The sequence below is a fragment of the Alkalilimnicola sp. S0819 genome (assembly GCF_009295635.1).
In the GTDB taxonomy this organism is placed as follows: domain Bacteria; phylum Pseudomonadota; class Gammaproteobacteria; order Nitrococcales; family WHIW01; genus S0819.
Genome location: NZ_WHIW01000002.1, coordinates 1 through 115,343, shown reverse-complemented (window position 1 = coordinate 115,343; position 115,343 = coordinate 1). Strand labels below are relative to the sequence as shown.

The window sequence follows — 115,343 nt, the reverse complement described above, 5'->3', positions numbered from 1 at the left end:
CACCGGGCGCGGGCTTCTTGCTGCGCGGCTTGCGCGGCGGCGCGTCACCCCGGGTCTTGATCACCCGGCGCACCGGCCGCTCGCCGGCACCCTCGGAGCGCTCGGCGCGGGGCTTGCGCGCGGGCGGCGGGGTATCGGGCTCCAACTCACGCGGCGCGGGGCGGTGGGCACGGGCCGGGGGCTTGCCCCGGGTATCGGCGCCGGGCTTGCCACGCGGCTTGTCGTCGTACTTGCGCCGCGGCGGCGGCGTGTCGCGCTCGCCACCGGCCGGCGCATTCAGGGGCTTGAGTTCGAGCATGCGCCCGCGCACCCGGGCCTTGCGCAGCAGGTGCATCACTTCCTTGGGCATGCCGGCGGGCAGATCCACGGTGGTGAAGTCATCGAAGATCTCGATGTGGCCGATGTAGCTGCTGTCCAAGTCCGCTTCGTTGGCAATGGCGCCGACGATATTGCCCGGCTTCACCTCGTGCTGATGGCCCACTTCCACCCGGTAGCGCTCCATGGCGACGTCCGGGTAATCCTTGAGCGGGCGGGGTGCGGATTCCAACACCTTGGGCGTGCGCGGGCGGCGCGGCGGGCGGTCATCGCGGGGGGCGCGCTCGTCCCAGCCCCGTTGGGGCGCTTCACGCTCGCTGAGCAGGAAAGGCTCGTCGCCCTGGGCCATGCGGGCCAGGGCGGCGGCGATGCGCTCGGGTTCCACCTCCCGCTCGTGCTGGTACTCGCTCACCAGCTCCTGGAAGAAATCCAGATCGTCGGATGCCAGCAGCTCGTCGATCCGCGCCTTGAACCGGTTCACCCGGTGGGCGTTCACATCCCCCGCGCTGGGCATGGGCATGGGCTCGATGGGCTGACGGGTGGCGCGCTCAATCGCGCGCAGCATCCGCTGCTCGCGGGGCGCGACGAACAGGATCGCCTCGCCGGAGCGCCCGGCCCGACCGGTGCGGCCGATGCGGTGTACATAGGCTTCCGTGTCGTAGGGAATATCGAAGTTCACCACGTGGCTGATGCGCTCCACATCCAGCCCACGGGCGGCCACATCGGTGGCCACCACGATATCCACCTGCCCCTTCTTGAGCTTGTCCACGGTGCGCTCGCGCAGATTCTGCGGAATATCTCCGTTCAGCGCCTCGCAGCTGTGGCCGCGGGCGGTGAGCCGTTCGGTAAGCTCCACCGTGGCGTTCTTGGTGCGCACGAACACCAGCATGGCGTCGAACTCTTCCACCTCCAGCAGCCGGGTCAGGGCCTCCAGCTTATGCAGCCCGCCCACCCGCCAGTAACGCTGGCGGATGGTCTTGGCGGTGGAGGTGGAGGCCGCGATGCGTACCTCTTCCGGGTCGCGCAGATGCTTGTGGGCCACCCGGCGTATCACTTCCGGCATGGTGGCGGAGAACAGCGCCACCTGCCGCTCGGCCGGGGTTTGCTCCAGAATCCAGTCCACATCGTCGATGAAGCCCATGCGGAGCATTTCATCGGCCTCGTCCAGCACCAGGGCCCGCAGGTTCTGCAGCTTCAGCGTCCCCTTGCGCATGTGGTCCATGACCCGCCCCGGGGTTCCCACCACCACCTGCGCGCCGCGGCGCAGAGCGCGCAGCTGGATGCCGTAGTCCTGGCCACCGTAGATCGGCAGCACGTGGAAGCCCGGCATGTGGCGGGCGTAGGTCTGGCAGGCTTCCGCCACCTGAATGGCCAGCTCACGGGTGGGGGCGAGGATCAGGATCTGGGTGTCCCGCACATCGGCGCTCAGCCGCGAGAGCAGCGGCAGGGCAAAGGCGGCGGTCTTGCCGGTGCCGGTCTGGGCCTGGCCCAGCAGATCGCTCCCCGCCAGCAGGGGCGGAATGCTCTGCGCCTGGATCGGGGTGGGGACTTCGTAACCGGCCTCGTCGAGGGCTTTCAAAACATGGGGGTTCAGACCCAGATCGGCGAATCCGGGCGGGGTAGGCGTAGCAGACATGAATGCGGGATACCTGTGGTTTGCAAGGGCGGCAGGAAGAAGAAGATGACCGCCGGTGGTAACCCGAAAGTATAGCGGGGAATGAGAATGTTGTCCTTGTAAATCATCACCGGCGCCGCCCACGCCGCCGGCGGGAACCTTTTCAAGCCTGTGGTATCAGACAGGGTAAGGACCGCAGGGGTATGCACAGAGGACGTGTAAGGGAGGCGACCCACCACGGACGGTCCAGGGCAGGAAGCCCGTCAGGGATGCTCAGTGTTTTCCCCTCGGCAGGTTGTGCCGTTGCTTGACCCGGTTCCGCAAGGGGCCGGGTTTTCTTTTGGCTCTTCGCGGGTGGGCAAGCTTGGCGCGGACCCTCTTGGCGCGGACCCTCTTGGCGCGGACCCTCTTGGCGCGGACCCTCTTGGCGCGGACCCTCTTGGCGCGGACCCTCTTGGCGCGGACCCTCTTGGCGCGGACCCTGGGGCGGGTACGGCCGGCGGCGGATTACGCCGAGGTGGGCCCGGGCTGCGGGGGTTCCAGCACTCGCAAGGCGCGGCGATACAGCAGCCAGGCCAGGGCGCCCGCCGCCACGTTACCGAGCAGTGCCCCGGTGAACAGGCCATCCAGGCCCGCTAAGCGCGCACCCAGCCACAGCGCCGGCAGATAGCAGACGAACAACCGGCTCACGGCGATGCCCAGCGCCCGCATGGGCAGACCCAGGGCATTGCATACGGACACCATGATCATGCATACCCCCAGCGGCCCGTAACTGAGCGGCACGCGCCACAGATAGGCCTGCAGGGTGTCGGCCACCAGCGCATCCCCGGTGAGCAGACCGGAAAGCAGACCACTGCCGAACAACCACAGCAGCGCCACTGCCAGCTGCCATAGCAGCACGAAGCGCACCGCCAGCCACACTAGTTCCTGTACTTGCTCGCGCCGCCCCTCCCCCATCAGCCGCCCCACCAGGGGCGGCAGGGACATGGTGAGCGCCAGCACCGCCACGATGGAGAAGAACTCCAGACGCGCCCCTACCCCCCAGGCCGCCACGGCCTCATCGCCGAACCTGGCCACCAGGGTGGTGGCCAGCAGCGCCGAGAGCGCCGGCATGAGCTGGCTGATCATGGCCGGGCCGGCGATGCCCGAGAGCTGCCGCATGGCCGCGAGAGCCGGCTGCGGCGCAAGGTCGAAGGCCAGCCAGCCCCGAGCCCACAGGCGTCGGTAGACCACCAGCGCACCGATGCCGAAAGAAGCGCTGGTCGCCCAGGCCGCACCCGGCAAGCCCCACTCGAAGACGAAGATGAAGATCGGGTCCAGCAGCAGATTGATCAGGCTGGTGACCACCATCATCAAGCCCGGCAGGCGGGTGTCCTCGTGGGAACGGCAAACGCTGTAGCCGAAATAGAGCATGGCGCCTATCCAGGCGCTGAGCAGCCAGGGGCCCCAGTAGCGGGCGATCTGGGGCAATACCGCATCGCCGGCGCCCATGGCGCTGACCAAGGGCACTTGCAGCCGCCAGATCAGCAGCGCCAGCAGCAGGATCAGCCCGGCGCCACTGAGCACCACCAGGCCACCCAAGCGTTGCGCCCGTTCCCGCTCGCCCGCACCGCGGGCGCGAGAGATGAGCGCCGTGGTGGCTATGCCGATGCCCACCTGAAAGCCGATGATCAGCTGCTGCATGGGCAGGGTGAAGCCGAAGGCCGCCAGCGGGTCCACACCCAGTTGGCCGATGTAGGCCGCGTCCACCAGCTGATAGCTCATCAGCGAGAACACGCCGAAGATCATCGGCCAGGTCATCTGGTAGAGAGTGCGCCCCAGAGAGGACGACTGGGTCTGTACGGACATGGATACCAGGGGTCAGCGCCAGGTGGCGGCATTCTAGCATCCGCCCATCCCGCCGGGGCTTGCGTATTCCGTGACTATGGGCAGCCCGCCCGCCTCAGCGCAAGGCCGCCACCCGTTGCCCCACCCGCGGACCCGAACCGCTGTCCGCGTGGCTGATTTCCAGGCGAATCCGACCATCGGTACGACGCGGGATCGTCAAACTCAACAAACCGCTCCCGGTGTGCCATTGCAGGGTACGTTCGAAATCCCCCACAGCCAGAGCCATCGGCAGATGGGCATCGAATTGCCCCGCCTCCACCCGGCGGTCGGGGCGGCCGTAACGGCGCAGCAGCCACTCCCGCACCTGCTCGTAGGTGTGCAGGGCCTGTTCGGGGCCGCCCCGCTCCTCGATGTCCACGATCAGGGTGGCCTGCCTGAGGGCCCCGCCCTCATGCTCCAGGGCCAGCCGCTGACGGTTGCTCAAGGAAGGCAGGATGTCGGTCTCATAGACCAGCAACCCCGCACGGCGCAGCGGCGCGGGGGCCGATACCGCCCGCAGGCGCTCCAGCACCGCGTGTATATCGGCCCCCGGTGGCAGACGACCGGGTTCCGGCATGGCGGCGAAAACGGGCAGGCTGACGGCCCGATGGGGCTCAGCCCCGGGTTCGCGGCCAAACGCCGCCAGGCCCTTTCCGGCGCTGCCCTGCTTCTCGAAATACAGGGTCCAGAAGATGCCCACTCGGTAGGCGTCGGTGTCTTCCGCATCGGGCAAGTCCTCCCGGCGGCTGTATTGGTCGGCCTCGATTCGCAGCTCGTGCCACTCGCCCCGGTAGCTGTACTCCAGCGCCAGATTGCGCACCTGCTGGTCGGCCCACAGATCGGGGCGCTGGTCCAGCGCCTTCCAGCTGGCCCGCAGGTTGTGCCGACCGCTGTAGAGCGCCAGGCTCAGGCTGGGACCGACTTCCAGCTGATCGCTGGAGCCGCGATTCTCCCGCACCTGCAGGCCGGGGGAGAAGGTGCCATTGGCGCTGCCGATGCCGAAGTCCCAGTCCGCCGCCAGCCACGCCTCTCGGGTCCTGGCCACCTCGTCGTAGACGCGATCTTCATCGCGAATGTAGCGCAGGCCCCCGTTCACGCTCCACCGGGTAGCCCCCACGGGCGAGGAGAGCTCGCCGGAGTAACTCTCTGTGCGGTTGTCATGGAAACCCTCCCGGTCCTCGCGCTTCTCCACGAAGGCTTCCAATACCCCCTGGATGCGCGGTGCGATGCCGGGGAGAACCGGCCCGGCGAGATCGAAACCGAGCACCCGGGTGTCGTCCGGGTTATCGCTACGGGGGCGCTCCCGATAGTGTTCATAGCGCCCGCGCAGGCGCAGGGCATTGTCGAAGCGCCAGCCGGCCCGCAACTCCAGCGCGCGCTGATCAGGGCTGATGGCGGCGCCGGCGGGACGGTAGTGCTCGCCATAATCTTCCAGCACCAGGCGGTAATCCAGCGGCCGATGCCGATCCCGCCCTTCCAGCTTGAAGTACTGGCCATCATCGCTCTGGGATTCGTCGCGGTACCAGGCCAGCTCCAGTTCGGCGGTCAGATCCTGGGAGCCGGCCCGCAGGGCCTGCTCGAAGGCAAGCGAGGCGACATCGTGGGCTTGCGGGGTATAAAAGAACCCCTCACCTGGCTGGTAGCGCGCCACATTGAAGGCCACCGCGCGCCGCCCGTCCCAGTCACTGAGCCAGGACAGGCCCGAGAACCGGTCCCGGCGGCCGTCAAGGTGCTCATAGGTGGCGGCGCTCACCCCGGAGAACACCTCCAGGGAGTGCTCGGCACCCCAGCCGAGCTGCGGCTGCAGCTCGAGTAAAAGGCCCTTGAGCCCGCGCTGCACCGTGCGCAGGCTCTGGTAGGCGAAGATGTCACCCAGCTGCACTTCGAAGGGCACGGTCACGTCACCCTTCTCCCAACGCAGACGGCCGCGCTCCAGCACACCGTGACGAAACTCGCTGCGGTAGGCGGAATCGTTGAGCAGCGCGGCGAACTCGCCGTCGAACCATTCGTACTCGGAGATACGCCGGGAGAAGTACAGATCACCTTCCACGTAGCGATGTGTGCCCAGCGCAATATAGGGGGACTGAGCTTCATCGCCGGAGACCGAATAGCGTTCCGCGGCGAAGGTGAGGCTACCCCCTACCTGCCAGTCCTGGGCATGTGCGCTGCCCAGGCTCAGCGCCAGCAGCAGACCGGAATACCACCAACGCCTGTTCATGGCAGCGCTTCGGTGATCCGCAGCAAATACTGGTTGCTGCCTTGCAGGCGTTGAAAGCCGTGCCGCACGTCATTGAACTCGATCTGCGTGGTGGCATCGACCAACACCAGGCTGACCCGTCGACCCCCATGCAGGTACTGCTCCACCGTGCTGACCGCACCCACACCGGTGATGCGCAGTCGCGCCCCGCCCGGCACGACCGTGGCAAGAGTGTCCAGCAGACGCTGACGATCCACGAACTCCGGCGCCAGGAATCGATCGATGGAGCCGGTATTCCAGCCCCGGGCCATGGCATCCATGGCCCGTATCACCAGCTGCCGATCCACCGGCCGGCGCTGTTCTACCGCTTCGGCACCCTCCGGCAAGTCCACGGGCGTACCCAAGGCCTGCAGATGACGGAAGCCCCGTCCCTGCGCCTCACATAGCGCACCCGCCAGCACGCAGCACAGCAACACCCTGGCCAGCCGCCTGCTTCGCCTCACGGACAACCTCCAGCCGTGCAGTCAACGCCGCGGATGGCGGTCACCGTGAGACCGCCCCCAGCATTCAGAGAGAAGGTGGCGTTAATGGTGAAGCGTTCTCCGCCCGCGCTCTGCAAGACCCACTCCCGGACACCCGTGGCCACCGGCCCACTGGGGCCGGCGAGCAGCATCCAGTCCGCCGCGGCGCTCACCCACACTCGGCCATCGAGCGCCGCGCGCGGCTCCAATAGCAGCGCGCTGCCGCTCTCCTCGGCGACACGCAAACGCACCGTCAGGGTCTTCGCCGCCGGGTCGATGTCGATGCTGATCAACGCATCGGACGGATAGGCGGCGGGCGTGGGCAAGACGCCGTTGAACGTCAGCCTGGGCATCGCCCCGCCACCCCTGGGATAGCCCCCGGATGATCGGTCTCCGTGGTTGATATCCCGACGCAGATCGGCCTGATCGAAGGGGTTGGTTCCCTGATCCAGGGGGGAAACGCCGATCAACTCCACCTGGGGCTCGCCCGAGCGCAACGCCTCGGCGCCCGCGCTCTCGCCCGCCGACAGCGCGACGAGCGCAAGAAACCCGATCCATGCGGGCCCGGCAACTGGAAAAGACTGTCCGAACATGGTCGTTGGGCTGGCTCGGCTCTGGGCTTGGGGGGATGACAAGGCTGCCAGTCTCGCCTTGGGCCGCCAACCCCCCAAATCGAGGGTCCTCGACGGCAAGCGGGCGCGTTAGGCTGTATGGCGACATACAGCAAGCACCGGCCATGATACTTAGAGAACCCATCCGCACCCTGCCGGGCCAGTTCGACCAGGCGCTGCTCTCCCGCATCGAGCAGGCGGCCTCCAGGGCGACGCTGCAAGCCGCCCACGCCTATATGGCCGGTGAAACCGGCGTGCACAGGGGCGAACGCGACGCCCAGGTTTGCTACCTGCAGCTGGACTGGCTCACCGCGCTGCTCAAACCCCTCATCGATACGATCAACCGGGGGATGGGCTGGAATTTCTCCCTGACGTGCATGGAGCAGCTGCAATACGGCGTATATGGCCCAAGTGGCCATCACGGCTGGCACGCGGACCAGCTGCTGCCGGGCACGGAGCCGACGAATGCCGGCCTGCAGCGCAAGCTGTCCTTCATCATCAGCCTCAACGAGGGTGCGGACTATGAGGGGGGCGATTTCGAGCTGGAGTACGGCCACCCGGAGAGCCTCGAGCGACGCCGACGGGTGCCCGAGCTACGCCAGCCCGGCACGCTGGTCGTGTTCCCCTCCTTCATCTACCACCGGGTGCTCCCGGTGACGCGAGGCGAGCGCCGTACGCTGGTGGGTTTCATCTGCGGTCCGCCCTTCCGGTGAGGCTCGTTCAAACCCGGCGCAGAAGCTCCACCCGTGCGCAGGGGATGCCCAAGGCGACGCGAGTGAAATTGAACACCCGAATTTCATAGCCCTCATCGCTCAGCGCGGCCAGCAGCTGCGCAAGATTGGGCGGCGCCGGCGGCGGTGAAGCCTGTACGCACCGGCCCGGCAGGGGCCCCAGGCGCTCTTCGCGCACACCGTACAGCCGCTGCTGCGCCAGCTCCGCCCTGGCGCGCTCTTGTGCCGCCCGCGCATCGGCCCGGCAGGCGGCACCCAGGAATACCGCCTCGCTGCCCAAGCCGCTCAGCGCCACCACCACGGCCAAGCCCGCCGGCGCGGCCAGCCGCAGACAGGCTCCGGATTCCAGCCAACCCAGCGGCGGCTCGCCGCCCTCACGCCAGCGCGCCAGTGCCTCCCGCTCCACCGCCTCCAGCAGCCCTGACAGCACCGCCGTGCTGAATGTACCGGCCACGGCGCAACCACTGGTGTCCGCGCGGCCTATCGTGCGCGGATGTCCCAGCAAATAGGGTGCCCCCTCCACGGCGTCGTGCTCGCCGCCCGGGAAGCGCCGCGCGGGCAGCAGGCGCGCTTCGTCACCGTGCCAGGCAAGGCTGCGCCGCTCCGCCACCTCCGCCAGGCACACCCGGCGGGCAGCCGCCATGCTCGCTCCCGTGCCGGCACAACCGGGAACCGTCAGCCCTCGGGCAGCGGCTGCCTGCAGCGCCGCAAAGGGCAAGGCGGGATGCGCGGCGGCGTGACACAGCCCCTGCGCATCCCGATACAGACGTAGATCCCGAGCGATACCGACAAGCGGGGTTGCCAGCGCCTCGAGCCGTTCATCAGCGACCGGCTCGAAGGCTCGCAGCGGGGTGGCCAGGTCCAGACCCGCCGACCGGCCGCGCGGATCCACGCCGGGCACCCACAGCACGCCCCGGCTGCACGGCGCCGGCTCGGAGTCCGCTGCTCGGGGCCACAGGGCCGCGCCGCCCCGGGCATCACAACGCCACCAGCGCTCCGGCGGATCCGCCAGCCTTGCCGTGAGCCCCGGCGGCAGCTCGCGCAGCGCCACCGCCGGCAGCACGGAAAGCCCCTGCCCGTGCCCCTGCCGGGCGTAGCTGAGCGGCGCCTGCTCCCAAAGCGCGGCGGCCAGCCGCTTCAGCCCCGGCACATCGTTCCGCGGCGCCACCAGGGCCCAGGGCGTGCCCAGCACCACGACCCGCACCGGCGGCGCCTCGCCAAGAAGGCGCTCCAGGCAAGCGACGGCGCCGCTGCGACGCGGATCATCCAGCAGCAACAGGCTCTCGCCGTCGGGCACCGGCACGCGCCGCGCCAGGCTCTCCCGCACGCCGAGGATCCAGCGCCCCTGGCCCAGCGCACGCAGCGTTGCCCGCCCGGCAACGTCGACCTCCGAGGCGGGCCTGTCGCCGTGCTCGCTCAGATGCAGGGCACCCGCCTGCTCCAGCTGGCGCAACGCGCCGACCAGGAGGGCGAAATTCACGGGTCGCGGCAAGGCCTGCTGGAGCGCCTCCAGCGTCATGCCATCGCGCCAGGCGGCCAGCAGCGCCCCATAGGGCGCGCCTCGCAGCAGCCGCTCGCCCGCCAGGTCCAGGGTCAGCAAGGCATCGCGGCCCGCGGCGATGAAATGCAGCCCCGGCCGCAGGGCCAGTCTCATGGCAGCGCGCCGGCATCGGGCCGATACCGCTCCAGATGCATCACCCGATCGGCCCGATCGTCCAGGCTGTCACGATGACTCATGACCACCATCGCCAATTCCGGGCGCGTGGCACGCAAACCGTCGACGATGGCGCGTTCGACGTCCGGCTCCACCCCCGACAGGGCCTCATCCAGGATCAGCACGGCCGGCGCACCCAGCAGGGCCCGCGCCAGCGCCAGGCGTTGTGCCTGGCCATGGGACCAGGGGGTGCCATCCGGCTCCACGATCTTCTCCAGATCCCCGTCCGCCAACACCTGATCCAGCTGCGCCTCGGCCAACACCGCCTGCAACTGTGCCGGCGTGGGCGGACGCGCCACGGCCAGCAGCAGATTGTCTCGCAGGCTGCCTTCGATGAAACGCGGCGCCGCATCCACCAGCGCCGGCCGGCGGCTGCCCTCGGCCAGACTCAACACCCCCTCCGACGGCCTCTGCTCACCGACGAGCACCGATGCGAGAGTGGATTTGCCAATGCCGCTGCCCCCCTTGATCAACAGCAACTCGCCGGGCCCCAGCCGCAGATCCAGACCCTGCAACAGCACCCGAGCATCCCGGGCGATCGTCAGGCCCCCCGCGCTCAACGCCGCCCCCGGCGGCGATGTCGGCGGTACGCCAGGGGCCGAGTCGCTGAATTCATCGAAGGGCCGAAATGCCGCCACACGGGCGGCATTGACCTTCAACCGCGCCAGGCTGAACAAATAATCCACCACCCCGTTGAGCGGCTCCATGGCTCGGCTGGCGATCATGCTGAAAGCGAGCAATTCGCCCACGCTCAAGCTCTGCTCCAGCACCAGGCTGCCGCCGTAGGCGTAGGTGGCGAAGAACAACAGCACCAGCGGCGAGGCGCTTACCCCGCGCTGTATGATGGTGAAGCGCTGGAAACGCCCGGCCACCGCGGCCTCACGAAGCTGGCGCCGCTGATAGCGGGATGCCACCCGCCCCTCGGCCCCCAGGCGCCGCAGCAAGGGCCCGGCACTCAAGGCATCGATGAACAGGTTCTGACTGGAACCGGCGGTGCTGTGCATATGCGCCAGATGCCGCTGCAGTCGGGGGAAGAACACGCAGGAAATAAACAGCCACAGCGCCGCCAGCCCCAGAAATACCGCCGTCAAGGCCAGCGAGAACTGGACCACCAAGGCCAGCGCGACCAGCAACAGGGCCAGATTGCGCAGCAGCAGGCTCAACTGATCGGTGACATGCTCCTGCAGCCCGCCCAGGGCGGCGCGCTCCACATGCGCGGCACGCCCCGCGCCCCGGTCGCTGTCCCGCGACTGGGCGGCGCTCGCCAGCGCGGCGCGGAAAAAGCGGTTGCGCATGTCCAGTTCCAGCGCCGTCTGCAGGTAGAAGGAAAAGGCGGTCTCCACCAGCGAGAAGAAGCGCTGCAGCAGGAATACGCCCAGCAGGACGGCCACCAGAATCACATGGTTGCTCAGCGGCCCCTGCACGGTGAGGTTATCCACCAGGGCGGCGATCACCAGCGCATCGGCGTAGACCAGGCTGGACCCGGCCAGGCCCAGCAGGGCCAGCGCGGCAATGGCCCCCTTGCGCCCGACGGCGAAGCGAAAGGCCAGCCGGTAGGCCGCCGACAGGCTGAGCGGCGTCGGCTGGGAGCGGTCCGCCGCGTCCAGACCGATACCGCTCATGGCAGCAGCCACGCCAGCAGGCGGCGGCCGAACAACACCGCGGCGATTGCCCCGGGCGCCAGGCACAGCGCGAGCGCGAGGGCGACTTTCAGCCCTGGGCTCAGGGCCACCGCCTGATCGCTGGGGCGCGCCTGCCAGCGCGCGGCTTCCTCGGGCAGACACAGCCGCACCCCCAGCACACGCTCGCGCTCCCGGGCGGTTTCGTCCCTGCCTTGCTCGCTCATCGCTCCTCCAGGGGCAGAAAGGTCCGGGTGCGGTCCGCCCCCCGGGGGGCGCGAACCGCCAGGGCGAGCCAGCGCCCTGCCTCGCCCAGCACCAGCCCCAGACGCTCCAGCTCGGCGAGAAAACCGTCAAGTTCGGCGGCGCTCACCGCCGGCTCGCTGTCAGCCAGCTCACGCAGCACCCGAGCCGGCGTGCGCGGCTCCAGCAAGAGCTCGTAGGCCCGGGCACGCCAGCCCCGCAGCACGATCTCCCGCGACTGGGCGCGGCGATCCCGGATCAGCACGTGGCCCGGGCCGCGCTGATACGTCAGTCCCCCCGGCCGCCAGGCCCGGCGCCAGGATTCCACCGCGGCGATCAACGGCCGGGCCTGCTCCAGCACGTCGCGACCGTCCGTAAACCGGTGCCGGAAGCGACTGGCCAAACCGGCGACCAGCGACTCCTCGAAGGGATAGGCGCGGCGCAAGGTCTCGTCGGGGCCGTCCAGCACCAGCCCGAAGTCCTGGGGCCGCTGGAACCAGGGGCTGGAACGCTCCACCCGAGCCTGGGCCATGCCATGGGGCGGCGGCAGGTGACACAGCCGGGGAATCAGCTCGGCCAGCGCCAGGTAGCTCTCGGGCCCCTCCTCGGGGAAACCCAGCAACCAGGTCCAGGTCAGTGGCAGGCCGAACTCCGCGCAGTGCTTGAGAAACGCCACCACCCGCAGCCGGTCGGTGCCCTTGCCCATGCCCCGCAGGGCGCGGCTGTCCAGGGTCTCTATGCCCGCCAGCAGGCTGATGCCGCCGTAGTCCGCCAGCCGGCGCAGCCGCGCCCGGCTCAGGTCGGGCCGCACCTCGAAGAAGAACTCCAGATCCAGGTCGCGCTCCGCCGCCGCCCGCAGCAAGGCTTCCACATCGGCGTACTCGGGCAGCAGATCGGCGGTGACCACGCTGAGCGTTTCGTAGCGCTCACACAGACTCAGCACGTCCCGCACCGCAATCTCCACGGCGCGCGCGACGAACACCCGCTCCTCACCCACCAGCCCGCAGAAGCTGCAATGCGCGGCGCGCTGCGCCCACCAGCACCCCCAACTCAAACGGTACGGAAGCACCGGGGGTCGCCCGGTGGGCCGGAAACGAGGAAAGAAACCATCGTAGTCCGGGCGCGGCATGACCCGCTCGCCGGGCAGGGGCTGGACGGGTCCGGCGCCACGGCCCACGACGCCGGGCAAGGCGCGCCCCTCGCGCAGGGCCTGCAGGCCGTGCCGCACCACGGTGGGCGCATCACGCCAGATCACACCGCTCAGAGCGGGCTCGGCGGCCAGCGCCGCTTGAGCCTGAGCCTGGCTGGCCACCTGCTCGCCGTGCAGATAAAGGGGAAGGTCCGGCCAGCGCGCTCGCAGAGCCCGCGCCAGCGAGAGGCCCGCAGCCAGCTGCTGATGCTGACAGGCGATCAGGCACAGGTCCGTCTCGCGCCAGCATTCCTCCGCCGCCACGGCTTGGAGAAACGGACCCAGCCGCGCCCCCAGCGCCAGCATTTCCCGACTTTCCTGCTCCGTAAGCTGCAGCTGCTCGCCCAGCCGGTCGCGCATCCAACTGTCCGAGTGCGCGACACCCGCCGCCTCGCGCAGCGGCGCGGCACCCACGTACTCCCCCAGCTCCACCACCCGGGACTGCAGGGCCAGGCGCCAGGCTGCGTCTCGACCGGCGAGGTCGGCGAACGCCTGATTCAAGTAACGATCGTGGACTGCCCAGCCTGCGTCACGGGCGGCACTGCGCAGCATGCCGCTTTGCAGGCAGGGGTAATCCAGGGAGAAGAAGGGCGGCACCACCAGGGTGAGCCGAGGTTCGGGGCGCTGTTCGCTGATCAACACAGTCTCGCAATAAAAAACGGCGGCCGACGGCGTCTCGCACGCCGGCCGCCGCAAGGGGAGGTCATCAGCGCCGCATTTTGTGCATGCGCTCCTTCATCCGGCCTTCCATGCCCAGCTGCTTGGCCATGTCCATGAGGTCCCCCTCCATGCGCTTGCGATCACGGGGCGAGAGGCCGCGCATGTAGAATTCCGGGTTCTCCACCATGGTTTTCATGATCTCCCGGGACGGCCGATCCCAGTCGACATAGGCCGTGCCGCCACAGGGAATGGGGATGGGCCCGCCGTTGGCGGCCAGCCCGTTGCCGCATTCCACGGTGCTGGTGTGTTCGGCGCTCTCCTGGCGTACGTCCATAGCGTTTTTGTCAATCATGGCGACACTCCCTTTGCATTGTTGCTGCGATGAGGTCCGCGGCGACTACGGCGGACTAGCGAGGTGACGATAACAAACGCCATTCGCCGCGGCCCGCCCCCAAACAGGGGGGCTCGCGCCGCGCCTCCACTTCCGCGCACGGTCAGCGCGCCGGGTCCACCAGGCCGCGACGCACGGCTTCCAGAGTAGCCTCGGCACGTCCGGAAACATCCAGCTTGCGGTAGATATTCTTGATGTAACCGGCGGCGGTATTGGACGTAATGCCCAGAGCCTTGGCGATATCGCTCCGATTGAAGCCGCGGGCGAGCAGATTGAGTACCTCAGCCTCGCGCCCGGTGAGATCGGGGCTGGCCTCCAACTGCCGGCGCTGAAAATGCCGCAGCACACGGCGTGCGATACCGGCGGACAAGGGCGGCTGGCCCTGGGTAATGTCCCGCAGCTGGCGCAGCAACTGCTCACGGGGCTGGTCCTTCAGCACATAGCCCTGGGCACCGCTCTGCAACGCCGAGAACAGATGGCGATCGTCATCGAAGATGGTCGCCACCACCGTGTAGGTATCGGGCCGCTCCCGCGCCAACTCCTCCACCAGGCTGATGCCGCTGCCGTCGGGCAGGCTGATATCGATGATGGCCAGGTCAAAGCGCGCCTGGGTCAGCCGCTGACGCGCCTGACCCAGGGTGGCGGCAGGGGTTACTTCGATACCGGGAAAGGCATCCTCCAGCAGTGCCATGAGCCACGCTCGCGGCTCATCGTGGTCCTCCAGCACCAATGCGTTACGCATCATCGTCCTGCTCCCTTGTCTGCCCCAGGGGCATGCTCAAACGCACCTGATAGCCGTCGCCCTGGGCCTCGGCGTGCAGGCTCCCACCAAGCTCCATCGCGCGAGTACGCATATTGTGCAGGCCTCGCCCGGGCAACTGGCCGGCCGGGCGCCGCTCGGCGCCGTCATTGTTCACGCGCAGCCTGAGACTGTGCTGGTCGGCGGTGGCGGTGATCACCAGACGGCTCGGGTGCGCATGGTGCAGGGCATTGCTTACCGCCTCGTGGATGATGCGCTTGAGGTTTATCGCCTGACGCGCGCAAAGCGATACGCCCGGCACCCCCTCGCAGTGCCATTCCAGCACCGTGGGCACGCTGTGCAAGCGCTGCTCCACCTCCAGCTGCCACTGGTCCAGGCAGTCCAGCAGCTCCACCCGCACCTCGTCATCCAGGGCGAAGATGCTCTCGCGCAGCGCCCGCAGCGCGGCCCGAGCACGGTCGGCCTGTTTCTCGTCAGGCGCGCCGAGCACCAGACTCAGCAGTCGCGCACCCACATCATCGTGCAAATCGCGCATGATACGGCGACGCTCCTCCCTGGCGCCCGCCTCCCGGGCTGTGCGGGCCTTTTCCGCCTGTTCCGTGACCGTGAGCATGGCCCGCACCATATCCAGATCGCGACGACCGAACAGGCGCGCGCCGCGCTGGCTGTATACCAGTTCCAGGCCCTGATCGCTCCCGGGCACCGGGACCTGCATGCGGGCCCCCTGCTCCACCAGGCACGGCGCCGACGGGGCAGCCACCCAGCGCACGTCCAGGGGATGGAAAATATTCTTCAAGACACGGCACCACCGATGCGCCATGTCCGCCGATCCGTTCGCCGCCAGCAAACCACCCACCAGCGTCGGCAGATGATCCTCCAGCTGTTCCTGCCCGCTGGCCGCAAAGGTACTCCAAAACCATTGCCGCACCGGGAAATAGACCCAGCCCACGGCGATCACCGAAACGCCCAGCGCCGCTACCGGTTGTATGCCGAACACAAACACTACGGCCGCGTCCACCAGCAACACCGCCAGTCCACCGAAGAACCACAGCCAGGCACCGAACCACCAGCGCTCCAGATCAAACAGGCGATAGCGCAGAATGCCCAAGGCAAGCCCCAGGTAGAGCGTCACCGCAAAACCCACCATGGCGGTTTGGGATATCAGCAACTGCCGCTGAAGCATCGCCGGCACGAAATAGACCATCAGGCTCATGCCCGTGGAAATGAACACCGACAAGAACATCCAGCGCAGCGCCGCACGATCCAGCGGCCGGCCTCGCGCGGCGCGCCACTGCCAACTCGCCGCCAGCACACCGGCGAAGTACATCAACAGAATGGGGAAATAGAAATCGTGCAGCGGCCAACCCCACCAGCGCTGGTGATCGTTGAGCACCAGCACCAGACCGAGCACGCACAGAATATAGGCTGGTGCGCGACGCACCAATCGCCGGGGAAAATACAGCAGCAGGCCCAGCAGACTGCCCAGCATCAAATAAAGAGCGCCGTGATTGAACTGGCCCAGGGCGGCGAGCAGCGCCGGGTCAATGGCCAATTCCCGCGACAGGTACAGGGAATTGCTCCAGGTGGCGAGGAAAAAACCCAGCCCGGAGAGCAGAAACAGACGGGTGGCCGGTTGCCCTCGGCGGAAGGCCCAAACCCCCAGCCCCGTCAGCCAGGCGACCATCCCGAACAGGTGAAACAGCCAGAAGGGGGCCGGCAGTGCGCGCACGGGGGTCTCGGCTCGGGGGGCGAGACTTAGCGCCGAGCCATTGTCCAGCAGCGCCGTGAAGTGCGGCTGCTGCAAATAAGCCCAGAACTCACCCTCCCGCTGTAGCCGCGCGTCATAGGCTTGGTAGCTCGCCAGCACGTGGGGCTCCAGCGCCGGCTCGAAACCCGCCGCATGCAGCCGGCCCAAGGCGGGATCTTCCAGCGCGACGATCAAATCACCGGGCACCAGCTGCTGAGCCGCGGGGCCGCTCTGAGCCACCGCCGTTACCCGCAAGCCCGGCCCCTCCATCCGCAGCTGGAGACCCAGCCAGGGCTGGCGCACGGCCAACAGCACCGCCAATACCACCAGCGCCAGCGCCAAGGCACTGCCGGCGGCGATCAGGCTCATGGGTGCCACGCGCGGCAACCAGGCGGCAACATCCGCGGCCCCTCCAACGGCCGGCGCGCCGCCTGTCGGGGCCTGGCTATCGACAATGGACATGGCTTTCCTCTACCCCCCGGATGGAGCTATCAGCATGCACAGCGCTACCCGCCCCGTCGACCCCCCAAAGGGAGCCCCGTCAGCCGAGCGCTGAAGGGGCAGGGCGTGCCGGTTTTCATGGCGCCCGGCCCTTCGCTACACTTCCCGGCCAGCGACACGGAGAAACCCGCTTGCGCGCATCCACCCGCCCCCAACGCCATGCCGTCGCCCCCGGCGCCCTGCTACTGCTGCTGGCGGTGGTCTGGACGCCGGTGCTCTACAACACTCTGCCCCGCAGCCTGGATGCGGCGCTGCTGGCACCGATACTCACGCCCGCCCTGCTGAGCGCGGCGCTGTTGTGGTACTTCGCGGTGGTGGAGCGCTCCGAGCGGGGACTGCGGCTTTTCCGCGGCCCCTGGCTGCCCTGGGCGGAGATCCGCGGCCTGCGTCGACGCACGGCGATGGGTCTGCCCTTCGTGCTGCTGTACCGTGTCGGTCGCCCGCCCCTTTGGCTGCCCCTGTTCGTGCGCCACCGGGACCTGCTGGAGCAGGCGCTGGAGAAGCACTGGCGAGATCTGGGCGGCGGCGGATGAAAGCACCCGAGGACGGATCATGCCCAAATTGCTGATGAACCTGCGCCACGTGCCCGAGGACGAGATCGCGGAAGTCCAGGAGATGCTGGAACGGCGGGGCTTCGATGTCTACCGCACCCCGGCAAGCCGCTGGGGCATTTCCATGGGTGGCCTGTGGCTGCGGGAGCCGGAGGATTACCCCCGGGCCCGGCAGTTGATGGATGAATACCAGCAGGAGCGGCAGCAGCGGGCAAGGGAGGAATACCAGCGCGCCCGGGAGAGCGGCGAGCTGGAGGGCCCGCTGCGGCACCCCGTGCGCACCGTGGCCATTGTCGGTGCGATCCTGGTGGTGCTGTATTTCTCGATCAAGCCGTTCTTGAGCTTGGGCCCGTAAGAGCGACTCCTACCGCGGTACAGCAGGCACGCCGTTATCGCGGCAGGAAGCTGAGAGCCACGCCGTTGTTGCAATAGCGCTTGCCGGTGGGCGGCGGGCCGTCGTCGAAGACATGGCCCTGGTGGCCGCCGCAACGGATGCAGTGGTACTCGGTGCGCACCATGAACAGCTTGCGATCCTGCTTCATCTCCAGCGTGCCGGGAATGTAGCTGAAGAAACTGGGCCAGCCGGTGCCGCTTTCGAACTTCATCTCGGAGGTGAACAGGGGCAGGCCGCAGCCGGCGCAGACGAAGACGCCCGCCCGGTGCTCATCATTGAGCGGGCTGGTACCCGCCCGCTCGGTGCCCTCCTTGCGCAGCACCTTGTAGGCCATGGAATCCAGCCGCTCCTTCCACTGCGCCTCGCTCAGCTCCAGGCGATCCCCCGGGCCGGGCACCTCGGCGCCCTCGGGGAGGAACGCCCGCCAGTTGCGCTGCATCTCTTCCACGGTACGGTTCATCACTCGCTCCTCGGCGGTGGCCAGCGCGCGCAACAGGGGCGCCGCCGCCAGCAAGAAACCGCCCGTCGCACTCAAAAAGGTTCTGCGTCGCATCAGGAACACCTCCGGCCCTACCACTGGGGCTGAAACACCATCAGCGCGAATATCAGCAGCGCGCCCAGGCTCTCCGGCCAACGCAACCGATACCACCAGATCATGTAGCGTCGAAAGCGCGCCGGCAAGGGCTGGCCCTGCGCCGCACAGGCTTCGGCCAGGCGCGCCGCACGCCCCTGCAGCCACATCACCGGCAGCCAGATCAGCCCCACCAGGCTGAAGACCACCACGCTGGCCACCAACCAGGGGGTATCCCGGGGCAAGCCCCGCAGCTCGGCCAGGCTCATGCCGCTGAGCAGCAGGAGCAGCACGGCGGGGACGATCAACAGGCGCTCGGCCCGCACCACCGCGCGGGCGGTGGCCGCCATATGGGCCGCATCGCCCGCCCGGTCGGCCTGCAGCATGAAGAAGGCCGTGGTCAAGCCGGCACCGAACATCACCACGGCGGCGAGCAGATGCAGCAGCTTCAATGCCGAAGCCAACGATTCCAAACAGGCACCTCCTTCAACCGCCCCATAGTTGCTGCTCCAGCAGCGCTCGCAGGGCCGCCACATCATGCACCGTCAAATGATCCCCCCGCACACCCAGCAGACCTCGCTCCTGCAGCTCGCGCAGGGTCCGCGAGAGCGTCTCCGGCGTCAGGCCCAGGCGGGAGGCGAGTACCCCCTTGCGCGCCAGCAGCGACACCGTGGCCTCGCCTTCGGCCACTTCCGCGACCCGGTTGACCAGAAACCGCAGCACCCGTACCAGGGCGCTGTGGCCGGCCAGGGACTCCACATCGCGGGCCAGGGCATGGAACTGGCGCCCCAGGCAGGTGAGCATGGCACGGGCGAATTCGCCATCCTCCTGTACCCATTGCTGCACCGCGGCGGCGGGAATGAGGATGAGATTGGACGGTTCCAGCGCCTCCACGTAGTAGGGGAAGGGCTGATTGGCGAACAGCTCCGCCTGACCGAAGCTGCGCCCGGGCAGCAACAGCTCCAGCACCTTCTCCTGGCCGGTGGCCGAGGGGAAGGCGAGCTTCAGGGTGCCGGCGGTGAGTATGGCCACGCCCCGGGGCGTCTCGCCGGCCTGGGCCAGAAACTGCCCCGGGCGCAGATGCAGGGTCTGGGCACTGCGTCCCAGCGCCCCCAGCGTACTGTCGGCCAGACGCGTGAACGGCGGTGTGCGGCGCAGCTGCTCGGCCACGGCGCGGGTTTCATCGGCTGTCGCGTTCATGGGCGCGGGTTCCTATCCACAATCCATCGATGCCCTTGGGCTTTTTTGTCCGCCAGGCGGCTCTCGGCAAGGGCGGCAAGCCGGGCTGGGGCTGGTGGTCGGCTTCTTTCGCGGCCAAGGCCGCTCCCACAGGGGAGGGGTATCCCATGGCTTGCCGCGGCCTCCCCGTGGGAGCGGCCTTGGCCGCGAAAGCCCAAGCAATTTGATCAAGCTCTCCCCTGCCAGTATGACGGCAACAAAGGACGAGCTCTTGACCCAGAGCAAGTCCCTGTACGCAAGCATAGCGCGCCAATCGTTCACGATAAGGCAACAATATGTTTCTTTTTAAACAGATTGTTTCATGAAAATTCCTGCGTATGGTGGGAGGCGGTTCATTAACGGGAGGGCCGCGGACCATGTGGCGCAACACACAAGAGCGATTCGGCCTGATGGCCCGACTACTGCATTGGAGCATCGCCCTGCTGCTGGTGGTGTTGTTCGCGCTGGGCTGGTGGACCACCGAGATGGACTATTACGACCCGCTCTACCGCGTGGTGCCGAACCTGCATCGCAGCCTGGGCATACTGGCCCTGCTGCTGATCCTGGTTCGCCTGGGCTGGGCGCTGTACGACACCCGCCCCGCGGCGGTGGCGAGCATGCCCCGCTGGCAGGCGCTGGCGGCACGCTTCACTCACTGGCTGCTGTACGCCGCCATGCTGGGGCTGCCGGTGAGCGGCTATCTGCTCAGCACCGCCGACGGCCGGGGCGTGGAGGTCTTCGGCCTGTTCGAGATCCCCGCCCTGCTCCCTGCGGCGTCGGGCCGCGAGGAGATCGCCGGCACCATTCACTACTTGCTCGGTTTCGGCGGCGCCTGGCTGGTGCTGCTGCATGCGGCGGCGGCGCTGAAACATCACTTCATCGATCGTGACGACACCCTTCTCAAGATGATCGGCAAGCCGAAAGGAGACTAGATCATGCGTACCATCAAGACGCTTTCCGCCCTTACCCTCAGTGCGTCCCTGCTCGCCTCCGGCGCGGCCCTGGCCGCCCCCGAGGAGTACAAGCTGGACCCCACCCACAGCTTCATCGAGTTCAGCATTCCGCACCTGGGCATCAGCGTGCTCAAGGGGCGCTTCAACGAACTCGGCGGCAGCTTCGTCTACGACGAGGAAAACCCCGCCGCGTCCTCGGTGAACGTGCAGGTGCGGACCGCCAGCGTGGACAGCAACCACGCCGAGCGGGACAAGCACATTCGCAGCGAGGACTTCCTGGAGGTGGGCAAATTCCCGGTCGCCCGTTTCGAGAGCAGCAGCTTCGAACCCACCGAGGGCGGCGGGGTGCTCAAGGGTGAGCTCAGCCTGCACGGCCAGACCCACCCCATCACCGTGGACGTAGCGCATGTGGGCGCGGGCGAGGACCCTTGGGGCGGCTACCGTCGCGGCTTCACCGGCGTGGTGGAGATCGACCGCGGTCAGTGGGGCATCGACACCATGAAGCCCGAGGGCGAGACCGTGAAGCTGGAGATCTTCCTGGAAGGTATCCGCCAGTAAGCGGAAAGCGCCCGCCCCTGTAGGAGCGGCTCATGGCCGCGAATCTTCTCTTGCGGGAAAGACATTCGCGGCCATGGGCCGCTCCTACAGGCGTTTACACCCGCAGCGCGGTCTTCAACAGCCGCGCGATCCAATGCCAGCGGTTGATCACCAGGGCCAGGAAGATCAGGGCGCAGCCCGCGAACTGCAGCAAGCCCATGGTCTCCCCGAACCACCAGCCGGCGAGCAGCGCTGTCCACACCGGCTCCAGCATCATCAGCACCGCCGCGTGGCTGGAACTGGTCATGCCCTGGGCGCGAATCTGCAGGTAGAAACGCCCCACCGTCGCCAGCAGCATGCTCGCCAGCAGCCAGCCCCAGATCGAGGGCGCGACCACCGTGGGCCAGTCTTCCAGCGCCACGGAAACCGCCAGCGCCACCACCCCCACCACCAGCAGTTGAATGCCGGTCAGGGCCACCACCGGAATGCGCCCCACCACGTGGGTATTGATGTTGAACAGCAGCGCGAAGAACAGCGCCGCGCCGAGGAAGTACCACTGGCCCGGCTCGATGCGAAAACCGTGCTGCAGGGAAAGACAGGCGAAACCGGCGATCGCCACCGGCAAGGCCACCCAGGTACTGCCCGGCGGCCGGTCCCCGAACACCCAACGGGCGATCACCGGCACCAGCACGATCCCCAGCGCCGTGATGAAGGCCCCCTCCCCCAGATGCCGGGCGTGGTGCAGGCCCATGATCCAGCAGACGATGGCGGCGGCGAACAGCGCCCCCACCCCCAGCGCCTGGCGCCAGCCGCGCCGGTCCAGCGCGCGCACCGAGCGCCAGCCCAGCGCCAGCAGGATCAGCCCGGCGAAGCCGAAGCGTATGCCGATGAACAGCTGCGGCGGCAGCCCCACCAAGGCTTCCTTGGAGAAGATCCAGCCGGCCGCGGCCAGCAGGGTGACCAGCAGCAGGAGTGCGTCGGCGCGCAGGGAGTGGGAGGAAGTTGCGGCGGACAAGGCGGCCTCCGAGGTGGCAGAGGCCGCCGATTATGCCTGAAAGTGCCGGCCGCTGTGGGCGGGCTCAGAACCCGTAGGCGATACTGCCCCAGACCCGCGGCGTGCGCTGCTTGTCGTCGGACAGGGCATCACCGCCGTCCACCGCCCAGGCGCTGCTCAGTTCCAGTTGCAGCGCGCCGATGCCATAGCGCAGCCCCAGCCCGCCGCCGGAGATGTTGCGTCGCTCGTCCCGGTTCACGCCACCGCCCGGGGTGCGGCCGGCATCGAAGAACAGGAAGGGCTCCAGCCCACGGGGCGCGCGGTAACGCAGCTCCAGCTGGGCCAGCCAGCCCCGGCTGTCCGAGCCCTCGCCCACCGGGTAGGCGCGCACCCCGTCGGGCCCGCCCAGATAGAAGCTCTCGGAACCGTCGATGACTTCACGATCGGCCCATTGGCCGCTGAAGCGACCGAACAGCGTGAGCCCGCCCCCCAGGGCCTGCAGCCGCGCCAGTTCCAGATTGACCTTGGTGAGCCCGTAGTCGGCGTCCGCGAGCCCCGTCTGCCGGCTCTCGAACTGCACCGGAGTGATCACCAGGCCGCCGTAGCTCACGCCGCCACCGGCCAGGCCGTCGCGCACATCGAAGCGCAGCCCCAAGGGTAGGCTCTGGCTGGTGGCGGCCTTGTCGTAGAGGATATCTTCGGCGGTGTCGTCCAGGTCCTTGTGCTGCCAAGCGGCGGTCAGCAGGAAGTTCGCCTGCTGACGGCGGATCAGCGGATAACTCAGGCCCAGGGAGCCGATCTTCGCCGTGCCCGTGTAGCCCTCGAAGCCCTTGCCCAGCTGGTAGTCGGTGTGGGCGTAAGCCACGGAGCCGCGCAGGCCGCTGCTGCCCAGCGGCAGGCTGTAACGGATATCGCCGAACCAGGTGTCCTCGCTGGTGTAGAGCGCGGTGAGGCTCGCCTCGTCCCCCACCATGAGCACCCGGTTGACCGCCAGCCGGCCCCGGGCGCGGTATTCGCCGGAGTACCGGCTGCCGTGGTTATCCAGCGCCACTTCGCCGCTGACCCGCGGTGCCGCCGCCACTCGCACATCCAGATCCCCCGTGCCGTGGCGCTCCCCCGGGCGCATGACGGGGGTAAGGCGCACGCCGGGGAGATCACCGGCAATGAGCAGCGTGCGCTCCAGCGCGTCGGAGGCGATGGGCTCGCCCGCTTTCAGCGGGCGCAGATAGGCCTGCACCGCGCTGGCAAGCCGCGGCTCGCCGCTGGCGGCCACCTCGCCGTAATGGCCTTCGATGATATCCAGGCGCAGCCGCCCGTCATCCAGGCTCTGTGCCGGCAGCACGGCCCGGGCGAAGGGATAGCCGTGCTCCCGGTAGTGGCGACTGACCCGGTTGGCCAGCGCCTGCAGCCCGGCCAGGTCATATGCCTTGCCCAGCACATCGCCCAGAGCGGTCAGCAATTCGGCATCGGAGTACAGCGCATTGCCCTGGAAGTCGATGCGCGTTATCCGCGCCCGGGCGCCACCCGCCTTGCGATCGCGCAGGGGCTCGCCCCGCAGGTCGATGTCCACGGACGGCGCCAGCGGCGCGGCGGTATCGGGCTGCATCTGCTGATAGACCTGGCCGGCGTCGGGGGGCGTCTGGCCCAGGGCCGGGGCGGCTGCCGCCAGGGCCAGCGCGCACAGGGCCGCCTGGCGGGTGAAAGTCATAGCGTGTTTCATCTTCATTATTCCTGATTCGAGGCGTCCCGGCGGATGCCACCGTCCACCACGAACAGCCGCAAGGGGCCCTGGCTGTGTTGCTCACCCGCCTGGGGCGCGGCGCCCCGGGGGGCTTCCTCGCCGCGCAGTTCCACCACCTCCAGACCAGCACTCATGGTGGGTGCGGCACGCTCGGCGGGCGGCTGAAAATCAGTGACCCCCGTTAACTTGCCCGCCTCTTGCTGCACGGCGCCGGTGGCGGCCTCCCTGCCCGGCTCCGTACCGGGGGCCACCACCAGATCCGCGCCCACGTAGGTGATCTGGTAATTGGGATTGTGCGCGCCGTTCACGGTGCCCCGCAGTATCCGGTACACACCGGCAGCGCGGCCCGCCTGGCGGCTCAAGGCGCCCTGCAGGCGCTCACCCGCCACCAGGCCGCAGTCGGCCTGCAACGCGCCGCAATCGGTGCGATAGCTCAAGACCGGATCCGGCTCGCCGGCGAGCTTGCGTTGGGCATCGGCCGTGACCGTGACGGGACGGGGCGTGATGCTCGCGTTGCTGTGGGCGGCGCCGGAGACCAACTGGTAGTTCCCCGTATCCGCCCCGGAAAGGCCGAAGCCGGTGAAGGTCACTACCTTGTTGCTGCCGACATTGCGATCCACGAAACCGGTCAGGTTGCCGGTGGCCACCGTCAGGTCATCGCCGGCCAGCATGCCGTTGGCGCTGACCGTATAACCGCTGAAACCGATGGCGGTGCTGCCGTCGTAGACCCGCTCGCTGGTGCCTCTCAAGGACAGGCCCAGCGAGCGCTTGCTCACGGTGAGCTCGGCGAGGCTGGCCGCATCATCGGTGAAGCCATAACCCAGGCCACTCACCAATCCGCCGTTGTAGGCCACGTCATAGCTGCCGACTACCCGATGACCGCCGGCGGAAGTGCCCCCCGCCGCCGTGGTCCAGGTGGCCGTTCCGCTCGCCAACGGCGCGCTGTCGCCATTGACCAGACCGCCGTAGACGGCGGTGTAGTCGGGCTGGGCACCCCCGTAGACCATGCCCGCCGCCTCGGGGCTGACGGAGAGCAGCGGCTGTTCCCGGAACATCGCGTAGCGACCCCCGCCCAGGGCCGCGGTGTAATTGCTGGCGACCTCATCGCTGTTGTAGCGGAAACGGCCACTGCCGGAACCGAGCAAGGCGACAAGCCCGGTGCTGCCCGCCAAACTGCCGGTGTACAGACGCGTGCCACCGACGGCGTCCACACTGGCCCCATTGATCTTGATATCGCCACCGTTGCCCACACCCGCGGCTTCATTCAAACCGGCGTTCAGCGTGAGGGCGACGCTGTTGGCGCTGCTGGTGTGGACATCCTCGTTCACCGACAGATCGCCACTCAGGGTGGCCACGTCGACGCTCCCGGTGGCCTGCACACCCTTGTAATTGCTGCCATCCCAACTGATCGCGCCTATGGCCAGCGCGTCCTGATCCACCAGCGTGAAATTGCCCACCTGCGTGGCGACCAGGGTGTCGAAATCGTTCTGCGCCGAGTTGAGGCTGGCGCTGTTGCTGTTACGCACCAACAGACTCGGAGCAGTCAGATAATTGCTGCCGGTGGCGCTTATCTGCCCACCCAGGCCGTCGAGCACCACCAGTCCGTCCCCGGTGATGCGGGAACCGCTGTTCACGTTGATGGCCTTGCCCCAGGACCGCTGACCGGCAAGGTGCACGGTGCCCGTGCCGGCGACGACGCTGCCCGGGTCATCCGCCAGCGCGGTATCGCCGATGGCCACGGCATCCGACCACGCCGCCGCCTGGCCATGGATGCTTATGCTGCCGGCGCCCTGGGTGCTGATATCGCCGCCCACGCTCACCCCGCGGGCCGAGTTACCACCGGCATAGCCCTTGCCGCGGATGCTGATGTCGCCGCCAGCGGCATTCAGGGTGCCGTTGACGGAGGCACCGCGGAAAATGGCGTTGTTCTCGCCCAAACCCTTGACCCGATTGTCGCCCAAGCCGTAGCCGAGCAGCGGGTCCGTGCCGCCACCAATGGTGATGTCGCCGCCGTTGGTATTCACCGCGGAGCCTTCCTTGAGCCACACGCTACCGCGCTTCCAGTCGGTCGCGGCCAGATTGCCGTCGGCGCGGGACCAGAGGGTCAGGGACGCATTCTGACCCGCGGCGCCGGTGAGGCTGCCGACACTGTCCACCACCACGCTGGTGCCGGATTTCAGCACCAGATCGTCCCGGTAATTGACCACGCCGCCCACCGTGATGGTGTCCGAGTTGCTGTCACCAATGGTGATGCCGGCGAAGCCGTCGGCGAAGTTCGAGCCAAAATAGCCGCCGGCGATCTCCAGCGCGGTGGCATCACTGCCGCCAATATTGATCTTGCGGTTTGCGCTGCGGATGCGGATGGCCAGTTCGCCGCTGCTGGCCAACGTGCCGCTGACATTCAACGAATCGCCGATGATCTCGATATCGCTGCTGCTGGCGGTAACCGCGGTGGCGGCCTTCTGACCCACCGTGCCCTGAATCAGCACATCATGCTTCCCGCTGCCGGAACCCAGGCCTTCCAGGGTGATCCGGCCGGCATCCGCCAGCACATGCGCGCCGCTGGCGATGGTCACACCGGCGTTCTTCGCCCCGCTGCCCTTGATGTGGATGCCACCCCCGCCGGTGCTCTCGATCTGCGCAAGCCAGGAATAGAAACCCCAGGAATTGTCGGCCGTGGCGTTGTTCTCGGCATAACCCTCGATCAGGATCGCCTGCTCGGCGGCGCTGGCACTGAGTAGGCGGTCGGCCACCTCACTGCTGAACTCCACGCCGTTGGCGCTGCCCGCGCCGGGCAGGGCACCCCCGCCGGGCAGGGCATCGGTGTAGCCGTAGAAATACAAGGTTCCCGTGCCGGCATCGATAGTGTTACCGCTCTCGAGGCGGATGCCGTTGCTGTTGAGGAAGGTATCCGGCGCGGGCGAAGGGTACGGGGTACTCGTTGAGGTGCTGGTGCCTGAGCGCCCCCGGCCCAAGAACGCCATATGACCACCGGCGGTTTCCAGGGTCGTACCCAGCAGGATTATGCCGTTGCTGTTGAAGGCATTGCCGGTGGCCTCCCCATCCCCCACGGTGAGTCCGTTCCAGCTGGCGCTGCCGCTGCCGCCACCCAGCCACAGGTGGCCGCCGTTGGTGCGTACGGTTGCGCCGTCCTTGAGCCAGATCATGCCGCCGTCGGTGGCGTCCTGATCCGCCCAGAAGACGGTGTTGAGCTTGCCGGAGCTGGAGGATATCTCCACGCCTTCATCGACGATGATGTTGCGATTGGCCTTCAGGGTCAGGGTGTTATCGGTATTGCCGGCGCTCACCTGGATGCTGTCGTTGACGAAGATATCGCCGTTGCTGCCGCCCAGGGCCGAGCACGTGACCCCCGTGCAGGAACCGCTGGCGCTGGTGTCCAGGGTCACATTGGTGGTTTCCAGGGCCGCGGCCAGATCGGCACCGGTGACATTGCCGCCGCTGGCGGCGATGGTGATGTCCACCGGGTCGATCAGCCATTCGCCGGTAGCGCCGTCCCGGGCCTGGGTGCTCACCTTCACCTCGTCGATCCGCACCCGCGCCGCGCTGGTCTCGATGAAGCCGCCATCCCCGCCGGTCGGTGCCGAGGCATCCAGCGTGCCGGCCACCTGCAGTTCACCGCCGGCCATGTCCCCCATCAGCATGATGCGACCATTCTCGCCGCTGGCCAGCGTGCGCGCCTCGGTCACGCCGCTGTGATTGATCACGCTGGATGCCAGATCGCCCGCCGCCCTGGCGGTGAGGTAGACCAGCCCGCCATCGGCGCGGATGGCACCGCCCTGCTCGATGTACGTATCCAGCAGCGCCTCTTCCACCTGGATCTTCACCGGACCACCCAGGTCCAGGGTCACCTTGCTGCCGGCGCCCATCAGGGTGCTGCCGCCGGGGGTGTGGATGCTGCCGGTATTGATGATCTCGGCGGCGATCATGGCCACCACCCCGCCTTCCGCGGCGGTGATGTTGCCCTGGTTGATCACGGCGTTGGCGCTGGCCCCTTCGAAACGGTAGTTGCCGGCCATGAAATCCTCGGTGGAAATAGCCAGCGTGGAGGCCACCAGCGAGCCCACGTCCACCTGGGCGCTGGCGCTGAACATCACGCCATTGGGGTTGACCAGAAACACCCGGCCATTGGCGCGCAGCGCGCCGCGGATCCGCGAGACCTGATCGCCGGTGACCCGATTGAGCGCCGCGGCCCGGGCGTTGGGCTGATGAAAGCGCACGGTGTGCCCTTCGCCTACGGAGAAGCTCTGCCAGTCCAGCACCAGGTTCTGGCTGCGCTGCTCCACGGTGAGGGTGTCGCCGTGGCCGTGGATGCCGCCCTCGCCGGCCACCACCGTGCCACCGCTGGGCAAGTCGGCGCCGAAGGCGGGCACGGCCAGCAACAGGCCGCTGGCGGCGAGCAGACGCCGCGGCGCACGGCCTGCGCCGGCCGACTTGCCGCGACGGCGGCCGATTTCGCCGGCCACCTGCCAGCTTCTTCGGGCGGCATTCCAGACAGGCCGATAGATGCGATTCATGAGATCCCCCGGGGACGAAAAGGCGGCTTGAGGCTTATGCCGGGACTGTGCCCAAGGGGGTCAGCAGGTAGTCAGTCTCAAAACTCTCAATGCTCTCAGCGCAGCCCACCCAAAAAGGCCACGCCCTTGCCAAACACCGCCCGGATGGGCAAGCGCAGTTCATGCTCCCGCGCCTTGCTGCGCAGACGGCTGAGGATCACATCCACACGGTGTGTGTCCGGGTCCTTTTCGTAACCGAACAGCAGATCGTGCACCAGCGCCTTGCTGTGGACTTCACCCGGGTTTCGACATAGCACGTCCAGCAGGCGGTATTCCTGAGGGGTCAGCGGCAGGCTCTCGCCCGTGGGAGCGTGGAGACGCTCCTCTTCCAGCAGCCAGCCCCCGTGCGTATCCGGCCCCTCCGCCGTGGCGGCGGTCGTGGCGCCCGCCGCTCCCTGTTGCCGCATCCGCTGCCACAAGCCCGAAACCGCCTCCGCCAGCGCGGCGAAGTTCACCGGCTTCACCAGGTAGAAATCCGCCCCCAGGCTCAGGCCGCGCAACTTGTCTTCCTGACTGCCCCGGGCGGTGAGCACGATCAGGCCGTGCTCGGCCAGCCCCCGCAGGTACTCCAGCGCGCTGAAGCCGTCCTCGCCGGGCAGGCCCACATCCAACAGGATGATGTCCGCCGGGTGCCGGTGCAGCTCGCGCCAGAAGGCTTCGGCGCTGCCGACACCCCAGGCCGGATAACCCTTGGCCTGCAGGAAGAACAGCAACTCTTCGCGCAGATCGGGGTCGTCTTCGATGATCGCCAGTCGCGGCGGGTTCTCGTTATTCATGCTTCTATGATCGTCACTTCATCGTTCTCGGGCCACTCGACGTGCCTCGGCAGGCTGATCAGGAAACTACAGCCTGGCCCGAGGCGTCGCTCCAGACGCAGATCTCCGCCATGGGCGAGGATGATCTGCCGGGCCACATGCAGGCCCAGACCCGCGCCGCGGGCATTGGCCGCGCCGGCCTCGGCCCGCCGATAACGCTCGAAGACCCGGGCGGCCTGTGCTTCGGGGATACCCGGTCCGAAATCCCTGATACGGACCAGGAAGCGCCCAGCCTCCTCGCTCAGCTCCACCACCACCGGCCCGCCCGGCGCGTATTTGGCGGCATTGTCGAACAGGTTACTCAAGGCAATGCGCAACAGGCCAGCATCGGCCTGCACGTGCAGGAGCGGCTCATGGCCGCGAAGGCCTTTCTCGACGAGGTGAGATTCGCGGCCATGAGCCGCTCCTACAGCGGAAGGGGGGCTGGGCAGGTCTTTGCCGTTCAGGCGCAGTCGCAGCTCGTGCTGCTCGGAGAGCGCCACCATTACCGCGGACTCGCGGATCAGGCCGATCAGGTCCACCGGCGCCGGGTTCAGGTACAGCTTGTCGGAGGACAGGCGGGCATCGGCGAGGAAGTTGTCGGTGAGCTGAATGAGACGCTCGGTGGCGCTGCGGATCTTGCTGTGGCGCTGTCCGCGCTGGCCCTCGGACAAGCCCGGCAGGGCCAGGTTCTCCAGCGCTCCGGAGATCACCGCCAGCGGCGTGCGGAACTCGTGGGAGACCAGGCCGATGAAGTGCCGCTGTCGCGAGGCGGCCTCGCGCTCCAGGTGCAGCTGCCGGGCCAGGTGCTGCTTCTCCAGACTCTGGCGGTTCTCCTCGCGGATGCGCCAGATCGCCAGGCCCAGCACCAGCAGCATGTTCACCAGGGCCACGTACTGCCAGACGCCATAGAGCCAGGCGTAGTAGGGAATGAGGCCGAACAGTGAGCCCAAGGCCAGCAGCGCCGTGAGCACATAGAGCAGGGGCGCGATTCCCAGCACCAGGGTGATCACATTCACCCCTTCCCGCCACCATAGGCGCAGGGCGCCGGCGGTGAACAAGGGAGTGACCAGCAACATGATCACCCCCTGGAGCTTCACCGCCAGGTGGTAAAAGTCCAGCGGTATGCTCAGCTGCATCAGCAGGTTCAGGGCGATGACGCCCAGCAAGAAGCGGTACAAGCGGGGCGCATTGCGGCGGAACTCCAGTGCCTCGCTGCACATCCACAATAGGCTGCTGTAGGCGAGCAGGGTCAGCACGCTGGTGAGGTAATGCTGCAGCAAGGGAAACTGCGCCCCCCAGAGCCAATGCACGAAGCCCTGCACACAAGCCACCAGCAAACCGCTGCTGGAGAACAGGAAGACCGACCAGAGCAGGCGGGTACGGCTGATGAGCGCCAACAGCAAGGCCATGGCGCCGCCGATCGACACCAGCCCGAAGTAGAAACTCCAGCCGGCGGTGTCGGCGGCCGCCGCATCGGCATAGTTCGCGGGGGTCCACAGGCCGCCGTCCACCAACACCGCACTGGTGCTGGCCGCGCGTATGACCACTTCATAGCCCGGCGCGTTCGCCGGCGCCGGCAGCACCACCACAGGAGTGCGGGAGTCCAGGTCCCCGCGCCGAGTCCCGGCGGTGTCCCCTAATTCCTTGCGCTCCCAGGGTGCCTGACTGCCTAGCGGCCTGAAGTAGACCGTCAGCTCATCCACGTAGTTGGGCCCCAGCCGCAGCCATCGCTCGCCCTGCCCGAACTGCTCGGCGGGCAGGCGCAGACGCAACCACAGGGCCGAGCGGGTGTAGCCGGCTGACAGCACGCGCTCCCGGCGTGTCAGGGCGGCCTCCGGCAGCGCCAGGAAACCCTGCAGATCAAGCGCCGCGTCGTGGTCCTCGTACTCGTGGAAAGGCAGATCGGCACCCAGACGCAGCGGCTGCCCCTGGGCCAGCCCCCCGGCGAGCAGCAAGACCAGCGCCCAGCCGGTGCGGAAAAGCCACCGCTGCTTCAAACGAAACCGATCCGCTGCGCCGCCCCGCCCTTGGCCCGGCATTCCCGCTTGAGCATCTCGTAGAGCCCGGCGGCTTCGGCCCGCTCGCCCCAGAGCTGCAGCTGGCGTGCCGCCACGGCGAAATCGCCGGGCGTGAGCTTGTCCAGCGCCCGCACCTGGCGCTCGATCGCGGCATCAGCGCCCTCCTCGCCTCCCAGGCGAGCAAGCTCCCGGCTGAACAGCGCCCAGCGCTGATCAGGGGTGAGGTAATCGAAGCGCACCTTGGCGGTGAAGCGGCGCAGGCTCGCCGCATCCAGCTTGTCCATGAGGTTGGTGGTGCAGATGAACACCCCGTCGAAGCTCTCCATCTGGGTGAGCAGCTCGTTGACCTGGGTGATTTCCCAAGCCCGGTCGGCATCGCGCCGGTCAGCCAGGAAGCTGTCGGCCTCGTCCAGCAGCAGCACGGCATCCTCGTTGCGGGCCTGCTCGAACATGCCGGCGATGTTCTGCTCGGTCTCCCCCACCCATTTGCTGAGCACGTCCGAAGCCCGGCGCAGCAGCAGGGGCTTGTCGCATTCGTGGGCGAGATACCGCGCCAGCTCGCTCTTGCCGGTGCCCGGCGGGCCGTAGAAGCACAGGCTCGCGCGGCCGTTGCGACGCAGCCCTTCCACCAGCCGGGGCATGTCCATGTCGGTGTTGAGGAAGGCCAGATCGTAGCCGCCGCTGCGCCGCGCGCCGGCGCCGCTGGCCTGGCGGCCCAGCAGCTTGGCGCTGCGCGCCAGGGTCTGCTCGGCGATTTCCAGGGCCCGGGCGTTGTCGCCGCCACTGGCCACCAGCGCGACCTTGGCGGCCTTTTCCATCTGCGCGGGCGTGGTCAGCTCGTTCTCGGCAAGCTTTGCCAGCCACGCCTCGGGCGGCTGGAAGCGGGCGAAGTGATGACGAACGATATTCAGCCTCACCCGCCCGGGGGGCACCGGGCATTCCACGGAATAATCGAAGCGGCGCAGATAGGCCGGGTCCACATGGCCCACCCGGTTGGCCACCCACAGGGCCGGCACCGGGTTGCGCTCCAGCGCCCGGTTCACCCAGGCCTTGCCGGCGGTGCTGCGCCCCTGGCCACCGCCTTCCAGCAGGGCGAAGGGATGGCTGTCCACCTCGAATACGTCCTCGATCTCGTCGAACATCAGCAAGGCGTTGCGTCGACGGGCGAGCAGCCGCTGGCACAGGCTGTAGGCCCGCAGCCGCTGCTCGCCGCGAATGGGCCCGCCCTCGGCGTTGCTGAAACCGATCTCGTAGAGGTCCGCCCCCAGATCGGCGGCCAGGGCCTGTACCAGCTCGGTCTTGCCCACCCCGGGCGGGCCGTGCAGCAGCACGTTGGCCCCTTTCACACCCTCGGCCATGGCCCGGCTGAGGTAGGCCCGCAGCAGGCCCACGTCCTCGCTCAGGTGGGGGAAGTCGGCCACCTGCAGGCTGGGGGGGTCGGCCCGCTGCACGAAACGCTCCAGCAGCTGCTCCACGTCCTCGTGGGCGGCGAGCATGACCTCGCCGAAGCCCTCGATCAGATCCAGCTTGCGCTCCAGGTCCACCACGTTGCGGTCTATGCGCAGAATGCCGGAGCTGAGCAAGGGGGCGTCATCGCGGGTGGCGCCCTGGAAATCCTTCACCGGCACGCCGCACATATGCGCCAGGGTGCGGCACAGGCCGAGGGTGGAGGTGCGCGGCGTAAAGGGCGAGATGGCCGCCCGGAAACCGGGGAAGGTCTCGCAGACCACGGCGAAGGCGAGCAGCACCTGTTCGGCCGGCGAGAGCCCCAGCACTTCGGTGAGCAGGCGGATATTATCCAGCAGCGGCTGCTGCCGGGCGGCGTGGGCCTCGGCGTAGTGCTTGCGCCGGGCCTTCAGCAGCCGCTCGTAGTACGGGGCACCACGGCGGGATTTCTTCCCTTCGGGCAGCTCCTCGAAGGGCTCCAGCTCCAGCACCCGCAGGAAATCCGCATCCTCGAACACCGGGGGGATATCGCCGGGCCGGGGCGGCCGGTGCCAATCCAGATACAGGGCCAGTTCGATGAGCCAGGTGGCGAGCATGGGCTGGTAGGTGGGCATGTGCTCGTCCAGCGCCGCGGCCTCGGTGCGCTTGCAGCGCAGCAGGTCTTCCAGATCATCGAACATGCGTTATGCCACCTCCGTTGCTTGCCGTCGCCAGCGGGCCAGCATGCCCGCCGGGACGACCAATCATGTCGCGTCGCCCAGGGCCCGCAGGCCGCTGACGCGCCGCACCCGGCGGCGCACCGCCTCGTGCAGTACCTCGGGTTTGCTGGCGACCAGTGTAAACCAGCGGCTCGCCCGGGTAATGCCTGTGTAGACCAGTTCACGGCTGAGCACCGGATTGCCGTGGGCGGGCAGCATGAGGGCGGCGTGGCGGAACTCCGAGCCCTGGGATTTGTGCACGGTCATCGCAAAGCAGGTCTCCAGCTGCCCGAGCCGGCTGGGCAACACCCAGCGCACCCGGTCGGAACCGTCGCCGCTGAGGAAGGCCACCCGCAGGCGCCCGCCCGGCCCCGATTCCTCGCCGGGCAGGCGCAGGGCGATGCCCACATCGCCGTTCATCAGGCCCAGGCCGTAGTCGTTGCGGGTGACCATGACCGGACGGCCCGCATACCACTGCCCTTCCCCGCTGATCAGACCCCGGCTTTGCAGCATCGTGCGAATACGGCGGTTCATGGCCTCTACCCCCCAGGCCCCGCCGCGCAGGGCGCACAGCAGCTGGAAGCCGCCGTAGGCCCCCAGCACCGCCCGAGCCCAGTCGTCCCGGGCCTGCGCATCGGCGCTCTTCCCGGGCTGGCGGCTGTGCATAAGCCGCAGGTAATCGCCATAACCGGGGCTGCCGGCCGCCGGGTCGCCCTCCACCAGCCATTCGGCCAGCGCCGCCTCCTCCGGCTCGGCGGGACGCCGCCAGCTCACATCGTCATGGGGCCCGCGCTGCCAGAAATCGTTCACGGCGGCGGCGTCCCCGGCGCGCACCCGGGCCGCCAACGCGGCGATGCCGCTGTCCGGCCCGAAGCGGTGGCTGTCGCGCAGCATGACGATGTGCTGGTCCAGCGCTCCGCCCTGCTCGCTCAGATATTCGGCGGGCACCGGCTCGTCGCTGATGCCGGCGAGCCAGCGTACGGTCTCGGGGCGATAATGACCGCCCTCGGCGCGTCGACACAGATCCCCCAGCACCGCGCCGGCCTCCACCGAGGCGAGCTGGTCCTTGTCGCCCAGCAGGATCAGCCGGGCAGGAGTCGGCAGGGCCTGGAGCAGCGCGGCCATCAGTTCCACATCCACCATGGAGGCTTCGTCCACTACCAGCACATCCAGCGGCAGGGGGCGCTCGGCATCGTGGCGGAAATGGCGGCTGTCCGGGCGACTGCCCAGCAGGCGATGCACAGTGCTCACCTCGGTGGGGATCAGGGCGCGCAGCGCCTCGCCCTGCTGATCGTCACCGAGGGGCAGTCGGGCCACCGCGCCGGCGATGGATTCGTTGAGCCGGGCGGCGGCCTTGCCGGTGGGGGCGGCCAGGCGAATCCGCAAGCCCTGGGGCTTGCCGCCGGCCCGAGCCAGGGCCTGGAGGATGGCGAGCAGCCGCAGCACGGTGGTGGTCTTGCCGGTGCCGGGGCCGCCGGTGATGATGCTGAAGGCGGAACGGGCGGCCAACGCGCAGGCGATGCGCTGCCAGTTCACACCGGAGGGCGGGCGCGGGTCGGCGGCGAACAGGCGCTGCAGCCAGTCACGCAGTTCGGCCTCGGGCAGCCGCGTCAGAATCTCCTCATCCCGCGCCAGACGCTCGCCCAGCGCCCGGGCAATGTCTTGTTCGTACTGCCAGTAGCGGCGCAGGTACAGCCGGCTGCCCTCCCGCACCAGGGGCGTCTCGCCGGGCCCGTCGGCCACCAGTTCGGGGCAGAGCAGCGCCGCCAGCCAGTCTTCCAGACGCTGCCCGGCCAGCAGTTCGGAGGGAAGCCGCGGCGCGGGCCCGCCGAACAGGCCTTCCGGCGGCAGGGAGAGGCTGTCGTCGGGCCGGGCGAGCAATTGCTCCAGGTCCAGGCAGACATGGCCACGGCCGAGCTGGTGGCTGGCCAGCCCGGCGGCCAGCAACAGCCGCGGCTCCGCCCGGGGGGCCTCCCGGTGCAGGAATTCCACGAACACCCGGTCCAGCCGGCGCAGCCAGCCGGCCTCCACCCAGCCCTGCAGCAGGTTCAACACCTGGGCGGGGCTGTCCAGGGACGCCTTCAGGGGGTCCACGACACTCATGCGGGGGTCTCCTCCAGGGCGGCGCCGGCGCGGCGGCCGCGGAACAGGGCGTCCAGTTCCTCGATCAACTCGGCGGGCGGGCGCTCCCAGTGCAGGCCGCCGCTTGCCGCGCTGCCGCCGCGCAGAAACAGATAGGCCGCCCCGCCCATGTGCCGCTGGTAGTCGTAATCGGGCAGGCGAGCGCGCAGCAGGCGGTGCAGGGCCAGGGTGTAGAGCACGTATTGCAGGTCGTAGCGCTTCTCCAGCACGGCCTCGCGCATGGCTTCGACTGTGTAGGCACTCTCGTCCGCGCCCAGCCAGTTGGATTTGTAATCGGCCAGGTAATAGCGGCCCTGGTGCTCGAACACCAGATCGACAAAGCCCTTGAACATGCCGTTGAGGCGGCTGGGCAGCACCGTCGGGCGCGGCGCGCCGCCCAGGGTGCGGGCGCGCACCCGCGCATCCAGGCGCTGGCTGGCCACGTCGCCGACCTGGAACCAGAACTCCAGCTCGCACTGATAGCCACGGCGGTCCAGTTCGGCCAGGCTCACCGGCTCCGCTCCCGGCAGGGCCAGGGGCGTTTGCAGGTAATCCCGCAACCAGGCATGCAGCATCTCCGCGTGGGGGGCGTAGCCGCGCCGGGCGCAGCGGCTGTAGACGGTGTCGCGCAGCAGTTCGGGGTCGTTCAGCACCTCCCCGAAGCCTTCCCGGCCGGCCCACTCCAGCAGGCCGTGCAGGAAGGTGCCGGGGTTGGGGCCTCGGGGGAAAGCGTGCAGCCCCTGCAGGCGGCGGGGCAGGGCCGGCGGTTCGGACGGCTCATCGGTGGCCTCGCTGAAGATGTCCTCCATGGGGCTGTCCGGGGCGCCCGTCAGGCGGTCCTCGTCCGGCGCCGTGGCGCCCAGGCGCAGGGCACTGTAACTGGCAATCCACCAGTGTTCCCGGGCCGGGCGCGCGACTGTCCGCGCCCGGCCCGGCCCGGCGTCGGCCCGGGGCGGGGACCAGCGGGTCGCATCCGGCTCCGGCGCCGCCAGGGCGTGCAACTGCTGGTGGCCGGCGCACAGCGCCCGCACGGCCTCCGCGACGTCTTCGCTGGCCAGCGGCGCGCCGCCGCCCAGCACATGGCCCAGAGCGCCCTTGTGCAACTGGCAGGCCTTGCTGTTGCCCACCTTCAAAGGCGCGACACCCAGCCAGCAGGCATGGCGGGCCCGGGTGAGCGCCACATAGAGCAGGCGCAGGTCTTCGGCCAGGCGTTCCTGGTCGGCACGGGCCAGCACCCCCTCGTCGGCCTCCAGCGCCAGCACCAGCTCGCCCTGGTCGTTGTGGTATCGCAGCGGGCGGTCTTCCTTGCGCACCTCGCGGAAGCCGCAGACGAAGGGCAGGAAAACCAGCGGGTACTCCAGGCCCTTGGATTTGTGAATGGTCACCAGCTTGATCAGGTCTTCATCGCTTTCCAGGCGGATGACCTGCTCGTCGGTGCTCTCGCCCTGCTCCAATTGCTCGGCCAGATGGCGAATCAGTGCCTGTTCGCCATCCAGCTCGGTGGCGCTCTGCTGCAGCAGCTCGGCCAGGTGCAGCAGGTCGGTGAGGCGCCGCTCGCCGCCGTCCTCGGCCAACAGCCGCTCGGGCACCCGGAAATCGTGGATCAACTGGCGCAGCATGGGGAGCACGCCCTGGCTGTGCCAGCGCCGGCGATAGTCGCGAAAGCGCAGCACCTCGGCTTCCCAGTGCAGCTCGTCGGTGTTGAGCCGATCCAGGGCCTGCCAATCCAGACCCAGGGTGCGGGTGGCCAGGGCGGCCCGCAGCAGGCGGTCGGACTCCGGCTCGGCGCAGGCACACAGCCAGCGCAGCAAATCCTGCGCCTCGGCGCAGGCGTAGACGGATTCCTTGTCGGACAGATAGACGCTGCGCAGCCCGCGGGCGGCCAGCGCGCCGCGGATGGCGTCGGCCTCGGTGCGATTGCGCACCAGCACGGCCATGTCCCGGGGGCGCACCGGGCTCGTCCCACCCTCGCCGTCCCGCAGCTCGCCCTGTTGCAGCAGGCGCACCATCTGGGTGGCGCAGACCGCGCTCATGCGGCGCAGGTAGTCGTCCTTGCTCAGCGCCTGCTCGCCGTGCATCCAGATGTTCAAGGCGGGCTGGGGAGCACCGGCCAGGTACAAGGCCTCATCCCGCCCCTGGGCGTCCACCGGGTGGAAGGGCAAGGGGTTCTCGGGGCCGTCGCGGAACAGAAACGCGCCCCGGGGGCATTGCTGCTCCGCGTGCTCGAAGACCCGGTTCACCGCCGCAACCATGGCTTCGGTGGAGCGGAAGTTGCGCCCCAGGGTGTAGTGGCGACCGCGGGTGGCGCGGCGGGCCTGCAGGTAGGTGTGGATATCCGCCCCGCGGAAGGCGTAGATGGCCTGTTTGGGGTCGCCGATGAGGAACAGGCCCTGCTCCGCGGGCGATTCCTCCAGCCGGTAGACCCGTTGGAAGATGCGATACTGCACCGGGTCGGTGTCCTGGAACTCGTCGATCATGGCCACCGGGAACTGCTTGCGGATCACCTCGGCCAGACGCTCGCCATTGTCTGTCGCCAGCGCCTCGTCCAGGCGGCGCAGCAGATCATCGAAGCCCAGCTCGGCGCGACGGCGCTGGGCCTGTTGCACCCGGCGCTGAATCCAGGCGGCGGCGTGGCGCGGCACCTCGCCGCAGGGGGTGGGCAGCGCGGCCAGCGCGGCGGACAGCTCGGCGATGGCCGCCAGGGCCGGGTGCGCCGGCGCCTCGCCCTGCTTCCAGATCTCTCCCAGGCCCTCGGGGGTCAGGCGCTTGAAGCCGGTCTTCAGGTCCAGCGCGTCGGCCGCCGGGTCGGCGGCCCAGGCCCGCAGCTTGTTCAGCCAATCGTTCTGGAAACGCTGCTGGAGCTTGTTGCCGTTGAAGGCTTTCCGGCCCCGGGCTTCGTTGAGCAGTGCCTCCAGCTCATCGCACCACTGTGCCCAGGGCGGGGACTTGAGCCTCCGCAGTTCCTGCTCACGCTGCACTTCGGCTTCGCGCATGCGGGCGAGCAAATCGGCGTCGGCCAGGGCTTCCGGCACATGGCCGATCAGGCCACGCACCGCGCCCAGCAGGCTGTCGGGGGTGCTCCAGCGGGACTGCAGATCGGCCAGCAGACCCGCCCCCAGCTGGAAGACGAAGCAGCGCCAGTAGTCCCGGGCCGCCTCCTCGTAGAGCGGCCCCTGGTCGGTTTCCAGGTTCTGGGTGAACAGGCTGCCGCTATCGAAGGCGTGTTCGCGCAGCATGCGATAGCACCAGGCGTGGATGGTGGAGACCGCGGCCTCGTCCATCCAGTCGGCGGCGCAATCCAGCTGGTAGGCGCAGGCGGGCCACTCCTCCGGGGGCCACTGGTCGCGCAGCTCTCGCAGGAACGGGTCGGCTTCGTGCAATTCCTCGCGGAAGTACCGGGCGGCCTCGCTCAGCCGGTCGCGGATGCGCTCGCGCAGCTCCTGGGTGGCGGCCTCGGTGAAGGTGACCACCAGGATCTGCGGCGGCAACAGCGGCTGCTCCCGGCCATGGGCCAGCACCAGGCGCAGGTACAGCGCGGCGATGGTCCAGGTCTTGCCGGTGCCGGCGCTGGCCTCGATCAGGCGGCTGCCGTGCAGGGGGAAGCTCAGCGGCTGCAACAGGGTGCTCTGGCTCATGGGGTGGCCTCCGTGCTCAGTCCCTGGAGCGTGGCGCTGCCGGCGGCGGCGAACAGCGGTGTGTAGAGGGTGTTGCGCCAAGCGTGGAACTCCTCGCTGGCGAGCAGGGCATCGAAATCCTCGAACACCCGGGCAAGATACGGGCTCCGGGCGCGCTCGCCGGCGTGGGTATAGCCGCCGTCGAAGCATTCTCGGGCGGCGGCCCCCGGGTCCTTGCCGGCCTCCTCCGCCCGCAGCCAGGCGAAGCTGCTGCGACACGCCACCGGCAGGGGCGCGCACTGGTTGGCGCGCCAGGCGTTCACCAGCGCGCGCAGCGCCTCCCGGGCGGGTTCGGGGGCCAGGGGTTCAAGGCACAGCGTCCCGTCGGTGGCGAGCATATAGCTGCTCAGCGGCTCGCCCAGGGCATTGCCGGCCAGATGCTGCAGCCACAGCCGCAGCAGGGCGTGGTGGCGCAGCTTGGTTCCCTCCCCCAGCTCGCCGGCGCGGGTGTGGATCAGCGCGCGCCGGCCCTGGGCGTCCACACGCAGGCCGGTGAGCCAGTCCTCCAGCTGCCAACCGCCCTCGCAGGCCAGGCTCAGCCACTGGGGCTCCGTGCTGGGGCGGTAGCGCTCCAGCAGCGGGCCGGCGGTGTCCAGGAGTTTATCCAGGGGTTCGCGCAGGTGCTGCGTCAGCCACAGCTCACCGGCGGTGCCGGGCGGCAGCTGGCCGCTGCGCCGCAACCGGGCCAATTCCTGCTCGACGATATCGGCGGCCCTGGCAGGCGGTGCGGCCACCACCCGCTGCAGCACCGCATCGCGCAGCTGGTAGAGCTGCAACCGGTCCAGGGCGAAGGGTTCCTGATCCAGCCGCGCGCCACCCTGGGGGTCGAAGTGCACCTTCAGGCGCTGGCGGAAGAAGGCCTCGGCCGGGTCACGCAGCAGGGTCTGCAGGGCGCTCAGATCCAGGGCGGTGTCCGGGCCGGGAGCCCCCAAGGGCTCGGCCCGGGCGGCGGCCTGGCCGCCGGCCACGCCCGCCCATTCCCGGGCGTAGCTGAACAGGGGGCTGGTTGCGGGCTCGGCGGGGAAATTGGCCGGGCTGAAGGGCTGCAGCGGATGCCGCGTGGTCAGTACCGGCAGCAGTTCGCCACCCTCGGCGAGCCGCCAGCCGGCGGCCAGATGGTCGCGCAACTGGGCCACCAGCACCGAGGGCGGGCGGGCGCTGTTGTCGCGTATGCTCGCCCCCACCCAGCTGATATAGAGCTGGCGGCGGGCGGAGAGCAGCGCTTCCAGAAACAGGTAGCGGTCATCCTCGCGACGGGACCGGTCGCCGGGGCGCAGGTCACCGGCCATGAGGTCGAAATCCAGCGGCGGCGCGCTGCGCGGGTAATCGCCATCGTTCATGCCCAGCAGGCAGACCAGGCGGAAGGGAATGGCGCGCATGGGCATCAAGGTGGCGAAGCTCACCGCGCCGGCGAGCAGGCGCTGGTTGCGGGCCCGCTCTTCCGCCATCGCCAGCCAGCTCTCGCGCACCACGGTGAGCGGCAGCGCCTCGTCCAGATCGGCCTGCTCGCAGGCCTGCAGCCAATCATCCAGCGCCTCGCCCAGGCTGGCCAGCAACAGCGCCTCGCGGCCTTCCTCCGCCATGAAAAGCTCTTCCAGCAAGGCGCCCAGACGCGCCGCCCAGTGCTGGGCGGCGGCGGGCTCGGCCACCCGGCGCCACCAGCGCTCCAGGGTATCGAGCAGCTCCACCAGGGAGCCCAGGGCGGCGGCTTCCAGGCCACCCACTTCCGCATAGGGCTCTATGCCGGACCAGGCCTCGCCGCGGCCCACGGCGTAGCCCAGCAGCATGCGCCGCAGGCCGAAACGCCAGCTGTTCTGCTCCTGGCCGTGGGGCAGGTCCAGACTCGCCCGCTGCTCGGCGTGCAGCCCCCAGCGCACCCCCGCGCCCTCGATCCAGCGGCGCAGCAGGGGCAGATCCGTCGCCTCCAGGCCGAAGCGCCGGCGCAGCGCCGGCACGTCCAGCAGATCCAGCAGATCGGAGACGGCGAAGCGGGATTCCGGCAGGCTCAGCAGCCGTTCCAGGGCGATCAGCAGGGGCTCGCGCCCGCGGCTGCCCTGGTCGGAGACGGAAAAGGGAATATGCCGCGGATCGTCCGGGGCGATACGGCCGAACACCGCCTGGATGTGCGGCGCGTAGCGATCGATGTCGGGCACCATCACGATCACGTCCCGGGGCCGCAGTTCGGGGTCGGCGGCGAAGCGGGCGAGCAGCTGGTCGTGGAGAACCTCCACCTCCCGCTGGGGGCTGTGGGCGATGTGAAAGCGCAGGGAGTCGTCGTCGGCGGCCACCGCCGGCCAGTGCTCGCGGCTCTCGTGCAGGGGGCGCAGCTCGCGGATATCGTCCTGCAGCTGGTTGAGCAGGCTCCCGCCACCGTGGGGCTCGAACAGATCGATGCGCTGGCTGAACAGCGCCCGATAACGCTCGGGCTGGTCGTATTCTTCCAGCAGGCCGATGTAGTCCCGCCCCTGCTTGCCCCAGGCGGCGAGCAGGGGGTGGGCGTGCAGGTGCAGATCGTGCTGGTTCAGTTCCGCGGGCATGCCGGGGCGGGCGGCCTGACGGCGCTGACGGGCGCGCAGCAGATCCTTGCCGGCGATGATGTCGGCCCAGTGATACTCGCAGGGGTTGTGCACGAAGAGCATCACCTGCAGCTGGCCGGAGAGCGCCTGCAGGGCCTCCAGGGTCTGGCTGGGCAGCGAGGAGATGCCGAACACGATCACCCGGCGCGGCAACTCGGTCGGGATGCGGGAAAGCTCCCGGGCGGCTTCCACGAAACGTCGGTGCACCGCGGCCCGGCTGTGGCGATACCGGTCCTCGCCCAGCTCTTCGAGCAACGCGCGCCACAGCGCCGGCTGCCAGAAGTCGCGGGCATCGAGCGCCCGCACGCCCCCGTGGGCCAGGCGCAACCGGTCCTGCCCCGCGGCCCAATCGGCGAGCCAGTCGGCACGGTACACCTGGTACTGGTCGAACAGATCCGCCAGCCGCTCGGCGAGCTGGTAGCGCTTGCGCAGGTCCCCGTCATCGTGCAAAAAGGCGCGCAGGGGCTCGAACACGGGCTGGGCGAGCAATTCGGGGAGCTTGCGCATCAGCCGCCAGAGCAGCGGCGCCTTGTCGAAGGGCGAGGTTCGGGGAACGTCCTCCGCGCCCAGCACGGTGCGATAGGCCTGCCAGAGAAAGCGCGCCGGCAGCTGCACATCCAGCGCCGCGGCAATGCCGCAACCGCCGCCCTCGCCGTCATCGCGGGCCAGCGCGAGCTTGAGCCACTGGGCAATGCCGTTGCTCTGCACCAGGATGGCTTCGTTCTCCAGCGGCGCGAGCGGATACGCGCGCATCCACTCCACGGCCAGATCGCGCAGGTCCTCCAGACGATTGCCGTGCACCACCATGAAACCGGGCTGCAGCGGCTCGGGCCGAGACATGGACACCCCCAGAAACGGTTGGAATTGTTCAACGTGGCGGAAAGCCTAACACCGCCGGCGACAGCACGTGTCGCGCCGCAAGCTTGCCTGCCGACCGGAGAGCCGGCCCGGGCTCAGGCGCGAGCGACGGCCCGGGCGTAGAAGCGCGGCGCCAGCGTGGCCACCAACCGGCCCCAGGGGCTGACGTTGGAGAGCATCAGCAGATCCTTCTCCCGCACCGCGCCGCGGTAGATGTCATCGGCCACATCCGCCGGAGAGGCTACGCTGCCGGCCAGGGAAAAACTGTGACTGATCCGGCTGCCGTCGCCCTGCAGGGCATTCTTGTTGAGGTCGGTGGCGGTGAACCCCGGGCAGACCATCATCACCTTCAACTCCCGGGGGCAGTACTCACGGCGCAGGGACTCGAACAGCCCGTGCAGGGCGTACTTGCTGGCGCTGTAGCCGCTCTGCCCCCACTGTGGGGAGACACCGGCGCGACTGCTCAAAGTGATGATCATGCCGCGGCGTTCCAGCAGGCTGGGCAGGGCGGCGCGGGTACAATTGAGCGCGCCGAAGAAGTTGACCTCCATCACCCGGCGGAAGACCTCGGCGCTGGTCTCTTCAAAGCGGCTGCGATGGGCGATGCCGGCGTTGTTGATCAGCACGTCGATCCCGCCAAAATGCTGCTGGGCGGCGAGCATGGCGGCCTGGCAGGCGGCCTCGTCGGTGATGTCGCAGCGCAGGCCCAGGGCCTTGCTGCCGTTGCGCTCCAACTGCAGCTGCAGGGAGCTGAGCAGTTCCGGATCCAGATCCAGCAAGACCACCCGCGCACGCGCCTGCCCGAAACGCTGACACAGTGCCGTGCCGATCCCGCCCGTGGCACCGGTGATCACCACAACCTTATGCCGGAAATTTCGCCGTGCCATACCCACTCGCTTTGCTTTCCCCTGCCCCGATGCGGCGGCCTGCGCCCCTTCCGCCCCGACACTCCTGGCATCATAATAGCCGGGCGCAAAGCAACAACAACAAGGCTCCGCCATGAAAAGAACCTTCCTCGCCCTGATCCTGCTCACTGGGGCAAGCGTCGCGGCGTACTACGGCTACCAGCAATGGCAGGCACGCGGCCCCGAGATACTGGCGGAGATCCCCGCCGATACCCCCTACTTCTTCGGCGCCCTGGAACCCGTGGACAGCAGCGCCTGGTTGAGCCAGTGGCAGCCTTTCCAGTACCAACCCGGCCCCGAGGAGCAGCAACGGCTGGGTGAGGCGTTAAGCGAACTGGGCGCCGCCGGCGGCCTGCTCTACGGCCTCTACAGCCAATATCTGGAACTGCTGCAGGACCCGGAACGCTTCAGCCAGCGGCTGGGGCTGGACCCGAACCGTGTGGGTGCGCTCTACGGCGTGGGCCTGATGCCCGTCCTCCGCCAGCCCCTGGCGGACGCCGAGGCCTTCACCGCGATCCTGGACGAGGCGGAGCGCCGCGGCGGGATCCGCCACGAGCCGGTTCGCTTCCGTGGCGAGGCTCTTCGTCGCTACGGCTTTGGCCCGAACCTGCCGAAAGCGGCACTGCTGGTGCGTATCACCGAGGATGAGCTGGTACTCACCGTGGACATGCCGGTGGAGCGCGACGCCCTGCTGCCCCTGGCCCTGGGGCTGGAAACGCCGCAGGACAGTCTGGCGCAAAGCGGCCTGGCTGTTCACGTGCAGCGCCAGTACGGCTTCGAGCCGGTGTCCGTGGGCTTTATCAACCACCAGGCCATCGTCGACGGGCTGGTGGGCGCACAGGACAACCGGCTGGGCCGCCAGCTCAGCGCCCTGGATGCCGATGGCCAGGAGCTGGCGGCGCTGCGCAGCGCCGGCTGCCGGGCTGACCTGACGGCCATGGCCGCACGCTGGCCGCTGACGGCGGTGGGCTACACCGCGTTCAACCCGAATGCACCCGAGGCGCGCATGGAAATGATTCTGGCCGCCGCCGAAGCCGAGCAGATGAATCAGCCGATGCGCCTGCGCGGGCATATCCCTCGCGCCCTGCGCGAGGGCCCGGACGCGCCCCTGTTCGGCTGGGGTCTGGGGCTGGACATGAATGCCCTGGCGCCGGTGATCCAGACGCTTTGGGGGGATTTCACCCGACAGGATTTCCGCTGCGAATTCCTGGTGGAAGCCCAGCAGCGCATGCGCGCCCAGAATCCGGCGATGATCGCCATGGGCACGGCGATGCTCGCGGGCATCAAGGGCGTGAGCCTGGCCGTGCAGGAGCTGGATCTGGATTTCAGCGGCCCGCAACCCCGGCCGCGGAATCTGCGCGCCCTGCTCAGCCTGAGCGCGGAAAACCCCACCACCGTGCTGAACCGCCTCCAGGCCGTGAGTCCGGAACTTGCCCAGGTGCAGATCCCCAGCGACGGCCGCGCCGTGGCTGTGCCCCGCCTGGGACAGTTGAGCATCCCGCTGCAGCTGGCAATACGCGGCGAGCACCTGGTGCTGTTCACCGGCGAGGGGCTGGAGCCGACCCTGGACGCGCTGGAAGCCGAGGCCGCGGAGCCCAACGGGCTATGGTGGATGGCGGTGGACTACGGCAAGCTCATGCCGGTGATGGAAGGAGCCCTGAAGGCCGGCGCCCTGGATCAAGGCATGTCCGCCCAGGAGGCCGCCAGCCTACGGGCCCAGCTGCAGCAGCTGAGCACCCTGAAACTGCGCCTGGACGGCGACCTGGACACGACCGAGCGGGGCTGGGTGTTCGGGCTGGAGTTCGGCGAGAACTAGGGGGTCGCTGAATCGATTCCCTTGGCAGGAGCGGCCTGGGCCGCTCCTGCCAAGGCCGCTCAGTCAGCGCCGAGCTCGCGATCCACCACGCCCTTCAAGCGCGGCCAGGTGGGCCGGGCAAGCGGGATATTGTCCACCACCACGGTGGGCGTGGAGCTGACGCCCAGCTGCCGGGCCACCTGCAGGCTGGCGTTGATCGCCGAGCGGTGCCGCTCGGATTCCATGCAAGCTTCGAACTCATCCCGGTCCAGGCCGAGCTCCCCGGCATAGACGGCGAATCGCGGCACCGGGTTGCCCCGGCCGCTCCAGTCGTTCTGGTCGTCGAAAAGACGCTGCTGCATGGGCCAGAAGGCGTCCTGGTCCGCGGCGCAACGGGCGGCATGGGCGGCGGGTACGGCGTTGGCATGCTGACGCAGGGGCAGCTCGAAGAACACGAAACGCACCTGTCCGCTATCCACGTATTCGTTCTTCAGACGCTCGGCCACCGGGGCGAAATTGGCGCAGCCCGGGCACTGATAATCGGCGAACTCTCGCACCACCACCGGCGCATCCGCCGCACCCACACTGATGCCGTGGCGGTCCAGCTCGGCGGGGAACGGCCCGGCGCCGGCCTCGGCCCGGGGCAACTCGTCGGCCGGCGGCACCCGCGGGATGCTCAGCCACCACAGGAAGGCGGCCACAACAAGCAGCACCAACACCAGCACGGCGATCATCCCGCCCTTCCCGCCGCGCTTGTCACGCGGCTTGTGCTCGCCCTGTAGCTGTCGGCGTTTCGCTTCACCCATGATTCGTGCTCCTCGAAAGCGGTGTCGTTCGTTCTGGTGGATAGGGGCTTCAGTTCAGGCCTTGCGCCCCAGCGACAGGGAGGGGTCAGTGGGGTCGAAATCCAGCATGGCCCGGATGGAGCGCCCCATGTGCCGGGCGCGCTGCAGCCAGGCCTCGGCGAGCTCCGGCTCAAGGTGATCGTGCAGGGTCTGCTCGAACAGCGCCAGCCAGTCGTCCACCAGCGCCCCGTCCACGCCCAGGCCCATATGCGCCCCCGCCACCCGGTAGCGATCATCCCGGTAGGCCTCGCCGCCCAGGCTCACCCACCAGAAATGAGTCAGGCGGGCCTTGTGCTCCGGCCAGTCATCCACCCGGCCGAAGGGCTCGGCCAGGGTCGGGTGAACCTGTACCCGGCTGTAGAAATCGTCCACTACCGCGGCGACCCGCGGGTGACCGATACGCTCGTGGGTATTGCGTTCGCGTTCTCTCATGGCGCTCATAATGAAACCTGTCTCCGCAAAGGCTGGATCAGGAAAGTCCCCGCGCTTCCTTGATCAGGTCATAGGCGGCGTTGATCTCTCGACTGCGCTCCTCGGCCAGCTCGCGCAGGCTCTCCGGCACCTCACGGCCGAGCTTGTCCGGATGGTTCTGGCTCATGAGCCGGCGGTAGGCGCGCTTGAGTTCGGCGTCCGTCGCCTCGGCATCCACCCCCAGGGCCTTGTAGGCATCCGCCAGTCGGGCACCGCGCGCCGCCCCCCCACCGGGCCCGCTGGAGCCGGGACCCGGGCCCCGGCTGGAGGCACGCAGCAGGGCTTCCAGGCGCTGCACGTCCATCTCGCTGAGCCCCAGGCCGCGGGCCACGCGCACCAACATCTCGTGCTCGGCCGGATGCAGCCGGCCGTCGGCCGCCACGGCGCTGAGCTGCAGTTGCAGGAACATCTGCATCAGGGGGCGACGGCCGCGGCAGACCCTCGCGAAGCGGGCCACTTCCGCGTCCAGGTCGAAATCCGGGCGCTTGCCGCGATTGAATGCGGCCTTGGCGGCCTCACGCTGGGCGGGGTTGAGATGCAATCGGACGAACATGGCCTCGGCGTGGCGGATCTCGTCACGGCTGACGACGCCGTCGGCCTTGGACACGGCGCCCATGACGGCAAAGGCCGACTCCACCAGTTGCTCCTGCACCCGTCCCAGGCCCTCGACCAGGGTCTTGCGCACGCCCCAGCGTACCAGTGCAAGCAAGACCAAGGCCACGATCAGGCCCCGGGGGCCACCGAACATCAGGCCGATCAGACCCGCGATAATCCACGCCATCATCCATCCGGTCCTCGTGAAAACTGGGGCGAAGCCTACCCAATGGCCGGCTTGTTGCCCAGCCCGGGAGGGGCGGGTCAGGTGGACAACGGTTCCGGCTTGTGAATGCCGTATCCCTGGGCGTAGTCCACACCAAGATCTTTCAGCAGCCCGGCCATGGCCTCGTTCTCGACAAACTCGGCCACGGTTTGCAGGCCCATGACCGCTCCTACTTTGGCGATGGCTTCCACCATGGCGGCATCCACCGGGTTGCCCAGTATCTGGCGCACGAAAACCCCGTCAATCTTCAGGTAATCCACGGGCAACTGCTTGAGGTACGCGAAAGAGGACATGCCGCTGCCAAAGTCGTCCAGCGCGAAGCGACACCCCAGGGCCTTGACCTGGCCGATCAGCTTGGCGGTTTCGACCAGGCTCGCCACTGCCGCGGTTTCAGTGATCTCGAAGCAGATCTGCGCCGGGTCCACGCCGCTGCGGCCGATTTCGTCCCGCACGAATCGGGCGAAACTCGCCTCATTGAGGGTATTGGCGGAGAGATTGATACTGAAAGCGGTGCGCGCCCGTTGCGCACTGGGCAACTCGGCCAGATGAGTGAGGGCGGCGCGGATGATGTAGCGATCCACCGCCGGCATGAGGTTATAGCGCTCCGCCGCCGGGATGAACGCCATGGGCGGGACAATGCTGCCGTCAGTCTCGCGCAGGCGGACCAGCACCTCCCAATGCTCCATCGCTTGCTCGCCAGCCGCCTGCAAGGGCACGATGCGTTGTACGTACAGCAGCAGGCGGCGCTCCTCCAGCGCTACGCGCAACCGCCCCACCCAGTCCATCTCACGACGGCGGGCCAACAGTTGCTCATCATCGGCATGATGCGCATGCACCCGGTTACGGCCCCGCTCCTTGGCCAGGAAACAGGCCGAATCGGCGGTACTGAGCGCCTCGTCAAGGCGCAGTTCCTCGGCCTGGCAGACCGCCAATCCGATACTGACACTGGTCCCGAAGCGGCGCTGCCGCCAGATGAACTCCAGCGCCTCGACACGGGCACGCAGGGCCTCGGCCATGGCCACAGCCTGCTCACGGGTAGAACTCTCCAACAGCAAGGCGAACTCGTCCCCGCCCAGACGCGCCAGCACGGCCCCTTCCCCCGCCACCGCTGAAAGCACCTCCGCGACCCGGCGCAGCAGGGCATCCCCCGCCTGATGGCCGCAGGTGTCGTTGACCAGCTTGAACTGGTCCAGGTCCAGATACAGCAAGGCGTGCGAGGTGTCCGCGGGGTACTCGGCGGTGGCCAATGCCAACAAGCGGCGCTCGAACTCCCGGCGGCTCAACAGGCCGGTGAGCGCATCATGGCTGGCCTGGTAACTGAGTTCACGGGAAAGCTGGTGGGCCTCGGTGACATCGTGCCCCTGCACGAACAAACCGCAGACCTGCCCCTGGGCGTCGAAGATCGGTTGGTAGATGAAATCCACGTAGCGGGTAGTCAGGCCACCCTTGGGATCCTGGCGGAACTGCATGGGCACCGCCCGGCCCACATAGGGCTCCCCGGTGCTGTAGACCTGTTCCAGCAACTCGAAGATTCCCTGCCCCTCCAACTCGGGCAAGGCCTCGCGTACCGGTTTACCCATGAGATCCCGGTGCCCCACCACGCGGTAAAAGGCCTCGTTGGCGAGCTCGAACACCATATCGGGGCCCTGCCCCACGGCGACGAAACCCGGGGCCTGTTCGAACAGGCCGCGCAGGCGCTTACGCTCCGCAGCCAGAATCTGATTGTCATCTTCCACGGTGCGGGTGTGGCGGTAAAAATCGTTCTGGCGCTGCAGGCTGCCCAACTCCATTTGCAGATCCCGCAAACCGGTGATGTCGGTGGGGTGCTGCACGATCAGGCGCAACTCTCCCCGCTCGTCCAGCACCGGCGTGTGCGTGGCGCTCCACCAGCGTTCCTCCAACACCCGGCCTTCTGGGGTTTCAACAGGAATGGGGTAGCAGACATTGCCCAGGGTCACCGGGCGCCGCTCGCGGATCACCCGCTCCAGCGCTTCCCGCAGCCGGGACCTGCCGAGATGGGGAGCGTCTTCGGGGAAGGCATCGAAATATCGCAAGCCCACGATGGACGCCAGGGTCCGTCCCGTGGCTCGCAGGTAGGCCTTGTTCGCGCCCAGGATGATCAGGGCGGGGGAAATGAGCAGACAGGCGTTGGGAGATTCCTCAAAGACGGCTCGATAATCATTCAGTCCCACGGCATCGATGGCTGTATCCAAGGCTCCCCTTCCCTGTCTGGGCTCATCCGGACAATGGTAGGCCTCACAGCAGGCGGGCACGACCTTGGATAAGCGGAAGCGAGATGCCTATCACACTTCTCTCGATTCTCTCAACGAAAAACGCGACGCTGGGGCGTCGCGTTGTGGGTTTCGGGGGCTGTTCGCCCGGGGAGATCAGAAGTACGTGCAACCGTACTCGATCTTCACTTCCACCGGGGCGCTGAAGTTGTAGTCGGAATCGGCGGCCACCAGAGTCAGTGTCGCGCCCTTGACCGCGGCGGGCACATCGCAGACGTAGCTCACGCCCTGCACATTGGGCATGGCGTTCTCGCAAACGCCCAGCGGCAGCGGGGCCACGGCCTGGGCATTCCATTCGGCGTCGAAGACCATGCCGGTGATACGTGCGACCTCGGCATTGGGGAAGGTCACGCAGGCATTCTGGATTCGGGGGGCAGTACCGTTGGCCAGCGCGGGGGCGGTGACGGCAAGCAGGGCGGCGGCGGCGAAGAGGCGATGCAGCTTTTTCATCGATGAAGTCTCCAGTTACGTTTTATCGGAATTCCCTGACCGTTTATTCTTGTGGTCTATCGGAAACATCACTCTTTGGTGCGACGCACAATAATATGATTGACGCGTCATGTCAACAAATTTGTTGCAGCGCACACAAGCCTGCCTCACGCCCGCATCAACTGGCCCAAGGCCGCGAATCGCCGTTCCAGTGAATCGAAAGGTTCTTCGCGGGTTAGCGGGATAATCTGAAATGAGAACGCAAGCTGGCGCTGTAGCGCAGGCCTTGTGCCAACCGCCGGGTCCGGGTGGGGCTTTCCGGGTTCCCATTGCTGGTGGAGCGCCCACCGGAGCGTGAAGGCCCTGGGGCGGGTACGGCCGGCGGCGGCCGTCGATGCAGCCGAGCATCGCAGCCGGAAGGGGATCAGCGAGCAGCTTGTCTGAGCGTAGCGAGTTTGCTGCTCGCCCCCTTCCGGCGAGAAGCGCAGGGGAGCGCCGGGCGCAGCCCGGTGCCAAATCGTGGGCCGCCGCCGGCCGTACCCGCGCCAGGGTCCGCGCCAAGAGGGCCCGCGCGAAGAAGCAAACAAAAGGCCCCGGGCAGTCACCTGCACGGGGCCTGGGTTCCAGGTCGACGTTTTGGCTCAAGCGACGGCGGTTTCGTCTTCCTCCGCTTCCACCGAGCTACGTACAAGGTGGTCGAAGGCCGCCAGCGCCGCCTTGGAGCCCTCGCCCATGGCGATCACGATCTGCTTGTAGGGCACCGTGGTCACGTCTCCGCAGGCAAATACGCCGGGCACGGAGGTCTGGCCGCGCGCATCCACTTCCACCTCGCCGTGCTTGCTCAGGGTCACCGGCGACTGCTTCAGCCAGTCGGTGTTGGGCAGCAGGCCGATCTGCACGAAGACACCGTCCAGCTCCAGCCGCCTCATCGCACCGCTTTCCCGATCCTTGTAGCTCAGCGCATTCACCTTCTTGCCATCACCGTGGACCTCGGTGGTCTGGGCGGAAGTGAGTACGTCCACGTTGGGCAGGCTGTGCAGTTTCTTCTGCAGCACCGCATCAGCGCGCAGCTCGTCGCCGAACTCCAGCACCGTGACGTGGCCGACGATACCGGCGAGATCGATCGCCGCTTCGACACCGGAGTTGCCGCCGCCGATCACCGCCACGCGCTTGCCCTTGAACAGGGGACCGTCGCAATGCGGGCAGTAGGCGACACCATGCCCCAGGTACTCCTTCTCGCCGGGAACATTCAGCTCGCGCCAGCGGGCGCCGGTGGCGATCAGCACGGTCTTGGCCTTGAGGCTGGCGCCGTTCTCCAGCTTCACCTCACTGAGCTTGCCGGGCACCAAGCCGGCGGCGCGCTGGCCATCCATGATGTCCACCTCGTAGCTCTTCACGTGCTCTTCCAGCGCCGCGGCGAGCTTCGGGCCTTCGGTCGCCTGGACCGAGATGAAGTTCTCGATGGCCAGGGTATCCATTACTTGGCCACCGAAGCGTTCGGAGACCACCCCGGTGCGGATGCCCTTGCGCGCGGCATAGATGGCCGCCGCCGCACCGGCCGGGCCACCGCCCACCACCAGCACATCGTAGGGAGCTTTCTCGGCGAGGCTCGCCGCTTCGCGCTCCAGCGCGCCGGTGTCCACCTTGCGCAGAATGTCGGTGAGGCTCATGCGGCCGCCGCCGAAGGCTTCGCCGTTCAGGTACACCGTTGGCACGGCCATGATCTGGCGCTGTTCCACTTCGTCCTGGAACAGCGCGCCGTCGATCATCTCGTGGCGGATGTTCGGGTTGAGCACCGCCATGGCGTTGAGCGCCTGCACCACGTCGGGGCAATTCTGGCAGCTCAGCGACACGTAGGTCTCGAAGTGCAGCTCCGCGTCCAGGTCGCGGATCTGCTCGATCTGGTCATCGTCCAGCTTCAGCGGGTGACCGCCGGCCTGCAGCAGGGCCAGCACCAGCGAGGTGAACTCGTGGCCCATGGGGATACCGGCGAAGCGCACCCGGGCCTGCTCGCCCTGGGCGGCCACGCTGAAGGAAGGCGCCCGACGGTAATCACCGTCCTCGCGCAGGCTGATCTTGTCCGATAGCGCGCTGATTTCATTCAGCAGGGCCGACATCTCGCGGGATTTGGCGCCGTCATCCAGCGTCGCCACCAGCTCGATGGGCCGGGAGAGCTTCTCCAGGTAGCCCTGGAGCTGCGTTTTCAGATTGGCGTCCAACATGAGATCCCCCTTCGGATGTCAGGCAGTGTGTGCGGTGGGAGAAACGGAGCGATTCGCTTGGGGAAGCCCCGGGAGCGCACGGCTCCCGGGGTGTGCTCCAAACCCCTGTGGGGTTTAGATCTTGCCGACCAGGTCCAGGGAGGGCTTCAGGGTCTCTTCGCCTTCCTGCCACTTGGCCGGGCAGACTTCGCCCGGGTTGTTGCGAACGTACTGGGCGGCCTTGACCTTGCGCAGCAGGTCGTCGGCGTCACGGCCGATGCCTTCGGCGGTGATTTCCATGGCCTGGATCACACCGTCCGGGTCCACCAGGAAGGTGGCGCGGTCCGCCAGGCCCTGACCTTCACGCATCACGCCGAAATTGTTGGTGATGGTGCCGGTCTGGTCGCCCAGCATGTAGTACTTGATCTTGTTGATCGTCTCGGAGCTGTCGTGCCAGGCCTTGTGGGTAAAGTGGGTATCGGTGGACACGGAGTACACTTCCACGCCCAGCTTCTGCAGCTCGTCGTACTTGTCGGCCACGTCGCCCAGCTCGGTGGGGCAGACGAAGGTGAAGTCGGCCGGGTAGAAGAAGAAGATGGCCCACTTGCCCTTCACGTCGGCGTCGGTCACTTCCACGAACTCGCCGTTACGGAAGGCGGTAGCCTGGAAGGGTTTGATTTCACTGTTGATCAGAGTGGACATTCGCAATGCTCCTTAGCTCTTGGTGGGTGTCAGCTGTGAATTGACGATCCTTAGACTACGGGCACCGGTTACATATTTCCAATTGATTGATTGATTCGTTTGGATAGGCTTTGCCTATGGCCCAGCAGGCGGCATACAGGCCCGGTCTGCCGGGTGACCTCAGGAGCGGCCGGGGGGTTCCCGGTGAGGCGCGAAATAAAAGCTTTGCGTTCATCCGCGACGCGGGTTACTGTGCGGCTTGGTTCGTGGCCTTCTTCTTCGCTTCCTGCCGATTCCGAGGTTTTCGCCTCGTCTTTCCTGGATGTTCGAGATCGACGGTTTTCGACCGCTACGGGGTGTCACCCATTTCGGGCTCACCCGCACCATGATGCGGCATTACCGGCCGACGCCGGCACCGCCTTTAGACGAGTAAAGTTTATGACCTCCATTTATGTTGGCAACCTGCCCTTCACCTCCACCGAAGACGAACTGCGTGATCTGTTCGGCGAGTTCGGCGAAGTGGAATCCGTACGCCTGATCAACGACCGCGACACCGGTCGCCCGCGTGGCTTCGGCTTCGTGCAGATGCCCGCCGATGCCGCCGAGAAGGCCATCGCGGCCCTGAACGGCCAGAACCACGGCGGCCGTGACCTGCGTGTCAACGAAGCCGAAGACAAGCCGCGCCGTCCGGCCGGTGGCGGTGGCGGTCGCTGGTAAGCACCAGCCGCCCCGGGCGCCACGGCGCCTGAATTGAGAGAACCCGGCCATGCGGCCGGGTTTTTTTATGTTCTTCGCGGGTAGGCGGGACAAGCAACAGGCCTCTTGATGGTGATGATAGGCGGGTCGTCAAGCTTGGCGCGGGCCCTGGGACGGGCACGGTCGGCGGCGCGCAGATCGACCACATCCTCGGCCATCACCGAACCAGCCATCACGTGGTAGGTCGCCACCTTGGTCAGCGCGGGCTTGACCTGCAGCAGCACGTTGAGCTGATCCCGCGGAATGGCCTCGAACGCCGCATCAGTGGGCCCGAAGACGGCCAACGGGCCGGGGCCCTTCAGGGTCTCCAGCAGGCCGGCGACCAGCACCCTGGTCACCGGGGCGCGTGTTGTACCTGGGCGCCGATGGACTACCCGCCGCGGCACGCCAATTCGAGTCGCTGGTCGTGGCGCTGTCGGTACTGAGCGCGGACGCGAACGCGCGGCTCGACGAGGAGCTCGGCCGGCTTCAGTGCCGCTCCGCAGCGGCCGCCAGCACGGTGCGAAGCCGCGTGACATTGCCACCAAAAGGCGACATAACAGCCAGCGTGCGCGAAGGGGATTGTGGGCTCAGCACCTGACGCACCAGCGCCGACACCGAGCCCGCGGGACTCAGATCCAGGTACAGCCCCCCTCCCCTCGCCTCCACGGCTTCCACGGTGGTGCGCAGGTTCATGGGCTCCCGGACGATGCGCCACAGCACATCCGCGTCCGCCGGATCGACGAACCCGGCGCCGCGACTGGACCAGCAGGGCCAGTAGGGCGATTGCAGCCGGTATTGGCTGAACGCCTTCTTGCAGACTTCGCCCGCCGGCTCGATCCAACGGGAATGGAAGGCAAAGGGCACCGGCAATCGCTGGTGGACCAGCCCCCGTGCGCGCAGTTCCGCCTCCACCGACGGCAGCGCCGACGCCGGCGCGGCCAGCACGAAGTGTTCTTCTGCGCTGACTCCGGCGATTTCGCTGCTCCGCGACAGCAGCTCGCTCTGCCCGTAAACCATGGCGGAACCCAACACCGCCACCATCCCGCCGGGCTCACAGCTCTGGCGGTACAACGCCGGCTGCGTGGCCACACCGGACAAGGCACGCTCGAAAGAGAGCATGCCAGCCAGACTCATCGCGGTGAACTCCCCCAGGCTGATGCCCAGCAACTGATCGGGGCGCAACCCGTGGTGCTGCACCAGTTTGGCCAGGGCGTACTGCACCAGAAACAGCGCCGGATGGGAGGCTTCGAGCCGGTCGAAGGGTTCGCCGGGCCTGCATTCGGGACCGTAGAAGGAGTCCAGTACCGAGAAACCATGGCTATCACGCAGCAGGCGGTCACCGGTCTGCAGCCAATGACGGAACACGGGCTCCTCGGCGTACAGGTCCGCCCCCATCTGATGATACTGGGAGCCCTGCCCGGCAAAGCAGAATATCAGTGGCAGCCGATCGGCCGTTTCCTTCAAGACAGCACCCCCCGCATGTGCCAAACTTGCCAATGCGCGTTGGCGTGCAAACAACCAATAATCCCAATCAGGCCACGCGGCATCCGATCATGTCGCACAGGCTATCAGGAGACTTCCATGGCCACGACCTCCTCCCGAAAAGCCGAGACCGCAGAGGCTGCGGCGGAACCGAGCACCGAACGACAGGATCTGGACCGTGCCTTGGTCGCCGACAACCAGATCAAGAACTACGTAATCGCCTCGGTGGGCGCCAGTATCGTGCCGGTGCCGCTGTTCGATATCGCCGCGGTGTTCGCGATCCAGATGCGCATGATCCAGAAGCTGTCCCAGCTTTACGGCACGCCCTTCTCCGAAGGCGCCGTCCGTAACACGGCCATCGCGCTGGGCGGCGGCGTGCTGGGTTATGGCGCCGGCGCCACCGTGGCCGTGAGCCTCACCAAGATTATCCCCGGCGTCGGCTGGATGTTGGGCATGGCAGCGCTGCCGGTGGTCTCGGGCGCGAGCACCTACGCCGTGGGCCGCGTTTACCTGAAGCACTTCCAGGAAGGCGGGTCGGTGCTCGACCTCAACCACGAGAAGATGCGCGCCTATTACCGGGAGCAGTTCGAGAAAGGCAAGCAACTGGCCGCCAAGGCCAGGGCTGAACTCAAGGCTCGCAAGGGCGGCGTCCCGCAGGATGATAGCCAGGAAGTCGCCTAGCCGCCCTCGCCTGCGAGCCCCTATAAAGGCCGGACCATCATGGCGATGGCCCGGCCTTTTCAGTTGTGTTTTGGCCGGCGCGGCGCCATGGGCTCGGAGGCCAGCAGCACGATAACCCCCACCAGCGGGCTGAAGACAAAGGCAATCAGAAAGTTGCCCACAAAACCGAAGCGCTTGTTCCGGCCCAGCAGGCCGATCAGCCAGGAGGCGCCGATCCACACCAGCAACACACTGGGATTAAAGAAATACGTCATACACTACCCTTCCCCGCCAGCATCATGGTTTAGCGAGCGTCCTGTTGAGCATCCCGCCGGGCGCCGCGAAAAATGTCCTTGTCGACGGCGTGAAAGGCGCTGCCATCGTGGCGCACGATGTACGACTCCGCATCCGTCAGGCTTCCCCGGGCATCGAAGGCGAAATCACCCGCCGCGCCCCTGTAACGCTTCTGAAAACGCAAGGTCCGCAAGGTATCCGCCATGGCGCTGCTGCCCAGTGAGCCGGCCCTTTCCGCGGCGAAGGCCAGCAACCCGATGGCATCGTAGCCAAGCGCGGCCAGATGGTCCGGCACCCCGCCGGCCGCCTCCCGATATACCTTGGTGAAGTGGCGATTTTCCGGGTTGCTGCTTTGCGGGTCGTAGAGCGAAACCGCGGTCACACCGCGCATCTTGTCCAGTCCCACCGACGCCTCGATCGTGGCCGCATAGAGCGACTCCGGACCCAGTATGGGCATGGCCAGATTCAGTTCCCGCGCCCGACGGATGAAGCGCGCCGTGTCGGCGTAGGAGGAGGAGGTGATGAACAGCGCATCGATATCCTCGACGGCGAACACCTGGTTATCGAGCATGAACAGGATCAAGCGGTCGATGGAGCGGCCGTGGGCTGTGAGTCCGCCCCGATAGAGCAGCTCCGCCCCACCCCGGGTCACGTAACTGGCGAAGCGACGCGTGGTTTCCTTTCCATAGCTGGTGTCATCCGAGAGTACGACGAAACGGCGCATGCCCTGCCCCAGCGCGTAGCGGGCCATCAGCCGCGCATTGTCGTCATTGTTCGGCTGCAGGGAGAACACATGGTCGAAATCATGGTTGTTCAGGGACGTGGCGGTCGCATGCGTGGCGAAGAAGAGCTTCTTGTTGCGGTCGTAAACGGCGCTGGCCGGCACCGCCGAGGACGAGGAAGAATGCCCGATGACCGCCAGCACGTCGGGGTCGCGACTGACTCGGGTGGCCAGTTTCAGGGAGTCGGCAACGATATCGGCGAGATTCTGATCCTCGGTATAGACGGGCTCTTCGACGAAGGTGACCGACAGCGGCAGGCCAGCCACGCCGCCGTTGCTGTTGACGTTCTGCACACCGAGGCGGATACCGTCCAGAAACTCCTGGCTGTCCTCATCCGGCGCGTAGATGACCACCACCTCGGCGGTCTCCATCCCCTGCTCGCCGCTCCAGGCCTCCACCGACCAGAGCAGCCAGCCGAGCAGCACCAGCAGCAGGCCCGAGAGCAGCATCCACGGTAGCCAACGGCGACCAGCTTGTCCTGCCTTGAACACCATGATCCCGCTACCGGTCTCCGCCCAGAATCAGCGGCAGGCCATCCTTGCCGGCACCGATCACCACGGTCTTCGCGTTCGGCGAGGTGGCCAGATCCCGAGTGGCCTGAACACCCTGCCAGCGCAATAGATCCGGCGTCAGGCTCTGGCCGACGATACCCTGATACGCCTGAATGCCCTGGGCCTCGATGCGCTTGCGCTCCGCCTCCTGACGCTCGATGGCCAGCCGGTACCTGTAGGCCTTGTCCTCTTCCTTCAGGGCCAGCTTGCGCTCCACCGCTTCACGCACCACCGGCGGCAGATCCACGGATTTCACCAATACGTCGTCCACCAGAATGTAGCGGTTCTCCATCTCGGAGAGGCTCTCGACGACCACACCTTCCAGAAATCCACGCTTGCTGGTGTAGACCTCCTCCGGTTGATACTGGCCGACCGCCTTACGCAACACCGCCTCGGTTTCCGGAAAGACCACCTTTTCCAGGTAATCCGGACCCACGCTCACGTGAAGCAGAGGCAGCATGCGCAGATCCGGGCGGTAGCGCACCGCCACCCGCATGGTCACGGGCAGACCGCCGCTGGTCAGCAGGGTGTATTCCTTCTGGCGGTTCTGCAGGCGCACGTCGTAGATGAACATGCGATCCCAGGGAAAGATGACGTGCACGCCCTCTTCATAGATGGTCCCCAGCTCGGTGCCGGTGAAAAAGCGATAGAGCACACCGGACTCGCCCGACTTCACCGAGACCACCATGCGGTCCCAGAGCAGTATGCCCGCGATCAGCACGAGCAGCGCGATCAGCACCGCCGCTGTTTTCTTGCCGATCAAGGGCGCCAGCCGTGACTCGTAATTATCGTCGTCTTCCACGAGGGCAAAATCCCCTGCCACGCATTGATATCATTGTGTTGCGCATTATGCGGGGCCTGCTGCCAATACTCCACCGCTATGCGCTATTTGCCACCGCGCTCGCCGCCGGCGCCCAGCCCCCTGCCGCCGGCCTGCTCGGCACGACGCAGCGCCTCGTCCAGCACGCGCGCACAGCGTTGCCCCGTCTCGCCCTGAAGCAGGCTGTAGTGATCGGCGGCCAGGGTGTGGACATCCAAACCGCCCACGGCCAGCGCCTCCCACCCACGGCCGGGTTCATCCGGCGCCCCTTGCGCGGCCACCAGCAAGGTCAACGGCACATCACAGGGCAGCGGCCGATAAGCGCCCAATGCACGCACATGGCCCGCGTACACCGCGAACATGCGGGCGAGCCTGTCCCGGTCGTCGCCGAACAAGGCACGCATGCGGGGCCAGGCCAGCAGTGCCTCCAAGGGGTCGACGCGGGCTTCGAGCAGCCCCGGTGGCGCGTCCTCGCCCAGCAGGTCTCGACCGAAATCGCGCAGCAGCGCCTCGCCGTCGCCCGCCGCCGCCTCCAGCCGGCTCGGCAGCGCCGGGGCGTAGCTGTCGATCAAGCCCAGCAGGCCCACCTGCTCGCCCTCGGCGCGCAGCTGACGGGCCATCTCGAAGGCAATGACCCCGCCCAGGGACCAGCCCGCCAGGTGATAAGGCCCCTGGGCCTGCTCCCCGCGCAAGGCCGCCACATAGGCCGCCGCTACGGCAACGAGGCTGTCCGGCGCCGATCCCCCCGCCTCCAGCCCGGGCGACTGCAGACCGTGTACCGGGCGGCCTGGCGCCAGGGCCCGAACCAGGTCCAGATAACAGGCCACCGAACCGCCTACCGGATGGACCAGATACAGCGCCGGGGCCTCGCCGCCGTCCCGCAGGCTCACCAAGGGCGAGACGCGCCGCCCACGGACGCCGCCACGGCGAATCAACCGTGCCTGCTCGGCGATACTGGGCGCGCGCATCAGCTCGGCGAGGGAGAGCCGGCAGGCGAACAGGCGCTGGATGCCCTCCAGCAGGCGCAGCGCCGCCAGCGAGTGGCCGCCGCAAACGAAGAAGTCCTGGTCGACCCCCGGCGGCGACGCATCCCCCGGCCAGGCCAGCACCTCGCACCACAGCCCGCGCAGTTCACGTTCAAGCTCATCGCTAGGGGGCTGGGGCACGGCCGGGGCCATGAGCGGCGCCTCCAGCGCCGTCAGCGCGGCGCGGTCCAGTTTGCCCGCGGGGGTCACCGGCAGGGCATCCAGACGCAGGAAGGACGTGGGCAGCAACGGCGCGGGCAATCGCCGCGCCAGATAATCACGCAGCTCCGGCACCACCAGCTCGGCGCTACCCGGGACGACATAGGCCACCAGGCTGGTGCTGCCGTCCGAGGCACGCCGCGGCAGCACCGCGGCGTCGCGCAGACCGTAGTCGGCCAGCGCCGCCTCGATCTCTCCGGGTTCGATGCGGAAGCCCCGAATCTTCAGCTGATGGTCCAGCCGCCCGAGGAACTCGATCTCGCCCTGCGCGCCCGGGATGTAGCGCGCCCGATCGCCGGTGCGATAGACCCGCAGCGCGCGCCCGCGAGGGCCCAGCGGATACTCGAGGAAACGCTCCGCGGTAAGCTCCGCACGGGCATGGTAGCCCTGCGCAAGACGGCTGCCGGCGATGCAAAGCTCACCGGGCACGCCCTCGGGCACCGGGTTGCCGTCCCGGTCGAGCAGGTACACGGCGGTACCGGGCAAGGGCCGACCGATGGCAACCCGCGCCTGCGGCGTGTCCGCCCGCGGCTCCCAGCACAGGCTGGTAATGGTCGCTTCGGTAGGGCCATAGGCGTTGATCAGGCGGGCCGTGGCCCAGGGCCCTTGCCGCCACAAGCGCAGCAGCTCCGGCGACAGGGCCTCGCCGCCGACGATCAGCAAGCGGGGTGTCCGTTCCGGGGCGCGCCCCGGCGCCTGCGCCCAGGCCCGGAGCAATTCCCGCAGATAGGCCGGCGGCAGGTCGATCACGCTCAACCCCTGATCGTCGAACACCGTGCGCAGTTGGTCGGGCGACCAGATATCGTCGCCGCGCAGCACCACACGGGCTCCGCGCATCAGCGGCGGCAGGATCTGCTCCAGCGCGGTATCCACCGCATGGGGGGCGAACTGCAGCACCACATCGTCCGCCTCCAGCCGGTAGCGCTCATTGACGGCGCGACAATGATCGGCCAGGGCGCCATGGCTTATCCGCACGCCCTTGGGCCGCCCGGTGGAGCCGGAGGTGTAGATCAGGTAGGCCGGGCTATCGGCGTTCAAGCTCACCGGGCGCGCACTGGCTGAGCGCAGCCGTATGCGCCAGCGCTCCCGGTCCAGATCGATCACCCGGGGCACGGCATGGGACAGGCCCGCCAGCCGTTTCCGCTGGGAGGCATCGGTGAGCACGGCGGCCGCGCCCGCGTCATCCAGCACCAGCGCCAGGCGCTGATCCGGATGAGCCGGGTCCAGCGGCACCCAGACACAAGCGGCGCGCAGCACCGCCAACAGGGCGACGATGCTGTCCGCGCCGCGACCCAGCAACACGGCCACGGCATCACCCGGGCGCAGTCCGCGCGCCTGTAAATGGGCACTCAGCCGGCGCACCCGCTGATCCAGTTGCCGGTAGCTCAAGGCCTGCTCCGGCGCGTTCAGCGCGATGCTGTGCGGTGTGCGGCGCGCCTGCTCGGCGATCCACTCCGGCAGGAAGCCTTCCCGCGGCGGCAGACGCTCCCCCTCGCTCCAGGCGCCGAGCAGACGCTCACGCTCCGCCGCGCCGAGCATCGGCAAACGGGCCAGCGACGTGTCGGGGCAAGCGCACACCGCCTCCAGCAAGGCTCGGTAATGGCCCAGCAGACGGTCGATGGTGTCGGCCTCGAAGCGGCCGCCATCGTAGCCGGCGATCAGGCGCAGGCCGTCGCCCTGCTCCAGCAGCTCCAGCCCCAACACCTCGTCCCCTTGCTGGCGCAGGGCGGGCAGGTAGACGGCCCGGGCATCGCCGGGGACCGCGGCGCCCGGCTCGAAGAAGTTCTGGTAGGCGAAACCGACCTGGTAGAGCGGCGGCGACTGCGGAGTGCGCCCCAGCTCGCGCATCAGGGTGGTATAGGGATAGTCCGCCCGGTCCAGTGCCTCGCCCATCAGCCGCTGGGTATCGGCCAGCAAGTCAGCCGCCGTCTGCTCGCCCCGCACACCCATCCGCAGCGGCATCACATTGGCGAAATGCCCCAGCGTGCGGGCGAACCGACCCTCCGGGCGAGCCAGGGCGGGCACCCCCACCACGAAATCCCGCTGCCCGGTGTAGCGGTACAGCAGCACATTGAACACCGCCAGGCAGAACACCGCGGGGCTGACCCCGCAACTGGCGGCCGTGGCACGCAGGGTCGCCAGCTCCCGGGCGGGCAGCAGCAACTCCCGGCTACGCGGCTGCAAGGCCGCATCCGGCGCGGGCGGGTGATCGACCGGCAAATCCAGCGCCTCGGGTTCATCGGCGAACCGCCGGCGCCAATAGGCCAACTGCGCCGCGCCGCGCTCGGAGCGCAGATGCCGCCGCTGCCAGGCGACGAACTCGGCATAGTCCGCGGCCGGTGCCGGCGCCGGCGGCTCTTCGCCCCGGGCGAAACTCTCGCAGGCCGCCACGAAGTGCTCCGCCAGCAAGGCCGAGGACAGCCCGTCCAACACCATGTGGTGGGCCAGGATCAGCAGCACCCCGGTCTCGTCACCCGGCGCGTCACCACCCAGCCATTCGAAACGCAACGGGGCCTCGGCTTCCAGATCAAAGGGGCGCCGGGCACGCTCGCGCAGCTGGGCGAGCACATCGACCCCGGGCGCCAGGCGCAGCTGCCGCAGTTCGGGCTGCTCGGGGCCGGCGCACAGACGCGGCTCATCCTCACCGGGTTCGACCCGCGCCGTGAGGAGGGGAAACTGGCGGCTCAGCCAAAGACAGGCACGGCGCACAGTGTCCGGGCCCAGGCCACGCACGCTGAAGGCCAGGGGCACGTTGTAGGCGGTGCTACCGGGGTGGAGCCTTTGCAGCAACCACAGGCCTTTCTGGCCTTCGCTGAGCGGCATGTCCAAGGTGTCGCTCGCAGCGGCTGTTGAGCTTTGCTCGGCCAGTCTGGCTGTCTCGGGCCCCGCGCTCGCCAGCTCCTGGATGTGGTCCGCCAGGACCGCCGGGCTGTCGTGCCGCTCCAGCGCCCGATGATCCAGCTCCACGCCGCATCGCTCCTGTACGGCATGCATCAGCCGCAGGGCGAACATGGAATCGCCGCCCTGCTCACGAAAACCGGCACTCCTCGCCAGGCGCTCCACCGGCCGCCCCGTATGCCGAGCCAGGGTGTCCAGAATCAGAGCCAGGATATCGCCACGGTCCGTGGGCGCCTCCGGCACCGGGGGCTCGGGCCTTGCGCCGGCAGCACCGGCCAGCCAGTGCCGTTCCCGGGCGAAGGGATAGCCCGGCAGCACCAGGGGCGGGCCGGACGGCTCATCACCCGGACCCGGCTCGGCGGCAAGGGCCTCCCAGCGGCTCGGGTCCGCGAGCTTGTCCAGCAATTCCGCCTGGCTCGCCGCGCCGATCTCCATCGCGCGGGGCAAGCGTTCGCGCCCCTCCCGCAGGGTGCTCGCCAGGCGCGCCAGGCAGACCCCGGGGTGCGCGCGCAGGTAGGCGATCATCCCCGCCACCAGCTCCTCCAGTCGCGACTGGTCCAGCGCGGAGAACACGAAACGGCGCGGGCGTGCCGGCGCCGGCACCGGGGGCGACACAGCCGGCGCTTCCTCGAGGATCAGGCTCACCTGGGAACCGCCGGCGCCGAAGGAATTCACCAGGGCCCGTCGGGGCAGCTCACGCCCGCTCTCCAGCCGCCGGGGCCAATCCGACAGCGAGGTCTGGAGCCTGAGCCCGCAGGCGGCGAAATCCAGCTTCGGATTAGCCGCCCCCCGGACCACCGAGGGCAGCAAACGCGCGTGCTGCAACTGCAGCAGCACCTTGGTGAGCTGCGCCATGCCCGAGGCGGCTTCCGGATGCCCCAGCGCGCTTTTCACCGAACCGATGGGACAGTCGGCAGGCCGGCTCGACGCGTCCGCGAATACCCGGCCCAGCGCCCGCAACTCGATGGCGTCACCCATGGGCGAGCCATTGGCCGCCGCTTCCACATAGCCGATGCTGCCGGGCGCCACCCCGGCCTGGGCGAGGTTCTCGGCGATCAGCCGCGCCTGGGCCTCGGCATTGGGCACGCCATAACCCGCCGAATGCCCGCCATGGCTGGCGGCACTGCCACGAATGACGCCGAGGATGTTGTCACCGTCCCGGCGGGCGTCGGCCAGGGGCTTGAGCAGCACCGCGCCCACGCCCTCCGCGGGCAGATAGCCGTCGCCGTCGGCGAAACTGCGGCTGTCCGCGTGGCTGCCGATCAGGCCCGAGGCGCTCAGGCCCAGATACTTGCGCGGGTGCAGGGAGAGGTTCACGCCGCCGGCGATGGCCAGGCGGCATTCCCCCAGCCTCAGGCTCTGACAGGCCTGATGCACCGCCTGCAGGCCGGAGGCACACATGCTGTCCACCGCCACGCTGGGGCCCTGCAGGTCGAAGAAGAAGGAGGTCCGGTTGGCGATGGCGGAATACGAGGACAGGCTCAGCAGGGCCTGGTCCTCGGCCTCCCGGGCATGCTCGCGGTACTGCTGGTACATGGCGCCGACGAACACACCGACCCGGGATTGATAGCGCTTGCGCAGCTGCTCCCGGGTATGGCCCGCCCGCTCCAGCAGGTGCCAGACGGTCTGCAGGAACAGACGCTGCTCGGGATCGGCCAGCGCCGCTTCCCGGGGGGTGTAGCCGAACAGCGCGGCATCGAAGCAGTCCACCTCGCTGAGGAAACCGCCCCAGTTGCAGTAGCTGGTGTCCGGGCGGCCCTTGTCCGGGGAGTGGATCGCTGCATGATTCCAGCGATCGGCGGGCACCTCGCCGATACCGTCCCGCCCCTGCTCCAGCTGCTCCCACAGGGCCTCGACACTGTTCGCCCCGGGGTAGCGCCCCGCCACGGCGATCACCGCCACATCACGATCCGGCTCCGATGCCGGGCGGGCCGGCTCCGACTCCGCCGCGACCTGGGCGGGCGGGTCGTCGGGCTGCGCAGTGAACGGTTCGGGCCGCTCCGGCGCCGAGCCGGCCACGGACAGGTGCCGGCGCAGTTCGGGCCGATGGCTCTCGAGCAGGGCATCGGCGAGCAGGGAGAGCGTCGGGTACTCGAACAGCAAGGTGGCGGGGAGCGTTCCGAGATCCTCCTCCAGCCGGTCCTGGACCTCCAGCGCGGTCACCGATTCCAGGCCGAAGCGATCCAGGCTGGCCTCCGGGTCCAGCCGCTCGGCCGGCAGCATCAACACCTCGGCGAGGTACTCGGCCAGATAGGCCAACACGGCCTGGCGCAGATCGGCGCCCTCACCCGCCTGCACCGGGCCCGCGCTGGGCGGTGCCTCCACGCCCAGCGAGGCGCGCAGGCGGGGGTGGTCGCCGTCGAGCACCAGCACCTGGTCGTCCGGGAACCGCAGCGCGGCCGCCAGGGCGTTCAGCGCGGGTTCGCTTTCCAGCGGCCGCACGCCGAAGCCCCGCTCCATGCCCCGCAGCACGCTGTCGTCCAGCCGCATGCCGCCCTCACGCCAATAGGGCCAGTCCAGCGCCAGCGTGCGGCCATGGCGCTGGCCGCACGCGCACAAGGCGTTGCGCCAGGCGGCGAAACCGTCCATGAAGGCGTTGGCCGCGGCGTAATCGCCCTGCCCGGCATTGCCCAGGGCGCCGGACACCGAGCCGAACAGCAGCATGAAGTCGAGGGGCAGCGCGGCGGTGGCCTGGTCCAGATTTTCCAGCCCGGCCACCTTGGGCGCGAGCACCTCGGCCAATTCCTCGGCGGACTTGCGCACCAGCAGCTTGTCACGGGTCAGACCGGCGGCGTGCACCACGCCATCCAGGCGGCCGTGTTCGCGCAGGATCTCCGCCACCAGCGCCCGGACCGGTTCGGCCTCGGACACATCCACACGCCGATACCGCAGATCCGCCGGCAGACTCTGCAAGCGGGCCTCGTCCCGGGCACCAAGTCGGGAGCGGCCGGTGATGTAGACCACCGCCTGCCGCGTGTCCCGGCCGATCGCCTCGCACAACTGCCGCCCCAGGCCGCCGGCGCCACCGGTGATCAGGTAGACGCCGCCGTCCTTCCAGGGGCGCGGCGCGGGCGTCGCCTCCGCGCTCAATTCCCGCCAGCGACGGACCTGGCGTTCGCCGCCGCGATAGCGAACTTGCCCGGCGTCCGCGTCCTGTTCCTGCTGCAGGCAGGCCAGCAAGGCCTGAGAGTCGTCGTCACTGCTGATGAGCTGACACCGCAAGCCGGGTCGCTCCAGGCTGGCACTGCGCAGCAGGCCGGCCAGGCCCTCGAACAGCATGGATTCGCCGCCCGCCGGCAGCACCAGCTGCAGCAGGGCCTGCTCGTGCCGCTCACGGATCAACGTACGCACCGCCTCCAGCAGGGCCGCGGCATGGCGGCTGTAACGCTGCGCCACGGAACCCTCGGTCGCGGGGCATTCACTGATTCGGGCCTGGGGCCACCGGTCGGCCAGCGCCGCGGCCGAGCCGGCGGGGAACTCACACAACAGCACCCGCACCGCCGCGTCCGGCCCCGGCGCCCCGGGGCTCAGCGGCTCGCTCACCCAGCGCGGGGCGAACAACAAGGGCAAGGGAGCCTCGGCCATCGCCTCCTCGGTACTCGCCACCGACGGGCTCACCGCCAGCGCCTGGCTATCGACGACCGGCAGGCGCTCCGGCGCCCAGTAACGCTCCCGGGCGAAGGGATAGGTGGGCAGGCTCAGTTTGGGGGGCAAGGGCTGGCCCTCGCGCAAGGCGGACCAATCCACCACACCACCCTCGACCCAGTAGTCGGCCAGCCCCGACAAGTCGTGCTCGCGCAGCAGCGCGCGGGCACGTTGCGGCTCCCGCCGCCGCGCCGCCCTCGCCCGATACAGGCCCGGCGCCGCCTGCTCAGCGGCCAGCAGGGCATCCAGCGCGGCGAGCAGCCCGGCGCGATCCGCGGCCACCACCGCCGCCCGCTCCTCGAAGGCCTCCCGACCTTCCTGCAGTACCCGGGCGGCGGAGGGCAGCCAGGCTTCATCCAGCCCCTGCAGGGCGGAGCGCAAATTCGCCGCGGCCTCGCGCAGGCGCTCCTCGTCTCGGGCGGACAGGGGAAACAGCCATGGGCCGGGCGCGGCGGGTGGCGTCGACGGCCTCGGCTGCTCCTCGATGATCAGATGGGCATTGGAACCGCCGGCGCCGAAGGAGGACAGACCGGCGAGGCGCCGGCCTTCCCGGCCCTGCGGTCGTGGCCAGGGTTCGAGCGTGCGCTGCACGGTAAAGGGCGAATCGGCGAAGTCGATGCCCGGGTTGAGGGTCTGCGCATGCAGGGACGGCGCCAGCTGGCCGTGCTTGAGCTGCAGCAGCACCTTGCTCAGACCGGCGATCCCCGCCGCGCTCTCGCAGTGGCCGATGTTGGACTTCACCGAGCCGATGGCGCAGAAACCGCGCTCCGACGTGTGCTCCTGGAAAGCCCGGGTCAGCGCGTTGATCTCGATGGGATCGCCCAGGCTGGTGCCGGTGCCGTGGGCCTCGATGTAGCCGAGCTCCCGGGCGCTGACCCCGGCCCGGCGCAGGGCGCGGGACACGGCTTCGGTCTGGGCACGGGGATTGGGCACGGTGTAACCGTTGGTCTTGCCACCGTGGTTCAGCGCGGAGGCGCGAATCACCCCATAGATCTGGTCGCCGTCGGCCAGCGCGTCATCCAGGCGACGCAGCAGCACCGCGCCCACGCCCTCGCCGGGCACGTAGCCGTCGCCCCCCTCGCCGAAACTCTCGCAGCGCCCCTTGCTGGAGAGAAATCGCCCCTGATCCAGCGCCAGGTACTTGTTCGGGTGCAGCGAGAGATTCACGCCCCCGGCCAGGGCAGCGTCGCAATCACCGGAGCGCAGGCTCTCGCAGGCCAGATGCAGCGCGCTGAGCGAGGAGGAGCACATGCTGTCCACGGCCAGGCTGGGTCCGTGGAAATTGCAGAAGTACGAAACACGGTTGGCGATGGACGCCGGGCTGCCGCCCAGCGCCAGCGGCCGTCCGGCCTGGGTGCTCTCGGCGCCGTAGAGCTGGTATTCCTCGTACATCACGCCCACGTACACGCCCACATTGGCGCCGGGCAACTCGCCGCCGCGGGCCAGACTCGCCCGGGTGTGGCCGGCGTCCTCCAGCGCCTCCCAGGCGCACTGCAGGAACAGACGCTCCTGGGGGTCCATGAACGCCGCCTCCCGGGGGGCGATATTGAAGAACAGCGGGTCGAAGCGATCATGGTCGTCGATGAAACCGCCCCAGTGACTGCGCAGCTCGAACCGCTGGTGATCCCAACGTTCCACCGGAATCTCGGTGATGCTGTCCCGGCCCTGGGCGAGGTTGCGCCAGAAGGCCTGCGGGTCCCGCGCCCCCGGGTAACGTCCGGCCAGGCCGACGATGGCTATGGCCTCGCCCCCGGCCGACGGTGCCGGCTCCCGCGGTACCGGGGCGGCGGCGGATTCCACCCCAGCGGTGATCGCCGAGGCCGCGTCCTCGCCGCCCGCCAGCTTCGCCACCGCCGCGCCATGGCGGGCGAGGAAATAATCGGCCAGCGCATCGAGTGTCTGGTACTCGAAGAACAGCGTGCTGGAGAGCGGGCCGAAGTCCCGCTCCAGGCGCTCGCTCAGCCGGGCGATGAGCATGGAGTCGATGCCGTAGTCTTCCAGCGGCGCATCGGTCTCGATGGTCTCCCGCGCGACCCCGGTCTCCTCGGCCACCAGCGCGGCCAGATACTGCCTGAGCGCGGCGGGCGTGAGGCTGGCATCGGCTTGGCGCTCGGCCTGCCGCTTGGGGCCATCCCCACCGGCAAGACGTACCGTGAAGCCCCGCAGACGAACAAGCAGCTCACCCTGCTCGTCGGTCAAGTCCAGATCGATCCGCTGCATCCGCGCGCCGGCGGACTGGATGCGCACATGGGCCCACATCCGCTCGGTGGTGGGCGCCAGCAGTTCCACCCGCTCCAGGGCGAAGGGCAGTGCCGTGCGGTCATCACCGCCGCTTTCCGGGAACAGGCCCAGACAGGCCTGGAAGGCGCCATCCACCATCGCCGGATGCAGGGCGAAATCGCCCGCCGCGGCCTCGGGCAGGCGCAGACGCGCCAGCAGCTCATCGCTGCCCAGCCACAGCTCGGCCACGGCGCGCATGCCAGGGCCGTAGTCCATCCCGAGGGCGGCGTAGCGGGCATAGAATTCGCCCACATCCCCGGTCGTGGGGCAACGGGCACGCAGCATCGCCAGATCGAGTCGGCCGCGCTCAGCCTCTTCCAGCGCGGCGATCACGCCGCTGGCGTGCAACTGCTCCGACTCCCCGGCACCACTCAGCAGGCGGAAGACGCTGGCGCCCTGCTCGCTGGCCTGCAGCGCGATGCCCGTGGTCGGGCCAGCCGCCAGCGGACGCAGAGGCTGCAACCAGCGGACCTGTGTCAGCGACAGCGGCTGGAATTCCGCCCCCCCCAGCGATTGGGCATGGACCGCGCGCGCAAGCTCCAGGCTCATCGCACCCGGCAGCATGGGCTGCCCGCCGATGCGATGATCACGCAGGTAGAAGACGTCGGGATCCAACCGCAAGGGGTAGTAGCTTGCGCCATCGGCACGCGGCGTAGGCTCGGCGCCATCGGCCGGCGCGCTCGCCGTGGCCGGCTGCCTGCGATAGACCTCCCGGGCGAAGGGATAGCCAGGCAGATGCACCCGGCGCAGCGCTTGCGGATAAAGCCCCTGCCAGTCCAGCGCCCCACCCTGCACCCAGTGCCGGGCCAGCGCGTCGAGATCGCCACCGACCACCGGCAGCACCTGTGCCGCGGCGCGGGATACGGCTCGCCCCTGGTGCACCTGCCCGGCATCGCCATCGAGCCAGGCAAGCAGCCGTGTGCGCAGCGCCGCGAGGCTTGCGACCGGCACCGCCAGCCGCTGCTTCATCGCCTCTCGGCCCAGCTGCAGGGTATAGGCCAGCTCGGCCAGCGAGGCCTGCGCCGCCTCGGCACTCTCCAGCCAGCCCAGCAATTGCCGGGCCTGATCCGCCAGGCGCGACTCATCCCGGGCCGAGAGCACGATCAACGCCGGCCCCTCAGGCACGGCCGGGGGCTCGGCGCTCGGGCGGTACTCTTCCAGGATCACGTGAGCATTGACGCCGCCGAAGCCGAAACTGCTGACACCGGCCCGCCGGGGCAGCGCCCGCCCCCGGGCATCGCGCACCGGCGCCCAGGGCCGGGCTTCGGGCAACAGCTGGAAGGGGCTGTCGGCCAGATCGATGTAGGGGTTGAGTTCCGCGCCGTGCAGGCTGGGGGCCAGCTCCTGGCGGCGCAGCTGCAGCAGCACCTTGATCACCCCGGCCACCCCGGCGGCCAGTTCCAGATGACCGATATTGGTCTTCACCGATCCCAGGCCACAGGCCACGTTCTGAAAAGCCTCCCGGGGCGCCTCCGCGCTCAGGGCGCGGAAGGCGGATTTCAGCGCATTGACCTCCACCGGGTCGCCCAGCGCCGTACCGGTGCCGTGGGCCTCGATGTAGCCGACGCTGCGCGGGTCGATGCCGGCGCGGCGGTAAACCGTCTTCAGCAACGCCGCCTGGGCGGCGGTATTGGGGGCGGTGAGGGAGTTGGCCCGGCCGCCGTGGTTCACGCCGCTGCCACGAATCAGGCCGTAGATGGCATCACCGTCCCGCTCGGCATCCCGCAGGCGCTTGAGTACCAGCATGCCCACCCCCTCGCCCCGGCCGTAACCGTCGGCCTGGGCGGAGAAGGTCTTGCAGCGCCCGTCCGGCGAGAGCATGCCGGCCTGGGCGAAGGAGATATGGGCCTCGGGGGTGATGATGGTGTTCACCCCGCCCACCACGGCCATCTCGCAGTCACCGCCGCGCATGGCCTGCACCGCCCGATGCAGCGCCACCAGGGAGCTGGAGCAGGCGGTCTCCACCGGCTCGCTGGGGCCGTGCCAGTCCAGGAAATAACTGATGCGATTCGGCCCCACCGAAGGCACCGAGCCGGTGGCGACATACCCCTCCCCGCCGGTCTCCTCGCCCAGGGTCTCCCGGTAGCCACTGGACGAGGTCCCCACGAACAGTCCCACCCCGCGCCCGGCCAGGCTCCGGGGGTTGTAGCCGGCGTCCTCGATGGCCCGCCAGACGTGCATCATCATCAGCCGCTGCTGGGGATCCATGTACTCGGCTTCCCGCGGCGAGATGCCGAAGAACAGCGGGTCGAACTCGAACACCCCGTCGATGAATCCGCCCCAGTGGATATCGGTCTTGCCCGGCTCATGCCGGGGGTCCCCATCCAGCGCCCGCCAGTCCCAGCGATCCGCGGGGATGCGGCGGATACCCTCGCCGCCGCTCCAGAGCAGCTCATCGAAGGCCTGCAGATCCGCGGCCCCGGGGAAGCGGCAACTCACACCGACGATGGCTACGGCCTCGTCATCCGCCGGCGCGTGCCCCGGCTCCGGTGACCACGCGGCGGCCACAGGGCGCTCCGGCGCAGCATGGGTCTCGGGCCGCGGCGCCGGGGCGGGCTCTTCAGCCGCCGGCAGCGACGGCGCGATATGCTCGGCGAGCCGCGCCAAGGTGGCGAACTCGAAGAAATCCGCCGGGCTCAGGGAAAGCCCCAGCTCGGCATTCACCCGCGAGGCGTAGGCGGTCATGGTGATGGAGTCGAAGCCGTACTCTCCCAGCTCCGTGTCCTCTTCCAGCGCCTCGGGTTCCACCTCCAGCACCGCCGCGGCGATCGCCACCAGCGCGGCCAGGGCCCGCGGGTAGGGCGCGGCCTCGGGAATGGCCTCGAGCGTCGCCTGCACCGTGCTCGCCACCGGCGCCGCGGACGGCCTGGCGGCCAGCGGCGTGGCGGCAGACGGCGCAGGGACGGGCGGTGCGCTACTGCGCTCGAACCAGTACTCGTCCCGGGCGAAGGGATAGCCCGGCAGCGCCAGGCGCCGGGGGCGTGGCTCGCCGTAGAGCGCCTGCCAGTCCACCCGCAGGCCGCGCACCCACAGCTGCAACAGGCTGTCGTGGCGGCCCCGGGCGGGCAGATCCAACAGGCCGCGGGCCAGTTCCGGGTCGGATTGCAGCACGGCGATGGTGCCCCGATGAGGCTTGACCCGATCCTGGTGCAGGGCCTCGTCATCCGCCTCCGCGAGGAAGGCCCGCAGGCGCTCGCCCACCTGCCCCAACGAGCCGGCGACAAAGCCCAGTCGGTACTCCATGGCGTCTCGGCCGCACTGCAGGGTGTAGGCCAGCTCCGTCAGGCTCGCATCCGCCTCCAGCGTTCCCAGGGCGTCCAGCAGGCGCCGGGCCGAGGCCTGCAGCTGCGCCTCGGTACGGGCGGAGAGCACGATCATGGCCGGCCCGGGCAAGTCCACCGGCGCGGCGGCGGGCGCCGTGTATTCCTCCAGCACCACATGGGCGTTGCTGCCGCCGAAGCCGAAGCTGCTCACCCCCGCCCGTCGCGGCAGCACGCGCCCCGCCGCGTCCAGCGGTCGCGCCCAGGGCCGGTTCTCCCGCACCACCTGGAAGGGGCCGAGCTTGAGGTAGGGGTTGAGTTCGTCGCAGTGCAGGGTCCGGACCAGCTGACCGTGCTTCATCTGCAGCAGCACTTTCATGATGCCGGCAATGCCGGCGCCCAGTTCCAGATGGCCGATATTGGACTTCACCGACCCGATACCGCAGCTCAGGGGCGGCGCCGGGCCGTGGGCCGCTTCCGCCTCCGCGCTCAGATCGGCGAAGGCACTGCACAGGGCTTCCACCTCGATGGGGTCGCCCAGGGGGGTGCCCGTGCCGTGGGCTTCGATGTAGCTCACCGTGCGGGGGTCGAAGCCGGCGCGGCGATAGGCGCTGCGCAGCAAGTCGGCCTGGGCCCGGGGATTGGGCGCGGTCAAGGAGCTGGCACGGCCGCCGTGGTTCTCGGCGCTGGCGCGGATCACCGCCAGGATGCGATCGCCATCGCGTTCGGCATCGGCCAGTTTCTTCAGGTAGATCAGGCCCCCACCTTCGCCGCGAACGTAGCCGTTGGCTTCCGCCGAGAAGGGCTTGCAGCGCCCGTCCGGCGCCAACATGCCGGCCTTGCTGAAGCCGACGAAGGCATCGGGCAACAACAGGGCATTGATGCCCCCGGCCAGGGCCGCCTCACAACCGCCGCCGGCGATGGATTCCACCGCGCGGTGGATGGCGACCAGGGCACTGGAACAGGCGGTTTCCACCGCCACGCTGGGGCCGTGGAAATTGAGCTGGTAACTGATGCGGTTGGGCCCGAGCGAGGGCGCCAGACCGGTCATGGAATAGCCTTCCACCGCCGTGCCGGACTCGGCCAGCAGGCGGCTGTAGCCGGTATCGGCGGTGCCGATGAAAACCCCGGTGGACGACCCGGCCAGACTACGCGGCCCGTAGCCGGCGTCCTCGATGGCCTGCCAGGCCAGGGTCAGCAGCAGCCGCTGCTGCGGGTCCATCATCCGGGCCTCGGGGGGCGACACGCCGAAGAAGCCGGGGTCGAAGGCCGCCAGCCCCTGGATGAAGCCACCCCACTTCGCGTTGCCACGGCCGGGCTCGGTAGCCGGGTCACCCCAGTAATCGCGCCAATCCCAGCGCTCGGCGGGTATCTCGCCGATGCAGTCCCGGCCCTCGCGCAGATTGCGCCAGAAGGTGTCCACATCCTCGGCGCCGGGGAATACGCCGCTCATGCCGACGATGGCGACCAGGCTGTCCTGATCGTCGCGGGGGCTGGCAATCACCGTCGTGGGCGATGCTTCGGGGGACGGCGCTTCAACGCCCGCGGCGGCCTGCGCCTCGTTTGCCGCGGGCGCAGACGACGAAGACGATTCCACCGGCGCCGGCGGAGCCGACGACGCAGTGGATGCCGCCGGAGCCGCCGGCGCTTCCACGCCCAGCGCCGCCGCGGTGGCCGCGCCGTGTTGCTCGGCCAGGTAGCCCGCCAGCGCCTCAAGGGTGGGATATTCGAAGAACAGGGTGGGCACCAGCTCCAGCCCGAACTGCTCGTTCAGGGCATTGGCGAACTGGGTGAAGCTGATGGAATCAAAGCCGTACTCGCTCAGCTCCATGTCCGGCGCCAGATCCTCCGGCTCCACCTTGAGCTGGCGACAGACCTGGCGCACCAGCGCCGCCTGCACCCGCTCGCGCAGCAGCGACGAATCCGGCGCCGGGGCCGCCGCGCTCGCTTGAACCGCCACCGACGCGCGCCAGCGCGGCGGCTCGGCCACCCCCAGCACCCGGGCACGCACCCGCGCCGCATCCCCCGCCGCCACCAGCACCCGAGGCGCCGCACCGGCCAGGGCCCGATACAGGGCGGCGAAACCGTCGGCGCTTTCCAGCGCGGTGAGTCCGCTGCTGCGGGTCATCAGAGCCTGGGCCACCTCGCTCATGCGCATGCCCCCGCTGCGCCATAGCGGCCAGTCCACGGCCAGGGTGCGCCCCTGGCACAGACCCGCGCCGCGCCGGGCTTCGCGCTCCAGGGCGTAGCTGTCCAGGAAAGCGTTGGCGGCGGCGTAGTCGGCCTGCCCCGGATTGCCGAAGGCACCGGAGAGCGAGGCGAACAGCACGAAGAAATCCAGCGGCTCATCACCCAGCGCCGCATCCAGGTTCAGCGTGCCGGCCACCTTGGGCGCCAGTACCCGGTCGAGTTCCGCCCCGTCCTTGTCCGCCAGGGCCCGATCCCGCACCAGTCCGGCGGCGTGCAGCACGCCGTCGATGCGGCCGTGGCGCCGGCGCAGTTCCGCGATTCGATCCTGCACCGCGGGGCCATCGGCCAGATCCAGCGGCTGGTAGCGGACATCGCCCGCCAGCCCGTCCAGCCAGGCTTGCCGCTCGGCATCCAGCGCCGAACGGCCCAGCAGCAACACGTGAGCATCGGCCTGCGTGGCGAGGATCTCTTCGGCCAGCTGGCGGCCCAGCGCGCCGCCGCCCCCGGTGATCACATAGACACCACCGCTGCGCCAGGGCGCGGGCGCCGTCGCGTCCTCGGCCAGGTCCCCGGCGGCACGCCAGCCTTCGCTTTGCAGGGCACCCTGCTCCCAGCGCAGGCGCTGCAATTGCGGCCGGCGGGCGGCCTCGGCCAGCACCCCGGCCAGCGCCTCGCCCTCGGTTTCCGGTGGCACCGTGATCAGCTGACAGCAAAGGCCGGGCTGCTCCAGGCTGGCCGTGCGCAACAGGCCCGCCAGACCGGTCAGCCCCGCGGCCTGGGCACCCTCCTCGGCCAGGACCAGCTGCAGCAATACCGGCGCCCGGGCGGCCTCCGCCAGCAACGCCTGCAGGCGAGCCAGCAAGGCCCGGGCGTTCTGCCCGTAGCGCGCGGCCGGGGCCGAGGCCGAGGCGACAATGTCTTCCAGCCGCTCGCAGCGCCACTCCGGCTGGCCCGCGCGCAGGCTCGTTACCGCGGCCTCGCCGATACCGCCGAGCAGAACCTGCCGGGTGCCGAAGGCCGCCGGCTCCACCGGCTCGCCGGCCGGCTGCTCCCATTGCGGCTCGAACAGCAACACCGCCTCGTCGGCGCGGCGGTTCAGCACCCGGGTGGCGAAGCCCCGCAGGCGGACCCGCAGCCCACCCTGCTCATCCAGCAATTCCAAGGTCAGGGTGCGTACCCGAGTACCCGTGGAGGACACCTCGGCGGGCCCGACCCGCGCCCACATGCGCTCAGTGCAGGGCCCGAAGACTTCCACCCGATCCAGGGCGAAGGGCAACGCCGCTCCCGCCTCCACCGGCTCGCCCTGCTCGTTCAGCGCCACCCCCAGGGCCGCCTGGAAGGCGCCGTCCAGCAGGCCCGGATGCAGCTGGAAATCCGCCAGGCCGGCGGCAAAGCCTTCGCCCAGGCGCAGGCTCGCCAGCACCTGGCGCGCGCCATCGGCACCCTCCCCCAGATGCAGGCTCTCGATCACCTGGTGGCCCGGCCCGAAGTCGATGCCGAGCTGCCCGAACAAACCATAGACCCGCGCCGCCTCCAGGCGCTGCGGATACGCCGCAAGCAAGGCCTGCGGCACGTCCTCGGCCTCGCCGCCCGCGTCCTCGCTGGCCGGGGCCAGCACGGCCTGGGCATGCAGCCGGGGCTCGCCCTGCTCGTCGACACTGCTGATCTCGACCCGGGGCCAGGGCTCGTCGGCGGCGTGAATCAGCGCCACCTCCACGGCCACCGGCGCGTTCACCCTGAGCGGCAACAGCCACACCACCCGGCGCAGCCCCACCGGCCCCAGGCCCGCCTCGCGGGCGGCGGCACAGGCAAGCTCCAGGTACATCACCCCGGGCAGCACCGATTCGCCCTGAACCCGATGGTGGTCCAGGAAGAACTCCTCGCCACTGAACTCCACCCGGTAGCGCTGATGGCCGATCTCGCGCAGCACCAGCGGCGCCTCCGGCGAGCGGGCGTTCTGCGACTCACTGGGCGCCGGCAAGCTGTCCGCAGACGCGCGCGCCACCGACTCGCCGGCGCCCGACTCATCGGGAACCGGCAGCCAGTAGCGCTTGCCCTCGAAGGGATAGGCCGGCAGGCGCAGGCGTCGCCGGGCACCGGCGGGGTGAGCCAGGGGCCAATCCACCGCCTCCCCGTGCACCCAGCGCCGGGCCAGTTCCTCGGCGGGCCATTCCCGCGGATCCAGTCGCACATCCCGCTCACGCGCGGCCCGAGCCACCACGCCGCGGGCGACCCCGCTGGTGTCGCCGGCAATGAAGCTTTCCAGTTGCCGGCGCAGCGCCGCGTGGTTGTCCGCCACGAAGGCGACCCGCTCGCGCAGGGCATCCCGGCCGATTTGCAGGGTGTAGGCCAGATCCGCCAGCTCGTGGCCATCCAGCGCCGGCAGCAGGCGGCGCGCGATCTCCCGCAGCGCGGACTCGCTGCGCGCCGACAAGGGGATCACCAGCGGCCGGGGGCTGTCGGCCTGCGCCGAAAGGGCCGGCGGGCGGTATTCCTCGATCAGCAGGTGAGCATTGGCGCCGCCGGCGCCGAAGGAGCTAAGCCCCGCCCGACGCGGCTGCTCTACCCCATCGATACGCGGCCGCGTCCAGGGGCGGGCACGGTCCAGCAGGTAGAAGGGGCTGCCGTCCAGTTCCAGCAGCGGGTTGGGTTCCTCGCAGTGCAGGCTGCGGTATTGGGTGCCGGAGCCCATGGCCAGCAGCACCTTGACCAGCCCCGCCACCCCGGCGGCGGTCTCCGCATGGCCGATGTTCGACTTGACCGAACCCAGCCCGCAATGGGGCTGCGCCGGCGCCGGCAGCCCGTGCTCACGATACAGTTCGTCGAAGGCGCTCTTCAGCCCCTCCACCTCCACCGGGTCGCCCAGCGCCGTGCCGGTGCCGTGGCACTCGATCATGGATACGCTGCGCGGATCCACCCCCGCCTGACGGTGTGCCTCGACGATCAGCCGCGCCTGGGCGGCCGGGTTGGGCGCGGTCAGGGAACTGGCGCCGCCGCCGTGGTTCTCCGCCGAGCCGCGGATCACGCCGAGGATAGGGTCGCCGTCGCGTTCGGCCAGATCCAGCCGTTTGAGTAGCACCGCGCCGACGCCATCGGCGCGGGCGTAGCCGTTGGCCTCGCGGGAGAAGGTCTTGCAGCGGCCGTCCTCGCAGATCATACCCACCCGGGAAAACATGATGTGCTGGGTGGGCGAGAGCATCAGATTGGCGCCGCCGGCGATGGCCATCTCGCAGCCTTCGTGGCGAATGCTCATCACGCCCCGGTGAATCGCCACCAGAGAGCTGGAGCAGGCGGTATCCACCACCTGGCTGGGGCCGTGGATGTCCAGCAGATAGGAGAGCCGGTTGGGGCAGAACACGTGCCCCAGGCCGGTCATCTGCGCGGCCTCCATCAAGCCGGCGCGGTTGGCCAGGTCGGTGTAGTCCTGCAGATTGATGCCGAGGAACAGGCCCACCTTCCTGCCGGACAAGGCCCCCGGGGCGTAACCGGCGGATTCGATCAGCCGCCAGACGCACTGGATGAACAGCCGGTGTTGAGGGTCCATCAACTCGGCTTCGTTGGGGGGGATGCGGAAAAAGCCCGCATCGAAACGATCGTGCCCGGGCACGAAGCCGCCGTATTTGACGTCGGTGTAGGCGCCCTTGCGTGGGTCGCCGTGGACCGCGCGCCAGTCCCAGCGCTCCCGCGGCACTTCGTCGATGCAGTCCACCCCCTCGCGCAGATGGGCCTCGAACTGCGCCAAATCGGCGCTGCGGGGGAACATCCCCTCCATGGAAATGATGGCGATGGGGGCGGCGCCGGCCTGCGAGGCCGGGGTGGCCTGCGTCGGCTGCGACGATTGCGAGCGGGCGGCACGGGGTCGGCGCCGGGCGCCATGGCGGGCCAGCCAGGCCTCCGGACCGCCGGAGTCGGTGGCAGAGGGAAGCTCGCCGGCGGACACGGCGGGGCGTGGTTCCTTAGGCGGCGCTTCCTCCGCCACCGGGGACGGCGACTCGACGCGGGCATAGTGCGCCTCGATGGCCGCCTCATGGCGCTGATACAGAATACGGCTCAGATCATCCAGATGGCGGGCCTCGAAGAAGGTGGTGGGCGCCACCGAGATGCCGAAATAGCGTGACAGCTGGGCCATGACCTCAGTGATGGCGATGGAATCCACACCGTAGTTGGCAAGGTTCTCCCCCGGGTCCAGGCGCTGCTCGGGAATGCGCAGCGCGTCGGCGGCGATGCGCAGCACATCCGCCCGCAAGCCCTGTTCCGTGGCCGACACCGCGGCACTCTCCGCCACCGGTTCGGCCGTTGCTGCGGGTTCGGCGGCGCCTGACGCGGCCTGTGCCGCGGGCGGCGCATGGGCGTCCAGCCGGGCACGAGCCCGCTCGATGAGCTCGGCCTCCAGCAATCGACGCATGCGCTCGGCCAGATCGTTCATCGTGCCGCGACCTCCCCGGCGGGCGCGTCCTGGTTCAGCATGTCCCGGTAGCGGCGCATCTGCGCCAGCAGCTTCCACAGATCCGCCTCGAACAGGTGCCGCTGCGAGCGCACGAAGTAATCCTGGCCCAGATCCGGTTGATCAATGCGCTTGGCAGCGAGAAAGGCGGCCAGCCCCGGGGAGCGGGCGGCCAGCGCCCGGGCGTAGTCCAGCACGAACTGCCCCTGGGTCTTCAGCCCGTCCCCCAACCCGCCGGCGGCGTTGATGAAGCCCATGAACAGCAGGTTGTCATGGTTGCGCGGCGTGGAGTGCAGGAACAGATCCGGAATGCCCGATTTCCACTCCAGCAGCTCATCGTCCAGGAAGGGGAACTCCCGGTCATAGCCGGTGGCGTAGATCACGGTGTCGATCCGCTCCCGGGAGCCGTCGGCAAAGTGCACCGTCTGCCCCTCGAAGGCGGCCACATCGCCCTTGGGGGTGACGTCGCCGTGGCCGATGTGGTGGAGGATCAGCGAGTTCATCACCGGGTGGGCGGCATCCAGGGGGTAGTCCGGGCGCGGCAGGCCGTAAGCGGCGCCATTGTAACCGGCCAGGCTGAATACCTGCTCGATATAGGCCAGGGTCTCCTGCTTGCTGGCGAACTTGCTGCCCAGCTCCATCATCCACTGGGGCGTGGGTTTGCCGTCGATGAATTTCGGCTGATAGTAGTAGCCCCGGCGGGTGCTGTGGAACACCGCCTCGGCCTGGTGCACCGCATCCACCGCGATGTCGCAGCCGGAATTGCCACCGCCGATCACCAGCACCCGCTTGTCACGCAGCTGCTCGGCGCTGCGGTAATCCCGACTGTGCAGGCTCTCGCCCGAGAAGTGCCCGGGATAGGCCGGATCCGGATAACGGGGCACCCGCTGCAGGCCGTTGCAGACCACCACCAGGGCATAGCGGCGCTCCTCGCCGTGCTGGGTGCGCAGCAGCCACTGCTCGCCGCGGGGTTCCAGCCGCTCCACCCGGGCATTGAAGAAGGCCCGCTCGTAGAGGCCGAAGGCCCGGGCGTAGTCACGCAGATAGCGCAGCATCAGGCGATGATGGGGGTACGGCGGATACGCCTCCGGCATGGGGAAATCCGCCACCTGGGTGTTGAACTTGGGCGAGATCAGGTGCAGGGAGCGGTAGGTTCGGCCGCAGGCGGCCTCGCTGTTCCAGACACCGCCGAAATCGGCCTCGGCCTCGTAGAGGTCGAAATCGATGCCGCCCTCGGCGAGCTCGCGCCCCACCCCCAGGCCGGTGGGTCCGCCGCCTATGATGGCTACCCTGAAATCGCTCATCCCAGCTCCACCTCATCGTCGATGCGCAATTCGTCCAGTTCCCCGGCCTCCCGGGTCAGCACCCCCTGCAGCAACAGGCAGGGTTCGCCGGCGGGCGTGTACAGGGCCAGGCTCGGCGGGCCGCCTTCCGCCGGCTGCCAGAGCCGCGCCAGCCGGGTCTCGGGGAGCTGATCCCCCAGGCGCAAGGCCTCGATGGCGTAGGGGAAGCGCGGCTCGCCGCCCTCGCGGAAGGCCAGCAGGCGCCACAGCCGCTCCAGCAGCGCCGGTGCCAGCGCCTCCTTGTCGCAGCCCTCCAGCCGGGCCAGCAGTTCCCCGTCGCGACGATAGACGTCGGACACCCGCAGCGCCCCGGGGAGCTCGCCATCCCGGGCATCCAGACCCGCAGCGAAACGTTCATGGGCGGTGGTCAGATCCTCGCCACGGAAACTGTCGGGCGCCAGGGCCGGCGGCCAGGCCGGCAGCGCATCCTCCGCGATAATCTCCCCCAGCAGGCAGGGTGACTGCTCGGCACCGCGGATTCGCACATGGAAGTACTCGCCCTCCTGGTCGGCGCCGGATACCAGCTCGAAGGCCGGCGGCTCATCCCCGGCGGGCAGGGGCGCGCCCCAGACCAGATGCTTCATGGCCCGCAGCGGTCGCCCCAGGGCCTGTTCCGCCATGACTCGGGCCAGCTCCGGCAGGAAAAGCCCGCTGAGCAAGCGCGCGCCAGCATGGGGCCAGGCTCGCCGCCAGCTCTCATCGCCCCGCGGGCGACGGCTGACCAGGCTCTGAGCCGGGGCTTGGGGGGCGGGCGCGGTCTGTACGGGGGATTCCTCCACCCAGTGGCGCTCGCGGGCGAAGCAGTAACCCGGCAGACGCAGGCGATGCCCACGGGGCAGCAGAGCGGCCCAGTCCACGCTCAGGCCGCGCACCCACAGCCCCGCCAGCCGCTCCAGGCTCTCGGCACTGCCCGCGCGCAACCATTTCTCCGGCAGGGCCCGGGCGTCGGGGTCCGATTCGAACAGGGCCACGGCGGCCTCGTCCCGCTGGCCGCGATGGAGATGACCGAGGGCCTGACCGGCCACTGCCGCCCCCAGGGCGCGCAACAGGCTCTCGCGGTCGTGGTAGACGAAGGCCAGACGGGCCTCCATGTCGCTGCGCGCCACCTGCAGGGTGTAAGCGAGCGCTGCCAGGTTCAGTTGCGGCCTGGCCACCACATGGCGCTCCATGGCCTCGGCCGCGGCCTGCAGGCGGTCCTCGTCCCGGGCCGAGAGAGTGAACAGCCAGGGGCCCGCGCCTTCGGCCGCGGGTTCGGCCCGCGGGTACTCTTCGAGCACCAGATGGGCGTTGGTGCCGCTGAAGCCGAAGGAGCTCACCGCCGCCCGACGCAGGCCATCGGCCGGGGCCGGCCAGGGACGGGCTTCGGTGTTCAGGTAGAAGGGCGTGTCGTCCAGGCGGATATGCGGGTTCAGCCGCTGGAAGTTGATGCTGGGCGGCAGTTCGGCCTGTTCCAGCGCCAACATGGCCTTGCTGGCACCGGCCACGCCCGCCGCGGCCAGCAGATGCCCCACATTGCTCTTCACCGAACCCAGGGCGCAGGCATCGCGCCTGGGATCATCCGCGAAGGCATCCCGCAGGCCCTCGATCTCGATAGGGTCGCCCAGGGGCGTGCCGGTGCCGTGGGTCTCCACCAGGCCGATGCTCGCCGGGTCTATGTCGAAACGCCGGTAGACCTTGCGCAGCAAGCGGGTTTGAGCCTGGGGGTTGGGGGCGGTGATACCGTTGGTCTTGCCGTCCTGGTTCACGCCCCAGCCGCGGATCACCGCGCGTATGGGGTCGCCGTCCCGCTCGGCATCCTCCAGGCGCTTGAGCAGCAGGACCCCCACCCCCTCACCCGGCACGAACCCGTTGGCGCGCTCATCGAAGCTGTAGCAGCGACCCTGCGCCGAGAGCATGCCCACCTTGGCGGTATCGATGAACATGGACGGGCCGATCAGCACACAGGCGCCACCGGCCAGTGCCAGGTCGCTGTCGCCGAGCAGCAGACTGTTGCAGGCCTCGGCAATGGCCACCAGGGAGCTGGAGCAGGCCGTGTCCAGGGAGATGCAGGGCCCCTGCAGGTCCAGCAGATGGGCGATGCGGGCCGCGAGGATGGAACCGGAGCTGCCCAGCAGGCTGTAGGCATTGCGCTCGGCCACCCGATCGGCGTAACCGCTGGGCCCGCTGCCAACGAACACGCCGCACTGGTTGCCGGCCAGCCGGCGGGGGTCCAGGGCCGCATCCTCCAGCGCATGCCAGGCATGCTCCAGGAACAGGCGTTGCTGGGGGTCCATCAACTCCGCCTCGCGGGGCGTGATATTGAAGAACCGCGGATCGAACAGCTCCACCTCGTCGATGTAACCCATCCACTTGCAGTAAGAGGCGTTCGGCTGCTGGGGGTCCGGGTGGTAATGGCGGGCGATATCCCAGCGCTGGAGCGGCACCTCGCTGATGCAGTCACGCCCGGCCTGCAGGTTCTCCCAGTAGGCCTGCAGGTCCGCCGCCCGGGGGTAACGGCCCGAGGCACCGATGATCGCCACGGCGCCCGTCGGCGTGGAGCCAGTCGGGCGCGGGGCCACCTCCGACGCGACGGACGGCTCCTTCAGCGGTTCCTTCAGCGGCTCCTTCAGCGGCTCGTTTGGCGGCTCGTTTGGCGGCTCCGAAGCCGGCGCGGTCCGGACCGCCTGTGCCGCTTCCCACCGGGCGGGCGGCTCCGGGTCCCGCGGCAGCAGCGTCGCCACCTGGGCCAGCAAGGCCCCCACCGTGGGATGGGCGTACACGGCCGTGGCGGGCAGCTCGATTTCCAGTTCGGCGTTGAGCCGCCGTATCCAGGTGAGCGCCAGGATGGAATCCAGCCCCAGCTCCAGGAAGCTCGCGCCATCGCGGATCTCCTCCGGCGCGATCATCAGCTCCTCGGCGAGGCTGGCCACCAGCCTGGGACGCAGGCTCCGAAGGCCCTGCCCCCCCCTGCTCGCGCCAGGCGGCACCGTCGCGGGTTCCGGAGGCTGTTCAGGGGCCGCCGGGGTCTGGGCTTCGGCTGCGGGCAAGGCCGGACGCAGGCCGCTGACATGGTCCACCAGTGCCCCCACGGTGGGATGGGCATACACGGCCGTGGCCGGCAGCTCGATCTCCAGTTCGGCATTCAGCCGGCGTATCCAGGTCAGCGCCAGGATGGAATCCAGGCCCAGCTCCAGGAAGCTCGCCGCGTCACGGATCTCGCCCGGCGCGATCATCAGCTCTTCGGCGAGGCTTGCCACCAGCGACTGGCGCAGGCCCGCCCGGTCGGCCGCCACCGGAGCGGCGGTCGCGGCGGCGGGCGGCTCGGCGCCGAAGGCCTGCTCGATACGCGCCATGACCCGCGGGTTGTCCACGAAGGTGCGCTGGTGCATCGCCAATTCCCCCGCGAACACGCCCTCCAGGCGTGCCTGCAAGGGTGCAGCCAGCGCCGCTTTGTGCGCCAGCAATTCCTCCCGGGGGCGTCCCGCCAGGGCATGGGCCATGGCCAGTGCCCTGGGCAGCACCTCGGCGGACGGATGGACCATCAGCTCCGGGGCCCGTGCCGCCAGCTCGCGGCCCTTGTACTCCCGGGCGCTGAACAGCACCTCTCGGCCCAACTCGTCGCCGAAGCGGCTGGGGAAGATCAACGTGGCGCCGGCCCCGGGGGTGAAGCCGTACCAGAGATAATTGCTGTGATACACGCTCTCGGCGCTGAACAGGCTCAGATCGCAGAACATGCCCAGGGACCAGCCAGCGCCTATGGCATGGCCCTGCATGGCGCCGATCACCGGCAGCTCGCACTCCAGCGGCAGGTTGTAGATCTTCAGGTCCGTGAAGCGGCTGTCGCCGCGCTGCAGCTCCCGCAATCCCGACCGGGTGCCGCCGCAGGCGAAGTAGGCATCGAAACCGGTGAGCACCACCACCTTGAAATCAGGCCGCGACCGTATCAGGGCGAAGGCCTCCTGCAGCCCTGCCATGAAGGCGGGGGTGAAGGTGTTCTTGTGCTCTCGCTCGAGCATGCGCAGCAGCACCACGCCATCCTCGAAGGCCTCCAACTCCACCACGGGGCTTGCCAGCGGCACGGCGCGGCCTGGGCCGGCGGGGGTCGCCGCGGGTTGGCTGGCAATAGCGCGCAGCCTCTCCCGCTCCGCCCGGGTGTCCACGGCAAGCGGCCCTCCGTGGCGCATATGGCGCTTGAGCTCGGTCAGCGCCAGCCGCGGCGCCTCGGCGATCTGAGCAGCCAGGCGCTGGGCGGCGGCGTCCAGTTCCGTCGCGGGCAATACCCGCAGATCGCCCCCGGCCGCGCGCAGCGCCGCCCCGGTGTAGCGCTGGCCGTCGCTCAGCAGGGCGCGCGCCGGATCAGGCACTACGCCCGGCTCCGCCTGGGCGCCCCCGTAGTGGGCCTCTTCGGCCAGCAGCAGGAAATCGGCCCCCAGGGCAAAGTCCAGACCCGCGCCTTCGGCCCCCGCCGGCAGGCAGAGCACCACGGGCAGCGCACAATGGCGCGCCGCCGAGGATACGGCCACCCCGGCCTGGGGTGTCCAGGGATCCACGGCCCGCAACAGCAGCACGCGCACCGTCTCGTCCAAGGCGGCCTGAGCCAGTTCGTCTTCCAGCCGCATTTGCGCCTCGGCGCTCCAGTCCCCGTGCAGGGTGAGACTGCGCACGCCCTCCACCGGCTCCGCCCGGTGCAGGGCGACTTCGCGACGGACTTCGCGCCCCAGGGGCGCCAGACGCACCTTGCCCGGAGCCGACGACGCGGGGGGACTCGCCGGCGTGGCGGGATCGGTCAGGCGGACCCGGCCAGGGCTGCGCCCGACGCTCGGCGTGATTGGCTCTTCGGCGGCCGCGGCCTGCGTGGGCGCCATCGGGCGCGGCGCCGCCTCGGGGGGCTCGCCCACCCAGCAGGACGTGGCGGCGAAGGGGTAGCCGGGCAGCGGGATGCGCCGGGCATCGGGCAGCAGCCGCTGATAGGGCACGCTCTCGCCGCGCAGATAGCGTTCGGCCAACTGGCACAGACCGGACCGCCAGTCGTGCTCGCCGCGGCGCAGGGCTTCGATCAGCGCCCCGCTGGCCTGCTCGGCGGCCGGGTCCTCGGCCGCGGGCAGCTCATCCAGCGCGGCGACAGCGACCGCATTGTCGGCGTCGCCGTTCAGCCAGGAGCCCAGTTGCCCGGCCAGGTCGGCGAGACCCACGGCCACCACGGCGAGCCGATGGGCGAAGTGGCGACGCCCGACCATCAGGGTGTGGGCCACGTCGGCCGCTTCGGCCTCCGGGGACGCCTGCAAGCAGGCACGCAGCCTTTCGGCCTGCTCGCGCAGCTGCGCCTCGGTGCGCGCCGACAGCACGAACAGCGAGGCCGGCGCGGAAAGGTCGTGCCGCGGGCGCTCCGGGCCCTCCTCCAGCACCAGATGGGCATTGGTGCCGCTGAAGCCGAAGGAGCTGATCGCCGCCCGGCGCGGCCCTTGCGCGGGTGCCTCCCAGAACCGGGCCTGACGATTGAGGTAGAACGCGCCCTGGTCGAAGTCGATGGCCGGATTGCCCGCGCCCACATGGATGGCGGGCGGCAAGGTCCGGTGTTTCATGGCCAGCAGCAGCTTGACCAGCCCCGCCGCGCCGGCCGCGGTGGTGGCGTGGCCGATATTGGCCTTGATCGAACCCAGGGCGCAGTAGCCCCGCTGATCGGTCCAGCCGGCGAAGGCCCGACTCAGGGCCTCGTGCTCGATGGGATCCCCCAGCACCGTCCCCGTGCCGTGAGCCTCCACCAGGCCGATACCGGTCGGGTCTATGCGGAAATCCTCGTAGACCTGACGGATGAGGCGTTCCTGGGAGGCGGCGCTGGGCGCGGTGATGCCGTTGGTGGCGCCGTCCTGGTTGATGCCGGAAGCGACGATGAGCCCATGGATGGTATCGCCATCGGCCAGCGCCTGGGACAGGGGCCGCAACAGCACCGCCGCCACCGCCTCGCCGGGCACGATGCCGTCCGCCCCTTCACCGAAGGCCGCGCAGCGCCCACTGGGCGAGAGCATGCGGGCCTGGTTGGCGTAGCGGTAGAAGCGCGGCGTGCATTGCACGAACACGCCCCCGGCCAGCGCCAGCTCGGATTCGCCGTTCCACAGGCTCTGGCAGGCGAGATGCACCGCCACCAGGGAGCTGGAGCAGGCGGTATCCACGGCGATCGCCGGGCCCTTGAGGTCCAGATGATAGGCGATGCGCGCCGGGATCAGAGAGCTGGTATTGCCCCAGAAGGCCTGCCCCGGGGGCTGCTCCCGGAACAGCTCCTGATAGTCCCCGGCACTGCAGCCGACGAACACCCCGCAGCGCCGGCCCTGCATGTCCGCGCCGGCGTGACCAGCGTTCTCCAGGGTCTTCCAGGCCTCCTCCAGGAACAGCCGCTGCTGGGGGTCCATGTATTTGGCTTCCAGACCGGAGATGCCGAAGAAAACCGGATCGAAGCGGTCTATGCCCTCCAGGAAGCTGCCGTGGCGGCCGTAGCTATCCGGGGGCGCGTCGCGGTAGAAAGGCGACAGATCGAAGCGCGACACCGATTCCACCAGGTCCCGGCCGGCGCGCAGATGCTCCCAGAGCTCGTCCAGGCCGGCGGCACCGGCGAAGCGCCCGCTGGCGCCGACAATGGCGATGGGCTCCCGCGCCGGGGCCGGCTGTGGTGGCGCGGAACGGGCCGACGCGACGGTCTCCTCGCGGGGCGGCCGCGGATGCGCTTGCGCAGCGCCCTGCTCCTCGCGTTTCTCCTCGCCCGGTCTATCGCCCGTCAGCTGGGGGTACTCCGCCGCCAGCAGGTTCTCCAGGCGCAGCACATTGCTGAAATCGAACAGCCGGGTATGGCTCAACTCGATGCCCAGCGACTCGCGCAGCCGGTGCACCAGTTCGGCGCCGAGAATGGAGTCCAGCCCGTAGTCGGCGAAGGACTGCGTGAGGTCTATGGCCGAGGGGGCCACGTTCAGCGTCTCGCCCAGGGCGCGCAGCAGGCTCTCGCGCAGCCCCGCCGAGGCCGCGCCCACGGGTACCGACGCCGTGACCGCGGGCCTGGGCGTAGCCGCGGCTTGGGTACGCACGTCAGGGCGCGCCACCGGCGTGGCCGGGCCAGCTCGCCCGGCCGGCGCGGTGGCGGCGATGATCTGCTGGCCCAGGGCCCGCTCGGCCTCGGGCGAGACCGCCTGCCAGCGCAGCCCCGTCTCCTCCAGCAGCGCGCGCCAGCTCTCCGCGTTCAGCGAGGGCGTGCCGGGAATGCGCCGCTGGGGGTCGGTGAATCGCCACCAGCCCTCCAACAGCCCGAAGGTGACGTGGGTGAACAGGCTGGGGCGGCTGGTCTCGTTGATCAGCAGCAAGCCGCCCGGCGCCAGGGTCTCGCCGACCACCGACAGGGTGCGGGCCATATCGGCGGTGGCATGCAGCACATTGGCGGCGATCACCAGATCGTAGCCGCCGGGCTCCACCGCCTGACCGTCCAGGGGCCGCTCCACATCGAACAGGGCCGTGGTGAGGCCCGGCGCCCGGTCCGCGTAGTGGCGCTCGGCATGGATCAGGAAAGCGCGGGAGACATCCGTGTAGCGATACTCGGCGATCTGCCCGCGCTGCTCCGCCAGGGCATCCAGCAGCACCTCGGTGGTGCCGCCGGTGCCGGCGCCTATCTCCAAAATCCGCAGCGGCCGCCCCAGCGCCCGCGCCCGCTGCGCCACGAAGGCCACCGCCGCCGCGGCCAGGGCCGCGTTGAAGCGGGTGGCCACCGCGTTGTCCTTGTAGACCCCTTCCACCAGGTTCATGGAACCGGCGGGGAACATCACGGCGCTGGCGGCGCGCTCGCCGCACAGCAGTGCCGGCAATTCCCGCAGCGTCGTCTCGGCCAGGGTGATCTGCGCCAGGGACGCGCCGGCGGCCTGACGGCGGCGTTTGTAGTCGGCCCAGTCCGCCCAGGCGGCATCCAGAGTCAGGCCGGGCTGCCGCGGATGCGCGTCCAGCAGCGCCCGGGCCGCCTCCCGCCAGCGCTCGCCGCTGTCGGGCAGCTTGGCCGGCAGCTGTTCCAGCAATGGTCGCAGCAGCACGGCCAATCGCGACTCCAGCTCGGCCTCCCCGGCCAGCAGATCATCGCGCCCGGCGACGGTCGCGGCATGCTCCAGGGCCCGCGCCACCCCGTGTTCGCCGGCGCGCTCCGGCAGCCAGTAGCGCTCCTTGGCGAAGGGATAACAGGGCAGCGAGACGATGCGCGGCGCGGCGCGGTGCGACAAGGCCTCCCAGTCGATGGTCAGACCACGGACCCAGAGCCTAAGCACTTTCCCAGCCTGCCCCTTGGCGAGCCACCCCTGGGCCAGCTCACGCAGCTCGTCGTCTTCCAGCAGCGGATCCACGGCATCGGCGGCATCGCGAACCGCTACGTGCAGACCCGGCCTGTCCAGCCGGCCGGCCAGAAAATCCCGCAGCCCCTGGGCAAGCTCCTCCCGTGTGGCCGCCTCGATGCCGAGGCGCGCCTCCATGGGCTCACGGCCCACCTGCAGGGTGTAGGCGATATCCGCAAGCCCCGCTGCCGGCCGCGCCACACTACCCTCGCGGCCCAACTCGGTGAACAGCTGATCCAGTGTCGCCAGCGGCCCGAAGCTCGCCTCATCGGCTTCCAGCCCGTAGTGGCGCTGCAGCCAGCCGCGCAGCCGCCAGCGCTGGGCCAGCTCGACTCCGTAGTTCTCGAAGGGTTCCGCCGGATCGATGTCCTCGGCGGACACCGACAGCAGTTGCGCCAGATACGCCCGCAGCCGCGCCGGCAGGTCGGCGGCCAGGGCGGGTGCGTCCACGCCCTCCTCCAGGAAGGCCAACAGGCGCTCGGCATAGGCGCGCAACCGGGCCGGGTCCCGGGCGGACAGGGGCACCACTTGAAGCCCGGCCTCGGGCTCCGGGGTGCCGGCGTGTTGCTCCTGCGGCCAGGCCTCGACGATGAGATGGGCGTTGGCGCCACCGGCGCCAAAGGAGGACACGCCCGCCAGCAGGCGCTCGCCGCGCCAGGGCGCGAGCTGCCGCTGCAGCACGAAGGGGCTGGCCTCCAGGTCCAGATCCGGATTTGGCCGGGCCGCATGCAGGGTGGGCAGCAGCTGTCGATGCTGCATCTGCAGGATCACCTTGCTGAGCCCGGCGATGCCCGCCGCCGCTTCCAGATGACCGATCACCGATTTCACCGAACCCAGCGCGCAGAACCCGCGCTGCTCGGTATGCGCGGCGAAGGCCTCGCTCAATCCGCGCAGCTCGATGGGGTCCCCCAGGGCCGTGCCGGTACCGTGGGCCTCGACATAGCTCAGCTGATCGGCGCGCACCCCCGCCCGGGCCAGGGCCCGGCTCACCACGTCCCGCTGGGCGCCGGGGTTGGGCACGGTGTAGCCGTTGCTGCGACCGCCGTGGTTGACCGCCGAGCCGCGAATCAGCGCATGAATCCGGTCGCCGTCGGCCAGCGCCCGGGACAAGGGCTTGAGCAGCAGACAGCCGACACCCTCGCCGGGCACGAAACCGTCGCCGCCCAGACCGAAACTCTTGCAGCGCCCGTCCGAGGCCAGCATCCGCGAAGCGCACAGGTCCACGTACTCGGCCGGGTGCAGGTAGAGGTTCACCCCTCCGGCCAGGGCCAGTTCACACTCGCCGGCGCGCAGTTGCTCGCAGGCCTGATGCACCGCCGTGAGCGAGGAGGAACACATGGTGTCCACCGGCACGCTGGGGCCGCGCAGACCCAGCACATGGGAGACCCGGTTGGCGACACTGGCGAAGGAGGCCCGGGGGCGCACCCGGGCGCCCTCCGCACTGGTGAACGGGCCGTGCAGGGCCCAGCCATTCTTGGTGACCCCGGCATACACCCCTACCCGGGCGCCATGCCGCGCCGCCAGCCGCGTGCGGCTGTAGCCCGCGTCCTCGCAGGCTTCCCAGGCGCTCATCAGGAACAGGCGCTCCTGGGGATCCATGGCGGCGCAATCCCGCGGCGCGATCTTGAAAAGCCGCGGGTCGAAATCGGCGAAACCGTCCAGGAAGCCGCCCCAGCGGGAGTAGCTCTTGCCGCCGGCCACGGCCGCGTCCGGATCGGGCTCGAAGAAGCCCTCCAGCGGCCAGCGTTCCGCGGGCACCTCGCCGATGGCGTCCTCACCGCACGCCAACTGGCGCCAGAATTGCTGCAGATCGGCGGCCCCTGGATAGCGCCCGCTCATGCCGATGACGGCGATGGGTTCCGCGGCGTCCTGGGTTCCGGCAAACGGCGCTGGCGTGGCGAGCGCCTCACCAGCCGATGGAGCCGCCGCTATTTCCGTCACGCCCAGCCAGCGCCGGCAGGCCGCGGCATGGGCGTCGAGCAGGTAATCCGCCACCGCCCCCAGGGTGCGGTGCTCGAAAAAGAGGGTCTTGGGCAATGCGCCGACGTGCTCGCCCAGCGCCTCGTTGAGGCGCACGATCATCAGCGAATCGATGCCGTAGTCGGAGAGCTCGGCATCCACCGCGATACGCTCGGCGGGGGTGCCGCTGACCCGGGCAAACAGCTCGCGCAGGCGCGCGATACAGGGCGCGCGCAGGGCATCGCGCTCGGCTGCCGGCGCGGCCGATTGTTCCTTGTATTCGGGCGCCTCGGCACGGCCGGCCGAGGCAAAGAAAGCGCGTATGGCGGCGGGTTCACCGGCGATAACCGCCGCCCGGCGGGCATTGCCCGACATGAGCCGGCGCAGGGCTTCGAGTCCCTGGGCACTGCTCAGCGGCCGCTGGCCCATGCGCCGATACAGGGCCTGCTCGGTGGCGGCATCCACGCCCATGCCGCCATCCCGCCACAGCGGCCAGTTCACGGATAGCAACGGCGCGCCCCGGTGCTCGGCCAGCGCGTCCAGGAAACCGTTGGCGGCGGCATAATCCGCCTGGCCCGGGTTCCCCACGGCCCCGGCCAGGGAGGAATACAGCACGAAACGATCCAGTTCGATACCCTGGCAGGCCTGCAACAGGGCCATGGCACCGGCCACCTTGGGGGCCAGTACCGCGTCCAGATCGGCGCGGCGCTTGTACGGCAGATACCCGTCACGCAGCGTGCCGGCACAGTGCACCACGGCGTGCAGCCCGCCGTGCACTTCCAGTATTTCCTTCACCAGCGCGTCCACCGCCGCCGGGTCGGCGATATCCAGCTGACGGTAACCGGCGGTGGCGCCCAGGGCCCGTAGCTCATCGATGAGCTCGGCACGCTGCCCATCCAGCGCGCCGCTGCCCGCCAGCACCAGCACGCAGCCCGGCGTGCCGCGGGCGATGTCCCGGGCGAGCTCCCGGCCCAGCGCGCCCATGCCGCCGCTGATGAGGACCACGCCCCCCGCCCGCCAGGGCGAGCGCTGGCTCGCCGGCACCGGCGCATCCACCCAGTGGCGCACCCAGCGCCCCTCGCGATAGCGCACGTGACTGGCCCGCGCGCCACGGGCTTCCTCGGCCAGCAGCGCATCCAGCTCACCGGTGAAGCCGGGCGTATCCAGTTCAATCAGCTGCACGGCGAGATGCGGGTTCTCGGCGGCGGCGGTTTCCAGCAGGGCCGCGAGACCACTGTAGAGCTGGCGTTCGTCCCCCAGCGGCACCAGCAACTGCAGCAGCAAGGGGCTGCGATCGGCGTCCCGCAGTTCGCCCTGCAGGATCTCCAGCAGCCAGGCGGCGGCCTCGGTGTAGCGTTGGGCCATGTCGCCGGTGCGGCGCGGCACGCCGAGCACCCGGACCTCGGCCGAGGCCCGCGGCCACTGCTCCAGCTCGCAGGCCAGCACCAGGCGGCGCGGCATCGCACTTCCCTGCGGGCGCAGCGGCTGCTGACGCCACACCGGGTTCAGCACGACGGTTTCCGACACCTCGACGGCGGATTCGGAAGACTCCCGGTCGGCGCCCGGCAGCACGCCGGGCAGCCAGAAGCGGGTATCGGCGAAGCGGCGCGGCGGCAGCGGCTGACGGCGCGCGCGGTGCGCCTCGGGCGGTTCTTCCAGGACCACATGGGCGTTGGCGCCACCAAAACCGAAGCTGCTCACGCCGGCACGCCGGGGCAGCTCCCTACCTGCGGCATCCAGGCGCCGGGGCCAGGGGCGTCGGGCGTGGAGCAACTCGAAGGGGCCGTCGCCAAGCTCCAGGTGGGGATTGGGCGGCTGGCAATGCAGGCTCGCCGGCAATTCGCCCTGGCGCATGGCCAGCAGCACCTTGATCACGCCGGCCAGCCCGGCGGCGGCTTCCAGATGGCCGATATTGGATTTCACCGAACCCAGCGGTATGGGCGCGGCCGACGCGTCCAGCCCCAGCTCCTGGTAGGCCTGTCGCAGGCCATTGAGCTCCACCGGGTCACCCAAGGCGGTACCGGTGCCATGGGCCTCGAGGTAGCCGATGCTCGCCGGGTCGGTGCCGGCCATGGCCGCCTGTACCAGCTCCGCCTGGGCCCGGGTGCTGGGCGCGGTCAGGGAACCGGCGCGCCCGCCGTGGTTCTCGGCGCCGCCCCGCAGCACCCCCAGGATGCGATCCCCCTCACGCCTGGCCTGGGCCAGGGGTTTGAGCAGCAGCGCGGCGACCCCTTCACCACGCACATAGCCGTCGGCGCCCTGGCCGAAGCTGCGGCAACGCCCGCCCGGGCTGAGCATGCCCGCCTGCCGCGGGCCCAGGAAACCCTCCAGGCTCAGGGCGAGGTTGACGCCACCCACCAGGGCGGCGCCGCAGCGCCCGGCGCGCACTGCATCGGCCGCCCGCAACAGCGCCACCAGAGAGCTGGAGCAGGCGGTGTCCAGGGACTGACTGGGGCCGTGCAGATCGAAGTAATGGGAGAGCCGATTGGCCACCATGGCCAGGGAATTGCCGGTGGCCGCATAGCCGTCCCGGGGCACGCCGTGAGCGCGCAGCAGGTCGGCGTAGTCCAGGCTGCTGACGCCGACGAACACGCCGGTATCCCGCGGCAGTTCCTCGGCCCGGTAGCCGCTGTCCTCCAGCGCCCGCCAGGCCGTTTCCAGCAGCAGGCGCTGCTGTGGGTCCATGCGCTCGGCCTCCACCGGGGAGACCCGGAAGAACTCGGCGTCGAAGCGGTCGATATCGTCCAGGAAACCGCCCCGGGGGACGAAGTCCGCGGCGGCGATGCGCGCGCGGTACTCCGGCCCGTAACGCGCCAGGGGCAGATCACCGATCAGATCATGAGCGGCGAGCAGGTGCTCGAAGAAACTGTCCACATCCGCCGAGCCCGGAAAGCGCGCCGCCATGCCGATGATGGCCACGGCGTCGTCGTCGGCATCCGAACCCGGCGAGGCGGACCCAGGCCGGCTTACGCGGCTCGGTGCCCCGGTTTCGCGGGCCAGCGGCACGCTGCGCGGGGTGCCCGCCTCGCCCGCGGGTGTGTGGCGCGGCGCGGCGGGCGACGGCGACGGGCGGGGGGCCGCGCCATGGCGGCTCATCAGATGCTGGCTGAGCGCGCTCAGATGCTCCGCCTCGAAGAACACCGCCGGTGAGAGGTCCAGCCCGTAGTCGGCACTGATCTCGTTGGCCAGTCGGGTCAGGGAGATGGAATCGAAGCCCAGATCCTGGAAGGACTCCCGCAGGCTCAGTTCCTCGGCCGGGAATTTCAGCATGTCCGCGGCCAGCGCCCGCAACTCCAGCGCCAGGCGTTCCTGCTCATCGGCCTCGCTCGTGGCCGCCACCACCGGAGCGCCACCGGGCTCCGGCCGAGCGCCCTGCCCCGCCAGGCGTAGCCCTTCGAGCCGGGCGAGCACCGCGCCATCGGCGCCCAGCCAGCTCAGCTCATGGGCCCCGTCCGCCGCGGGCCGCAGCGCCAGGGCCACGATGTCACCTCCGTGCAGACGCAGAGCGTCCAGCGCCGCCACGGGGCAGGCGCCTTCGCCGGTGAGCAGGTGCAGGGCCTGCTGCGCCGCCGCCAGGGCGGCGGGGGGCAATTGCAGATTGCGCTTGTAGAAATCCTGCCGCGGATGCGTCGCGGCGAGTTCGCAGAGCAGCCCACCGTCGGCGAGCCGGTGGACGCAGGCCAGCACCTCCAGGTAAGGCTTGAAGTCCAGCTCCAGGCGGGCGAGCTCGGCGTAGACGGCTTCGCCCTCCAGGCGCTCGGCGGCGCCCGCGCGCAGTGCCGGCAGATCCAGCGCCGGCAGGAACGGCGCCCCCTCGCGAAGCTGCGCTTCGGCATAAGGCTGGCGCTCGTGGGCCTCGTTTACGGTGGCGAGGCTCAGTTGCCAACCACCCGCCGGCGCCGGGTCCATGGTCGCTTCCAGGCGGCTGATGCGGGCCCAGTCCGGATCACCGTGAACCCGCAGATCCTGCAGGCTCAGCGGCCCCTGCAGGCCGGCTATGCGTGCCAGGGCCGCGCAGGCTTCCACCGGCGCCAGCGCCAGCAGATGCTGGCGCCGGGCGTGCCCGTAGACATAATCCAGCACCTCGTTGAGGTGGATGGCGGTGTCGTAGCGCAAACCACGCAGATCCGAGCGGTTGGCGCCGATCAGCGGATGCAGCTTCAGACTGGAACCCAGCGGGTTCACCACCGACGGCGCGTCCGGGTATTCCTGGTACCAGCAGCGCACCCGCTCGAAGGGATAGGCCGGCAGCGAGAGACGATGGGGCGCGCGCCCGGCGTTCAGGGCATCCCAGTCGATGGCCAGCCCATCGGTCCAGGCCCGGGCCACACGATCCAGGCGCCGTGCGGCGGTATCTTCACGCAACTGCTCGGGCGACTCCTCCGGATCCCGTTCCAGGATGTTGCGGGTGTACCAGCCCCCGGCCGGCGGCGCCCCCGTGGCGAGGAAATCGGCCAGGGCCTGCGCCAGCGCCTGCCCGTCGACCACCACCAGCGCCAGGCGACAGGGCAACTCATTGCGCCCCACCTGCAGGGTCCAGGCGATGTCGCTCAGGGACTCGGCGCTATTGTCCCGCAGCCAGTGTTGGAAACGCTCCAGCAGCAGGCGCAGACGTGCCTCGTTCATGGCGGAGAACACCAGCAGCTCCGGCCCTCGCGCCGGCGCGCCGGGCGCGTTGCGGATGTGCTCCTCGATGATGATGTGAGAGTTCATGCCCCCGGCGCCGATGGAGGTCACGCCCGCCCGCCGGGGCAATTCCGCGCCGCGCTCGTCGCGTAGCCGCGGCCAGGGGGCGAGCTCCCGCTGCACGTAGAAGGGGGTCTGCTCGAAGGGAATGTTCGGGTTGAGGGTCTCGGCGTGCAGCGAGGGGGCGAGCTGGCCGTGTTTGAGCTGCATCAGCACCTTGGCGATACCCGCCAGCCCCGAGGCACCCAGCAGATGGGCGATATTGCTCTTCACGGTGCCGATGGGGCAGAACTGACGCTCCTCGGTGTACTTGCTCCAGGCCCGGGTCAGCGCCTTGATCTCGATGGGATCGCCCAGGGAGGTGCCCGAGCCGTGGCCTTCCAGGTAGCCGATGCTGCGCGGATCCACGCCGCCGTCGCTCAAGGCCCGCTCGATGGCGTCCGCCTGCTGCGCCGGATTGGGCACGGTGAAGCCGTTGCGCACCCCGGCGTTGGACACGCCGGTGCCCTTGATGACGCCGTAGATGTGGTCGCCATCGCGCTCGGCTTCACGCAGGGTCTTCAGCACCAGCGCGCCCACGCCCTCGCCGAGAATGGTGCCGTCGGCGCCGAGGCCGTAGCCGCGGATCACATCGGCGGTCTTGCTGGTGAAGTGCTCCTGGGAGGTGGCGATCAGCTTCTGGGGGTGCAGCAGCAGGCTCACGCCACCGGCCAGCGCCATGCGGCAGCGCCCGGCGCGCAGCATGTGCACGGCCTCGTGCACGCAGGTGGCGGCCGCGGAACACATGGTGTCCAGGAAGTACGAGGGGCCGGTGAAGCCGTAGTAGTAGGACACCATATTGGGCACGGTGCCGGTGTAGCTGCCGCTGGCCAGCGCGCCGCGCATGAGCATGTTCTGGAAGCCGAACAGATCGTATTCGTTGGTCATGGAGCCGACGATCACCGCCACGTCGCCGCCATAGCGGCGCTGCATGTACTCCCGGGAGTAACCGGCGTCCTCGAAGGCTTCCACGCTGGACTGCAGGAAGAGGCGCACCTCCGGCGACATCAGCTCGGCTTCGTACTGGGATATGCGGAAGTAGCGGGGGTCGAACTCGTCCACCCCGTCCAGGAAAGCGCCGGTGCGCACCACGGTCTTGCCCAGCACGTCCCGCTCCGGGTGCAGCAGCGCCTCGTGGTTCCAGCGATCGGCGGGATAGGCCTCGAAGCCGTGCAGGCCCTGGGAGAGCAGATCCCAGAAGGCTTGCTGATCGGCGGCCTTGGCCACCCGCAGGGACAGGCCGACGATGGCGATGTCGTGGTCCTGGTCCGCGGCGGCGGTGCCCTCGGGCCGCTCGTCGCTCCGCGTCCAGGCGACCGGCTCGGATTCGCGGCTCAGCGGCGCCGCCGTGGATTCGGGCTCGGGTTCGGGCTCGGCGGTGTCCTCCTCGCCCAGGGCGGCCAGCAAGGCTTCGCGGTGCTCGGCGATGAGATGATCCGCGACGCCGTTGAGATCCACGTACTCGAAGAACAGGGTCTTGGAAAGCGAGCCCAGTTCCTGCTCCAGCTGGGTGGTCATCTCGACGATGAGGATCGAATCCAGCCCGTATTCCTCGAGCTTGCGGTTGGGCTTGATCCGGGCCGCGTCCAGCTGCGCCGCGCCGGCCAGCAGCTCCTTGAGATAGTCCAGGGCGCGCGCGCGCAGGGCGGCATCATTGGCCGCATTATCGGACGGCGCCGGAGCGGCGGCGGGCGCCCAGCCCCGGCCGTAGTCCGCCAGCAGCTCGTCCATGCGGGCGGGCTCGCCGTAGAGCACGGTGCGATTGCCGCCATGCGAGCCCGCCAGCAATTGGTCGAGGACCCGCAAGCCCCGCTCGGTGGGCAGGGGATGGGTGCCGAAGCGCTGGCGCAGCGCCTCCCGGGCAGCCTCATCCACTCCCATGCCGCCCTCGGCCCATAGCGGCCAGGCCACGGCGATCGTGCGGCCGTGGCGGGCACCTTCGCGGCGCAGGGCTTCGCGCTGCTCGGCGTAGGCGCCGAGGAAGGCGTTGGCGGCGGCGTAATCGGCCTGGCCCACATTGCCGAACACCGCGGCGATGGAGGAGCACAGCAGCAGGAAATCCAGCTCCAGCTCAGCGGTAGCCTCGTCCAGGTGCAGGGTGCCGGCCAGCTTGGGCGCGAGCACCGCGGCCAGGGTGGCCGGATCCTTGTTGAAAATCAGGCCGTCGTCCAGGTTGCCCGCGGCGTGGATCACCCCCTTCAGCGGCCCCAGCTCGGCGGGAATCCAGGCCACCAACTCGTCCACCGCTTCACGACGGCTCAGATCACAGCGGCGATAATGGACCTCGGCGCCCAGTGCCCGTAGCGCTTCCAGGTTCGCCTGCGCGGCCTCGTCCGGCTGCTCGCGTCGGCCGCTGAGCAGAATGCGTTTGCCACCCCGGGCGATCAGCCAGCGGGCGAAATGCTGGCCCAGCCCGCCAAGCCCGCCGGTGATCCAGTAGACCGCCTCCGGGTCCAGCTTCGGCGCCTCCGCCTGCGCCTCGGAGACCGCCAGGGGTCGCCAGACACGGCGCCGGTCGTCGGCCTCGTAGTACAACTCGGCAAAGGCGTCATCGCGGCCATGCTCCGCGGCGATGATGGCGGCCAGCCGATCCACTTCCGGCTCACCCGCCAGGCGCAGCACCGCGCCTTCCAGCCGGGGGTTTTCCATCGCCGCGGTCTTGAACAACGCCGCCAAGGGTGCGGTTAGCGCCGCGGGGAGCGCCCCCGGCGCCAGTACCAGCCATTGCCGGCGCCGCGCGGAACGCTCCCGCAGGGTCTCGGCCAGTTGCCCGTGCAGGGCTTCGAACCAGCGCCTCGCCCGCTCGGCGTCATCGCCCTCGTCCATGGGGAGGCTCAGTACCGCATGGCCGGTCTTTCGGCCCAGCGCCTCGGCGAGCTCCACCGGGAAACCGGCGAGTACCACGGTGGTGTCCCGCTTGATGGCGGCGGGGGCACCCAGGGCCCGCTCCTGCCACTCGCCGCCCAGCAGACGCAGCTCGCCTTCCTCCTCCTGCGGCGTCGCGGCCCGCTCGGCGGCCATGGCGCGCAGGCTCAGATCCCGGAAGGCCACCCGCACCTCGCCGGCCTTGTCGCACAGGTCTATGTCCAGGCGGCGCAGGGAGGCATCGGCCGTGGCGCCCGCAGCCGGGCGCACCCAGGCCCACATCACCGGTTCACACGGTCCGCGGACCTGGATGTGACGGCAGGCGAAGGGCACGGCGGCCTGCTCGGGGGTGGCATCGTCGTGGCCGATCCAGGCCTGGATCGCCGCGTCCAGCAGCATGGGCTGCAGCGGCAATCGGGCAAGGCTCGGCTGCAGCGGCCGGCCCAGCTTGAGCCGGGCCAGTACGCCGGACTCGCCCCGGCGAATCCGGCTGATCACCTGAAACCCCGGCCCGTGCTCCATGCCGCTGGCGCGCAGCCGGGCGTAGCACTCGGCGACCTCCAGCTCGTTGGGCGTGGCCTCGCGCAGGGCGGCCAGATCAAGCCTGGCGGGCAATTCGCCGTTATCGCCCCGGGACAGCACACCCTGTCCGTTGGTACTGGCCGCGGGCTGTGAGGGGTCCTTGCCCGGGGTCCCGATGGTGTAGGCCACGCGCTGCTCATCCAGAATGCGCAGACTCAGGGCGATACTGACCGGCCCCTCGCCGGCGAGGATGGGCCGGGTCCAGACCACGTTCTCGAAGGCCACCGGCGGCGGCTCGTCCAGACCGTCGGCCAGCTGCAGCGCCGCCCGGGCCATCTCCAGATAAACCACCCCGGGCAGCACCTGGCGCCCATCGACCCGGTGCTCGGCCCAGTAGAACTCGTCGCCGCTGAGCCGGGTCAGATAACGCGGCCCCTGAAAGCCGGAGACATTGCGATGCAGCAGCGGATGGGGCACCGCTGCGCTGTCCTTGCCGGCCAGCGCCGTGTCTATCCAATAGCGCTGGCGCATGAAGACGTAGCCGGGAGCATGCATGCGCCGAGGGCTGCGACCCTGCCACAGCGACGCCCAATCCGGCGTCTCGCCGTGCAGCCACCGCTCGGCGGCCCGGCTCAGCGCCTCGTCTTCAGCCGGCGCCTCCTCGGCGCGGCACAGGGCTGGGTGGGATTCACCGGCAAGCCAGGCCCCGAGCGCCGCGCCCAGCGTTTCCGCATCCGCCGCGATCACCGCCAGCCGGCTCGTCATGGCTTCCCGGCCCAGCTGCAGGGTGTAGGCGAGATCCGAAATACTAAGATCGGCGGGCGGCTGTTTCAGGAACGCCAGCAGCGCCTGCGCCATGGCGGCCAGGGCCGGCTCGTCCCGGGCGGACAGGGGCAGCAGCACCGGTTCACCGTCCGGCTGCGCGGCCTCAGGGAGCGGCCCTTCCTCCAGCAGCACATGGGCATTGCTGCCGCCGAAACCGAAGGAGCTGACGCCGGCCCGGCGTGGCCGATCGCCCTGACGCGGCCAGGGGCTATTGCCGGCCTGTATGCGGAAATCGCTGCCCTGCAGATCGATCAGCCGGTTCTGTTCACGGAAGTCCACATTGCCGGGCAGCTCCTCCCGACCCAGGGCGGCCAGCACCTTGGCGATGCCCGCCACCCCGGCGGCGCCTTCCAAATGACCCAAGTTGGTTTTCACCGAACCCACACCGCAGCGTTCCGCCACCGGCGCGCTGCCCGCCTCGGCGTGCAGCTCGGCGAAGGCCTGTTTCAGGCCGCGGATCTCGATGGGATCCCCCAGGGGGGTGCCCGGTCCGTGGGCCTCGATGTAGTCGATATCCGCGGGCCCGACCCCGGCTTCCCGATAGACACCGGCGATCAGTGCCGCCTGGGCGTCGGGGTTGGTGACGGTGAGCGAGCTGGTACGGCCCCCGTGATTGACGCCGATGCCGCGAATCACGGCATGGATCGGGTCGCCGTCCGCCCGCGCCGCCGACAGCGGCTTGAGCAGCAACATGGCGCCGCCCTCGCCGCGCACGTAGCCATCGGCGCGCTCGTCGAAGGCCTTGCTGGCGCCGTCCCGGGAGAGCATGCCGGCCTTGGAGAAGGCGACGAAGTGATTGGGCGACCAGCACAGGTTCACCCCACCGGCCAGGGCCGCATCGCACTCGCCCGCCTGCAGTGCCCGCACCGCCTCGTAGACCGAGGTCAGGGAAGCCGCGCAAGCGGTGTCGTTGGTGATACTGGGGCCGCGCAGATCGAAGTGGTGGGAGATCCGGTTGGCAATGACCGAGAAGGCGATGCCGGTGGGTGTGTAGGCATCCACCTCGGCCAGTTGCTTCTCGATCAGCTCGGCATAATCCCAGTGACACACGCCCATGTAGACACCGGTGCGGCTACCGGCCAGGGCACTGGCCGCATAGCCCGCATCCTCTATGGCCTTCCAGGCCATCTCCAGGGCGTAGCGCTGCTGGGGGTCCATCCAGGACGCCTCGCGGGGGGAGACATTGAAGAACGGTGCGTCGAAGGCGTCGGCATCCTCCAGGAAACCGCCCCAGATGCTGTTGGTCTTCTGCCCCTGGCGCGGATCGCCACGCAGACTCCGGGCATCCCAGCGTCGGGGCGAGACCTCGGTGATCAGCGAGCGCCCGGCCCGCAGATGGGCCCAGAACTGGTCCAGGGTGTCGGCGCGGGGGAGCCTCAGTCCAAGGCCAATGATGGCGATGGGCTCCCGGCTGCTCATCAGCCCGCCACTCCCAGGCTCATGCGCGCGTAGCGGCTGCCGAGCAGCTCCGCGGTCTCCTCCAGCAGCCGCAGGGCCAGCGCGTCGGCATGGCGATCGCGCCAGGCCTCCATGCCGCTGCCCGCCAGCCATTGATTGGCCGAGCCCAGGGCGGGCCCGCAATGCACCTGGAAGTCCACCTTGTGGGCCAGCTCGCCGCGCAGCGCCCACTGGGTGCTGTAGCTGAAATAGCGCCGGAACAGCAGCGCCATGCGGTGCTTGGGCAGGCGCTCGGCCCGCTCGATGTCCGCCTCCGGGTAGTTGGCGCGAATCTCCTCGAAGACCTCCTCGAAACTGCGCTTGAGGTAACGCTCCTGAATCTGCTGACGCAGCCGGGGTTCGATCTCGTCCACCGAGCCGTGCTGACGATACAGCGCCACCAGCTTGTTGGCCCGGGCGGGGAAGAACAGGCCCTTCTTCAACACCTGCACGGTGGAGCCCAGCTCGAACATTTCCGGCGAGGGGGCGTAGTCCGTGTCCTGCACGTTCATCTCGGCCAGCAGGTCCTTCACCGCCTCGCTGGTGCCGGCCTCCACGGTGCACTGGTTGATCGAGCCGGTAACGAGATAATCGGCCCCCAGCATCAGCACCGCGGCGGCGGCCTCGGGGCTGCCGATACCGCCCCCCGCACCCACATGTATCGGGCCGAAGCGGGGATAGCGCCGCTGCCAGTGATCGCGCAGCCGGAGCATGGCCGGAATCAGGGCGAAGGGCATGCCCTGGTCCGTGTGACCGCCGGAATCGGACTCCACGGTGAGCGCGTCGGCCATGGGCACTTCGCTCAGCCACTGGGCCTGCTCCGCGCCGATGGCACCGCTCTCTCGCAGCCGGCTGACGATGCGCTCCGGGGCCGGGGCGAGAAACTCCGCCGCCACGTCCGGCCGGGAGACCTTGGCGATGATGCGGTGGTCCGCGATGACCCGTGCGCCCTCCCGGCGCAAGCCCTGGGCCCGGTAGTGCACCAGGGCCGGACTCACTTCCATGAAGGCCGAGGCCTCGATGTTGCGCACGCCGTGGCGCAAGAGCAGATCAGTGAGCTCGGCCTCACGCTGGGGGGCATTATGCTGGGCGATGAAATTCACCCCCCAGGGGGCGTCGTCCGGCACGCCGGCCTTGATGGCGAGGATGGCCTCTTCCACCGCCGGGGCCCGCAGGCCGGCGGCACCGAAGAAGCTCAGCAGGCCCGCGCCCGCCAGGCGCCGCACCAGTTCCACCGAGGCGATGCCCCGGTACATGGCGCCAGCGACGTAGGCGTAACGCAGGCCGAATTGTTCGCGAAAGGCGTCCGATCCCAGCTCTTCGGCGCTGAAACCGGCACGGCTCGCCACCCCGGTGGCGTCCCGGGCCGCTTGCCGGGCAGTCGGTTCCTCAGGGGCCGTCGGCTCGGCGGCTGCCATATCCGCCGCTGCCGTCGTCGCCGCCGGCACCTCCGCCGCGGGTGCTTCCACCGCTGAGGCGTCCACCGCCGCGGCCTCGGCGGCCAGCACTTCGGGATCCAGCGGTCCGGCCTCCAGCTGGGTGCGCTTGACCATGGGTTTCACCACCGCCACGCCGCGGGCCCCGATTTCCTCGAAATTCGAGGGCTCCAGCCCCAGCGCCAGCAAATAGCGGATGCTCTCGGCCCAACGCACCGGCGCGGTGATCTGCTCGGCCATCCGTTCGCGGATGCGCGCCGGCTGGTGCGGGCGCGCCGTCACATTGGAAATAACCGGTATTTGCGGCGCGGCGAACTCGATCCCGCCGAGGAAGGCCTCGAACTCGGTCCGCGCGTCGGCCATGAAGGGTGTGTGGAAGGCGCCGCTCACCGGCAGAACCTTGAAGTAACTCGCGCCGGCGGCGGTGAACAGCGCTTCGGCCCGCTCCACCGCGGCGCGTTCGCCGGAGATCACGATCTGGCGCGGCGTGTTGATGTTGGCGGCATACACGCCCTCCAGGCCCTGGCCCTGCAGCACCGCCCGCACCTGCGCCTCATCCAGACCCAGCACCGCGGCCATGGCGCCGCCCTGGGCCCGCGCCATCAGTTCACCGCGCTTTTGCACCAGGCGCAGGCCGGTGTCGAAATCCACCACCCCGGCGCCGAACAGCGCCACGTACTCGGACACGCTGTGACCCAGCAGGTAATCCGGCAGACCGGCCTGCTCCACATGCCGCAGCCAGGCCAGCGCATTGACCACGAACAGGGCCGGCTGGGTGAAGCTTGTCAGGCTCAGGCGCTCCATGGGGCCCTGCAGGCAGAGCTCGCGCAGGGAGTAGCCGAGAATCTCGTCGGCACGGGCGATCAGTTCGGGGAAGGCCGCGAACAGCTCCTCCCCCATGCCGATGCGCTGGGCGCCTTGCCCCGGGAACATATACGCCTTCATTCGCCCCCCAACTCCGAGCCCGCCCGTTGCCATTCGATCCTGCCCTGGTCCAGCTTGATCACCCGATCGGCGATGTGCCAGTAGCGCTCGTCATGGGTCACCGCGACCACGGTTCTGCCAGCCGCCTTCAGCTCCGGCAGCAGCTCGGTGTAGAAGAACTTGCGAAAATGCACATCCTGCTCCGCCGCCCACTCATCGAAGACCAGCACCGGGCGGTCTTCCAGCAGCGTGGCGATCAGTGCGAGGCGCTTGCGCTGGCCGGTGGACAGGTGGGTACGGGTGAAACATCCTTCTTCGTACCGCACCTTGTCCGCCAGGCCCATCCGGTCGATCAGACGCTGCACCTCGTCGGGGTCGACCCCTTCCAGGCCGTACAGCCGGTCAAAGAGATGGAAATCGGCGAACACCGCCGAGAACAGCTCCCGGAAACCGGCCACGCTCTCCCCCACCACCGGCGCGCCGTCCACTCTTATCACGCCCTGATCAATGGGGTACAGGCCGGTCAGCAGGCGCAGGCTGGTGGACTTGCCGCTGCCGTTGCCGCCGACCAGGAACACCATCTCGCCGCGCGTCACGGACAGGGACAGGGGCCCCACCGCAAAGCCTTCCCGGCCATCCCGCTCGTGGTGCACGTAGCGCAGCGCGTCGTAGGCAATCTCGGAGAATTCGCGGTAGGGCTGCGCCAGTTCCCTGGCCCGGGCCGGGGAGACGCTGCTGGCGGCATCCAGCTCGCGCTCCAGCTCGAAGATGCTCCGCAGGCCCACATCCGCCTGCAGGAACATGGGCGAGCGGGCCACATTGGTGGCCAGGGGGCCCAGGCAGAACAGCAACACCGGGATCAGCTCGAACACGATCACCCCGTAGCCACCGCTGTAGGGTGGAAAGCCGAAAGCCACCACGGCCAGGATCAGGTAGGTCACCACGCTGTTGACCATGATCATGCGGACCCAGTAATCGCCCGAGGCCACCTGCAGGCCCTCGGTACCTCGAGACAGGCGCCGGTGTACTTTGGCTGCGGACTCGCTCCTGGCGGCATTGAGCCGCAGTTCCTTGCCCCCGTTTATGAGATCCGCCGTGGCATCCAGCATCTGCCCCTGGCGCCGCATCACCAGGTTCAGCAGGCCGCGGAAATCCCGGTTGATCCAGGCATAGCCCACCACCCCCAGGCTCACCCCCAGAAGGAAGACCAGAAAGGCCGCGGGGGAGAGGTAGAACAGGTACATCAGCGAGATCAGCAGCAGCACGGTCTGCTGAAAGCTGTCCACGAGCAGCGGGCAGGTGACCGAGAGATGATTGGTTTCCCGGGAAATGACACCGTACAGATCCCCGCGCCCGAGCTTGTCCAGGGTGCGCAGTTCGGTCTGGCGCAGCTTATCCATCAGATCGATGCGCAGGCGCTTGAGCCGCGCCTCGATCATCTCGTTGGCCCACAGCAGGGCCCGCCGGTTGCACAGGTAATAGAGCAGAAAACCGGCGATGAACAACCAGCCGACGGTCAGCGTCGGCCGCTCGCCCACCGCCACCAGACGGGCCACCCGGTTCACCATCACCACCAGCAAGGCGTTGGCCACGCCGGCAATCACGGTCAGCAGGAACATCCGCCACAATTCCCGACGGCTGGCCCGGCGAATGAGCTCGAGTATCGCCATCAGCGCGCCTCCGCCGGCCGCATGCGGCCCAGGTCCAGCACCAGGCGGCGATCACAACAGGACCAGTAGCGGTCATCATGGGTCACCGCCACGACGATCTTGCCCCGGGCTTTCAGCTCGGGCAGCAGTTCGCGGTAGAAGATATCGCGAAAGTGGGCGTCCTGGTCCGCGGCCCACTCATCGAACAGATAGCAGTCCCGGTCCTCGAGCAGGGCGACGATCATCGCCAGGCGCTTGCGCTGGCCGGTGGACAGTTCCAGGGTGGAGAAGCAGCCATCGGCGAACCGCACCTTCTCGGCGAGCCCCATGCGCCGGATCAGCGCATCGACGCGTGCCGGGTCCGCGTCCTCCAGGCCGTGCAGGCGCTGGAACAGATGAAAATCGGCGAACACGGCGGAGAACAGCTCGCGGTAGGCCTGGCGTGTCCCGGCGGCGACCGGCTCGCCATCCACCCGGATCTCCCCGGCATCCGGCGTGTACAGGCCACAGATCAGCTTCATGGCGGTGGACTTGCCGCTGCCGTTGCCGCCCACCAGAAACACGATCTCGCCGCGACGCAGGTCCAGATCCCAGGGACCGGAGCGGAACGACACCGCGCCGTCCGCCTCGCGGTAATCGAAGCGGATGCCGCGCAGCTCGATGCCGGACAGGCCCCGGTAGCGCGCCAGATCCGTCTCGGCCTCGCCGCCACTCTCCGCCAAGCCCTCGTTGAGACGCTGCTCCAGGCGAAATACATGCCCCAGCCCCACGTCCGCCCGGTCATAGAGCCGGCTCACCGCGGTCAGTGCCGTGACCGGCCCCAGGCAGAAGATGGCCGCGGCGACGATCTTGTAGATCACGCCGGTGTAACCGCTGAAGAACAGGGGCAGCACGAAGATGACCACCCCCACCAGGGCGTAGAGGAAGGCATTGCTGAACTGCAGCATCCCCACCCACTTATCGCCCACTCCGACCACCGCGGTGCGCAGCCCCTCGGCCACGCCCGTGAAGTGCTGATGCAGGGCATCGTTCTTGTCCGCGTTCAGACGGATCTCCTGAAAGCCCTCGGCGTAGTGGCCCAGGGAATCGAGCATGCGCGCCTCGTGATCGTGCACCTCGACCATCGCGCGGCTCAGCACCTGGCGGCGACGCCAGAAACCGTACAGCCCCACGGCGATGAAACCCGCCACCACGGCAAAAGAAATCAGTGACAGGGTGGCGATATAGAGCAGCAGAAACAGCAGCAGGAAGACGCTCTGCCCCGCGCTCACCAGCAGCGGGAAGGTCTGGGCCAGTTGCGCCGTTTCCTGGGCGACCACGGCGTAGAGCTCGCCCTGCCCCAGGCGCTCCAGGGCACGCAGGTCCGCGCGACGGATCTTGTCCGCCAGACGCAGGCGCAGGTCCCCCAGGCGCCGCTGCACGTAGCGGTTGGCCTCCTGCACCGAGGCGCGATTGGCGATGTAGAACACCAGGAACAGCAGGATGTAGAGTGCCAGCAGCTTGCCGCCCGTGGGCCGCCCCAGGGCCGCCCGCTCGGCCACCTCGTTGATCAGCCCGATCAGGGCCGCATTGGCGAGCCCCGCCAGACAGGTGACCAGCAGCGCACCACGCAGGGCGTCGGCGGGGCCGGTTTGTAACAGACGGCGGACGTACATAGGCGAGCTGTAGCCGGAGCGCTTCCCTATAATTGTTGTCTTGTACACGGCCCGGCGAGTTAGCGCTTTCTTACGCGACGAGGCGTGACCCTGCCTGCTCAGACTACCAGAGTGTCGCCGGATTATCCCCCGGGAAACACCGCCCGAGCACGGTTTGCGGGTAGGACGGCGAAGCTTCCTGCTATATGCTCTGGTCTGATCGCAGAAACGGGGTAGACAGCGTGCAGGCACAGGCCATCGAGCAAACCATCCGCGCGTTCATCGAAGAGCAGTTTCTCATCGATTACGACGAGGACTTCCCCGAGGACAGCAATCTGTTCAAGGAAGGGGTCATGGATTCCTTCGGCTACGTGCAGCTGTGCCGGTTTCTGGAGCAGGAATACGATTTTCGCTTCAGCGAAGCGGAGATGACCGCCAACGTATTGGTGAGCCTGACCCAGATTCGCGATTTCATCGTCGCCAAGCTCAAGGCCCGAGCCGGCGCCTGAGCCGGCGACAACAAGAAAGCAGCAGTCATGTGCGGCATCGCCGGCCTACTCAACCCCGCCCTTCCCCCCGACGCCCTGCCCGAAACCATCCTCGGCATGCTGGCGGCCATTGCCCACCGCGGCCCGGACGGCACCGGTTATTTCGTCGATGACCGCTGCGCTCTGGGCACCACCCGGCTCGCCATCATCGATCCGCAGGCCGGCATACAGCCCATGTGTGATGCCGACGAGCGCTACTGGCTGGTCTACAACGGCGAGATCTACAACTACCGGGAGCTGCGCCACCAACTGGAGGCGCTGGGCGCGCGTTTTCGCACCGAATCCGATACCGAGGTGGTGCTGCAGGCCTGGATCCACTGGGGCGCGGACTGCCTGCCCCGCTTCAATGGCGGCTTCGCCTTCGCCCTGTACGACCGGCACCGCGATCGTCTGGTGCTGGCCCGTGACCGTTACGGCAAGCGCCCGCTGTTCTACTGCCGCCACGGCGATGCCTTCCTGTTCGCCTCGGAGATGAAGGCCTTCGCCGCGGTGCCGGGTTTTCGCTTCGAGCAGGACCCGGCGCAGCTGGGCTCCATTCTCGCCCAGTGGACGCCCCTGCCCGATCAGAGCGGCTTTCACGGCATCCACAATCTGCCCATGGGCGAATGGCTGAGCGTGGCGGGCGGCGAGATCAGCCATCACCGCTACGCGACACTCGGTTTCGAAGCCGACGCCTGCCCCGACAACGAGACGCAGGCGCTGGAGGCCATCCGGGAGAGCCTGCGGGAGAGCGTGGCCATGCGCCTGCGCAGCGATGTGGAGGTGGGGGTCTACCTCAGCGGTGGCGTGGACTCGGCGATCGTCGCCCTGCTGGCCGGCGAGCACGCATCCCGACCCCTGTCCACTTTCTCGGTGGAATTCGAGGACCGCAGCTTCGATGAGTCCGCCGAGCAGCGGGAGCTGGCCGCGTTTCTCGGCACTCGCCACCACCCCCTGCGCATCCGCGATCAGGATATCGCCGAGGCCTGCCCCCAGGCCGTCTACCACGCCGAGATGCCGGCCTTTCGCAGCGCCTTCATTCCCATGTATCTGCTCTCGCAGAAGACCCAGCAGGCCGGCATCAAGGTGGTGCTCAGCGGCGAAGGCGCCGACGAGGCCTTCCTGGGCTACGACCTGTTCAAGGAAACCCTCCTGCGCCGGGACTGGAACACGCTGGACGAGGACCTGCGCCGCCAGCAGCTGGGCCGGCTGTATCCGCACCTGGAGCACTACGGCCCGCAAGACTTGGCCGCGGTGACGGGGCTATACCATCAGTTCTCCGAAGAGCAACGTCCGGGGCTGTTCTCCCACGAACTGCGCTTTCAGAACGGTCAGTTCAGCAGCCGACTGCTGCGCGAACGGGCCGACCCCTTGGGCGCGATCAGCAAGCTGGTGGCCGCGGAGCCGGCCTACGCCGGCATGAGCGCGGTACAGAAGGCCCAGTGGCTGGAGTACAAGACCCTGCTGGCCGGTTATCTGCTCTCCACCCAGGGCGAGCGCATGAGCCTGGCCCACGGGGTGGAGAACCGCTGCCCCTTCCTGGACCGCGCGGTGATCGAGGCGGCCAGTTCCATCAATCTGCGCTTCGATGACGGCTTCGAGGAAAAGCGCCTGCTGCGCGAGGCCTATACCGGGCGCCTGCCCGAAAGCGTGCTGCGCAAGCGCAAGTTCCCCTACCGCGCGCCGGACGGCGCGGCCTTCGCGGCCACTCGGCCGGAGTATCTGGAATTGCTGCTCTCGGAGGGGGAGCTGGCCAAACTGCCCTTTCTGGACGGCAAGTTCGCCCGCCGCCTGAGCCTCAAAGTGCTGGAGAAACCCGCCGAGCAGATCAGCACCAAGGAAAACCAGACCTTCATGTTTTTGTTGTCCATCGTCCTGCTACACCACTACTTCGTGGCCGAGGGCGGCCGGGAGCTATGGCAGAGCGCAGCGCCGGGACCGCTGATGCGGGTGGCGGACCTGCGTGGGCGTTAGGGACGCGCGGAGATCCCGGGTTCCCGCCTTCGGCTCCACCCGGGCTACGCGGGGCGGCGCCGGGGCTTAGGGCGCCGGCACAAAACGCCGGCACCACCATCCGCGTAGCCACGATGCAGCGAAGCGGAATCGAGGATCCCCCCCTACCCCACCCCCGGCAGCGCCTCCCGAATCAACTGCAACACCGCCCGCTGCACCAAGCGCTTGGCCTGCTCGTCCTCGTAATACCGGGCTCTGAATTTCTCTTCCGCCTGCCCGCTCTCAAGCACCGCGTCATCCACCGCCAAGGGATAATCCCCGTGCCACACCTGCTCATCGCTGTTGTTGGCCAGCTGCGCCATCACCGCCTCGTTCTCCGTGACCTTGCCGGTCAGGCTCTTCAGCCAGCGCAGCTTGTCCCCATCGGTGGTCTCGGCGCCGAAGAGTTCGTTCATCCGGGCGATGATCTCGGCCAGCCGCTCTTTATGCGGATCATGCGGCCTGCCTGAACCCAGCTCGCTGGTGGGCTTCAACTGATACTCGGCGGCATCCTCGCCCAGCTGAAGGCGCGCCTCGCGCTGCTTGGTCAGCCGGTAATGGGTGAGCGCCAGCTCGGACAGATCAATCTCGTCCTCCTCCAGCCGCTCCACCCGCAGCAGGGGCAGCAGGTGGCGGGCGTAGATGCTGAGCTGCTCCAGCTCCGGGTCGTCGTAGTCCAGGATCTGGGACATGAACTCGTAATAACGCAGGAAACTGCCCAGGTCCTTCTTGAACTGGTCCAGGCGGTCCTTCTCCTCGCCGGCCTCTTTCAGCGCATGCTCGGCGCGCTGCACGCCGGTGTCGTCTCCATCCGCCTGCAGTCGGCGTTTTTCATCCTGCAGATCGCGGATGTGGCTCGCCACCTCCCGGTACTGCACCCGCCAGCGGTCCACCGCCGGGCGGCACCAGCGAGTGAGCTCGGCCTGCTGGCCGCGGGGATCGAAGAAGGCCCGGGCGAAGGCCTCCACCTCGTTCCACAGGTAAATGCGCTGCTCGTCCAGCTTGCTCTGCAGGTCGTAGACCAGATTGGGGTCGGACACGCCGGCCAGCTCGGCGCTGTTGTAGTAGGGCTCGAAGGCGGCCTTGATCTCGTCGGGCTCGTTGACGAAATCCAGCACGAAGGTGCTGTCCTTGCCGGGGAAGGTGCGGTTGAGCCGCGAGAGGGTCTGCACGCAGTCCACGCCCTGGAGCTTCTTGTCCACGTACATGGCGCAGAGCTTGGGCTGGTCGAAGCCGGTCTGGAACTTGTTGGCGACGATCATGACGTTGTATTCGTCGGTGTCGAAGGCATCGCGCAGGTCGCGCCCTTTCAGGCCCGGGTTCAGCAGCCGACTGGTCTCGGTGACTTCCTCGGGGATGGCCTCGTCCGGCTCCACACTGCCCGAGAAGGCCACCATGGGGTGCACATCACCGTAGCCGTGGAGCTCGGCATAGCGGCGCATGGCGAGCTGGTAGCGCACCGCCTCGCGGCGCGAGCCGGTCACCAGCATGGCCTTGGCCTGACCATCCAGCCGATGCGCGACCTTGTCGCGAAAGTGCTCGACGATGATCTCCACCTTCTGGCCGATGTTGTGCGGGTGCAGGCGCAGCCATTTGGCGATGAGGGTGGCGGCACGCTTGCTGTCCACCTCCCGTTCCGCGTCGCCCTGGTGGGCGATCTTCCAGGCGGTGTTGTACGAGGTGTAGTTGCGCAGCACATCGAGGATGAAGCCCTCCTCGATGGCCTGGCGCATGGTGTAGACGTGCGTGGGCTCGGGCTTGTTGTCGTCCGCGGGCGGCAGCTCGGGCCGGGGCGGACGGCCGAACATCTCGATGGTCTTGGCCTTGGGTGTGGCCGTGAAGGCGTAATAGCTGATCCGCTCGGCGGGGCGGCGGGCGGCCACCGCGGCGTCCAGCAGGTCTTCGGCGGAAGGCTCCTCGCCCAGCTCCGCGGCATCGGCCCCCAGCAGGGCCTTGAGCTTGTTCGCCGCCGAGCCGGTCTGGGAGGAATGGGCCTCGTCGGCGATCACCGCGAAGCTGCGGCCTTTCAGCGCCGGGCGCTTGTCCAGGGCCTCGTACAGGGCGGGAAAGGTCTGCAGGGTCACGACAATGATCGGCGTGCCCTCTTCCAGGGCCTGGGCCAATTGCGCGGACTTACTGCCCTCGCCCTCCTCGCGGCTGATGCGGCAGACCACGCCGCCGGCGTGCTCGAACTGGTATATGGTCTCCTGCAGCTGGGCGTCCAGCACGGTGCGGTCGGTGACCACGATCACCGACTGGAACAGCTTCTGCTCGTCCGGCCCGTACAGGGATGCCAGCTGGTGGGCCGTCCAGGCGATGGAATTGGACTTGCCCGAGCCCGCGCTGTGCTGCACCAGATACCGCTTGCCCGGCCCCTCCTCGGCGGTTTCCTCCACCAATTCGTTGACCACTTCCCACTGATGGAAGCGGGGGAAGATCAGGGTTTCCTTCGTGTAACGCCGGCCGTGAAAGTCTTCCTTGATCTCTTTCTGCAGGTGGATGAAGCGGCCGAGGATCTTCAGCCAGGCGTCCAGCTGGAACACCTGTTCCCACAGATAAGCCGTGTCGAAGCCCTGAGGGTTCGGCGGATTGCCCGCGCCGCCCTCGTTGGTGCCGCGGTTGAAGGGCAGAAAGAAGGTGTCCTTGCCGGCAAGCCGGGTGCTCATCCAGACCTCTTCCTGGCTCACCACGAAATGCACCAGCGCGCCGCGCTTGAAGGCGAGCAGCGGCTCGTCGCGGCGGGTGTTGGGGTTTTTCGGCGGGCGGTCGCGGCGGTACTGACGCTTGGCGTTGTCCACCGACTGCTTGAAGGCGCTCTTCAGCTCCAGGGTGGCCACCGGAATGCCGTTGACGAAGAGCACCAGGTCCAGCCGCGGGTTGTAGTTCTCGGCCGGGTCCACGGCGTAGGAGACCTCGGGCACCACCCGCAGGCGGTTGGCCCGGTAACGGGCCAGGGTCTCCGGGTTCATGCCGTGGTCGGGCTTGAACTGGCAGAAGCGCAGCCGCGCGCCCCGGTCCTTGTAGCCGTGGCGCAGCACGGAGAGGGTGCCGTCGCGCTGGAGATTGCGCGCCAGACCATCGAGCAGGGCCTGGTCGGGGTTCTGCGGGTAATGGCGTTGCAGGCGCCCCCATTGCTCCGGGTGGGCGGACTGAACGAAGGCCAGCACGTCCTCGGGATACAGGGCGCGGGCCCGGTCATAGGCGGCGGCGGTGCCGACTTTCCAGCCGTGTTGGCCGAGATAATCGACGATGTGGTCCTGAAAGATGCGTTCCTGACTCTTTTCCATGACTTTTTATTGTTGTTGCGGGCCGGACGGCGGGTTCAGCGGTGGGCGGCGACCTGCGGGGATGGGCGCACCTCGGCGTCCAGTCGGCCGCCGAGTTCCAGGGCCGCCTTGTCCAGCTCGTAGCGGTCCTGCAGATTCATCCAGAACTCGGGGCTGGTGCCGAAATAGCGGCCCAGGCGCAGGGCCGTGTCCGCGGTGACCGCCCGCGTGCCCTTGACGATCTCGTTGATCCGCCGGGGCGGCACGCTGATGTCCTTGGCCAGGCGGTACTGGCTGATGCCGAACTCTTCCAGGTACTCCGCGAGGTGTTCGCCCGGATGGATCGGGCCGATGGGATTCTTGTTCATGCAAGGGACACTAGCGCGGCGTGTTAACCGCGACAAGAGCGGGGCCCCATAGACAAGTAACCCCCCGGGGTACGCATCGTGGAGAGGCGTGGGGGGTGATGTCGCCGCCCATCATAAGCGCCGCGCGGGAGAACACAAGTTGGCGGCTGGTGAAGCAGAGGCGGTAAACTGATGCTCACTGCCTCCACGGAGACTTGCCATGGCACGGACGATTTCAGACATCTACAAGGACATTCAATCGCTCAGCGACTCAGAGAAGAACGAGCTGCTGCGCACCTTGGTGGCCGAATTGGATGCTCCCGCCGACTCGGAGGTCGAGAAGGCCTGGCTGGTGGAAGCCCAGCGGCGATATCAGGATCTGGTAGACGGAACGGTACAGGGTGTGCCCGGCGCACAGGTTTTTGAGCGACTGCGAAACCGCCTGCACCAATGAAGCACGAGTTCCATCCGGAGGCGGAAGAGGAACTTATCGAGGAAGCGGCGCGGTACGAATCAGAGGTGCCCGGCTTGGGCGGCCGATTCGGCAACGAAGTCAGCCGCGTCATTAGCCATGTGGGGATGACATGACGGTAGTGAAGCTAAACGCTGTTCCTGAGGATGGAAGTCCGAGTGAACAGCTGACGCTTGTGTTTGAGGACGACGAGAGCGCTCTCCTCCGGCAGTTTATTCGTAACTGCGACCGCTTACGCGGCGCTCGGATACTGAGTGATTTTCCGACGATCAAGAACATCAGGTGGAAAGCGGAATCTGGTCTGTCACTCGAGATCAGCGACTTCGCTTATGGAGATGTATGTGCGCTCCTTCACTTGGCGCGTCCTATCTTTCTGGCGCGCGAACCAGCTTCGTTCGAAAAGACTTGTGCTCTGTTCGGCAGAAAAGGGCGAGGAACCTCCCTTGCCCGACACATAAAGACTATTCGGCAGGTCTATGAGCACGGCGACTATCAGCCTTACTTTCAGATATCGGTGAACGGTGTTCCGCTGTTCGACGACAGCAGCCTCAAGTCATGGCTGAACGGTGTCGAGTACCACCAAGACGAAGACAAGGCGGAGCTCGTCGGGCAACTCGAGCGCGCTCTTTCGCAAGAGGCTGTGCGTGGTGTTTTCGTATCGCAGTTGTCTGGCCGGATACGGGCCACCTTGATGCTTGAGCATTTAGCTCATCTTATCCTCGAACCGGTTGAGGAACAGTAGGTATGAGCTCAGCTCTCGCATTAGCCGTTAGTAATTGAGATGCCGGCAGAATTTTCAAAAGACTTGGTTGCGCTTCTAACCTACCTTTTGCCCGGCTTTCTGGCCGCGTGGATTTTCTATGGTCTTACGTCGCACCCGAAGCCTTCTCAGTTTGAGCGGGTTGTCCAGGCGCTGGTGTTCACCTTTCTGATACAGGCACTGGTGCCGGTCGTCCGATGGTCGCTCGAGTACGCTGGGAACTGGATCGCGCTCGCTCCGTGGAGCAAAGCTTCCGAAGGGCTGGCCGCTCTAGCGCTCGCGGTCGTCTTCGGCGGGGTTCTCGCCCATTGCACAAACAACGACACAATTCACAAGTGGCTTAGAAAGGCCGGCTTCACCACCAGAACCTCCCATCCGTCCGAGTGGTACTGCGTACTGTCGCAGAAGGTGATGTTCGTAATTCTCCACCTGAATGACGGGCGCCGACTCTACGGATGGCCGAAGGAATGGCCGGTCGAGGCGGACAAAGGGCAGTTTTACTTGATGCTACCCTGCTGGATCCAGGAGGACGGCTCATCGATTGACTTGGCTCAGCTGGATGGAATCCTCGTTCACGCGCGAGACGTGAAGTGGGTTGAGTTTGTAAGTGAAGTTGGAGCGACAGCATGACGAACCGGAGAAAAGGCTCAAATCCCCCGCCCCCTCCGAACCGGGGCGGCAACAACGGCGGATTCAGAGATAACGCGAACGTCAACCCGCCACCAACGAGCGTTCGCCCCCCACCACCACCGAACCCCCCGAAGCCGACGAGCGGGAACGGAGGCTAACAAATCGCTGGAACCGACGTAAGCGCTCCACCAACCCCTTCTTCTGAAGCTCACCAGGACCGCTGACACTATCGTCTCCATCACTAAAGGAGGCGATCACGATGCTTTGGCTTTCCCCGGCTCGAGCCCGCTGGCTCGGCTATTTGTACCACGCCGCGTCCTCGGGGCAGACCCTGAGCGCCTACGCCGAGGCGCAGCAATTGGAGCTCGCCGACTTGCTGGCCTGGGAGCGCCACTTGGCTGAGCTCGGTGTCGCCGTGCCCGCGCGGCACCGGCCGGCGCGTTTCGTGGCCGTGGAGATGGTGGCATGATGCGCCCCGGTGCCGGGCTGAGCGTGTATCTGTGCCGTGAGCCGGTGGACATGCGCAAGTCCATCGATGGGCTCTCGGTCTTGGTCCAGGAGGCGCTGGAGCTAAATCCCTTCGAGGAGGCCGTTTTCGTCTTCTGCAACCGGGCCCGGGACAAGGTGAAGATCCTCGCCTGGGAGCGCAACGGTTTCGTGCTCTGGTACAAGCGCCTGGAGTCGGAGCGATTCAAGTGGCCGGAGGCGCTCGGCGAGGCGCCGTTGCGCCTGACGAGCGAGCAGCTCAACTGGCTGCTCGACGGCTACGACATCGCTCTGATGAAACCGCACAAGGCGTTGAATTATCAATCGGTTGGGTGAAATTCTGCTCCTTTTGGCGGGTCTTTTGCGGTATAATTACCGCCATGAAATCAGTCGCTTCCCGCACCACTCCGACCGTGGAGGATCTCCAGCAGCAGCTTGCCGAGCAACGGGCGCAGATCGAGCGGCTGACGGCCCGACATGTGGCTGAAAAGGCACAGTGGCAGGCGGAGAAACAGGCGCTGATCGAGCAGCTGCGCCTGGCCATCGAGCAACGCTTCGGCCCGTCCACCGAAAAATACCGCATTGAACAGCGGGATCTATTCTTCGACGAAGCCGAAACGCTGGTGGAGGCTGAAGACGCCGAGACCCTCACCGAGTCGGCGCCCGAGACGGATGACACCACCCCGACGCGCAAGCGCCGCCGGGGTGGTCGCGTTGCCCTGCCGCCGGAGCTGCCGCGTGTCGAGGTGATTCACGAATTGCCTGAGCACGAGCGCCGCTGCGCCGAGGACGGCCGCGAGCTTGCGGTGATCGGCCAGGAGGTCAGCGAGCAGCTCGACGTCATCCCGGCCAAGATCCAGGTCATCCGCCATGTGCGGCTGAAATACGCCTGCCGGCAGTGTGAAGACGGCGTGGTGCAGGCGCCCATGCCGCCACAGCCCCTGCCCAAGAGCAATGCGAGCCCCGCGCTGCTCGCCACCATCGCCACGGCCAAGTACGCCGATGGCCTGCCGCTGTACCGCCAGGAGAAAACGTTTGGCCGCATGGGGGTGGAACTCTCGCGCAACACCCTGGCGCGCTGGATGCT

General features: G+C 68.8%; 62 protein-coding genes (1 of these 62 running past the window's edge). 17 read left to right on the top strand and 45 right to left on the bottom strand.

Going from position 1 to position 115,343, the window contains the following annotated elements; all coding sequences use genetic code 11:
- The 5 genes from GBG68_RS02140 to GBG68_RS02120 all read right to left on the bottom strand — a co-directional run.
- Nucleotides 1–1,951: the 5' portion of a DEAD/DEAH box helicase gene (locus GBG68_RS02140; protein WP_152144634.1), read on the bottom strand. Its footprint begins 71 nt before the window's first position; only the first 1,951 of its 2,022 coding nucleotides appear in the window; its start codon is at nt 1,949–1,951; its stop codon lies beyond the left edge, outside the window.
- Between the two features lie 486 nt (nt 1,952–2,437).
- Nucleotides 2,438–3,778, bottom strand: coding sequence for an MATE family efflux transporter (locus GBG68_RS02135; protein WP_152144633.1), 1,341 nt, complete (start codon nt 3,776–3,778; stop codon nt 2,438–2,440).
- A gap of 94 nt (nt 3,779–3,872) precedes the next feature.
- Nucleotides 3,873–6,014: a hypothetical protein gene (locus GBG68_RS02130; protein ID WP_152144631.1), complete on the bottom strand. Its 2,142-nt coding sequence runs from the start codon at nt 6,012–6,014 to the stop codon at nt 3,873–3,875.
- Entirely contained in the window at nt 6,011–6,496 is a 486-nt protein-coding gene (locus GBG68_RS02125; protein WP_152144629.1) for a hypothetical protein, read from the bottom strand. Before GBG68_RS02125 ends, GBG68_RS02130 begins: the two co-directional genes overlap by 4 nt.
- Complete coding sequence (locus tag GBG68_RS02120; RefSeq protein ID WP_152144627.1) at nt 6,493–7,107, bottom strand: hypothetical protein; 615 nt, start codon at nt 7,105–7,107, stop codon at nt 6,493–6,495. The genes GBG68_RS02125 and GBG68_RS02120 overlap by 4 nt, the downstream gene beginning before the upstream one ends.
- Before the next feature lie 143 nt (nt 7,108–7,250).
- On the opposite strand from GBG68_RS02120, the gene GBG68_RS02115 reads away from it, so the two are divergent.
- Complete coding sequence (locus tag GBG68_RS02115) at nt 7,251–7,838, top strand: 2OG-Fe(II) oxygenase (RefSeq protein ID WP_193222182.1); 588 nt, start codon at nt 7,251–7,253, stop codon at nt 7,836–7,838.
- 7 nt (nt 7,839–7,845) lie between these two features.
- On the opposite strand, the gene GBG68_RS02110 is transcribed toward GBG68_RS02115, so the two are convergent.
- From GBG68_RS02110 to GBG68_RS02080, 7 genes are all read right to left on the bottom strand, one after another.
- A complete protein-coding gene (locus tag GBG68_RS02110) occupies nt 7,846–9,510 on the bottom strand; it encodes a YcaO-like family protein (RefSeq protein WP_152144623.1) in 1,665 nt (554 codons plus the stop codon).
- Nucleotides 9,507–11,192, bottom strand: coding sequence for an ABC transporter ATP-binding protein (locus GBG68_RS02105; RefSeq protein WP_152144620.1), 1,686 nt, complete (start codon nt 11,190–11,192; stop codon nt 9,507–9,509). Before GBG68_RS02105 ends, GBG68_RS02110 begins: the two co-directional genes overlap by 4 nt.
- A complete protein-coding gene (locus GBG68_RS02100; protein WP_152144618.1) occupies nt 11,189–11,416 on the bottom strand; it encodes a hypothetical protein in 228 nt (75 codons plus the stop codon). The genes GBG68_RS02105 and GBG68_RS02100 overlap by 4 nt, the downstream gene beginning before the upstream one ends.
- Nucleotides 11,413–13,260, bottom strand: coding sequence for a RiPP maturation radical SAM C-methyltransferase (locus GBG68_RS02095; protein ID WP_193222181.1), 1,848 nt, complete (start codon nt 13,258–13,260; stop codon nt 11,413–11,415). The genes GBG68_RS02100 and GBG68_RS02095 overlap by 4 nt, the downstream gene beginning before the upstream one ends.
- Nucleotides 13,261–13,327: 67 nt before the next feature.
- Entirely contained in the window at nt 13,328–13,633 is a 306-nt protein-coding gene (locus tag GBG68_RS02090; protein WP_152144614.1) for a hypothetical protein, read from the bottom strand.
- Between the two features lie 142 nt (nt 13,634–13,775).
- Complete coding sequence (locus GBG68_RS02085) at nt 13,776–14,417, bottom strand: response regulator (protein ID WP_226801549.1); 642 nt, start codon at nt 14,415–14,417, stop codon at nt 13,776–13,778.
- Nucleotides 14,407–16,548: an ATP-binding protein gene (locus GBG68_RS02080; protein ID WP_152144612.1), complete on the bottom strand. Its 2,142-nt coding sequence runs from the start codon at nt 16,546–16,548 to the stop codon at nt 14,407–14,409. Before GBG68_RS02080 ends, GBG68_RS02085 begins: the two co-directional genes overlap by 11 nt.
- Before the next feature lie 263 nt (nt 16,549–16,811).
- Here GBG68_RS02080 and GBG68_RS02075 point away from each other — a divergent pair, with 263 nt between their 5' ends.
- Nucleotides 16,812–17,213 (top strand): hypothetical protein, encoded by a 402-nt coding sequence (locus GBG68_RS02075; protein ID WP_152144610.1) that lies wholly within the window; start codon nt 16,812–16,814, stop codon nt 17,211–17,213.
- A gap of 19 nt (nt 17,214–17,232) precedes the next feature.
- Nucleotides 17,233–17,586, top strand: coding sequence for a DUF6164 family protein (locus GBG68_RS02070; protein ID WP_152144608.1), 354 nt, complete (start codon nt 17,233–17,235; stop codon nt 17,584–17,586).
- 34 nt (nt 17,587–17,620) lie between these two features.
- On the opposite strand, the gene msrB is transcribed toward GBG68_RS02070, so the two are convergent.
- The 3 genes from msrB to GBG68_RS02055 are packed head-to-tail and all read right to left on the bottom strand — an operon-like array spanning nt 17,621 to nt 19,396.
- Nucleotides 17,621–18,178, bottom strand: coding sequence for a peptide-methionine (R)-S-oxide reductase MsrB (gene msrB, locus GBG68_RS02065; protein ID WP_152144606.1), 558 nt, complete (start codon nt 18,176–18,178; stop codon nt 17,621–17,623).
- Nucleotides 18,179–18,195: 17 nt separating this feature from the next.
- Nucleotides 18,196–18,669, bottom strand: a complete 474-nt coding sequence (locus tag GBG68_RS02060) for a DUF2269 family protein (RefSeq protein WP_226801547.1) — start codon at nt 18,667–18,669, stop codon at nt 18,196–18,198.
- A gap of 13 nt (nt 18,670–18,682) precedes the next feature.
- Nucleotides 18,683–19,396, bottom strand: a complete 714-nt coding sequence (locus tag GBG68_RS02055; RefSeq protein WP_152144604.1) for a Crp/Fnr family transcriptional regulator — start codon at nt 19,394–19,396, stop codon at nt 18,683–18,685.
- A gap of 428 nt (nt 19,397–19,824) precedes the next feature.
- Here GBG68_RS02055 and GBG68_RS02050 point away from each other — a divergent pair, with 428 nt between their 5' ends.
- Together GBG68_RS02050 and GBG68_RS02045 are read left to right on the top strand one after the other, a co-directional pair.
- Entirely contained in the window at nt 19,825–20,346 is a 522-nt protein-coding gene (locus GBG68_RS02050; RefSeq protein ID WP_264372156.1) for a cytochrome b, read from the top strand.
- A gap of 3 nt (nt 20,347–20,349) precedes the next feature.
- On the top strand, nt 20,350–20,925 hold the full coding sequence (locus GBG68_RS02045) for a YceI family protein (protein ID WP_152144600.1): 576 nt from the start codon (nt 20,350–20,352) through the stop codon (nt 20,923–20,925).
- Nucleotides 20,926–21,019: 94 nt separating this feature from the next.
- Here GBG68_RS02045 and GBG68_RS02040 read toward each other — a convergent pair whose 3' ends face one another.
- The 10 genes from GBG68_RS02040 to GBG68_RS01995 form a co-directional block, all read right to left on the bottom strand.
- Nucleotides 21,020–21,919: a DMT family transporter gene (locus tag GBG68_RS02040; RefSeq protein ID WP_152144598.1), complete on the bottom strand. Its 900-nt coding sequence runs from the start codon at nt 21,917–21,919 to the stop codon at nt 21,020–21,022.
- Nucleotides 21,920–21,983: 64 nt separating this feature from the next.
- Nucleotides 21,984–23,618, bottom strand: a complete 1,635-nt coding sequence (locus GBG68_RS02035; RefSeq protein WP_226801545.1) for a ShlB/FhaC/HecB family hemolysin secretion/activation protein — start codon at nt 23,616–23,618, stop codon at nt 21,984–21,986.
- Between the two features lie 5 nt (nt 23,619–23,623).
- On the bottom strand, nt 23,624–28,174 hold the full coding sequence (locus GBG68_RS02030) for a filamentous hemagglutinin N-terminal domain-containing protein (protein ID WP_152144955.1): 4,551 nt from the start codon (nt 28,172–28,174) through the stop codon (nt 23,624–23,626).
- Between the two features lie 95 nt (nt 28,175–28,269).
- Nucleotides 28,270–28,989: a response regulator transcription factor gene (locus tag GBG68_RS02025; protein WP_152144596.1), complete on the bottom strand. Its 720-nt coding sequence runs from the start codon at nt 28,987–28,989 to the stop codon at nt 28,270–28,272.
- On the bottom strand, nt 28,986–31,007 hold the full coding sequence (locus GBG68_RS02020; protein WP_193222180.1) for a sensor histidine kinase: 2,022 nt from the start codon (nt 31,005–31,007) through the stop codon (nt 28,986–28,988). Before GBG68_RS02020 ends, GBG68_RS02025 begins: the two co-directional genes overlap by 4 nt.
- Entirely contained in the window at nt 31,004–33,154 is a 2,151-nt protein-coding gene (locus GBG68_RS02015) for an AAA family ATPase (RefSeq protein ID WP_152144592.1), read from the bottom strand. Before GBG68_RS02015 ends, GBG68_RS02020 begins: the two co-directional genes overlap by 4 nt.
- Nucleotides 33,155–33,217: 63 nt before the next feature.
- The gene (gene recD / locus GBG68_RS02010; protein WP_152144589.1) at nt 33,218–35,275 is read right to left on the bottom strand and encodes an exodeoxyribonuclease V subunit alpha; all 2,058 of its coding nucleotides are present in this window, start codon (nt 35,273–35,275) and stop codon (nt 33,218–33,220) included.
- Nucleotides 35,272–38,928, bottom strand: a complete 3,657-nt coding sequence (recB, locus tag GBG68_RS02005) for an exodeoxyribonuclease V subunit beta (protein WP_152144588.1) — start codon at nt 38,926–38,928, stop codon at nt 35,272–35,274. Before recB ends, recD begins: the two co-directional genes overlap by 4 nt.
- Nucleotides 38,925–42,383, bottom strand: a complete 3,459-nt coding sequence (gene recC / locus GBG68_RS02000; RefSeq protein ID WP_226801543.1) for an exodeoxyribonuclease V subunit gamma — start codon at nt 42,381–42,383, stop codon at nt 38,925–38,927. The genes recB and recC overlap by 4 nt, the downstream gene beginning before the upstream one ends.
- Before the next feature lie 113 nt (nt 42,384–42,496).
- Nucleotides 42,497–43,288 carry an SDR family oxidoreductase gene (locus tag GBG68_RS01995; RefSeq protein WP_193222179.1) on the bottom strand — a complete coding sequence of 264 codons (792 nt, stop codon included), beginning with the start codon at nt 43,286–43,288 and terminating at the stop codon, nt 42,497–42,499.
- Between the two features lie 112 nt (nt 43,289–43,400).
- On the opposite strand from GBG68_RS01995, the gene GBG68_RS01990 reads away from it, so the two are divergent.
- On the top strand, nt 43,401–45,122 hold the full coding sequence (locus GBG68_RS01990; protein WP_152144583.1) for a hypothetical protein: 1,722 nt from the start codon (nt 43,401–43,403) through the stop codon (nt 45,120–45,122).
- A 59-nt stretch (nt 45,123–45,181) separates the two neighbouring features.
- Here the strand turns inward: GBG68_RS01990 and GBG68_RS01985 are convergent, their stop codons facing one another.
- The 7 genes from GBG68_RS01985 to ahpC form a co-directional block, all read right to left on the bottom strand.
- Nucleotides 45,182–45,907 carry a DsbA family protein gene (locus GBG68_RS01985; protein ID WP_152144581.1) on the bottom strand — a complete coding sequence of 242 codons (726 nt, stop codon included), beginning with the start codon at nt 45,905–45,907 and terminating at the stop codon, nt 45,182–45,184.
- Nucleotides 45,908–45,961: 54 nt separating this feature from the next.
- Nucleotides 45,962–46,387: a group III truncated hemoglobin gene (locus GBG68_RS01980; protein WP_152144578.1), complete on the bottom strand. Its 426-nt coding sequence runs from the start codon at nt 46,385–46,387 to the stop codon at nt 45,962–45,964.
- Between the two features lie 28 nt (nt 46,388–46,415).
- Complete coding sequence (gene djlA, locus GBG68_RS01975) at nt 46,416–47,201, bottom strand: co-chaperone DjlA (RefSeq protein WP_226801541.1); 786 nt, start codon at nt 47,199–47,201, stop codon at nt 46,416–46,418.
- 74 nt (nt 47,202–47,275) lie between these two features.
- Nucleotides 47,276–49,450 carry a GGDEF and EAL domain-containing protein gene (locus GBG68_RS01970; RefSeq protein ID WP_152765380.1) on the bottom strand — a complete coding sequence of 725 codons (2,175 nt, stop codon included), beginning with the start codon at nt 49,448–49,450 and terminating at the stop codon, nt 47,276–47,278.
- A 174-nt stretch (nt 49,451–49,624) separates the two neighbouring features.
- A complete protein-coding gene (locus GBG68_RS01965) occupies nt 49,625–49,978 on the bottom strand; it encodes a hypothetical protein (RefSeq protein WP_152144574.1) in 354 nt (117 codons plus the stop codon).
- 620 nt (nt 49,979–50,598) lie between these two features.
- Nucleotides 50,599–52,179: an alkyl hydroperoxide reductase subunit F gene (gene ahpF, locus GBG68_RS01960; RefSeq protein WP_152144572.1), complete on the bottom strand. Its 1,581-nt coding sequence runs from the start codon at nt 52,177–52,179 to the stop codon at nt 50,599–50,601.
- Nucleotides 52,180–52,293: 114 nt separating this feature from the next.
- Nucleotides 52,294–52,860, bottom strand: coding sequence for an alkyl hydroperoxide reductase subunit C (ahpC, locus tag GBG68_RS01955; protein ID WP_152144570.1), 567 nt, complete (start codon nt 52,858–52,860; stop codon nt 52,294–52,296).
- A gap of 417 nt (nt 52,861–53,277) precedes the next feature.
- Between ahpC and GBG68_RS01950 the strand changes: the two genes are divergently transcribed.
- On the top strand, nt 53,278–53,556 hold the full coding sequence (locus GBG68_RS01950; RefSeq protein WP_152144568.1) for an RNA recognition motif domain-containing protein: 279 nt from the start codon (nt 53,278–53,280) through the stop codon (nt 53,554–53,556).
- Between the two features lie 65 nt (nt 53,557–53,621).
- Here GBG68_RS01950 and GBG68_RS14600 read toward each other — a convergent pair whose 3' ends face one another.
- Nucleotides 53,622–53,933: a fasciclin domain-containing protein gene (locus GBG68_RS14600; RefSeq protein WP_226801535.1), complete on the bottom strand. Its 312-nt coding sequence runs from the start codon at nt 53,931–53,933 to the stop codon at nt 53,622–53,624.
- Nucleotides 53,934–54,063: 130 nt separating this feature from the next.
- Nucleotides 54,064–55,041, bottom strand: coding sequence for an acyltransferase domain-containing protein (locus GBG68_RS01940; protein ID WP_193222178.1), 978 nt, complete (start codon nt 55,039–55,041; stop codon nt 54,064–54,066).
- A gap of 117 nt (nt 55,042–55,158) precedes the next feature.
- On the opposite strand from GBG68_RS01940, the gene GBG68_RS01935 reads away from it, so the two are divergent.
- Nucleotides 55,159–55,740 carry a YcjF family protein gene (locus GBG68_RS01935; protein WP_193222177.1) on the top strand — a complete coding sequence of 194 codons (582 nt, stop codon included), beginning with the start codon at nt 55,159–55,161 and terminating at the stop codon, nt 55,738–55,740.
- 59 nt (nt 55,741–55,799) lie between these two features.
- Here GBG68_RS01935 and GBG68_RS01930 read toward each other — a convergent pair whose 3' ends face one another.
- From GBG68_RS01930 to GBG68_RS01890, 9 genes are all read right to left on the bottom strand, one after another.
- Nucleotides 55,800–55,994 (bottom strand): hypothetical protein, encoded by a 195-nt coding sequence (locus GBG68_RS01930; protein WP_152144560.1) that lies wholly within the window; start codon nt 55,992–55,994, stop codon nt 55,800–55,802.
- A 29-nt stretch (nt 55,995–56,023) separates the two neighbouring features.
- Nucleotides 56,024–57,244, bottom strand: a complete 1,221-nt coding sequence (locus tag GBG68_RS01925; protein ID WP_193222176.1) for an ABC transporter substrate-binding protein — start codon at nt 57,242–57,244, stop codon at nt 56,024–56,026.
- A gap of 52 nt (nt 57,245–57,296) precedes the next feature.
- Complete coding sequence (locus GBG68_RS01920) at nt 57,297–58,148, bottom strand: prohibitin family protein (protein WP_152144556.1); 852 nt, start codon at nt 58,146–58,148, stop codon at nt 57,297–57,299.
- 83 nt (nt 58,149–58,231) lie between these two features.
- Nucleotides 58,232–78,109 (bottom strand): non-ribosomal peptide synthetase, encoded by a 19,878-nt coding sequence (locus GBG68_RS01915; protein WP_152144554.1) that lies wholly within the window; start codon nt 78,107–78,109, stop codon nt 58,232–58,234.
- Nucleotides 78,106–79,431, bottom strand: coding sequence for a flavin-containing monooxygenase (locus GBG68_RS01910; protein ID WP_152144552.1), 1,326 nt, complete (start codon nt 79,429–79,431; stop codon nt 78,106–78,108). The genes GBG68_RS01915 and GBG68_RS01910 overlap by 4 nt, the downstream gene beginning before the upstream one ends.
- On the bottom strand, nt 79,428–100,115 hold the full coding sequence (locus tag GBG68_RS01905; RefSeq protein WP_193222175.1) for an SDR family NAD(P)-dependent oxidoreductase: 20,688 nt from the start codon (nt 100,113–100,115) through the stop codon (nt 79,428–79,430). The genes GBG68_RS01910 and GBG68_RS01905 overlap by 4 nt, the downstream gene beginning before the upstream one ends.
- Nucleotides 100,115–102,502, bottom strand: coding sequence for an ACP S-malonyltransferase (gene fabD / locus GBG68_RS01900; RefSeq protein ID WP_227011314.1), 2,388 nt, complete (start codon nt 102,500–102,502; stop codon nt 100,115–100,117). The genes GBG68_RS01905 and fabD overlap by 1 nt, the downstream gene beginning before the upstream one ends.
- Before the next feature lie 8 nt (nt 102,503–102,510).
- Nucleotides 102,511–104,163, bottom strand: a complete 1,653-nt coding sequence (locus GBG68_RS01895; protein ID WP_152144545.1) for a cyclic peptide export ABC transporter — start codon at nt 104,161–104,163, stop codon at nt 102,511–102,513.
- Entirely contained in the window at nt 104,163–105,797 is a 1,635-nt protein-coding gene (locus GBG68_RS01890) for a cyclic peptide export ABC transporter (RefSeq protein WP_152144543.1), read from the bottom strand. Before GBG68_RS01890 ends, GBG68_RS01895 begins: the two co-directional genes overlap by 1 nt.
- A gap of 221 nt (nt 105,798–106,018) precedes the next feature.
- Between GBG68_RS01890 and GBG68_RS01885 the strand changes: the two genes are divergently transcribed.
- On the top strand, nt 106,019–106,285 hold the full coding sequence (locus GBG68_RS01885) for an acyl carrier protein (protein ID WP_193323661.1): 267 nt from the start codon (nt 106,019–106,021) through the stop codon (nt 106,283–106,285).
- Between the two features lie 27 nt (nt 106,286–106,312).
- Nucleotides 106,313–108,277, top strand: coding sequence for an asparagine synthase (glutamine-hydrolyzing) (gene asnB / locus GBG68_RS01880; RefSeq protein WP_152144541.1), 1,965 nt, complete (start codon nt 106,313–106,315; stop codon nt 108,275–108,277).
- A gap of 143 nt (nt 108,278–108,420) precedes the next feature.
- Here asnB and GBG68_RS01875 read toward each other — a convergent pair whose 3' ends face one another.
- Nucleotides 108,421–111,582, bottom strand: a complete 3,162-nt coding sequence (locus GBG68_RS01875; RefSeq protein WP_152144539.1) for a type I restriction endonuclease subunit R — start codon at nt 111,580–111,582, stop codon at nt 108,421–108,423.
- A gap of 35 nt (nt 111,583–111,617) precedes the next feature.
- Nucleotides 111,618–111,929, bottom strand: coding sequence for a HigA family addiction module antitoxin (locus GBG68_RS01870; protein ID WP_152144537.1), 312 nt, complete (start codon nt 111,927–111,929; stop codon nt 111,618–111,620).
- A gap of 199 nt (nt 111,930–112,128) precedes the next feature.
- Here GBG68_RS01870 and GBG68_RS01865 point away from each other — a divergent pair, with 199 nt between their 5' ends.
- From GBG68_RS01865 to GBG68_RS14700, 7 genes are all read left to right on the top strand, one after another.
- On the top strand, nt 112,129–112,362 hold the full coding sequence (locus GBG68_RS01865; protein WP_152144534.1) for an addiction module protein: 234 nt from the start codon (nt 112,129–112,131) through the stop codon (nt 112,360–112,362).
- The gene (locus GBG68_RS14055) at nt 112,359–112,496 is read left to right on the top strand and encodes a hypothetical protein (protein ID WP_193222174.1); all 138 of its coding nucleotides are present in this window, start codon (nt 112,359–112,361) and stop codon (nt 112,494–112,496) included. Before GBG68_RS01865 ends, GBG68_RS14055 begins: the two co-directional genes overlap by 4 nt.
- The gene (locus tag GBG68_RS01860) at nt 112,493–113,122 is read left to right on the top strand and encodes a hypothetical protein (protein WP_152144532.1); all 630 of its coding nucleotides are present in this window, start codon (nt 112,493–112,495) and stop codon (nt 113,120–113,122) included. Before GBG68_RS14055 ends, GBG68_RS01860 begins: the two co-directional genes overlap by 4 nt.
- A gap of 39 nt (nt 113,123–113,161) precedes the next feature.
- Complete coding sequence (locus GBG68_RS01855; protein WP_152144530.1) at nt 113,162–113,770, top strand: DUF6338 family protein; 609 nt, start codon at nt 113,162–113,164, stop codon at nt 113,768–113,770.
- A gap of 259 nt (nt 113,771–114,029) precedes the next feature.
- On the top strand, nt 114,030–114,239 hold the full coding sequence (locus GBG68_RS01850; protein WP_152144529.1) for a hypothetical protein: 210 nt from the start codon (nt 114,030–114,032) through the stop codon (nt 114,237–114,239).
- Nucleotides 114,236–114,592 carry an IS66 family insertion sequence element accessory protein TnpB gene (gene tnpB / locus GBG68_RS01845; protein WP_152144526.1) on the top strand — a complete coding sequence of 119 codons (357 nt, stop codon included), beginning with the start codon at nt 114,236–114,238 and terminating at the stop codon, nt 114,590–114,592. The genes GBG68_RS01850 and tnpB overlap by 4 nt, the downstream gene beginning before the upstream one ends.
- Before the next feature lie 44 nt (nt 114,593–114,636).
- The coding region (locus GBG68_RS14700; RefSeq protein ID WP_152144524.1) for an IS66 family transposase zinc-finger binding domain-containing protein at nt 114,637–115,343 on the top strand (707 nt) is incomplete at its 3' end.

Excerpts from the sequence above, each read along its gene's own strand:
- GBG68_RS01935 (WP_193222177.1), top strand. The coding sequence starts at position 55,159 with ATGGCCACGACCTCCTCCCGAAAAGCCGAGACCGCAGAGGCTGCGGCG.
- GBG68_RS01915 (WP_152144554.1), bottom strand. The coding sequence starts at position 78,109 with ATGAACGATCTGGCCGAGCGCATGCGTCGATTGCTGGAGGCCGAGCTC.
- GBG68_RS02100 (WP_152144618.1), bottom strand. The coding sequence starts at position 11,416 with ATGAGCGAGCAAGGCAGGGACGAAACCGCCCGGGAGCGCGAGCGTGTG.
- GBG68_RS02105 (WP_152144620.1), bottom strand. The coding sequence starts at position 11,192 with ATGAGCGGTATCGGTCTGGACGCGGCGGACCGCTCCCAGCCGACGCCG.
- GBG68_RS01870 (WP_152144537.1), bottom strand. The coding sequence starts at position 111,929 with ATGAACAAGAATCCCATCGGCCCGATCCATCCGGGCGAACACCTCGCG.
- GBG68_RS01950 (WP_152144568.1), top strand. The coding sequence starts at position 53,278 with ATGACCTCCATTTATGTTGGCAACCTGCCCTTCACCTCCACCGAAGAC.
- ahpC (WP_152144570.1), bottom strand. The coding sequence starts at position 52,860 with ATGTCCACTCTGATCAACAGTGAAATCAAACCCTTCCAGGCTACCGCC.
- GBG68_RS02080 (WP_152144612.1), bottom strand. The coding sequence starts at position 16,548 with ATGAGCCTGATCGCCGCCGGCAGTGCCTTGGCGCTGGCGCTGGTGGTA.
- GBG68_RS01980 (WP_152144578.1), bottom strand. The coding sequence starts at position 46,387 with ATGAGCGCCATGAGAGAACGCGAACGCAATACCCACGAGCGTATCGGT.
- GBG68_RS02085 (WP_226801549.1), bottom strand. The coding sequence starts at position 14,417 with ATGATGCGTAACGCATTGGTGCTGGAGGACCACGATGAGCCGCGAGCG.
- GBG68_RS02030 (WP_152144955.1), bottom strand. The coding sequence starts at position 28,174 with ATGAATCGCATCTATCGGCCTGTCTGGAATGCCGCCCGAAGAAGCTGG.
- GBG68_RS02035 (WP_226801545.1), bottom strand. The coding sequence starts at position 23,618 with ATGAAACACGCTATGACTTTCACCCGCCAGGCGGCCCTGTGCGCGCTG.
- GBG68_RS02015 (WP_152144592.1), bottom strand. The coding sequence starts at position 33,154 with ATGTTCGATGATCTGGAAGACCTGCTGCGCTGCAAGCGCACCGAGGCC.
- GBG68_RS01930 (WP_152144560.1), bottom strand. The coding sequence starts at position 55,994 with ATGACGTATTTCTTTAATCCCAGTGTGTTGCTGGTGTGGATCGGCGCC.
- GBG68_RS01865 (WP_152144534.1), top strand. The coding sequence starts at position 112,129 with ATGGCACGGACGATTTCAGACATCTACAAGGACATTCAATCGCTCAGC.
- ahpF (WP_152144572.1), bottom strand. The coding sequence starts at position 52,179 with ATGTTGGACGCCAATCTGAAAACGCAGCTCCAGGGCTACCTGGAGAAG.
- GBG68_RS01855 (WP_152144530.1), top strand. The coding sequence starts at position 113,162 with ATGCCGGCAGAATTTTCAAAAGACTTGGTTGCGCTTCTAACCTACCTT.
- GBG68_RS02070 (WP_152144608.1), top strand. The coding sequence starts at position 17,233 with ATGCCCAAATTGCTGATGAACCTGCGCCACGTGCCCGAGGACGAGATC.
- recB (WP_152144588.1), bottom strand. The coding sequence starts at position 38,928 with ATGAGCCAGAGCACCCTGTTGCAGCCGCTGAGCTTCCCCCTGCACGGC.
- GBG68_RS01850 (WP_152144529.1), top strand. The coding sequence starts at position 114,030 with ATGCTTTGGCTTTCCCCGGCTCGAGCCCGCTGGCTCGGCTATTTGTAC.
- GBG68_RS01965 (WP_152144574.1), bottom strand. The coding sequence starts at position 49,978 with ATGAAAAAGCTGCATCGCCTCTTCGCCGCCGCCGCCCTGCTTGCCGTC.
- GBG68_RS02120 (WP_152144627.1), bottom strand. The coding sequence starts at position 7,107 with ATGTTCGGACAGTCTTTTCCAGTTGCCGGGCCCGCATGGATCGGGTTT.
- recC (WP_226801543.1), bottom strand. The coding sequence starts at position 42,383 with ATGTCTCGGCCCGAGCCGCTGCAGCCCGGTTTCATGGTGGTGCACGGC.
- djlA (WP_226801541.1), bottom strand. The coding sequence starts at position 47,201 with ATGATGGCGTGGATTATCGCGGGTCTGATCGGCCTGATGTTCGGTGGC.
- GBG68_RS02055 (WP_152144604.1), bottom strand. The coding sequence starts at position 19,396 with ATGAACGCGACAGCCGATGAAACCCGCGCCGTGGCCGAGCAGCTGCGC.
- GBG68_RS02050 (WP_264372156.1), top strand. The coding sequence starts at position 19,825 with ATGGCCCGACTACTGCATTGGAGCATCGCCCTGCTGCTGGTGGTGTTG.
- msrB (WP_152144606.1), bottom strand. The coding sequence starts at position 18,178 with ATGCGACGCAGAACCTTTTTGAGTGCGACGGGCGGTTTCTTGCTGGCG.
- GBG68_RS02090 (WP_152144614.1), bottom strand. The coding sequence starts at position 13,633 with ATGATTGACAAAAACGCTATGGACGTACGCCAGGAGAGCGCCGAACAC.
- GBG68_RS01925 (WP_193222176.1), bottom strand. The coding sequence starts at position 57,244 with ATGCTGCTCTCGGGCCTGCTGCTGGTGCTGCTCGGCTGGCTGCTCTGG.
- GBG68_RS01890 (WP_152144543.1), bottom strand. The coding sequence starts at position 105,797 with ATGTACGTCCGCCGTCTGTTACAAACCGGCCCCGCCGACGCCCTGCGT.
- asnB (WP_152144541.1), top strand. The coding sequence starts at position 106,313 with ATGTGCGGCATCGCCGGCCTACTCAACCCCGCCCTTCCCCCCGACGCC.
- GBG68_RS01905 (WP_193222175.1), bottom strand. The coding sequence starts at position 100,115 with ATGAGCAGCCGGGAGCCCATCGCCATCATTGGCCTTGGACTGAGGCTC.
- GBG68_RS02135 (WP_152144633.1), bottom strand. The coding sequence starts at position 3,778 with ATGTCCGTACAGACCCAGTCGTCCTCTCTGGGGCGCACTCTCTACCAG.
- GBG68_RS02110 (WP_152144623.1), bottom strand. The coding sequence starts at position 9,510 with ATGAGACTGGCCCTGCGGCCGGGGCTGCATTTCATCGCCGCGGGCCGC.
- GBG68_RS01875 (WP_152144539.1), bottom strand. The coding sequence starts at position 111,582 with ATGGAAAAGAGTCAGGAACGCATCTTTCAGGACCACATCGTCGATTAT.
- GBG68_RS01910 (WP_152144552.1), bottom strand. The coding sequence starts at position 79,431 with ATGAGCGATTTCAGGGTAGCCATCATAGGCGGCGGACCCACCGGCCTG.
- GBG68_RS02115 (WP_193222182.1), top strand. The coding sequence starts at position 7,251 with ATGATACTTAGAGAACCCATCCGCACCCTGCCGGGCCAGTTCGACCAG.
- GBG68_RS01995 (WP_193222179.1), bottom strand. The coding sequence starts at position 43,288 with ATGGCACGGCGAAATTTCCGGCATAAGGTTGTGGTGATCACCGGTGCC.
- recD (WP_152144589.1), bottom strand. The coding sequence starts at position 35,275 with ATGAGTGTCGTGGACCCCCTGAAGGCGTCCCTGGACAGCCCCGCCCAG.
- fabD (WP_227011314.1), bottom strand. The coding sequence starts at position 102,502 with ATGTTCCCGGGGCAAGGCGCCCAGCGCATCGGCATGGGGGAGGAGCTG.
- GBG68_RS01985 (WP_152144581.1), bottom strand. The coding sequence starts at position 45,907 with ATGGGTGAAGCGAAACGCCGACAGCTACAGGGCGAGCACAAGCCGCGT.
- GBG68_RS02130 (WP_152144631.1), bottom strand. The coding sequence starts at position 6,014 with ATGAACAGGCGTTGGTGGTATTCCGGTCTGCTGCTGGCGCTGAGCCTG.
- tnpB (WP_152144526.1), top strand. The coding sequence starts at position 114,236 with ATGATGCGCCCCGGTGCCGGGCTGAGCGTGTATCTGTGCCGTGAGCCG.
- GBG68_RS01895 (WP_152144545.1), bottom strand. The coding sequence starts at position 104,163 with ATGGCGATACTCGAGCTCATTCGCCGGGCCAGCCGTCGGGAATTGTGG.
- GBG68_RS14055 (WP_193222174.1), top strand. The coding sequence starts at position 112,359 with ATGAAGCACGAGTTCCATCCGGAGGCGGAAGAGGAACTTATCGAGGAA.
- GBG68_RS02025 (WP_152144596.1), bottom strand. The coding sequence starts at position 28,989 with ATGAATAACGAGAACCCGCCGCGACTGGCGATCATCGAAGACGACCCC.
- GBG68_RS01860 (WP_152144532.1), top strand. The coding sequence starts at position 112,493 with ATGACGGTAGTGAAGCTAAACGCTGTTCCTGAGGATGGAAGTCCGAGT.
- GBG68_RS01990 (WP_152144583.1), top strand. The coding sequence starts at position 43,401 with ATGAAAAGAACCTTCCTCGCCCTGATCCTGCTCACTGGGGCAAGCGTC.
- GBG68_RS02045 (WP_152144600.1), top strand. The coding sequence starts at position 20,350 with ATGCGTACCATCAAGACGCTTTCCGCCCTTACCCTCAGTGCGTCCCTG.